100 protein-coding genes (1 of these 100 running past the window's edge) are annotated in these 115,343 nt (G+C 64.6%); 66 read left to right on the plus strand and 34 right to left on the minus strand.

The window, feature by feature from the left end; translation table 11 throughout:
• Positions 1 to 2,349 (plus strand): cadherin-like domain-containing protein (locus DM872_RS30765; protein ID WP_179062329.1); only part of this gene is annotated, 2,349 nt, incomplete at its 5' end.
• A 48-nt stretch (positions 2,350 to 2,397) separates the two neighbouring features.
• Here DM872_RS30765 and DM872_RS27270 read toward each other — a convergent pair.
• Positions 2,398 to 7,302 (minus strand): alpha-2-macroglobulin family protein, encoded by a 4,905-nt coding sequence (locus DM872_RS27270; protein WP_179062330.1) that lies wholly within the window; start codon positions 7,300 to 7,302, stop codon positions 2,398 to 2,400.
• A 141-nt stretch (positions 7,303 to 7,443) separates the two neighbouring features.
• Here DM872_RS27270 and DM872_RS27275 point away from each other — a divergent pair, with 141 nt between their 5' ends.
• Together DM872_RS27275 and DM872_RS27280 are read left to right on the plus strand one after the other, a co-directional pair.
• Positions 7,444 to 8,787, plus strand: coding sequence for an MATE family efflux transporter (locus DM872_RS27275; protein WP_179062331.1), 1,344 nt, complete (start codon positions 7,444 to 7,446; stop codon positions 8,785 to 8,787).
• Positions 8,788 to 8,822: 35 nt separating this feature from the next.
• Entirely contained in the window at positions 8,823 to 9,281 is a 459-nt protein-coding gene (locus tag DM872_RS27280) for a DUF2214 family protein (RefSeq protein WP_179062332.1), read from the plus strand.
• An 86-nt stretch (positions 9,282 to 9,367) separates the two neighbouring features.
• Here DM872_RS27280 and DM872_RS27285 read toward each other — a convergent pair whose 3' ends face one another.
• Positions 9,368 to 9,991, minus strand: a complete 624-nt coding sequence (locus DM872_RS27285; protein ID WP_077523664.1) for an FMN-dependent NADH-azoreductase — start codon at positions 9,989 to 9,991, stop codon at positions 9,368 to 9,370.
• Between the two features lie 476 nt (positions 9,992 to 10,467).
• Between DM872_RS27285 and DM872_RS27290 the strand changes: the two genes are divergently transcribed.
• From DM872_RS27290 to DM872_RS27355, 14 genes are all read left to right on the plus strand, one after another.
• Complete coding sequence (locus tag DM872_RS27290) at positions 10,468 to 11,709, plus strand: tyrosine-type recombinase/integrase (RefSeq protein WP_179062333.1); 1,242 nt, start codon at positions 10,468 to 10,470, stop codon at positions 11,707 to 11,709.
• Positions 11,706 to 12,413, plus strand: a complete 708-nt coding sequence (locus DM872_RS27295) for a hypothetical protein (protein ID WP_179062334.1) — start codon at positions 11,706 to 11,708, stop codon at positions 12,411 to 12,413. The genes DM872_RS27290 and DM872_RS27295 overlap by 4 nt, the downstream gene beginning before the upstream one ends.
• Positions 12,414 to 12,469: 56 nt before the next feature.
• Complete coding sequence (locus tag DM872_RS27300) at positions 12,470 to 12,745, plus strand: helix-turn-helix transcriptional regulator (RefSeq protein WP_179062335.1); 276 nt, start codon at positions 12,470 to 12,472, stop codon at positions 12,743 to 12,745.
• The gene (locus DM872_RS27305) at positions 12,738 to 12,950 is read left to right on the plus strand and encodes a helix-turn-helix transcriptional regulator (RefSeq protein WP_179062336.1); all 213 of its coding nucleotides are present in this window, start codon (positions 12,738 to 12,740) and stop codon (positions 12,948 to 12,950) included. Before DM872_RS27300 ends, DM872_RS27305 begins: the two co-directional genes overlap by 8 nt.
• A 113-nt stretch (positions 12,951 to 13,063) precedes the next feature.
• Complete coding sequence (locus DM872_RS27310; protein ID WP_179062337.1) at positions 13,064 to 13,285, plus strand: hypothetical protein; 222 nt, start codon at positions 13,064 to 13,066, stop codon at positions 13,283 to 13,285.
• 780 nt (positions 13,286 to 14,065) lie between these two features.
• Positions 14,066 to 14,632 carry a hypothetical protein gene (locus DM872_RS27315; protein ID WP_179062338.1) on the plus strand — a complete coding sequence of 189 codons (567 nt, stop codon included), beginning with the start codon at positions 14,066 to 14,068 and terminating at the stop codon, positions 14,630 to 14,632.
• A 75-nt stretch (positions 14,633 to 14,707) separates the two neighbouring features.
• The gene (locus DM872_RS27320; protein ID WP_179062339.1) at positions 14,708 to 15,910 is read left to right on the plus strand and encodes a tyrosine-type recombinase/integrase; all 1,203 of its coding nucleotides are present in this window, start codon (positions 14,708 to 14,710) and stop codon (positions 15,908 to 15,910) included.
• 670 nt (positions 15,911 to 16,580) lie between these two features.
• Complete coding sequence (locus DM872_RS27325) at positions 16,581 to 18,011, plus strand: IS1182 family transposase (RefSeq protein WP_179062340.1); 1,431 nt, start codon at positions 16,581 to 16,583, stop codon at positions 18,009 to 18,011.
• Positions 18,012 to 18,673: 662 nt separating this feature from the next.
• On the plus strand, positions 18,674 to 19,975 hold the full coding sequence (locus tag DM872_RS27330) for an OmpP1/FadL family transporter (RefSeq protein WP_179062341.1): 1,302 nt from the start codon (positions 18,674 to 18,676) through the stop codon (positions 19,973 to 19,975).
• A gap of 69 nt (positions 19,976 to 20,044) precedes the next feature.
• Positions 20,045 to 20,716, plus strand: a complete 672-nt coding sequence (locus DM872_RS27335; protein WP_179062342.1) for a DUF3313 domain-containing protein — start codon at positions 20,045 to 20,047, stop codon at positions 20,714 to 20,716.
• A 127-nt stretch (positions 20,717 to 20,843) separates the two neighbouring features.
• The gene (locus tag DM872_RS27340; RefSeq protein WP_179062343.1) at positions 20,844 to 22,865 is read left to right on the plus strand and encodes an alkyl/aryl-sulfatase; all 2,022 of its coding nucleotides are present in this window, start codon (positions 20,844 to 20,846) and stop codon (positions 22,863 to 22,865) included.
• Between the two features lie 193 nt (positions 22,866 to 23,058).
• Entirely contained in the window at positions 23,059 to 24,054 is a 996-nt protein-coding gene (locus DM872_RS27345; protein WP_179062344.1) for an AraC family transcriptional regulator, read from the plus strand.
• 48 nt (positions 24,055 to 24,102) lie between these two features.
• Positions 24,103 to 25,326, plus strand: a complete 1,224-nt coding sequence (locus DM872_RS27350; protein ID WP_179062345.1) for an OmpP1/FadL family transporter — start codon at positions 24,103 to 24,105, stop codon at positions 25,324 to 25,326.
• A gap of 157 nt (positions 25,327 to 25,483) precedes the next feature.
• Positions 25,484 to 26,854: a transposase gene (locus DM872_RS27355; RefSeq protein ID WP_179062346.1), complete on the plus strand. Its 1,371-nt coding sequence runs from the start codon at positions 25,484 to 25,486 to the stop codon at positions 26,852 to 26,854.
• A 356-nt stretch (positions 26,855 to 27,210) separates the two neighbouring features.
• On the opposite strand, the gene speA is transcribed toward DM872_RS27355, so the two are convergent.
• The 4 genes from speA to DM872_RS27375 form a co-directional block, all read right to left on the minus strand.
• Positions 27,211 to 29,124, minus strand: a complete 1,914-nt coding sequence (gene speA / locus DM872_RS27360; RefSeq protein ID WP_179062347.1) for an arginine decarboxylase — start codon at positions 29,122 to 29,124, stop codon at positions 27,211 to 27,213.
• Between the two features lie 130 nt (positions 29,125 to 29,254).
• Entirely contained in the window at positions 29,255 to 29,626 is a 372-nt protein-coding gene (locus DM872_RS27365) for a translation initiation factor Sui1 (RefSeq protein ID WP_120654324.1), read from the minus strand.
• A gap of 378 nt (positions 29,627 to 30,004) precedes the next feature.
• Complete coding sequence (gene yfcD, locus DM872_RS27370) at positions 30,005 to 30,529, minus strand: NUDIX hydrolase YfcD (RefSeq protein ID WP_179062348.1); 525 nt, start codon at positions 30,527 to 30,529, stop codon at positions 30,005 to 30,007.
• Positions 30,529 to 31,599, minus strand: coding sequence for a DUF2333 family protein (locus DM872_RS27375; protein ID WP_077523668.1), 1,071 nt, complete (start codon positions 31,597 to 31,599; stop codon positions 30,529 to 30,531). The genes yfcD and DM872_RS27375 overlap by 1 nt, the downstream gene beginning before the upstream one ends.
• Positions 31,600 to 31,882: 283 nt before the next feature.
• Between DM872_RS27375 and DM872_RS27380 the strand changes: the two genes are divergently transcribed.
• The 13 genes from DM872_RS27380 (at position 31,883) to DM872_RS27440 (ending at position 49,965) form a co-directional block, all read left to right on the plus strand.
• Entirely contained in the window at positions 31,883 to 33,499 is a 1,617-nt protein-coding gene (locus DM872_RS27380; RefSeq protein ID WP_179062349.1) for a response regulator, read from the plus strand.
• 995 nt (positions 33,500 to 34,494) lie between these two features.
• Positions 34,495 to 35,538 (plus strand): methyl-accepting chemotaxis protein, encoded by a 1,044-nt coding sequence (locus DM872_RS31000; protein WP_373273748.1) that lies wholly within the window; start codon positions 34,495 to 34,497, stop codon positions 35,536 to 35,538.
• Positions 35,539 to 35,724: 186 nt separating this feature from the next.
• Entirely contained in the window at positions 35,725 to 37,503 is a 1,779-nt protein-coding gene (locus DM872_RS27390; protein ID WP_179062351.1) for a protein-disulfide reductase DsbD, read from the plus strand.
• 121 nt (positions 37,504 to 37,624) lie between these two features.
• Positions 37,625 to 38,068, plus strand: coding sequence for a type II 3-dehydroquinate dehydratase (aroQ, locus tag DM872_RS27395; RefSeq protein WP_179062352.1), 444 nt, complete (start codon positions 37,625 to 37,627; stop codon positions 38,066 to 38,068).
• A gap of 24 nt (positions 38,069 to 38,092) precedes the next feature.
• Positions 38,093 to 38,557: an acetyl-CoA carboxylase biotin carboxyl carrier protein gene (accB, locus tag DM872_RS27400; RefSeq protein WP_179062353.1), complete on the plus strand. Its 465-nt coding sequence runs from the start codon at positions 38,093 to 38,095 to the stop codon at positions 38,555 to 38,557.
• 17 nt (positions 38,558 to 38,574) lie between these two features.
• Positions 38,575 to 39,924: an acetyl-CoA carboxylase biotin carboxylase subunit gene (gene accC / locus DM872_RS27405; RefSeq protein WP_179062354.1), complete on the plus strand. Its 1,350-nt coding sequence runs from the start codon at positions 38,575 to 38,577 to the stop codon at positions 39,922 to 39,924.
• Positions 39,925 to 40,048: 124 nt separating this feature from the next.
• Positions 40,049 to 40,927 carry a 50S ribosomal protein L11 methyltransferase gene (gene prmA / locus DM872_RS27410; RefSeq protein WP_179062355.1) on the plus strand — a complete coding sequence of 293 codons (879 nt, stop codon included), beginning with the start codon at positions 40,049 to 40,051 and terminating at the stop codon, positions 40,925 to 40,927.
• A gap of 49 nt (positions 40,928 to 40,976) precedes the next feature.
• Positions 40,977 to 42,353, plus strand: a complete 1,377-nt coding sequence (locus DM872_RS27415) for a DUF3426 domain-containing protein (RefSeq protein ID WP_179062356.1) — start codon at positions 40,977 to 40,979, stop codon at positions 42,351 to 42,353.
• Between the two features lie 173 nt (positions 42,354 to 42,526).
• Positions 42,527 to 43,522, plus strand: a complete 996-nt coding sequence (gene dusB, locus DM872_RS27420) for a tRNA dihydrouridine synthase DusB (RefSeq protein WP_179062357.1) — start codon at positions 42,527 to 42,529, stop codon at positions 43,520 to 43,522.
• A complete protein-coding gene (gene fis, locus DM872_RS27425; RefSeq protein ID WP_028630726.1) occupies positions 43,519 to 43,839 on the plus strand; it encodes a DNA-binding transcriptional regulator Fis in 321 nt (106 codons plus the stop codon). Before dusB ends, fis begins: the two co-directional genes overlap by 4 nt.
• A 113-nt stretch (positions 43,840 to 43,952) precedes the next feature.
• The gene (gene purH / locus DM872_RS27430) at positions 43,953 to 45,560 is read left to right on the plus strand and encodes a bifunctional phosphoribosylaminoimidazolecarboxamide formyltransferase/IMP cyclohydrolase (protein WP_179062358.1); all 1,608 of its coding nucleotides are present in this window, start codon (positions 43,953 to 43,955) and stop codon (positions 45,558 to 45,560) included.
• Between the two features lie 226 nt (positions 45,561 to 45,786).
• On the plus strand, positions 45,787 to 47,076 hold the full coding sequence (purD, locus tag DM872_RS27435) for a phosphoribosylamine--glycine ligase (protein WP_179062359.1): 1,290 nt from the start codon (positions 45,787 to 45,789) through the stop codon (positions 47,074 to 47,076).
• Between the two features lie 111 nt (positions 47,077 to 47,187).
• Positions 47,188 to 49,965, plus strand: coding sequence for a hybrid sensor histidine kinase/response regulator (locus DM872_RS27440; protein WP_179062360.1), 2,778 nt, complete (start codon positions 47,188 to 47,190; stop codon positions 49,963 to 49,965).
• Between the two features lie 114 nt (positions 49,966 to 50,079).
• On the opposite strand, the gene DM872_RS27445 is transcribed toward DM872_RS27440, so the two are convergent.
• Positions 50,080 to 51,159 (minus strand): WD40/YVTN/BNR-like repeat-containing protein, encoded by a 1,080-nt coding sequence (locus DM872_RS27445; protein WP_179062361.1) that lies wholly within the window; start codon positions 51,157 to 51,159, stop codon positions 50,080 to 50,082.
• 21 nt (positions 51,160 to 51,180) lie between these two features.
• Complete coding sequence (locus DM872_RS27450) at positions 51,181 to 51,450, minus strand: MoaD/ThiS family protein (protein ID WP_179062362.1); 270 nt, start codon at positions 51,448 to 51,450, stop codon at positions 51,181 to 51,183.
• A 139-nt stretch (positions 51,451 to 51,589) separates the two neighbouring features.
• Here DM872_RS27450 and DM872_RS27455 point away from each other — a divergent pair, with 139 nt between their 5' ends.
• From DM872_RS27455 to ureC, 13 genes are all read left to right on the plus strand, one after another.
• On the plus strand, positions 51,590 to 52,186 hold the full coding sequence (locus DM872_RS27455; RefSeq protein WP_179062363.1) for a MarC family protein: 597 nt from the start codon (positions 51,590 to 51,592) through the stop codon (positions 52,184 to 52,186).
• Positions 52,187 to 52,455: 269 nt separating this feature from the next.
• The gene (gene atzF, locus DM872_RS27460) at positions 52,456 to 54,258 is read left to right on the plus strand and encodes an allophanate hydrolase (RefSeq protein ID WP_179062364.1); all 1,803 of its coding nucleotides are present in this window, start codon (positions 52,456 to 52,458) and stop codon (positions 54,256 to 54,258) included.
• 4 nt (positions 54,259 to 54,262) lie between these two features.
• Entirely contained in the window at positions 54,263 to 54,979 is a 717-nt protein-coding gene (locus DM872_RS27465) for a GntR family transcriptional regulator (RefSeq protein ID WP_179062365.1), read from the plus strand.
• An 86-nt stretch (positions 54,980 to 55,065) separates the two neighbouring features.
• On the plus strand, positions 55,066 to 56,331 hold the full coding sequence (gene urtA, locus DM872_RS27470) for an urea ABC transporter substrate-binding protein (protein ID WP_179062366.1): 1,266 nt from the start codon (positions 55,066 to 55,068) through the stop codon (positions 56,329 to 56,331).
• A gap of 209 nt (positions 56,332 to 56,540) precedes the next feature.
• On the plus strand, positions 56,541 to 58,109 hold the full coding sequence (urtB, locus tag DM872_RS27475; protein WP_179062367.1) for an urea ABC transporter permease subunit UrtB: 1,569 nt from the start codon (positions 56,541 to 56,543) through the stop codon (positions 58,107 to 58,109).
• A complete protein-coding gene (gene urtC, locus DM872_RS27480; protein WP_179062368.1) occupies positions 58,109 to 59,197 on the plus strand; it encodes an urea ABC transporter permease subunit UrtC in 1,089 nt (362 codons plus the stop codon). The genes urtB and urtC overlap by 1 nt, the downstream gene beginning before the upstream one ends.
• Positions 59,198 to 60,058 (plus strand): urea ABC transporter ATP-binding protein UrtD, encoded by an 861-nt coding sequence (gene urtD, locus DM872_RS27485; RefSeq protein WP_179062369.1) that lies wholly within the window; start codon positions 59,198 to 59,200, stop codon positions 60,056 to 60,058.
• A gap of 101 nt (positions 60,059 to 60,159) precedes the next feature.
• Positions 60,160 to 60,858 (plus strand): urea ABC transporter ATP-binding subunit UrtE, encoded by a 699-nt coding sequence (urtE, locus tag DM872_RS27490; RefSeq protein ID WP_179062370.1) that lies wholly within the window; start codon positions 60,160 to 60,162, stop codon positions 60,856 to 60,858.
• Positions 60,859 to 60,880: 22 nt separating this feature from the next.
• On the plus strand, positions 60,881 to 61,720 hold the full coding sequence (locus tag DM872_RS27495; protein WP_179062371.1) for an urease accessory protein UreD: 840 nt from the start codon (positions 60,881 to 60,883) through the stop codon (positions 61,718 to 61,720).
• A complete protein-coding gene (gene ureA, locus DM872_RS27500; protein ID WP_179062372.1) occupies positions 61,720 to 62,022 on the plus strand; it encodes an urease subunit gamma in 303 nt (100 codons plus the stop codon). The genes DM872_RS27495 and ureA overlap by 1 nt, the downstream gene beginning before the upstream one ends.
• Before the next feature lie 8 nt (positions 62,023 to 62,030).
• Positions 62,031 to 62,531, plus strand: a complete 501-nt coding sequence (locus DM872_RS27505; protein WP_179062373.1) for a GNAT family N-acetyltransferase — start codon at positions 62,031 to 62,033, stop codon at positions 62,529 to 62,531.
• Positions 62,532 to 62,535: 4 nt separating this feature from the next.
• Positions 62,536 to 62,841 (plus strand): urease subunit beta, encoded by a 306-nt coding sequence (locus DM872_RS27510; protein WP_179062374.1) that lies wholly within the window; start codon positions 62,536 to 62,538, stop codon positions 62,839 to 62,841.
• Between the two features lie 158 nt (positions 62,842 to 62,999).
• A complete protein-coding gene (ureC, locus tag DM872_RS27515) occupies positions 63,000 to 64,700 on the plus strand; it encodes an urease subunit alpha (RefSeq protein ID WP_179062375.1) in 1,701 nt (566 codons plus the stop codon).
• A 266-nt stretch (positions 64,701 to 64,966) separates the two neighbouring features.
• Here the strand turns inward: ureC and DM872_RS27520 are convergent, their stop codons facing one another.
• Positions 64,967 to 65,497 (minus strand): REP-associated tyrosine transposase, encoded by a 531-nt coding sequence (locus DM872_RS27520; RefSeq protein ID WP_179062376.1) that lies wholly within the window; start codon positions 65,495 to 65,497, stop codon positions 64,967 to 64,969.
• A 315-nt stretch (positions 65,498 to 65,812) separates the two neighbouring features.
• Here DM872_RS27520 and DM872_RS27525 point away from each other — a divergent pair, with 315 nt between their 5' ends.
• Entirely contained in the window at positions 65,813 to 66,058 is a 246-nt protein-coding gene (locus DM872_RS27525) for a type II toxin-antitoxin system Phd/YefM family antitoxin (RefSeq protein WP_179062377.1), read from the plus strand.
• On the plus strand, positions 66,048 to 66,332 hold the full coding sequence (locus tag DM872_RS27530; protein ID WP_179062378.1) for a type II toxin-antitoxin system RelE family toxin: 285 nt from the start codon (positions 66,048 to 66,050) through the stop codon (positions 66,330 to 66,332). Before DM872_RS27525 ends, DM872_RS27530 begins: the two co-directional genes overlap by 11 nt.
• Before the next feature lie 18 nt (positions 66,333 to 66,350).
• Here the strand turns inward: DM872_RS27530 and DM872_RS27535 are convergent, their stop codons facing one another.
• Both DM872_RS27535 and DM872_RS27540 read right to left on the minus strand, forming a co-directional pair.
• Positions 66,351 to 66,617, minus strand: coding sequence for a DksA/TraR family C4-type zinc finger protein (locus tag DM872_RS27535; protein WP_179062379.1), 267 nt, complete (start codon positions 66,615 to 66,617; stop codon positions 66,351 to 66,353).
• 97 nt (positions 66,618 to 66,714) lie between these two features.
• Positions 66,715 to 67,581, minus strand: coding sequence for an isocitrate lyase/PEP mutase family protein (locus tag DM872_RS27540; RefSeq protein WP_179062380.1), 867 nt, complete (start codon positions 67,579 to 67,581; stop codon positions 66,715 to 66,717).
• 191 nt (positions 67,582 to 67,772) lie between these two features.
• Here DM872_RS27540 and DM872_RS27545 point away from each other — a divergent pair, with 191 nt between their 5' ends.
• From DM872_RS27545 to DM872_RS27555, 3 genes are all read left to right on the plus strand, one after another.
• The gene (locus tag DM872_RS27545; protein ID WP_179062381.1) at positions 67,773 to 68,216 is read left to right on the plus strand and encodes a YqaA family protein; all 444 of its coding nucleotides are present in this window, start codon (positions 67,773 to 67,775) and stop codon (positions 68,214 to 68,216) included.
• A 130-nt stretch (positions 68,217 to 68,346) separates the two neighbouring features.
• Positions 68,347 to 68,700, plus strand: coding sequence for a DUF6152 family protein (locus tag DM872_RS27550; RefSeq protein WP_179062382.1), 354 nt, complete (start codon positions 68,347 to 68,349; stop codon positions 68,698 to 68,700).
• Positions 68,701 to 68,704: 4 nt separating this feature from the next.
• Positions 68,705 to 69,190: a hypothetical protein gene (locus DM872_RS27555; RefSeq protein ID WP_373273745.1), complete on the plus strand. Its 486-nt coding sequence runs from the start codon at positions 68,705 to 68,707 to the stop codon at positions 69,188 to 69,190.
• 18 nt (positions 69,191 to 69,208) lie between these two features.
• Here DM872_RS27555 and DM872_RS27560 read toward each other — a convergent pair whose 3' ends face one another.
• Complete coding sequence (locus tag DM872_RS27560) at positions 69,209 to 69,478, minus strand: PsiF family protein (protein ID WP_179062383.1); 270 nt, start codon at positions 69,476 to 69,478, stop codon at positions 69,209 to 69,211.
• Positions 69,479 to 69,595: 117 nt separating this feature from the next.
• On the opposite strand from DM872_RS27560, the gene DM872_RS27565 reads away from it, so the two are divergent.
• The 3 genes from DM872_RS27565 to osmE (DM872_RS27575) all read left to right on the plus strand — a co-directional run bounded on the left by DM872_RS27565 (position 69,596) and on the right by osmE (DM872_RS27575) (position 71,921).
• Positions 69,596 to 70,861, plus strand: a complete 1,266-nt coding sequence (locus tag DM872_RS27565) for an Hsp70 family protein (RefSeq protein WP_179062384.1) — start codon at positions 69,596 to 69,598, stop codon at positions 70,859 to 70,861.
• Between the two features lie 131 nt (positions 70,862 to 70,992).
• Positions 70,993 to 71,358 carry an osmotically-inducible lipoprotein OsmE gene (gene osmE / locus DM872_RS27570; RefSeq protein ID WP_179062385.1) on the plus strand — a complete coding sequence of 122 codons (366 nt, stop codon included), beginning with the start codon at positions 70,993 to 70,995 and terminating at the stop codon, positions 71,356 to 71,358.
• A 224-nt stretch (positions 71,359 to 71,582) separates the two neighbouring features.
• Complete coding sequence (gene osmE, locus DM872_RS27575; protein WP_179062562.1) at positions 71,583 to 71,921, plus strand: osmotically-inducible lipoprotein OsmE; 339 nt, start codon at positions 71,583 to 71,585, stop codon at positions 71,919 to 71,921.
• Positions 71,922 to 71,967: 46 nt separating this feature from the next.
• Here the strand turns inward: osmE (DM872_RS27575) and DM872_RS27580 are convergent, their stop codons facing one another.
• Positions 71,968 to 74,016, minus strand: coding sequence for an AsmA family protein (locus DM872_RS27580; RefSeq protein WP_179062386.1), 2,049 nt, complete (start codon positions 74,014 to 74,016; stop codon positions 71,968 to 71,970).
• A gap of 283 nt (positions 74,017 to 74,299) precedes the next feature.
• Here DM872_RS27580 and DM872_RS27585 point away from each other — a divergent pair, with 283 nt between their 5' ends.
• Entirely contained in the window at positions 74,300 to 74,629 is a 330-nt protein-coding gene (locus DM872_RS27585; RefSeq protein WP_179062387.1) for a phage infection protein, read from the plus strand.
• A 245-nt stretch (positions 74,630 to 74,874) separates the two neighbouring features.
• On the opposite strand, the gene DM872_RS27590 is transcribed toward DM872_RS27585, so the two are convergent.
• On the minus strand, positions 74,875 to 75,942 hold the full coding sequence (locus DM872_RS27590; RefSeq protein WP_179062388.1) for a fatty acid desaturase family protein: 1,068 nt from the start codon (positions 75,940 to 75,942) through the stop codon (positions 74,875 to 74,877).
• An 8-nt stretch (positions 75,943 to 75,950) separates the two neighbouring features.
• Positions 75,951 to 77,054, minus strand: a complete 1,104-nt coding sequence (locus tag DM872_RS27595; protein WP_179062389.1) for a ferredoxin reductase — start codon at positions 77,052 to 77,054, stop codon at positions 75,951 to 75,953.
• Positions 77,055 to 77,193: 139 nt separating this feature from the next.
• On the opposite strand from DM872_RS27595, the gene fabR reads away from it, so the two are divergent.
• From fabR to DM872_RS27625, 6 genes are all read left to right on the plus strand, one after another.
• On the plus strand, positions 77,194 to 77,829 hold the full coding sequence (fabR, locus tag DM872_RS27600; protein ID WP_179062390.1) for an HTH-type transcriptional repressor FabR: 636 nt from the start codon (positions 77,194 to 77,196) through the stop codon (positions 77,827 to 77,829).
• 171 nt (positions 77,830 to 78,000) lie between these two features.
• A complete protein-coding gene (gene ureE / locus DM872_RS27605; RefSeq protein WP_179062391.1) occupies positions 78,001 to 78,501 on the plus strand; it encodes an urease accessory protein UreE in 501 nt (166 codons plus the stop codon).
• Positions 78,498 to 79,172, plus strand: coding sequence for an urease accessory protein UreF (locus tag DM872_RS27610; RefSeq protein ID WP_179062392.1), 675 nt, complete (start codon positions 78,498 to 78,500; stop codon positions 79,170 to 79,172). Before ureE ends, DM872_RS27610 begins: the two co-directional genes overlap by 4 nt.
• 14 nt (positions 79,173 to 79,186) lie before the next feature.
• Positions 79,187 to 79,801 (plus strand): urease accessory protein UreG, encoded by a 615-nt coding sequence (ureG, locus tag DM872_RS27615; RefSeq protein ID WP_179062393.1) that lies wholly within the window; start codon positions 79,187 to 79,189, stop codon positions 79,799 to 79,801.
• Between the two features lie 42 nt (positions 79,802 to 79,843).
• Positions 79,844 to 80,416, plus strand: a complete 573-nt coding sequence (locus tag DM872_RS27620) for a HupE/UreJ family protein (RefSeq protein WP_179062394.1) — start codon at positions 79,844 to 79,846, stop codon at positions 80,414 to 80,416.
• An 866-nt stretch (positions 80,417 to 81,282) separates the two neighbouring features.
• Entirely contained in the window at positions 81,283 to 82,194 is a 912-nt protein-coding gene (locus tag DM872_RS27625; RefSeq protein ID WP_179062395.1) for a glycerophosphodiester phosphodiesterase, read from the plus strand.
• On the opposite strand, the gene DM872_RS27630 is transcribed toward DM872_RS27625, so the two are convergent.
• Positions 82,175 to 82,939 (minus strand): SDR family oxidoreductase, encoded by a 765-nt coding sequence (locus DM872_RS27630; RefSeq protein WP_179062396.1) that lies wholly within the window; start codon positions 82,937 to 82,939, stop codon positions 82,175 to 82,177. The two genes, DM872_RS27625 and DM872_RS27630, sit on opposite strands and share 20 nt — an antisense overlap.
• A 536-nt stretch (positions 82,940 to 83,475) precedes the next feature.
• Here DM872_RS27630 and DM872_RS27635 point away from each other — a divergent pair.
• Positions 83,476 to 83,799 (plus strand): putative quinol monooxygenase, encoded by a 324-nt coding sequence (locus DM872_RS27635; RefSeq protein WP_179062397.1) that lies wholly within the window; start codon positions 83,476 to 83,478, stop codon positions 83,797 to 83,799.
• Between the two features lie 100 nt (positions 83,800 to 83,899).
• Here the strand turns inward: DM872_RS27635 and DM872_RS27640 are convergent, their stop codons facing one another.
• From DM872_RS27640 to amaB, 8 genes are all read right to left on the minus strand, one after another.
• Positions 83,900 to 84,832 carry an ornithine cyclodeaminase family protein gene (locus DM872_RS27640; protein WP_179062398.1) on the minus strand — a complete coding sequence of 311 codons (933 nt, stop codon included), beginning with the start codon at positions 84,830 to 84,832 and terminating at the stop codon, positions 83,900 to 83,902.
• Positions 84,833 to 84,937: 105 nt separating this feature from the next.
• Positions 84,938 to 85,654 carry an ABC transporter ATP-binding protein gene (locus DM872_RS27645; RefSeq protein WP_077523716.1) on the minus strand — a complete coding sequence of 239 codons (717 nt, stop codon included), beginning with the start codon at positions 85,652 to 85,654 and terminating at the stop codon, positions 84,938 to 84,940.
• Entirely contained in the window at positions 85,651 to 86,526 is an 876-nt protein-coding gene (locus tag DM872_RS27650; protein WP_179062399.1) for an ABC transporter ATP-binding protein, read from the minus strand. The genes DM872_RS27645 and DM872_RS27650 overlap by 4 nt, the downstream gene beginning before the upstream one ends.
• The gene (livM, locus tag DM872_RS27655) at positions 86,523 to 87,809 is read right to left on the minus strand and encodes a high-affinity branched-chain amino acid ABC transporter permease LivM (protein ID WP_179062400.1); all 1,287 of its coding nucleotides are present in this window, start codon (positions 87,807 to 87,809) and stop codon (positions 86,523 to 86,525) included. Before livM ends, DM872_RS27650 begins: the two co-directional genes overlap by 4 nt.
• Before the next feature lie 2 nt (positions 87,810 to 87,811).
• The gene (locus DM872_RS27660; RefSeq protein ID WP_077523719.1) at positions 87,812 to 88,726 is read right to left on the minus strand and encodes an ABC transporter permease subunit; all 915 of its coding nucleotides are present in this window, start codon (positions 88,724 to 88,726) and stop codon (positions 87,812 to 87,814) included.
• Positions 88,727 to 89,067: 341 nt separating this feature from the next.
• On the minus strand, positions 89,068 to 90,189 hold the full coding sequence (locus DM872_RS27665; RefSeq protein WP_179062401.1) for a branched-chain amino acid ABC transporter substrate-binding protein: 1,122 nt from the start codon (positions 90,187 to 90,189) through the stop codon (positions 89,068 to 89,070).
• 483 nt (positions 90,190 to 90,672) lie between these two features.
• Positions 90,673 to 91,956 carry an L-pipecolate oxidase gene (gene amaA / locus DM872_RS27670; RefSeq protein ID WP_179062402.1) on the minus strand — a complete coding sequence of 428 codons (1,284 nt, stop codon included), beginning with the start codon at positions 91,954 to 91,956 and terminating at the stop codon, positions 90,673 to 90,675.
• 29 nt (positions 91,957 to 91,985) lie between these two features.
• Positions 91,986 to 93,476, minus strand: a complete 1,491-nt coding sequence (gene amaB / locus DM872_RS27675; protein WP_179062403.1) for an L-piperidine-6-carboxylate dehydrogenase — start codon at positions 93,474 to 93,476, stop codon at positions 91,986 to 91,988.
• Positions 93,477 to 93,684: 208 nt separating this feature from the next.
• Here amaB and DM872_RS27680 point away from each other — a divergent pair, with 208 nt between their 5' ends.
• A complete protein-coding gene (locus tag DM872_RS27680) occupies positions 93,685 to 94,578 on the plus strand; it encodes a LysR family transcriptional regulator (RefSeq protein WP_179062404.1) in 894 nt (297 codons plus the stop codon).
• Between the two features lie 245 nt (positions 94,579 to 94,823).
• On the plus strand, positions 94,824 to 95,843 hold the full coding sequence (locus DM872_RS27685; RefSeq protein WP_179062405.1) for a DUF1338 domain-containing protein: 1,020 nt from the start codon (positions 94,824 to 94,826) through the stop codon (positions 95,841 to 95,843).
• Between the two features lie 143 nt (positions 95,844 to 95,986).
• Here DM872_RS27685 and azu read toward each other — a convergent pair whose 3' ends face one another.
• Positions 95,987 to 96,436 (minus strand): azurin, encoded by a 450-nt coding sequence (gene azu, locus DM872_RS27690; protein ID WP_179062406.1) that lies wholly within the window; start codon positions 96,434 to 96,436, stop codon positions 95,987 to 95,989.
• A gap of 124 nt (positions 96,437 to 96,560) precedes the next feature.
• Here azu and DM872_RS27695 point away from each other — a divergent pair, with 124 nt between their 5' ends.
• The 4 genes from DM872_RS27695 (at position 96,561) to DM872_RS27710 (ending at position 98,855) form a co-directional block, all read left to right on the plus strand.
• Complete coding sequence (locus DM872_RS27695) at positions 96,561 to 97,184, plus strand: LysE family transporter (protein WP_179062407.1); 624 nt, start codon at positions 96,561 to 96,563, stop codon at positions 97,182 to 97,184.
• A gap of 201 nt (positions 97,185 to 97,385) precedes the next feature.
• A complete protein-coding gene (locus DM872_RS27700; protein ID WP_077523727.1) occupies positions 97,386 to 97,973 on the plus strand; it encodes an LOG family protein in 588 nt (195 codons plus the stop codon).
• A 58-nt stretch (positions 97,974 to 98,031) separates the two neighbouring features.
• Entirely contained in the window at positions 98,032 to 98,403 is a 372-nt protein-coding gene (locus DM872_RS27705) for a thiol-disulfide oxidoreductase DCC family protein (protein ID WP_179062408.1), read from the plus strand.
• 5 nt (positions 98,404 to 98,408) lie between these two features.
• Positions 98,409 to 98,855 (plus strand): GNAT family N-acetyltransferase, encoded by a 447-nt coding sequence (locus tag DM872_RS27710; protein WP_179062409.1) that lies wholly within the window; start codon positions 98,409 to 98,411, stop codon positions 98,853 to 98,855.
• Between the two features lie 123 nt (positions 98,856 to 98,978).
• On the opposite strand, the gene DM872_RS27715 is transcribed toward DM872_RS27710, so the two are convergent.
• The 7 genes from DM872_RS27715 to DM872_RS27745 form a co-directional block, all read right to left on the minus strand.
• Positions 98,979 to 99,827, minus strand: coding sequence for a mechanosensitive ion channel family protein (locus tag DM872_RS27715; RefSeq protein ID WP_179062410.1), 849 nt, complete (start codon positions 99,825 to 99,827; stop codon positions 98,979 to 98,981).
• A gap of 188 nt (positions 99,828 to 100,015) precedes the next feature.
• Positions 100,016 to 100,951: a transglutaminase family protein gene (locus DM872_RS27720; protein ID WP_179062411.1), complete on the minus strand. Its 936-nt coding sequence runs from the start codon at positions 100,949 to 100,951 to the stop codon at positions 100,016 to 100,018.
• Entirely contained in the window at positions 100,951 to 103,449 is a 2,499-nt protein-coding gene (locus tag DM872_RS27725; RefSeq protein WP_179062412.1) for a circularly permuted type 2 ATP-grasp protein, read from the minus strand. Before DM872_RS27725 ends, DM872_RS27720 begins: the two co-directional genes overlap by 1 nt.
• An 89-nt stretch (positions 103,450 to 103,538) precedes the next feature.
• A complete protein-coding gene (locus DM872_RS27730; RefSeq protein ID WP_179062413.1) occupies positions 103,539 to 106,826 on the minus strand; it encodes a transglutaminase family protein in 3,288 nt (1,095 codons plus the stop codon).
• Between the two features lie 355 nt (positions 106,827 to 107,181).
• The gene (locus DM872_RS27735) at positions 107,182 to 108,291 is read right to left on the minus strand and encodes an SO2930 family diheme c-type cytochrome (RefSeq protein ID WP_179062414.1); all 1,110 of its coding nucleotides are present in this window, start codon (positions 108,289 to 108,291) and stop codon (positions 107,182 to 107,184) included.
• Positions 108,288 to 109,517, minus strand: coding sequence for a parallel beta-helix domain-containing protein (locus DM872_RS27740; RefSeq protein WP_179062415.1), 1,230 nt, complete (start codon positions 109,515 to 109,517; stop codon positions 108,288 to 108,290). Before DM872_RS27740 ends, DM872_RS27735 begins: the two co-directional genes overlap by 4 nt.
• 178 nt (positions 109,518 to 109,695) lie before the next feature.
• Positions 109,696 to 111,981, minus strand: coding sequence for a YgiQ family radical SAM protein (locus DM872_RS27745; protein WP_179062416.1), 2,286 nt, complete (start codon positions 111,979 to 111,981; stop codon positions 109,696 to 109,698).
• A 211-nt stretch (positions 111,982 to 112,192) separates the two neighbouring features.
• Here DM872_RS27745 and DM872_RS27750 point away from each other — a divergent pair, with 211 nt between their 5' ends.
• Entirely contained in the window at positions 112,193 to 114,100 is a 1,908-nt protein-coding gene (locus DM872_RS27750; RefSeq protein WP_179062417.1) for a diguanylate cyclase domain-containing protein, read from the plus strand.
• Between the two features lie 17 nt (positions 114,101 to 114,117).
• Here DM872_RS27750 and alr read toward each other — a convergent pair whose 3' ends face one another.
• Positions 114,118 to 115,194 carry an alanine racemase gene (alr, locus tag DM872_RS27755; protein ID WP_179062418.1) on the minus strand — a complete coding sequence of 359 codons (1,077 nt, stop codon included), beginning with the start codon at positions 115,192 to 115,194 and terminating at the stop codon, positions 114,118 to 114,120.
• Positions 115,195 to 115,265: 71 nt separating this feature from the next.
• Positions 115,266 to 115,343, minus strand: the final stretch of a protein-coding gene (gene dnaB, locus DM872_RS27760) for a replicative DNA helicase (protein WP_077523739.1). Its footprint extends 1,317 nt past the window's final position; the window shows 78 of its 1,395 coding nt (coding positions 1,318–1,395); the start codon falls outside the window, past its right edge; its stop codon occupies positions 115,266 to 115,268.

A 115,343-nucleotide genomic window follows, 5' to 3' on the forward strand; every position in this document is an offset into this window, starting at 1 on the left:
GACAGCCTCACCGACACCTTCCAGGTGTTCAGCGCCGACGGCACTGAAACCAGTGTCACGGTGACCATCGCCGGCACCAACGATGCCGCGGTGCTGAGTTCCGCCAGCGTCGAACTGGATGAATCCAATCTCCCGCTGAGTACCGACGGCACCCTGAGCATCAGCGACGTCGACAGCCCGGAGACCTTCGAGGCGCAGACCAATGTCGCCGGCGATTACGGCAAGTTCAGCATCGACGCCAATGGCGCCTGGACCTACGTCGCCAACTCGGCCTTCGACGAACTGAATGTCGACGACAGCCTCACCGACACCTTCCAGGTGTTCAGCGCCGACGGCACCGAAACCAGCGTCACGGCGACCATCAAGGGCACCAACGACGCACCCACCACCACTCCGGTAACCCTCGCCGCCATCGCCGAGGACAGCGGTACCCGCCTGATCACCCAGCTCCAATTGCTGGCAGGCGCGCAGGATGTCGACAGCACCGGTCTGACTGCCAGCAACCTGCAGATCACCTCGGGTGGCGGCACTCTGGTCAGCAATGGCAACGGCACTTGGAACTACTCCCCGACACCCAACGACGACAGCTCCGTCAGCTTCAGCTACACGGTCAGCGACGGCTCGCTCAGCGCATCCGGCAGCGCCAGCCTGGATATCACCCCGGTCAACGATGCACCGGTCAACACCCTGCCCGGCGCCCAGACTACTCCGGCCGGAACACCCAAGAGCATCAGTGGCCTGAGCGTCGCCGATGTGGACGCAGGCTCGGGCAACCTGACCGTGACGCTGCAGGTCGCCCACGGCACGCTCTCCGCGCAGTCCATTTCGGGCGGGGCCTCCATTGGGGGACTTAACACCGCGATGCTCACTCTCAGCGGAACGCTCGCCCAGATCAACACGACGCTGGCCGCCAATATCGGCTACCTGTCTGCCGCTAATTTCAGCGGCAACGACACCCTGACCATGACCACCAGCGATGGTGCCGCCAGCGACGTCGACAACCTGGGCATCACGGTGAACTCGAATAACCTTGCCCCTGTGGCGACCAACGACACGGTGATCGTGTCAGGCGGCACCCACGTGGTCATCTCCGCTGCCGCCCTGCTGGGCAACGATTTCGATATCGACGGTCAGTACTTGAGCATCACGGCACTCAACGGTGCGGGACTGACGGCCAACGTAACCAGCCTGGGCTTCGTCGCCGGCAGCAATAACAGCCTGATCGAGTTCGATACGGCCAATAACAAGACTGACTTCGGCAGCTTCACCTACACGCTGTTCGACAACGTCGACAAGACCGCCACGGGAACCGTGACCCTGACCGGCGTGGCCATCAGTCCGGGCAACCAGGATGAAACGGTCACCCTGCCATCCAGCGGTTATCAGGCATCCTTCATCGATGGCAAGGCCGGAAACGACTCGCTCACTGGAACCAGCATTGCCGGTGGCACCTTCGTCGGTGGAAGCGGTGCGGACACCCTTATCGGCGGACTGGGCGATGACCGCCTCCGCGGTGGTGCAGACAACGATTCGCTGAACGGCGGTGCAGGGGTCGACATGCTCGACCTGTCCGATGCGACCAGTGCGCTCACTTTCACGCTGACTCAGAGCAACGTCAGCACAGGGGTGAACCTCACCAGCATGGGCCTGGGCCAGGACACTTACCTGAACATGGAAGGCGTGATCGGCTCGGCCTTCGGCGACACCCTCACCGGCAGCAACGGCAACGACGTCCTTCGCGGCGCCGCTGGCAACGACAGGCTGAATGGCGGAGCAGGCGCCGACCTGCTCGACCTGTCCGACGCGACCGGTGCGCTCAATTTCACGCTGACGCAGAGCGCCAGTGACACGTCCGTGAACCTCTCCGGCGTGGGCCTGGGCACCGACATCTACCTGAACATGGAAGGCGTGATCGGCTCGGCCTTCGACGACTTCCTGTTCGGCAGCATCAACAGTGATGAACTCCGTGGTGGGGCTGGCAACGACACCCTCAATGGGGGTGACGGTGCTGACGTGCTCACCGGCGGCCTAGGTGCAGACCAGCTGACCGGCGGCAACGGCGCGGACCTATTCCGGTTCAACAACCTCAGCGAGGGTGAAGACCGCATCCTCGACTACAGCGCAGCCCAGGGAGACAGGCTCGACTTCTCGGGACTGCTCGGCACCAGTTCACTGCCGGAGGCCATGGGCAACTACGTCAAAGCGGTGCAGGTTGGTACAGACATCTCCGTACAGGTGGATGTCAACGGCAGCACTGGAGGGGCGAATTTCGTCGAGCTGGTCACCATCACTGGCGTTCAACAGGTAACGGCGACCTTCGGGGGCGGCGACCACATCATTCCGAGCTGACGCTGTACCCCCTCTCCCCGAACGGGAGAGGGGGCTCCGGCTCGGTCCTTACTTGCCTCTCACCACCAACTGCTCTGGCGCGTCCCCCAGGGCCTGCCAGTTCGGCCGGTACATGGACTCCACCGTGGGCGGCGGCACGCGGTATTTGCCGGGAGTGACGGCACGGGCCAGGTACAGCAGGTGGGTGGTGCCGTACTCGCCGACATCCAGCGCCGCCACGTAGCGGTCGTCGCGGAATTCCTGGTGCTTGATGGCCGCATTCTGCATGGACTTCTGCCATTCCTTCACCGCGCTGCTGGCGTCGTCGAGGCTGGCGGCACTCTGGGCGAGGTTCTGGTTTTCCAGCTCCAGGCCGGCGGGTAGCAAGTCGACCACCAGGGCATCAGGCACGCGCTCCTTCGCTTCGATGGTCAGGTGCACCAGCACCAGCTCGCCGCTGTCCAGGGCGTTGAGGTCGAGGCGCTCGCCATTCGCGCCGAGGAACTCACGATGGATGGAGAGGTTCTCGCCGCTGGCAGTTGGAGCGGCCAGCGGATAGCCGGAGAGCGTGAGTTGCTGGTACAGCGGCTCGGTGCCTGCGGAGGTGATGCTCAACGGCTCGGCCAACAGGTCACCCTCCAGCTTGAGCCCCGGCTGCTGATTGTTGAGCTCGCGCTGCTGGCCGCCCGCACTGAGCTGCGCGCTCCAGTTCGGCTCGGGCTTGCCCAGCAGGCCGCGACCGGCCAGGTACAGCGCGTTGCGTTCCTGGGTGGAGAGCCAGCGCTCGCCGGCCACCAGATCGGCCAGGTCGAACAGACGTTGCTCGCGGGCACCGGCAGCCAGGTCGTTCTCCTCCAGCAAGGCGAGGATCAGCGCCTGGTCGCGCAGCGGACTGCCGTAGTCGGCCAACCAGTCGCGGCTGTCACGCTGGAAGCGCAGGCCCAACTCCAGGGCCTGGTCGGCGCGCGGTGCGTCGCCCATCAGCTTGAAGGCCACCGCCAACTGCACCAGCGGCAGGCCGGAACGAGCGTCGGCACGGCGTTCCCATAGACTGCGCAGCGCGCCCAGCGGCGCCTGCTGGCTGCGCGCCAGGACGTAGCCGGCGTAGGCCTGCACGGCAAAGCGGGTGTGGTCGGCGTTCTGGCTGTAGCTGACCTCGATCAGGCTGCGCTCCTGCAGGTAACGCAGCAAGCGCTCGCTGGCCTTTTTCAGGGCTTCCGGCGGCACGGCGAAGCCTTGATCGCGGGCGCGCAGGAGGAAGTCGGTGACATAGGCGGTCAGCCAGTATTCCTCTTCGCTGTCGGCACTCCACAGGCCGAAGCTGCCGTTGTAGCGCTGCATGCCCAGCAGGCGTTCGATGCCGAGTTCGATGGACTTGCGGCGCGCCTCGTCCGGCTCACCTTCCAGGCCGAGGCGCTTGAGGGAGGCGGCGTCGGCATAGAGCGACGGGTACAGGCCGCTGGTAGTCTGCTCGGCGCAACCATAGGGATAGGCCTTGAGCGCGCGAATCTGCTCGCCGAGGTTCAGCGGCGGGCGACTGGACAGTTGCAGCAGGGCCTCGCGGCCGTCCGGCTCGTAAGCATCCAGGGTGCCAGCCGGCAGGCTCCAGCTATCACCCTTGAGCACCGCGCGGAATTGTTTGAGCTGCGCCGGATAAGCCGGACGCACACCCAGGGTCCATTCGCGGCTGAACGGCGGCAGGTTCTCGCCCGGCAATTCCAGGCCGTTCACCGTCACCTTGAACTGGCCTTGGCCGTAGCCACCTACAGCGCGCACGGGGATGCGCAGGGTGGTGCGCTGGCCATCCTTGAGCTGGATGGGTGCGGTCTGGCCACCGGCGCTCTGGGCGAGGTCCAGTTGACCGCTGCTTTCAAGTAGCACGTCCAGGCGCTGGGGCTTGCCGGACAGGTTGGTGAGGTCCAGGGCCAGCGTGGTCTGGTCGCCACCGGCAAGGAAGCGCGGCGCGGCCAGTTCCGCCACCAGGGGCGCGGCCACCACCGTTTTTGCTTCGGCCATGCCGTAGCGCTCGTCGGTCCAGGCCTGGGCCATCAGGCGCAGCTCACCGTTGAAGTCGGGAATGTCGACGCTGACTTCGCCCTGGCCCTGCTCATCCAGGACCACCGGCGCACTTTGCAGGGCAACGATGGTGACGCTGGTCTGCGGACGCTTGCCGCCACCGGCGAGCGCGGCGTCGCCACCGAAGGCCATGGTGGCCAGGCGGCCCTGGCCGGCTTCGATCAGTTGGCCATAGACGTCGAGCTGGTCGGCGCCGTAGCCCTTGCGGCCGAACAGGCTGGCGAAGGGATCGGGCGTGGCATAGCGGGTGATGTTGAGGATGCCCACGTCCACGGCGGCCACCAGCACGTTCACTGATTTCGGCACGCTGCCATCGGCATTCTTCGCCCCTACCTGGACTTTCAGCGGTTGCTTGGGCCGCATCTTCTCCGGCGCACTGAGAGTCAGCGCCAGCTTGCGCGGCGCGCGATCCAGCGGCAGGTGCAGCAGGCCCACGGCGCGCTTGGGCGTGACGCTGGCCTTGCGCTCGCCGGGGCGGATTACCAGGGCGCTGACGTAGAGGTCATGGCGCGCCCAGTCCTTGGCGACGGGTATATCGAAGCTCTTGCCTTCGGCCGGCACCTCGATGGGTTGCCACCAGAGCGGGCCCTCGGCGGATTCCACCAGCAGGTAGCCGCTGCCCGCGCTGGGCGGGGTGACGGTGACTTTCGCGGTGTCGCCAGCGGCATAGCCCGGCTTGTCCAGCGCCAGCTTCACCTGATCCGGACGTACCGCGCCGCCTTCGGCGTTGTCCTGCCAGCGGTAGCCGGCCCAGAAGCGCAGGCTGCTGGTGATACCGGTGGCCGGGTCTTCCACTTCCACACGGTAGGGGCCCCACTCCACCGGGAAGCTGACCTTCGCGGTGCCACCGGCGGCGACCTGCACCTGCTCTTCGGTGAGGTTCAGGTACTTCTCGTTGTAGTGGTAGGTCCAGCCGTCGCTCTCGGAGTAGTTCCAGTAGTAGTCGCGGCGCTCGCGCACCAGGCGCACCTTGAGGTTGTCGGCAGCCAGCTTGTTGCCTTCGGGGTCGGCCACCAGCAGTTCGAACTCGGCCACGCTGTCGGCGTCGGTTTCTTCACCGTCGAACAGGGCGCGCAGGCCCGGCAGGCGCTCGGCCGGCCACACCGGCTGTACCAGACGACGGGTGATCGGACGGCCGCCGGACTCTTGCAGGCTGGCCTGGAGGATGAGCTGCACGGGCGACTTGGCCTCGGCCCAGCGGGTGTCGATATTCAGCTCGGTCTTGCCGTCGGCATCCAGCTGGGTTTCGTCGAGTTCGATGTCCTGGCTCAGTTCGCCCTCCATCACCGAACCAAACTGGTAGCCGGGCAGCACCTTCACCGCTTCGCGCAGCGGACGCACGTAGAGCTGGCCGGTCAGGCGGTTGCCGGAAGCCGGCGCGCCATAGAGGTAGCGGCCGCTGACCTGGAAGCGAGCGTTGTCGGCTGGCGCGAAGGGCTGGTCGCTGCCCTTGAGTTCCAGCGCCATGCGCTCGGGCAGGAAGTCTTCCACGAGGAATTCATAGAGCTGCGGCTTGCCATCGCCCAGGTCGAACAGCAGTTGCCAGCGCCCGGTGGGGGCCTCGGCGGCAAGCGGCAGCTGGTACTGGTAGAAACCACCCTCCCCAGCTGCCCAGACGAAGCGGCGGCTGACCTGTTCATCGGGGCGACGTACTTCGACGGTAACGGGCTGATCCTTCACCGCGCGGCCATCGGCATCCCGCAGCAGGGCATTGAGCAGCACGGTCTCGCCCGGACGGTAGAGATCGCGCGGACCGAAGACGAAGAACTGCAGGGCATGACTGGCTGGGCCGGCAATGTCGAACTCGGCCAGGTCCAGCGCCGGCGCGGACAGGCGCAGCAGGCTGGTCTGTTCGTCCTTGCGGGCGATCAGCACTTCGGCCTTGGGCGCCAGGGGAATTTCGGCGTGACCTTTGCCGTCGGTCTTGCCTTCGGCCAGCACGCGGCCTTCGCCATCCAGCAGTTCCAGGGCGATACCGGCCTGAGCGGCGCCGCCTTCCAGGGCCTGGGTGAAGACATCCAGGCGGTCGCTGTAGCGGTGCGCGGAAAGGCCAATATCACTCAGGGTGAAGAGCGTCGCCGGATTGGAATAGGCGTAGCTGCCGGACTCTTTCATCACCGCCAGGTAGACGCCCGGTTGCTTCATCGGCTCGAGTCCGGCGATGGGCAACAGCAGGGTCTCGCGGGTATTGCGGGCGGGCTTGAGATCGAAGCGGCCGGTGTAGACGAGGTCCGCCATCTTCAGCAGCTCGCGCGCTTCCCAGACGTCCAGCGCGCCGCGCTTGCCCCAGCGGGCGAGGAAGCCCGGCAGGGATTCGGTCTTCACGCGGAAGAAGTCCACATCCACCTTGTCGACGTTCAGCGCGATCACCGGCAGGCCTTCGGCGAGGCGGGTGGGCAGCAACGAACCCCGGCTGGCGAAGCCGACGGTGGCCTGCAAGTCGCGGGTTTCCAGGCGGGTGACATGCTCTTCGGCGAGACGCGCGTCGTTCACCGCGCGCAGGCCGGGGTCGATGGTCAGCACCAGCTTGCGCTTGGGTTCCAGGTGGCGCAGGCGCAGCTCCATCAGGTTGTCGGAGAGTTCCCAGGCGCCATCCACCTTGCCGTCCTTGCTGTCCACCAGGTGCAGGCGCTCGGCGAACGTCTGCTCCGGGTCGAGCGGCACCGAGAAGGTCACCGACAGCGCACTGGCGCCGTCGAGCTGCACTTCGGATACGTCGATCACCCGCAGCTCGCGGCCTGCGTAGCGTTTGGCCAGAGCGGCGGTATCGACGGCTGGGCGCGCCGCGTCCTGGGTAGCGGCGGGTGGCGACTTGCTCGCCGCCTGCTCGGGGGTGGAGGAATCGCAGGCGCTGAGCAGGCTCAGCACCACGGCCAGAAGTAGTCCTTTCTTCGGCATGGCAGGCTCTCGATGGGGAGTGCGTATAGGCGGCGAACTATAGACCAGCCGGGCGCTCCGGTGGCAGCTGGATGACGGCAGGAGCGATGCGCCTCACGAAACGTCGCGCCGCTATACTGCGCGGCCTGACTGGAGCCCTGCATGAGCCTGTTCCTCGACGCCTGGCGGCATAAACCGACCCACCGGAAGGTCTGGGCGCTGGCCGCCCCGATGATCCTCTCGAACATTTCCGTACCCATGGTCGCCCTGGTGGACAGCACCGTGGTGGGCCATCTGCCCCACGCTCACCAGTTGGGCGCCGTGGCGGTGGGCAGCACGCTGTACATGCTGCTGCTCGGCGTGCTGGGCTTCCTGCGCATGGGCACCACCGGTTTCGCCGCCCAGGCCGCAGGCCGCGCGGATGGCGGCGCCCTGCGTCAGGTGCTGTTGCAGGGGCTTGGATTGGCGCTGGGATTGGCACTGCTGCTGGGCCTGCTGGCGGTGCCCTTCAGCGACCTGGCCCTGAAGCTGATGAACCCCTCGGCCGAACTGGATTCGCTGACCCGCGAGTTCTTCCACCTGCGCCTGCTCGGATTGCCGGCGGCCCTGGCCAACTACGCCCTGGTCGGTTGGTTCCTCGGCACCCAGAACGCTCGCGCGCCACTGGCCATCCTGCTGGGCACCAACCTGGCCAATATCGCCCTGGCGCTGTGGTTCGTCCTCGGACTGGACTGGGGCGTGGTTGGCGCGGCGCGGGCGGCGGTGATCGCCGAATGGAGCGGCGCGCTGATCGGCCTGACGCTCACCCGCAGCGCGCTACGGCGCTATCCCGGACACATCGACTGGCCGGCCCTTCAGCTGTGGCGCAACTGGCGACCGCTGCTGGCGGTGAACCGCGACATTTTCATCCGCTCCCTGGCGCTGCAACTGGTGTTTTTCCTGCTGACGGTGCAGGGCGCCCGGATGGGCGACGCCACCGTGGCGGCCAACGCCCTGCTGCTCAATGGCCTGCTGGTGACCGCCTACGCCCTGGATGGCCTGGCCCATGCCGTGGAAGCCCTGTGCGGCCACGCCATCGGCGCCCGTGACCGCCTGACCCTGCACCGCTCGCTGCTGGTGGCCGGGGGCTGGTCGCTGTTGGCGAGCCTGGGTTTCGCGCTGTTCTTCGCTGTAGCCGGCGGGCTGTTCATCGACATGCAGAGCGATATCGCGACGGTCCGCGAGGTGGCCCACACCTACCTGCCCTACCTCGCGCTGCTGCCTCTGGTCGCCGTCTGGAGCTACTTGCTGGACGGCCTGTTCATCGGCGCCACGCGGGCCCGCGAGATGCGCGACGCCATGCTGGTCGCCGTCATCCTTAGCCTGCCGCTGGGTTGGGGACTACAGTTTCTCGGCAATCACGGCCTCTGGCTGGCGTTCCTCGCCTTCATGGCAGTGCGCGGGCTCAGCCTGGGCTACCTGGCGTGGCACCTGCAACGCCGCGACGCCTGGTTCGTCGCACGATAACGACAACGAAAACCTGATGACCTGAAGGAGTTTCCATGGGACAAGCCGTCGCCGCCTATCTGCATTTCCTCTCGATCTTTGTGCTGTTCGCCCTGCTCGTTCTGGAGCACCGCCTGTTCAAGCTGCCGCTCGACCTGGAGCGCGCCCGCAGCCTGGTGCGCATCGATCTGATCTACGGCCTGGCCGCTGGCGCGGTGATCGTCACCGGCCTGGCGCGGGTGTTCTGGTACGGCAAGGGCCTGGATTACTACCTGCACAACTCGATGTTCCACGCGAAGATGGGGCTGTTCGTGCTGATCGCCCTGCTCTCCGGCTTCCCGACCTTCGTCTTCCTCAACTGGCGCAATGCGCTGAAGGCCGGCCGCGTACCCGAGGTCAGCCCCGGCAAGGCCAAGGCGGTGATCATGGTGATCCGTCTGGAGTTGCTGCTCGCTCTGCTGCTGCCGCTGCTCGCGGTGCTGATGGCGCGGGGTTATGGGGTGATCGCGAGCTGAAACGAGGGCGGTGCAAGCACCGCCTTGTTGGGCTTCGCTTCGCTCTGTACCAACCTACGGTCGTAGGGTGGACTACGGCATCGAGCCTATAGCTGCACGTCGGGGAAGGGCTCGGGGGCGAATACCGGGTTGAAGGACAGGCGCTCCCGCGCTTGTTGCAGGGCCGCTGCCACTGCCTCCTCGCCGTCGGCCAGCCCCTGCAGGTGGAGGTACTCCACATGGTGCAGGCCGATGATGCCGAGCACATGGCGCAGGTAGGGGGAGAGGAAATCCATCTGCTTGGCCTTGGCGCCCAGGTAATGGCCGCCTGAACTCAGCACCACGAAGGTCGGCCGATCCTCCAGCAGGCCGTCACGCTGGCCGTTGTGGATCTCAAAGGTGCGGCGGATGCGCACCACGTAGTCCAGCCAGAGCTTCAGCGCCGCCGGCACCATGTAGTTGTGCATGGGCGTGGAAATGATCAGGTAGTGGCTGCGCTCCAGCTCGCCGATCAGTTGCTCGGACAGGGCGAAATGTTCGTCCGAGCAATCCGACTTGCCCACCACCGCCTCCGCATAACCCGCACACAGTGGCGGCAGTGGTTCACGCACCAGGTTGCGGACGATCACCTCGGCCTTGGGGTGGATACGCCGAGCCATTTCCCGGGCCAGTTGCCCACCGGGTGAGGCCAGGTCGTTGGGGCTGCATTCGAGCAGGAGGACGCGTGGCATTGGAGAGGCTCCCGACAAGTTGAAAAATGCACGCAAGCATGAAAGCGCCGGATCGGGATTTTCGCCAGCGATTTTGGTCGGGTCGATGACCAGACGGCGGAGCCTTTCGCGAATGAATTCGCTCCCACAGGTTCACCTTTCCCCGACACGTGGCTCAACGCTTTTCGTAGGGTGGATGACGCTCTTTTCATCCACCAGCGGTGCCCGGCCAATGCCCCAGCGGTGGACCGGTAAAGCGTGGTCCACCCTACGGATGAAGCCCATTTTTGCCCCTGACCTGATACCCAGAATGAAAAAGCCCGGCACTTGGCCGGGCTTTTTTATTTCCGTGGTTGTCCATGCCACTTCGCTATACCTATTGAGTACTGGGGTTTTCCGCTATTATCGTGTCTCCAGAGTCCCGCCCGTATCTACCGCATCCCACAAAAAAGTGTGGGGTTGAGTGTGGGGTTAGGCTTGAGCATTGAGGAAGTAGCATGAGCGGATTGAACCCCAAACAGGTTGAGCACTTGAGCGAGCCGGGCCGGTATCTGGACGGTGACGGGCTGTACCTCGTCGTGAGCAATGCGGGTAGCAAATCATGGCTGCTGCGCTATCAACTCGGTGGCAAGCGCCGGGATATGGGGCTGGGCCCGTATCCGACCGTTGCGCTCAAGGCCGCACGGCTGGCGGCCACTGAGGCACGCTCGCTCATCATGCAGGGCCGTGACCCGCTGGACGAGCGCAAGGCAGAGCAGCAGCGCCAGAAGGAGCAGCGGAAGGCTGAAAAAGCCAAGGCCGTCACCTTCAAGTCACTGGCGGAGGATTACCACCGGGCGCATTTCGACCATGTAACCAAGGCCTGGCGCGCCGGCTGGCTGTCGAAGATGGAGCGCTATGTCTTTCCGGTCCTGGGTGAGCTGTCGCCCGCCAGTATCGACACTGAGTTGGTCATTCGCGCGCTCAGGCCGATTTGGAACGCAAAGCCGCGCACGGCCAATGAGGTCCGGGGCCAGATTGAAAGCGTCTTGGATTCCGCCAAGGCGCTTGGCCTTCGATCTGGCGAGAATCCGGCCCGCTGGCGCGGCCATCTGGACAGCCTGCTGAGCCGTGCCGACAAGAAGCGGGCCGCGCAGAAGACCAATCATCCGTCGATGCCCTGGCGCGATCTGCCCGCATTCATGGGCAAGCTCGCCGCTACCACTGGCCGCGATACACAGGCGCTGCAACTGGTGATCCTGACCGCCGCGCGGGCGGGCATGGTGCGTTTGGCGACCTGGGATGAGTTCGACCTGGAAGCTGCCACCTGGAACCTGCTACCCGAGCGCATGAAGACCCGGCAGGCGTTCGCCATCCCGTTGTCGAAGCAGGTCGTGGAATTGCTGCGCACCATCCCGCGCATGGTCGGCAGCCCCTACCTGTTTCCTGGTACTGGAAAGTCCGGTGTGATGGGACGAATCGCGTTCCTTCAGTTGCTGCGTACCCTGGAGCAGCCCGACATCACCACTCACGGCTTCCGGGCCACCTTCCGCACCTGGGCCAGCGAATGCACCCACTATCCGCGCGAGGTCTCCGAGCTGGCGCTGGCGCATGATGAGCGCGACCAGACCGAAGCCGCCTACAGCCGCAGTAACCTGCTGGAGAAGCGCCGCGATCTGATGCAGGTCTGGGCCGACTTTGCCACCACTCCGCCCGTGGCGAATGTCATTCACGGCGCGTTTGGGCGGGCCGAAGCATGAGCAGCAAGTACAAGCCCCGCCAATACACGGGCGACTTGGCAGGACCTATCAGGCCGAAACCGCTTGGGCTGTTGGCTGGTCCCGAGGAGTTCGCGGCGCAGGCTCGGGAAATCCAGGCTGAGCAAGAGCGACGGCTGGTCCTGCTTTTTGAAGCGCACGGTGTTGAAGCTGGAGATTGGTGGGGGCTGGGTTCGTGCCTGGTGCTCGACTTGCCCGGCTTCCAAATTGAGTTTGGCCCTGGTCCTGGCAGGCCTCAGGTTTGGCACACACTCGCTCGCGCCATATTGGTGGTGAGTATTGAAGAGCTTGAGACGAAGGGGCTTACAAAGAAACAGGCGTGCGCGCGTTTGGCGGGCGTGGAGCCATGGAAATCCATGGTCGGTCACTCGAATGGCGGCGGGACACTGAGGAACGAGGCCACCCGCCTAGATGAAGTCGGAAAAAATTACCTTCGAATGGTTCGTGATGGCCGCGCGCTCAGTCATACGTATCTCGCGTGTATAGACGAGCTCCTCGCGCTTATGGATGAGCCTGGGGCTGATCCGGAGGGGTGTCGCAAGCTTGTGGAGGAGCGTCGTGCACTTCTCGAAGAGCTTGGGACGGAGATGGATGACATTGACGCGCTTCTGAAAAAGCTTGGAACATTTGCACGTAAATACCTTGACCAAAATGACGTGCAACACGGGCAAGAAGTCGCGCAATAGTATCGGTGTCCACGGCGCTAAATGACTTTGGCGCCATTGATTCGCGAGGAGCGAACATGGACACCCCCCACCCCAAAGGCCACCCCGTTTCTTTGCTGCGTCTACGCGATGTAATAGCCCGCGTCGGGCTGCAATCCAGCTTCATCTATCAGGCCGTTAAAAAGGGCACTTTCCCGAAGCCTATCAGGCTCGGCGACAGTGTTTCTGTGGCTTGGCTTGAGTATGAGGTGGAAGCTTGGCTCCAGGCGCGCATTGACTCCCGCCACCCGGTCACCATCCCCCGCCCGCGTCGTCTCAAAGGGTGTCGTGTATTGGAGCAGGCCAATGACTGACTATCTGCGCGTCATGCGTATCGAAGAGGTCATTAAGCGCACCGGGCTGGCCCGTTCCTCCATCTACAAGTACGCCCTAAACAGGACTTTCCCGCAGCAGGTTCAGCTTGGTGTTGGTGGTGCTGTTGGTTGGCTTGAACATGAGGTTAATGCTTGGGTGAAGGAGCAAATCGAAAAGAGTCGTGGCGAAACCTCCAATGCATAAAAAAGCCGGACGTAGGCGCGTCCGGCTGTGCCTGACACTGGTTGGCCTCAGTGTTCGGCGTGGTCATCGTCGCACCTTCGCCGGCCTTCGACAAAGTCTCGGAGGCAATCTCGGTGAGTACCAAAAACGAACTACGTGACCAGCGCGGGCCTGTCGATGGCGGCCAGGACCCAGGCGGGAGGATCAACCGCTTCTCTGCACCGGGAGACAAGCAGGGCCATCCCACGGGCTTCATCCTGTGGCTCGACGACGGTGACCTGCTTATTACGTCGGCGCATCCGCACTCTACTTTCATCTTCCACGGTCAGGGCCGGCGCTGCTGGTTGGAGGGCTGATCAATGGCAGGAGGGATTGATTGGTTCCGGTGGCACCACGGTAGCGTCACTGACCCCAAGTTCCAGCTAGTAGCTCGCCGCTCCGGAACCTCACTCCCTGACGTGCTGGCGGTCTGGGCATATCTGTTGGAATCGGCCAGCACCTCCTCGGATCGGGGCTCATTCGGTGACATCGATTGCGAGGCCCTGGATTGCCTCTTCAACTTTCCTGCCGCCGAAACGCGCACCGCGAGGATTCTGACCGCCATGGAAGAGCGCGGTCTGGTTACAGGTGGTCGCATTGCAGCGTGGGAGAAACGCCAGCGTAAGCGAGAGCGCGAAGATGACAACAGCACCGAGCGCGTCAGGAACTATCGGGAAAGGCGGAGGGAGGAAGGCAGTGTGGATGCAACGCCGGGAAACGCCAAGCAACGCGATGAAACGTCAGGCAACACCCAGAGTAGAGAAGAGGAGAGAAGAAGAGAGGAGAGCAGAATCCCCCCAAACCCCCCAGGGGGTTCAATGCAATCGCTTCGCTCTTGCTCTTGATCGGCCAGGACGATTGAAAATCTCGCTTCGGGCTCTTGTGACCGGCGCGTGAGCGCGAAGCGCGACAGCCGGTTGCCAGGTTGTCCACGGGCGAAGCCGGTGGGCAACTGGCCTGGGGTGCACCTCGGTGGTGGGCTGGACCACGGTTCCGGCGCGGAGCGCCGGGGAGGCCTACGGCCTCCTGTGTTTCGCGGTTTCGCGAGCGAGCGGCTTTAGCTTGATCGGTGTGATAGATGACGCCCCGGAGGTTGTATGCATGAGCTGCACGAATGGGCCTGCACGGTGGTGGGCGATCTGCTGGACGGGTTCGACGGTGATCCTGCCGCGTCGATGTTGGGTCTCCTCGCGTTTGGATACGGCCAGCCGGTGCCGGTCTTGCTGGGCTCGCGCTGGTCCGAGTTTGATCTGCCTTCCTGCATCTGGAGGGTCCAGGGTCAAACCTTGCCGCTGACTGCGCCTTTCCTGGTGCTGCTGGAACGGTATCGACGGGTTTGTCCTGATCCGGTCGACCATATGTTTCCTGGGCAGGGCGGCGGCGTGCTGGGCAAGGTGCAGGCCAATGCGAGGGTACTGGAAGTACTGCGGGAGTTTTTCGACCTGGACGACCTGCGTGCAGTCGCGGTGAGACTGTGCCCCGATCTACGCGGCGCTGAATGGCGGGCGGAATGCCTGCGTCAGTACGCCGACCTGGGCGCTACCTGCGAGCAGGTTGGCGCTCTGGAGCAGGAGTTAGACCGGCGCCTGCGGTCATTGGTCGAGGGCTGGCATTTGGCCTTGTGCTTGGCGAAGGTGATGGAGGCGCGAGGCCTTCCGCGTTGATTCGGATGTGGCTGGATGGGAGGCACCGGGTTGGGTCGGGCTGGCGCCTAGATGCATCTCCCTTAGAGGTGAGCAATGACAACTGAGTATGTGAACTTCAGTGACGCGGCGATCAAGCGGGCGGCGAAAGACGAAGATGTGCGCGTGCTGCGCGATGAGCTGTATCCCGAGCTGCGGCTGCGTTTTCGTGACAGTCGACGGTTGGCCGCCTGGGACGTCCTGCAGGACGGCAAGTGGAAGAAGGCGGCGGACTGGCCGCGCTGGTCCTGCAGCGCGATGCAGGCGGCGTTGCCAGGGGTGCTGGCGAGTCGGGCAGCCGGCGCTCAGCCTGCAGGCCGCTTCGGGCAACTGGTTACGGTGAACGACCTGCTGCGCTGGTACCTGGACTGCCAGTTGGGCAAGTCCGCGCTGTCGAAGGCACGTAAGGCGAGTTGTCGGACGGTGATTCTGAAATGGCTTCTGCCGTACCTGGGTGGGGTGTGGGTGGAAGACCTGGACCGGGCGCTGGTGCACCGGGTGTTGATCCAGCCGATTCAGGGTGTACTGGCGCCGGCCACCGTGGCGAAGGTGTACCGGGTGCTGGTGGCGGCCATCCATGCGGCGCAGAAATTGCGGCGCCTGCCGCGCAATCCGCTGGAGGGGGTGAAGTTCCCGGAGTTCGGCGTCGGACCGATCAAGCCCAAGCCGGCGCGGCTGTTGCCCAAGGACGCCGGAGCGGTGGTGGAGCGGCTGGCGGAGCTGTTCTCGGATAAGCCACGCGATTGCATGTTGCCGCTGCTGATGCTGTGTACCGGCTCGCGGATCGGGGAGACGCGGCAAGCGCGCTGGGCAGAGTTCGATCTCGACGCCGGGTGGTGGGTGATTCCCTCTGAACACACCAAGACACGCACCCAGCTGGAGGTGCCGTTGACACCGGAGCTGGTCGAGCTGCTACACCGCTACCAGGCAACCCAGGTGCGGAAGCCGAGTGTCTTCCTGTTCCCCGGAGGGCAAGGGAAACCGCTGTCGGAGCAGGCGGCACAGGGGATCGTCCGTGAGCTGAGCGGCGGGGCATTCACTAGCCATGACCTGCGCAAGATGGCACGCGCGGGGTGGGCGCAGCTGGGGGTGGACTACCTGGTGGCCGAGCTGCTGCTGAATCACGCGATGCCGGGACTGACGTCCACCTATGTGCAGACGGACTTGTCCAGGCTGAAGCGGGAGGCGCTGGAACTCTGGCAGGGCGTTGGCAATGCCAGGGCGGCGGGTTTGCACCTGGCCGGGCGTTTCCGCCTGTAGGTTCAATTTCCAGATTGTTGATTGGGCGCCGCGTACCAGGGCTGGCGCGGCTTTCGGCTGTCGGCTGGTTTTCGAATGTCGGACAATACCGTCGTTTGCAAAAAACCGGTGTTTTCGGGGGCTTCAGTTGAAGTGTGGGGTGCAGGTGCTGGATGAGGCGGACCGGGCGGAGCGTGGGTGGGGCGTGGTTTTGGGGGCAGATGGGGATGAGCGGTAGGGGGTGTGTTGGGTCCATGCACGGAAATGTTGGTTTGGGCGGTACGACGCTTGGGGGCGGTCCTTTCCAGCCGGCGCGCCTCTCGCCCGAATGCCGACAATTGCCGGCGAACTGCTCCAGGTTCCGTTTCTGAAAAACTTCGTGCTCGCATTGCGCACGGAGAATCAATGACTTGCGAGCGAAACGGACAGGAAATAGCGGCCCGCCGGCCACGCCATTATGCCGGGTAGGTCGACTTGATTGAGCTGGTGGTCGAGATCCCGGTCGAGGCCATGGGCGAGCAGTTGGTCGAGTGCCTGCTCAATTCCTGGTCGAGTAGTGGGGGAGCGGTTCGTCGTGTGCAAGGTTGAAGCAGTCGAGTGTCACGAAGCGGCCGCTAACGGCCCAGACCGTGTAAAAACTTGGCTCGCGCCCTTGCTATGCTGCCGGCGGGTTTCACGGCGGGGGCAATCCATGAAGCGTTTCATCCAGGGCGAGTGTCGAGGCCAAAGCACGCTGTTGCCCGAGAGCCTGGATGACTACATCGCAGACACCAATCCGGTGCGGGTGGTCGATGTATTTGTCGATGAACTCGACCTCGGCCGACTCGGTTTTGACAGGGTCGTCCCCGCAGCAACCGGTCGGCCTGCCTACCATCCTGCCGTCCTGCTGAAGATCTACATCTACGGCTACCTCAACCGCATCCAGTCCAGCCGTCGCCTCGAGCGCGAGGCCCAACGCAATGTCGAGCTGATGTGGCTGACCGGACGCCTGATGCCGGACTTCAAGACTATCGCCAACTTCCGCAAGGACAACGGCAAAGCCATTCGCGGTGTCTGCCGGCAGTTCGTGGTGCTGTGCCAGCAACTCGGTCTGTTCGCCGAGGCGCTGGTGGCCATCGACGGCAGCAAGTTCAAGGCGGTCAACAATCGCGACCGCAACTTCACCAGTGCCAAGCTGCAACGGCGGATGGAGGAGATCGAGTCCAGCATCAGCCGCTACCTGACTGCGCTCGACACTGCTGACCGCCAGGAGCCGGCGGCGGCACAGGCCAAGGCCGAACGCCTGCACAGCAAGATCGCCGCCCTGAAAACCAAGATGCAGGAACTTCGGGATCTCGAGGGCCGGCTTGAGGCCGCGCCGGACAAACAGATCTCCCTGGCCGATCCCGACGCACGCTCGATGATGACGCGCGGCACCGGCCTGGTTGGTTACAACGTCCAGGCCGCTGTCGACACCAAACACCATCTGATCGTGACGCACGAAGTCACGAACGACGGCGTCGACCGGGATCAATTGAGTGCCATGGCCCAGCAAGCGCGGGACGCGATGGGCGTGGAGTCACTCTCGGTGGTCGCCGATCGGGGCTACTTCAAGAGCGAGGAAATCCTCGCCTGCCACGAGGCTGGCATCACCGCCTTTGTACCCAAGGCCAAGACCTCGGCCGCCGCCGCAGCGGGTCGCTTTGGTCGCGATGATTTCATCTACGACGCGGCCCACAACGAGTACCGCTGCCCAGCCGGAGAACGCCTGATCTGGCGTTATGCGACGGTTGAGAAAGGCCTGAAGCTGCACCGTTACTGGAGTTCGCATTGCCAAGGTTGTGCGTTGAAAGAGCAGTGCACACCGAGCGCACAGCGGCGGGTGAGCCGCTGGGAACATGAGGCGGTGCTCGACGCGATGCAGTCCCGCCTGGATCAGGCACCGGAGATGATGCGCATCCGCCGCCAGACGGTAGAGCACCCGTTCGGCACATTGAAGGCCTGGATGGGCGCCACTCATTTCCTCACCAAGACGCTCGACCGGGTGAGCACGGAAATGAGCCTGCATGTGCTCGCCTACAACTTCAAACGTGTGCTGAACCTGCTGGGCAATAGTGCGCTGATGGCGGCGATGAAGGCTTGAACCCCATTAGCGGCCCGCTGAGATCGTCGCAAGGCATCGCGGAAGCAGCACTTGCCCGAATCAGTTGAATGACTTGGATGGACACGCAGGCGCCCATAGGGCCTCTGGGCGCCGCTAAAACAATCCAATCTCCAGCTATCCATCACCCGCTGCATTTTTACACGGCCTGGGCCAGGAGCAGTCATTAGAAACGGCTACAAAAATGGGGAGAATTCCTGACTCTCCGAAGGTCTTCTTCATTTCGCTACCAGAGTAAGTTCATTCCCAGAATTCGAGATGTCTGCCTCTCGCCGGTGAGGTACAGGCAAATCAACTGATTGTCGCCAGCACCCGCTGGCCTATTCCCATTTCACGACATGCAATGATCGGCAGATGAGTACTAGTGAGCCGAAAACGCCGGAACTATCTGGTCTCTGGCACGAATAGTCGCATTCAGAGCGCATGTTCTTGTCGCACCAAGCGGTGTCGCGAAATGAGAACTGTGCGTCCATTTTCCAGCCCACGATTTGCGCATCGGTTTCATCTGACTAGGCTACTGCTTGTCATGGCAGGGATGGCCGCACCGCCGCACTGCAGTTGCTACCCACAAACTGCACGTAGACCCAAGTGGGCGACCATGTATCGGAAGTGCCGTGCTCGTCTTGTCTGGCAGGGGATGCTTCATGATGAACTTTGGCACTCGCACTTCGCGTCACGTCTGTGCTGCGGCACTCGCATCCGGTCTTGGCCTCCTCGGTAACCAGGCGCACGCCGGCGGCATCCTTATCTATGAGGCCGGCCAGGAAAGCGCCGGCCTGGCCAACGCGGGTTCCGCCGCGCTGGCCACCGACCCCAGCGTACTGATGAGCAACCCGGCCGGCATCGCCGAGCTGAAGGGCACCCAGATCAGCGCCAATGGCCAGTTGATCCTCGGCCACCTGCGTTTCTCCCGCGACGCCAACAATCAGTTCGACGGCAACGAAGGCGGCAACTCCCTAGAGTGGCTGCCCGGCGCCAGCCTGTTCGTCAGCCACCAGGTGGGCGAGGATTCGGCCATCGGCTTCGGCACGTATGGCAACTTCGGCTTGGCGCTGGATTACGACGACGACTGGGCCGGCCGCTACTTCAGCCAGGAGGCGGCGGTGATCGGCGTGTCCTTCCAGCCGACCGTCGCGCACCAGTTCACCGATCAGCTCTCGGTGGGCGTCGGCCCGCGCATCGTCTACGGCTACTACCGCACCGAGGTGGCCATCAACAACAACCTGCTCGGCCTGCGCGACAACCCGGATGGGCAGCTGGAGTACAAGGACACCGACGTCGGCACCGGGGTCAACCTCGGCCTGCTCTACAAGCTCGACGAGCGCACGAAGGTCGGCCTCGCCTACACCAGCAAGGTGAAGCTGGAGTTCGAGGACAGCCCCAACGTGCGCAAGGTCAGTAACCCCATCATCAATGCCGCCCTGCGCCGGCTGGATGTGGATTCTTTGGAACTGGACATGAACATCCCGCAGACCGTGCTGCTCAGTGTGGCCCACCAGCTCGATACGCAGTGGACGCTGCTCGGCAGCCTCGGCTGGCAGGATTGGAGCGAGTTCGGCGATATCGGCGTGGAAGTCGACGCCGACGCCGGCAATGTCGACCGCACGGTGGACCGCCAGTACAAGGACACCTGGCACGCCTCCGTCGGCGCGCAGTACCAGGCCACCCGGCAGCTGCGCTGGAGCATGGGCGTGGGCTACGACAGCTCCGCCGTGGACGACGAGGACCGCACCGTCGACAACCCCATGGGCGAGGCCTGGCGCTTCGCCACTGGGGTCAATTACCAGGTGGAGGAGGGGCTCGACCTGCACCTGGCCTACACCCTGGTCTGGCTGGGCGACATGGACGTGGACCAGACCAAGCGGCGTTCCGGCACCACCCTCTCCGGCAGCTACGACAACGCCGCCCTGCACATCATCGGCGGCGGCGCGACCTGGCGTTTCTGACCCGGAGTGCCGCGCGTGCGACAACGGACAACGACCCACACTGCAGGATCGACCACCAGGAGCTACACCATGACATTGAAGCCGTTAGCGGTAGTGCTGTGCCTCGCCACGCTGGGGATGGCGGGTTGTGCCAGCAAGTACGTGGAACCCGAGGAGTACTCAGGGTTCCTCAAGGACTACAAAGCCCTCCAGGAAGAGAAATCCCCTTCCGGCGCACCGGTGGCGCGCTGGATTAAGCCCGGGGTGGACGTTGGCCAGTTCACCAGTGTCTATGTCGAGCCGAGCCAGTTCTACCCACAACCCAAACCCACCGAGAAGATTCCCGCGAGCACCCTGCAAGGCATCACGACCTATTACGACCAGGTGCTGCAGACCCAGTTCGCCAAGGCGCTGCCGCTGGCCGACGGCCCCGGCCCCGGTGTGCTGGTGGTACGTCCAGCGATCACCGGGGTCAGCGCCTCGACCAAGGGGCTACAACCCTACGAGGTGATCCCGATCGCCCTAGTGGCGGCCGGCGTGAGCGCCGCCACCGGCATTCGTGACCAGGACACCAGCATCGCCACCGAGGCGGCCTTCCTCGATGGCGGCAGCAACGAGGTGGTGGCCCAGGTGGTACGCAAGGGCGCCGGTGCCGAGCTGGACAATTCCTCCCAGGTCATGACGGCGAGCGACACCAAGGCGGTGCTCGATGGCTGGGCACGGGACATGGTCACGTCGTTCCAGGGTTTAAAACGGCAATAGTCACGGCTTGGCGACAGGCTCCCGATAGGCGGGGTGTCGCCTGGTCCCATACATCAGGAATCGATACGAAAACATCGCTGGCAGTTGCCTCGAAAGGTACGGCGCATCAGGCAAGAAGGAGTTTGAAATGAAAGCGCACACTCGTTCCGCGTCCCAACCTGCCAGCCAGGCGGCCACCCGCCTCTGGAGCTTTAGCACCTCGTTCCTGCTGGCGGCGGCCATCTCGGCCACCAGCCAAGCCTGGGCCGCCGATACGCCCAAGGCCGCAACCGAGGCCACCAAGGCGGCCAACGCCGCCCTGCTCAAAGAACTGCCGTTCAACGACAAGACCTCCTTCGAGCTGGCCCACAAGGGCTTCATCGCCCCGCTGCCTGCCGAGCCGATCAAGGGCGCACAGGGCAACATGATCTGGGACCCGGCCAAGTACGCCTTCATCAAGGAAGGTGAGGCGGCGCCGGACACCACCAACCCCAGCCTCTGGCGGCAATCCCAGCTGATCAACATCTCCGGCCTGTTCGAAGTCACCGACGGCATCTACCAGGTGCGCAACTACGACCTGTCGAACGTAACCATCGTCGAAGGCAAGAACGGCATCACCATCATCGATCCGCTGATCTCTACCGAAACAGCCAAGGCGGCGTTGGATCTGTACTACCAACACCGGCCGAAGAAACCCGTGGAATCGGTGATTTACACTCATAGCCATATTGATCACTACGGCGGTGTGCGCGGCGTGGTCGACGAGAAGGACGTGAAGTCAGGCAAGGTGAAGATCTACGCACCGCTGGGCTTCCTGGAGCACGCGGTCGCCGAAAACGTGATGGCTGGTACGGCCATGAGCCGGCGCGCCAGTTACATGTATGGCAACCTGCTGCCGCCGAACCCGCAAGGCCAACTGGGCGCAGGCCTGGGCACCACCACCTCGACCGGCACCGTGACGCTGATCCCGCCCACCGACATCATCCAGAAGACCGGCGAGACCCACGTGATCGACGGCCTGACCTACGAGTTCCTCTACGCCCCTGGCAGTGAGGCGCCGGCCGAGATGCTCATCTACATCAAGGAGAAGAAGGCCCTGAACGCGGCCGAGGACTCCACCCATACCTTGCACAACACCTATTCGCTGCGCGGCGCCAAGATCCGCGAGCCGCTGCCCTGGTCGAAGTACCTCAACGAGTCGTTGAAGCTTTGGGGTGATGACGTCCAAGTCATGTACGCCCAGCACCACTGGCCGATCTGGGGAAACAAGGAAGTGCGTGAGCAGCTGTCTTCGCAGCGCGACATGTACCGCTACATCAACGACGAGACTCTGCGCCTGGCGAACAAGGGTTACACGATGACGGAGATCGGCGAGCAGGTGAAACTGCCGAAGGCAATCGCCAGCAAGTTCTCCAACCGCGGCTACTACGGCTCGCTAAATCACAACGTCAAGGCCACCTATGTGCTGCATCTCGGCTGGTACATTGGCAATCCGGCCACGCTGAACGAATGGCCACCGGAGGAACAGGCCAAACGTTACGTGGACATGATGGGCGGCGAAACGGAAGTGCTGAAGAAAGCCCAGGCCTACTACGACAAGGGTGACTACCGCTGGGTGGCCGAGGTGGTGAACCACGTGGTGTTCGCCAATCCCAACAATCAGGCGGCGAAGGACCTGCAGGCGGATGCGCTGGAGCAGCTGGGCTACCAGGCCGAGAGCGGCCCGTGGCGCAACTTCTACCTCACCGGCGCCCAGGAACTGCGCAACGGCGTGGCCAAGCTGCCCACCCCCAACACTGCCAGCCCGGATACCGTGCGGGCGATGGACCTGGACCTGTTCTTCGACTATCTGGCCATGCGTCTGGACGGGCCGAAAGCCGAAGACAAGAAGATCACCTTGAACTTCGACTTCACCGACCTCAAGCAGAAGTACGCCCTGGAAATGGTCAACGGTGTGCTCAACCACACCGCAGACATGCAAGCCAAGGACGCCGACGCCACCGTGACCCTGACCCGCGACACCCTGAACAGGATCGTGCTGCAGGAAACCACCCTGAAGGACGCGATTGCCAAGGGGGACATCAAGGTGACGGGTAGCGAAGGCAAGCTGGAGGAACTGGTGTCGTACCTCGACAACTTCGACTTCTGGTTCAACATCGTCACTCCCTGATGCTCCAACTGATGCTTCTAGGCATCGAGGCAAGCCATTGGCCGATGGCTTGCCTTTTTTTGCCGAGAGCCGGCAAGTGGGGCCGAGCACTGAGCTCTTCCACTAGCCCGTCTACCTACCGTTTGGCGCCTAAGCGGCGACCTGGCTGTAACCGCGCCTCGCGCTGGATGCCTCAAGCAAGAAGGTACGGATCATGGACACTATTCGCGGTACCGCGTTTCTGCAGTTTGGCGAACTGCTTTCCGAACACGGTGCATCTCTTCGGGAACATCTCGCTCCGCATCGTATCGGCATGGACGTCGTAGGCGATTATGAGAAGAAGTTTTCCTACAGAAGTCTTGTGCAAATTTTTGAAGGCAGCGCGCACGCTCTAGAAATGCCCTACCTCGGCATGGAACTGGCTACCCGTCAGAAGTCGACGCTGCTCGGTCCACTCCAACACCTAGGGCAGACAGCACCGACCGCCGGCGAGGGATTAGCAGCCGTTGTACGCTACATGTGCGTGTACAGCCCTTCGATCCTATTTCATCTGGAACGTCGCCCCGGCTGTACCTTGTTGTGCTTCGACAATGCTTTGCCGTGCATCCTAGAGATTCCTCAGATAGTCGAAAAGTCGCTGCTGCACGGCAAGCTGTTGATGGCCGAGCTGCTAGGCGACTCATTCCGACCATCGACCGTACTGCTGCGCCACCAACCTCAGGCGGATCTCGCGGAGTACCAGCGTTACTTTGGTTGTCAGGTACTGTTCGGCCAGGATCAGAACGCGCTCGCGATTAGCCTGAAGGACATGCAGCGGCCCTGCGTTCGGCACGACCCGATGCTGCACTCCATCGTGAAGTTCTACCTGGAAGCCCATTCGGACACAAATGAGAAGTTGGGCTTCGAGGTAGAGCGTCATATCTATGCGTTGTTACCCAAGCAACGCTGCAATTTGGAGCAGATTGCCCAGCTCCTCGACCTGCACCCCAGGGCATTGCAGCGGCGCCTGGCCAATGACGGTATCGATTTCGAAGCGCGCGTCGATGAGATCCGCCGGCACCAAGCCGAACAACTGCTAGGACAGTCAGATTTGACGATTGGACAGATTGCCCAGGAACTCGGTTACCGGCGGACATCGTCCTTCTGCCGCGCACACCAGCGCTGGTTCGGCATTTCTCCTAATGAGCATCGACATTTATTGAGAACCTGAGCGGGTACATCGGTGCCTGCCGATTGCTTCGTGATCAAAGGGGGTTCCATGCGAGTGACATCGCTACGGGTGTTATCCGGCGTCTTGGCGTGCCTGGGCACATCACCGGTACTGGCCGGCTCTGCGGGTTTTGCCGGTATCGCAGCCAGTGCCGACAGCGCGGAAACCGCCAGCGACAACCCGGCCGGCATGTCCCGGCTGGATAAGCCCACCGCGACGATCAGCCTGATGCAGGCGACCGGCTTCGGCACGTTCGAAGTGGACGACGGGCAGACCACCACCAGCGGCGGCGACCCCGACAACGATCTCAACCCCGTCATGGTGCCCCAGGCCTACTACGTCAGGCCGATCAACGACTCCCTGCATGCCGGGATCTCACTCACCATTCCTTCCGGCTTCGGCTCGGAGTACGGCTCCGACTGGGCCGGCCGCTACTACACCGACAGCTACTCGCTGGTCTACGTCGCCGTGACGCCGGCACTGTCGTGGCGAATCAACGAGCAGTGGTCGATCGGTGCGTCGGTGGGCATCAACTACATCTCTTCACAGTCGGAAGTCGCCATCAACACGCTCGTGCCGGGCGCGGCCGATGGGAAGCTCGAGGCCGACCTCGACGGCGTCGGCACCAACTTCAGCCTCTCGCTGCTGTGGGAAATGACCGAGAAGACCCGCTTCGGCCTGGTCTACACAAGCGAGTCCAAGACCGATATCGATGGCGACCTCAAGTTCCGCAATACCGGACCGGTGATTGGCGGTTTGCTCGAACGGGGCATCCTGAGCGACGAGATCGAAGTCGAACAGGTCATGCCACAACGCATCATCGGCGGCGTTTACCACGAACTGGATTCAGGCGCCTTCATCGTCGCGGATATCGCCTGGGTCGAGTTCTCCCGCTTCGGCGCCAACTCGATCTCGATGGACGGCGAAACGATCGACGTGGAGGACAGCGGTTTCAACAACTTCTGGGCCGGCACCCTGGGTTACGGCTTCCCCGCCAACGGCGGACTTCGCTATACGCTCGACACCTTCTACGTCCAGGCACCGGTCGACGACAGCAAGCGGACGCTGGCCATGCCGTTGGATCGCATGTGGGGTGTGGGCGCCGGGGTGCAGGTCGATCACGGCAATGGCAAGGCCATCGAGTTCAACCTCCACCTGGTGGACTTCGGCAAATCGCCCGTGGATACCGGACCTTCCGCCGTGCGCGGACGCGTGGTGGGCGAAACCGAGCATCCCTACGCCGTGATCATTTCCGGGGCGTACCACTTTTAATTCCTCGGGTGCGGAAAGAATTGCCCTGAATGTGTATCCCTGTCGGGGCCAAACGAGAGATAGGAATGTCTTCTATTGGCCGATTCTGTTGAAAAAGTAGCTGCCGCCCCCTGCCGCCGGCAAAATCACGCGCTCAGTGAGCGTGGGGGCAGGCAGCATGATGGGGCAGTTACCGGGAGGACAGCAGCGCCTGTTCTACTCGTTCAATCTGGAAGATCACGTCCCAGCCCAACACCTCCTGCGCAGCATCGATCAGTGCCTGGATCTCAGCGACCTGCGTGCCCACCTGGCCGACTTCTACAGCCCCATCGGGCGACCCTCGATTGATCCGGAGTTGATGGTGCGCATGCTGGTGGTCGGCTACTGCTACGGCATCCGTTCCGAGCGGCGGTTGTGTGAAGAGGTGCACCTGAACCTGGCCTATCGTTGGTTCTGCCGGCTGGGCCTGGAAGACGAAGTGCCCAATCACTCGACTTTCTCGAAGAATCGCCACGGCCGCTTTCGTGACAGCGGGCTGTTCCGCTGGTTGTTCAATGAGGTGCTGCGGCGCTGCATGGCCGCTGGGCTGGTCAAGGCCGAAGGCTTCGCCGTCGACGCCAGCATCATCAAGGCGGATGCCAGCCGGCAACGTGGGGTGGCGGGCGATGAAGTCGACTGGCGCGATCCGGCGCTCAGCAGCCGCGCCGTGCGCGAGTACCTCGAAGCCCTTGATGAAGAGGCGCTGGCCGAAGCCCTGCCCAAGAAAATTTCACTCACCGATCCGCAGGCGCGGTGGACCGCCGCGCCCGGTGGTCCGGCCTTCTTTGCCTACGCTACCAACTACCTGATCGATACCGCGCACGGCGTGATCCTGGATGTGGAAGCCACCCCGGCGCATCGGACTGCCGAAGTCGAGTCGACCAAAACGATGGTCGAGCGCGTCGAAGCGCAGTTCGACCTCACACCGGAACGCCTGATCGGCGATACCGCCTATGGCACGGCCCCGATGCTGGCCTGGATGGTCGAGGAGAAGGACATCGAGCCGCATGTGCCGGTGTGGGACAAGACCGAGCGCAAGGACGACAGTCTCTCCAGCAACGACTTTCACTGGAACCCGGAGGCCAAGGAATACCGCTGCCCAGCCGGCAAACCGCTACGCAGTGAATGGCGCGCCTTCACCCAACAGAGAACGCGGGTGACCAAGGCCAATACCATCATCTACCGCTCCAGCCAAGCCGACTGCGCCACCTGCCCGCTGAAAGCCAAGTGCTGTCCCAATACGCCGAATCGGAAGATCGTCCGCAGTATCCATGAGGCTGCTCGCGACGTAGCGCGACGCATCGCCAAGACACCGGAGTACCTCGTCTCTCGCTGCGAGCGCAAGAAGGTGGAGATGCTGTTCGCCCACCTCAAACGGATCATGAAACTCGACCGTTTACGACTGCGTGGCCTGACCGGCGCCACCGACGAATTCACCTTGGCCGCGACGGTGCAAAACCTGCGACGCATGGCCAAGCTCATGCCTCACGGGCCGCCGATCACGGGATAGGTACGCCTGCTGCGAGCAGAAAACCTCGAATTAACCCGCAAACCTGAGCAAGGACGCTCAGTGAAACGCCGAAAGGCAACTTGAAGTGGCGTGCAGCCACTTCGAAAGCTGGCGCACCTGGCCGACTGGCTGCCGCAGAACCGCCTTTTTCAACACAATCGGCCGTTCACTGCCGATTACGAATGAAGCGTCGGTGGTCAGGTGGAATGCAAATTCTGCGTGGAGAACTAACGCGTCAGGAGTATGTGGGGCTGAGTGTGGGGTTGGCTTGGTAACTATTTTAAAGGCTTAGTCCTGCGCAGTCTGCATGAACAAAAAGCCCGGCACTTGGCCGGGCTTTTTCATTCGTATCCCTATCAGGACGACAGGTAGGACGAGCGGGTCAGCCCCAGGCGCAGGGCGTCGACGTACTGGGTGCGCTCGCGCGGGCTCAGCTTGGCGCTGGAGACCTTGTCGCGATACAGCGCCATCAGCTCATCGGGAGACAGGTGCACGTAGCGCAGCATGTCTTCGATGGTGTCGTGGGTTTCGATACCGGCGTGGTAAACGCTGCCGTCGTCATGCTGGTAGACGTTCACCGAGTCGGTGTCGCCGAACAGGTTGTGCATGTCACCGAGGATTTCCTGGTAGGCGCCCACCAGGAACACGCCCAGCAGGTAGTCCTCGCCTTCGCGCACTTCGTGCACCGGCATGCTGGTCTCGATGCTCTGCTCGTCGACGTACTGGTTGATCTTGCCGTCGGAGTCGCAGGTCAGGTCCTGCAGCACGGCGCGACGCAGGGGCTCTTCGTCGAGGCGGTGCAGCGGGATGATCGGCAGCACCTGGCCGATGGCCCAGGTGTCCGGCAGGCTCTGGAATACCGAGAAGTTGCAGATGTACTTCTCCGCGAGCTTGTCGTTCAGCTCATCCAGCACCTGACGGTGGGAACGCTGGCGCGCCTTGAGCTGGTTGTGCAGGCGGCGGCAGATGGCGAAGTAGGTCTGCTCGGCCAGGGCCTTCTCGGCGAGCGTGAGCTTGCCCTCGGCATACTGAGTAGCGGCGTCTCCCATGTAGTGGGTGGCGCGCCAGTAGGTCTCGGTGACCATCTCGGCATCGGTGGGGCCCAGCAGCTCGGCCAGCCAGCGAACGATTTCCGGCTGCTCTTCCAGATTGGCGAACTTCGGCACTTCGTCGTTGTGACGCTCGACGTCGGTCACCTGCATCACCAGCACGGCGTGGTGCGCGGTCATGGCGCGGCCGCTCTCGGAGAAGATGTGCGGGTGCGGCAGGCCCTGCGCGTCGCAGAACTCCTTGAGCATGCCCACCACCACGCCGGCGTAGTCGTCCATGTCGTAGTTGATGGAGCTGGCGTTGCGCGAGTGGGTGCCGTCGTAGTCGACGCCCAGGCCGCCGCCGACGTCAATGTGGTCGACCGGCAGGCCGAGGTTGCGCAGCTCGGCGTAGTAGCGGATGGCTTCCTTGAAACCGTGCTGGTAGTCGGCCAGGTTGGCGATCTGCGAGCCCATGTGGAAGTGCAGCAGGCGCACGCCCTGGTCGAGGCCAGCCTTGCGGAAGCGCTCCACCACCGAGAGGATCTGCGCGGCGGAGAGACCGAACTTGGATTTCTCGCCACCGGTGTCAGCCCACTTGGACGAGGCCAGGGACGACAGGCGCACGCGCAGGCCGACTTGCGGCGCGACCTTGAGTTCGGCGGCGACGTCGATGACGTATTCCACCTCGGCTTCTTTCTCGATGACGATGAAAACGTTATGGCCAAGCTTCTGGCCCATCAGCGCCAGGCGGATGAACTCGCGGTCCTTGTAGCCGTTGCAGACGATGGTGCCGCCCTTCGGCGCCAGCGCCAGTACGGCCAGCAGCTCGGGCTTGGAACCGGCTTCCAGGCCGATGGAGACGTTCTGGGTGGCGATGATGTTTTCCACCACCGCTTCCTGCTGGTTGACCTTGATCGGGTACAGCGCGGTGTACTTGCTCTGGTATTCCAGGCGCTCGATGTTGGCGTCGAAGGCACCGGTCAGCTGGCGCACGCGGTCCTGCAGGATGTCGGGGAAGCGCACCAGCAGCGGCAGGGACAGGCCCGCTTCGCGCAGGTCGCCGACGATGTCGAAGAAGTCCACCGGCTCGCTGCCGGCACCACGGGGGCGCACTTCGACGCGGCCCGCTTCGTTGATTGCGAAATAGCCGGCCCCCCAATGGCGAATACCATAGACACTGCGGCTGTCGGCCACGGTCCAACTGGTGCCATCGTCCTTGCGCGTGCGTCGTGCAGACATCGGTTTCCCCCTATGGGATAGAAAAGCGCCATGCCCGCCGGATCATGCCGGGGGCCTGGACAGGTTAATTCGGTCGTATGACGTTGGAGTGTTGACCGCCGCTCTGACGGTCAGTTTAGAAAGCCGTGGCTCAGCCGCCGGATTTCTTGGCCTTGAAGCCGCGCTTGGCGAGTTCTTCAAGCAACAGGTCCACGTGGTCGCCCTGGATCTCGATCACGCCGTCCTTCAAGGCTCCACCCGTCCCGCAACGACGCTTGAGCGCCGTGGCCAGTTCCTTCAGGGCATCTTCGGCCAGCGGCACACCGCTGACGGAGGTGACGGTCTTGCCACCACGGCCCTTGGTTTCACGGCGCACGCGGGCAATGCCATCGCCAGCAGGCACGACGGCTTGCTTGCAGATGCACGCATCGATGGGTTGGCGGCAATCCGGGCAATGCCGGCCGCTGTCGGTGGAGTACACCAAGCCGCCCAGGGCGGCAAAGGACGAAGCTTTCTTGACCACCGGCTTTCCTCGTAGGGGTCAGGATAGCGACTGGTCGGCGGGGAGCCGACCGCGAAGCCCCACTCTGGCAGGGGCAGCGCAACCCGGTGTGTGGCCGGGCTTGAAAGGCGGCGAAATTTATCAGCATTCGCGGCGAATGCTAAGTACGAAAATGCGCCATTGATCGACAGATTGGCGACCTCGTGCAGCATCCCGCACGAAAAGGTCCGGAATATTGCACAAACCCGCGCTGGGCGCGGGTTTGGAGGGGGTAAAAGGCGCATTTCATTGTGGGGGCGATTTCAATCGCTGAGGGTTGCGCAGCGACCCCAATGGCTGGTGAGGGCAACCCTGCGGGCTGCTTAGCGAATGAATTCGCCCCCACATCGTTCCCACAACCTAAAGCGTGGCGAGGTACAGCTTCAGCGCCTTGAGCGAATCCGGACAGCACGGACTCTGGGCCAACGCCTCGTCCACGCTCATGAAGCGCGCTTCCATCACCTCTTCCGGCTGCAGCTTCAGGGGTGCATCGGAGACGGCGGAAAACACCGCGCCCCAGAGGCGATTGCCCGGTTCGTCGAAATAGAAGCGCCCATGCTCACGCAGCGGCACGCCGCCAACACCGAGTTCCTCTTCCAGCTCGCGGGCGGCGGATTCGGCGTAGTCCTCGCCTTCCTGCACCATGCCGCCGGCAGCCACGTCCCAGTAGCCGGGATACAGCGCCTTGCTCAGGGTGCGGCGATGCACGCAGAGCTGGCCGGCGGAGTTGAACAGGAGAATGAAGGTGCCGCGGGAGATCAGCCCGCGCTCGCGCAATTCGGCGCGGGGCAGGCCGCCGAGGGGGCGGTCCTGCTCATCGACCCAGGCCACCCGCTCGGCGTCGGAGGCGGCGCGGTGGGCCGCCTCGCGATCGTCGATTGCCATCAGCCCTGCTCCAGCAACTGGCGCAGGTCGATCACGGCGGCGTTGGCGCGGGAGATGTAGTTGGCCATCACCAGCGAGTGGTTGGCCAGCACACCGTAGCCGCTGCCGTTCAGCACCATCGGGCTCCACAGCGGCTCCTGGGCGGCCTCCAGTTCACGAATGATCTGGCGCACGCTGATGGTGGCGTTCTTCTTCGCCAGCACGTCGGCGAAGTCGACTTCGATGGCGCGCAGGATGTGGGACAGCGCCCAAGCCTGGCCACGAGCTTCATAGAAGACGTTGTCGATCTGCAGCCAGGGCGTCTCGACGATCTCCTCGCTCACTTCCGGCACCTTGCCGGTGGCAGCGGCGGCTTCGGGGCTGATGTCGGTGTTCAGGCGCACTCGACCCACGCTGGCCGACAGGCGCTGGGACAGAGAACCGAGACGGGTAGCGACGTCACCCAGCCAGTTGTTCAGGTTATCCGCGCGGCTATAGAACTGCGCGCTGGGCTGATTCGGATTGGCCAGGCGGGCCAGGTAACGATCCAGCGAGCGGATGCCTTCCTTGTACTCGGACTCGGAGGCTGGCAGCGCCCAGCTCTTGTTGTCGAAGTTGAAGCGCGGCTCGGCCTTGGCCAGGTCCGGGTCTTCGGTGGACTGCGACTGGGAACGGGCGAAGTCCTTGCGCAGGGCACGGGACAGGTCGCGCACCTGGACCAGCACGCCATATTCCCAGCTGGGCATGTTGTCCAGCCAGAGGCCGGGTGGAGCGAGGTCGTTGGAGAGGTAACCGCCGCTCTTGTCGAGCAGGGTCTGTCCCACGGTCTTCAGGGTTTCCACGGTGGTGTAGCCGCTGACCATCTGCCGGCCCGCGCGCTCGGCGGCCGCCTGGGCGTTCTGCTGTACGGGGAAGAGATCGGGCTCGCGGCTCCAGTACCAGCCCACAATCACGCTACCGATCAGGTAGATCGCCAGCAGGCTGCCGAGGGCACGACTCAGCCAGATGCCACCGAGGTAGCTGCGTACATCGTCAACCGAATCATCGACGCGCTCGCGCGCATCCCCCATACGCTTCTTCCAGTCCAGCATGGCAGTGTCCTTCGAATTTCGATCAGCACGGAAAGGTTCGACCACGATCCGCAGACAGCGTTGCGGCCGAATCCAGCAACTATAAGGGATGAGCACGCCCGGCGCAGTGTCCGCGCACCAAACCAACCTCCGGTGCGTTCAGCGCTTTCGGGGCCTTGGCTGCGGACTAAGGATATTTATCTGACATATCCCGCAGAATCGGGACAGATGGCACTGGCGTACCGCTCGCGAGGTGATAGCATGGCGCCATCACTCAGATCGTCTCCAGGCGACCTCCCCGGCCATGACCGAGCACGAAGATCCCAACCGCGACCGGCTCAAGAATCACTTCGCCCAGCGGGTAATCAACCAGGCGCGGCACGTTCTGGAGATCTGGCAGCGCCTGCAACGCAGCGAATGGAGCTCGGCCTGCATGACCGAGCTGGCCGAGGCCAGCCTCTACCTGCAACGCTACGCCGAACGCTTCGATCAACCGGAACACACGCGCCTGGCGGTGGCCATCGGCAACTGCCTGCGTGGCGTAGAAGAGAACCGCGGACGGCTCTCCAGCGATCTGATCACCGAACTCAGCCTGTTGATGCAGCGCCTGTCGCGCACCGGGCTGCGGCATGGCGATCAGTTCGAGCAGACCTTCCTGCCGCCCCTGCGCAAGCCGGTGTACCTGGCGCTGCAGAGCAAGGACCGCGCCGAGCGCCTGACCCAGCAACTGGAATTCTTCGGCCTCAACGCCCAGCTCTGCGAGAGCGCCAACGCCTTCCGCTCGGCCATGGCGGAACGGCATCCGGCAGCGATCGTGCTGGAAGTGGACTTCGCCGGTCCGGGCAAAGGCCTGGAGCTGGCACGCGAAGCCCAGCAAGGCCTGGAGCAGAAACTGCCGATCATCTTCTTCAGCCACGAAGAGGCCGATGCCCCGACACGCCTGGCGGCAGTACGCGCTGGCGGCCAGGAGTTCTTCACCGGCGCCCTGGATGCCTCCAGCCTGCTGGAAAAACTGGAAGCCCTGACCCGCACCGCGCACTACGACCCCTTCAAGGTGCTGGTGGTGGACGACTCCCGCGCCCAGGCCACCCACACCGAGCTGATCCTCAACTCCGCCGGCATCGTCACCCGCGTCATCACCGAACCGGTGAAGACCCTGCTGGCCCTGGCCGAATTCCAGCCGGACCTGATCATCCTCGACATGTACATGCCGGAGTGCCTAGGCACTGAGCTGGCCAAGGTGATCCGCCAGCACGAGCGCTATGTGAGCGTGCCGATCATTTACCTGTCAGCCGAAGATGACCTCAATAAACAGCTGGATGCGATGAGCGAAGGCGGCGACGACTTCCTCACCAAGCCGATCAAGCCGCGCCACCTGATCGCGACGGTGCGCACCCGCGCCAAGCGCGCGCGCAGCCTGAAGGCACGCATGGTGCGCGACAGCCTCACCGGGCTGTTCAATCACACCCACACGCTGCAACTGCTGGAGGACGCCAGCTCCCGCGCGCGCCGGGAAGGCAAGCCGCTGTGCTTCGCCATGCTCGATATCGACCACTTCAAGAAGGTCAACGACACCTACGGCCATCCCATGGGCGACCGGGTGATCAAGAGCCTTGCCCTGTTCCTCAAACAGCGCCTGCGCAAGACCGACCATATCGGTCGCTACGGCGGCGAGGAATTCGCCGTGGTGCTGCCCGATACCGACCTCGAAGCGGCCCATCGCGTGCTGGAGGAGATCCGCCGGCGCTTCGCGGAGATCCGCTACCCGGCGCAACCTCACGACCTGTCTTGCACCTTCAGCTGCGGCATCGCCCAGTTGCATGACGATCTCGACATCAATCAGCTTTCCAAGCAGGCGGACGAAGCGCTCTATTGCGCCAAACACGCGGGCCGTAACCGGGTGGAGCTGTACCGCGACTGATCCCCGCCGTCACGGGACTGTCACCAAACGGCAATATCATCTGGCCATCCCCTCAGTTGTCTGTCGAGGACGCGATGCGCCTGAAACTGCTCACCAACCTGATTACCCTGCTGCTGGTCACCGTCTGCCTGGCATTGGGCGCCACGCTGTGGTGGTCGCAGCGGGCGCTGGAACGGCCCTATCAACTCATGGAGCAGTACCTGGACCTCGCCCAGCGCTTCCAGGGGGAAGTGGAGGACAACGTCCAGGCCTACCTGAACAGCGGCGATGCGCTGCGCCACAGCGCCGCCACCCAAGGCATCGACAGCCTGGAACAGCGCCTTGCGCAACTCCCGGGTGAACTGACACAGGACCTGCTGCCCAGCTTCAATGAGCTGCGCGAATTCACCCGCGATGAACTGCTCGCCGCCGGCAAGCTGGCGGGCGATCCACAGGGCTTGCTGATCCAGGCTGAACGGGAAATCGCCGGCTCCCTCGACCAGCTCGCGCAGTACGCCGACTCTGCCAATACGCCGGCTGCGAGCGATTACCGCGCGCCCTTGTTCGCCGCCGCCCAGCACCTCAACCGCCTGAGCCAGGCCCGCGCCAAGCTGGTGGCCAGCGGTCGCGACGAGTTGGCCGCCGACGTCGAGCGCGAACTCGAGGCCCTGGGTCGCGACAGCGCTCGGCTGGACCAACTGCCCCTGCTCGGCGTGGCCGACAGCAGCAGCTCCGCCGCCGATGACTTCGCCGCGATGATGGGCCTGGAGAGCAGCAGCGAAACCAGCCAGGCCGAAGATCGCGGCATCGCCCTCAAGCGCGAATTGGGCGGCCTGCTCAAGCGCTACCCGGGAGAACTGGCGCGCACCCGCGATCTGATCCAGCGACGCAACGAGCTCGCCGCGGCCACCGACCAACGCGTGGATGCCCTGCAGACCGCGCTGGCCGCCCTGGAGCCCGAAGTGCGCGCCGAACACGGGCGCATCCAGGCTGAAGTGCGCATCATGCAAGGCCTGATGATCGGCCTGATCCTGCTCATCGCCCTGTGCATCGACCGCATCCAGCGCCGCCTGACCCAGGTGCTCGGGCGCCTGGTCAGCGCCTTGGGAGCCTGGGCCGCTGGCGATTTCAGCCGCCCTATCGCCCTGGGCTCCAGCACGCTCGACCTGCGCCGCATCGAAGACTCGCTCAATCGCCTGCGCGACTACCTTGGCGAACTGGTGGGCACCATTCGCCAGCACGCCGAGAAAGTCGCCGGCAGCAGCAGTACCCTGGCCGATCTGAACAACGGACTCCACGCCGGCGCCGAAGACCAGGCGGGGGGTACCGCGCAGATTCGCGACGCCCTGGGCGAACTGGAAAACACCATCCAGCAGGTGGCCGGCGATGCCAGCCTGGCCGCCGATGCCAGCCGCGCCGCGGGACTGGCCGTGGAGCAGGGGCAGAGCGTGATCGACCAGAGCCTCGCCGGCCTGCACCAGTTGGTGGGCGAAGTGCAGAACAACGCCCAGGCCGTGGAACGCCTGGCCGAAGAGACCGAAACCATCGACAAGGTGCTGACGGTGATTCGCGGCATCGCCGAGCAGACCAACCTGCTGGCGCTCAACGCCGCCATCGAGGCGGCGCGCGCGGGTGAAATGGGCCGGGGCTTCGCGGTCGTCGCCGAGGAAGTGCGTTCGCTTTCACAGCGCACCGCAGGCGCCACGGCGGAGATCCAGCAGCTGATCGCGCGTCTCCAGCAGGCGGCGCGGCAATCGGTCGATGCCATGCGTATCCAGGTCGAACACGCCGAAGCCAGTGCCGAACAGGCTGCCGCCGCCGATGGCGCGCTGGTGGAGGTGGTCAGCGCGATTCGCACCATTGCCAGCATGGCCGAGCGCATTGCCGATGCGACCGCACAGCAGACCGGCGCGGTCGGTGACATCCGCGACCATAGCGAACAGATTCATCAGCTCGGCGGCAGCAACCTCGCCCGCATCGACGAAAGCCGCAGCCAGGGCGAGCGCCTGCTGCGCCTGGGCGGCGAACTGCACACCGCCGTGCAGGCCTTCCGCGTCTGACCAAACGGCGCGATTGGCTTTTCCGTAGGAGCGAGCTTGCTCGCGAAACACGCTTCGCGAGCAAGCTCGCTCCTACCCTGCGCAACCCGACCTTTCACGCCGAGGACAAAACCGCTTACGCCGGGAGCCTGCAGGAAGCCGTCGAGGTCCGCTATGATGCGGGCATTTTCCACCCAAGAGACCTCCATGCGCCGTCTGCTGAGCCTGATCCTTCTGCTGGTGGCCCTGCCCGCCGCCGCAGGGTTGCTGGACAACCGCCCGAGCCCGAACCTGGGTGCCTCCCTCAATAACAGTGGCGACTTCCTGCCGGTTCGCGAGGCCTTCCGTCTCAGCCTCGTGGAAAGCACACCCACCTTGGTGAAGCTGCGTTTCACCAATGCCGAGGGCTACTACCTCTATCGCCATCGTTTCCAGTTCCGCGCCGAGCCCGTCAACAGCGGCCTGGGCCAGGCCGTACTACCGCCCGGCAAGCACAAGACCGACGAATTCTTCGGCGATGTCGAGGTGTATTACGGCGTCACCGACATCAACCTGCCAGTGGACCCGACACGCAAGGCGCCCACCGAATTGCGGGTGACCTACCAGGGTTGCGCCGACAAGGGCCTGTGCTATCCGCCGGAAACCGAAGTCATCGAACTGGCCGAATCCGGCCCTACCAGCGGTATCGCCGAACTGGGCAGCAGCTCCGCCAGCAAGGGCTGGAGCTGGCACGAACTGGCATTGTTCTTCCTCGCCGGCCTCGGACTGACCTTCACCCCCTGCGTGCTGCCGATGCTGCCGATCCTCTCCGGCGTGGTCCTGCGCGGACAGGCGGGCGGCGGGCGCGGCCTGGTGCTGTCGCTGGCCTACGTCCTGCCGATGGCCGCCTGCTTCGCCCTGCTGGGGGCGCTGATGGGCGTGTTCGGCGCCGAACTCAATCTTCAAGCGCGCCTGCAGTCGCCCTGGGTACTGGTGCCCTTCGCGGCGTTCTTCACCGCCTTCGCCCTGGCCATGTTCGGCCTCTATGAATTGCGCCTGCCGCGTTTCATCAGCGGCCCGCTGGATTCCCTGGCCGGCAGCACCAAGGGCGGCTCGATCTGGAGCGCCGCACTGCTCGGCGTCGTCTCCAGCCTGCTCGTCTCGCCCTGCGTCTCCGCGCCGCTGGCCGGAGCCCTGCTCTATATCAGTGCAAGCGGTGATGCGCTGGGTGGCGGCCTCAAGCTCTTCGCCCTCGGCCTGGGCATGGGCGCCCCGCTGGTCCTGTTCGCCACCGGCGGCGGCGCATTGCTGCCCAAGGCCGGGCAATGGATGGTCAGCGTACGGAATGCATTCGGCGTTCTGCTGCTGGCGGTCGCGGTGTGGATGCTCGAACGCGTTCTGCCCGGCCCGCTGGCGCTGGGCCTCTGGGGCCTGCTGGCCGGCGGCGTGGCGCTGTTCCTCGGCGCTCTCGAGTTCACCCCGAAGGCGCCGCGCGAGCGCCTGGGTCAACTGGCTGGCCTGGTCCTGCTGGTGTACGCGGTGGCCGCCTGGTCGGGCGCGCTCAAGGGCGAATCCGATCCGCTGCGTCCCCTGGGCCGCGCGCCCCTGGCTGGTGCACCGTCCGTCGCCCCAACCGCTGGCGAATGGCAGACGATCAAGACCCCGGCGGAGCTGACGGGGGTCCTCGCGGAAGCCAAAGGCTCTGGCCAGCCCCTGCTGCTGGACTGGTATGCCGACTGGTGCATTAGTTGCAAGCTCATCGAGCGTGAAGTCCTCACTGCCACGGAGGTTACCTCGCAGCTGGGCGGCTATCGCCTCATCCGCTTCGACATGACCGAGAGCAACGCGGAACAACGCGCCCTGCTCGACCACTACAAGCTGTTCGGGCCACCGGCCATCCTGTTCTTCAACGGCAAGGGTGACGAATTGGTCGAACTGCGTGTCGTAGGTGAAGTCGATGCCAAGGCCTTCGCCGCCCGCCTGCAACAGGCGAATGCATCGCGCTGATGCAGCAACGTCATATATTTGCCGTAAACACCGGGCATCTTGTCGACTATTGTTGGCAACTGGACAGCCTTTTCGGCTATCCGGCATAGTGCCGCCTGGCCTCCAATAAGGAACAAACAGCATGGCCACCCTGCTCGTCCTGCATGGTCCCAACCTCAACCTGCTGGGCACCCGCGAACCCGATAAGTACGGGGCCACCACCCTGGCCGAGATCAACCAGGACCTGGAGCGCCGCGCTCGCGAGGCTGGCCATCACCTGATGTACCTGCAAAGCAATGCCGAGTACGAATTGATCGACCGGATTCATGCGGCCCGCAGTGAAGGAGTGGACTTCATCCTCATCAATCCTGCTGCTTTCACGCACACAAGTGTCGCCCTACGTGACGCATTGCTCGCAGTGAGCATCCCATTCATCGAAGTGCACCTGTCCAACGTGCACAAACGTGAACCTTTCCGCCATCACTCCTACTTCTCCGACGTAGCCGTGGGAGTGATCTGCGGTCTGGGCGCCACCGGCTACCGCCTGGCCCTGGACGCGGCGCTAGAACACCTTGAACGCCCCTGACCTCACCCCGGGAGTTGATGATTAATGGATATCCGTAAAGTCAAGAAACTGATCGAACTGCTGGAAGAGTCCGGTATCGACGAACTGGAGATCCGCGAGGGCGAAGAGTCCGTGCGCATCAGCCGTCACAGCAACAAGGCCTTCGCGGCCCAGCCGATCTATGCCGCTGCCCCGGCGCCGGTCGCAGCCCCCGTTGCTGCTGCCGCTCCGGCCGCCGCCGCTGAAGCCGCTGCCCCGGCAGCACCGAAGCTGAACGGCAATGTCGTGCGCTCGCCGATGGTCGGCACCTTCTACCGCGCGGCCTCCCCGACCTCCGGCAACTTCGTCGAAGTCGGCCAGAGCGTGAAGAAAGGCGACATCCTCTGCATCGTCGAAGCCATGAAGATGATGAACCACATCGAAGCTGAAGCCAGTGGCGTGATCGAATCCGTCCTCGTGGAAAATGGTCAGCCGGTTGAGTACGACCAGCCGCTGTTCACCATCGTCTGAACCACGGAGAGCCTGCGATGTTGGAAAAAGTCCTGATCGCCAACCGTGGCGAGATCGCCCTGCGCATCCTGCGCGCCTGCAAGGAACTGGGCATCAAGACGGTGGCGGTGCATTCCACGGCCGACCGTGAACTGATGCACCTGTCCCTGGCCGACGAGACCGTTTGCATCGGCCCGGCTTCGGCAGCCCAGTCCTACCTGAACATCCCGGCGATCATCAGCGCCGCCGAAGTCACCGGCGCCACTGCTATCCACCCGGGTTACGGCTTCCTCGCCGAGAACGCCGACTTCGCCGAGCAGGTGGAGAACTCCGGCTTCGCCTTCATCGGCCCGAAAGCCGACACCATTCGCCTGATGGGCGACAAGGTATCGGCCAAGGACGCCATGAAGCGCTCCGGCGTCCCGACCGTGCCGGGTTCCGACGGCCCGCTGCCGGAAGACGAAGAAACCGCCATCGCCATTGCCCGTGAAGTAGGCTATCCGGTGATCATCAAGGCCGCCGGCGGCGGCGGTGGTCGCGGCATGCGCGTGGTATTCGAGGAAGAAGAGCTGATCAAGTCGGCCAAGCTGACCCGCACCGAAGCCGGTGCTGCGTTCGGCAACTCCATGGTCTACCTGGAGAAGTTCCTCACCAACCCGCGCCACGTCGAAGTCCAGGTCCTGTCCGACGGCCAGGGCAACGCCATTCACCTCGGTGACCGTGACTGCTCCCTGCAGCGCCGCCACCAGAAGGTGCTGGAAGAAGCCCCAGCCCCCGGCATCGACGAGAAGGCTCGCGCCGAAGTGCTGGACCGCTGCGTCCAGGCCTGCATCGAGATCGGCTACCGCGGCGCCGGCACCTTCGAGTTCCTCTACGAGAACGGTCGCTTCTACTTCATCGAGATGAACACTCGCGTGCAGGTGGAGCACCCGGTTACCGAAATGGTCACCGGCATCGACATCGTCAAGGAAATGCTCAGCATCGCTGCCGGCAACAAGCTGTCGATCAAGCAGGACGACGTGGTCATCCGTGGCCATGCGCTGGAATGCCGGATCAACGCCGAAGACCCGGACAACTTCATGCCGAGCCCCGGCAAGGTGACCTACTTCCACGCCCCGGGTGGCAACGGCGTTCGCGTGGATTCGCACCTGTACAGCGGTTACGCGGTTCCGCCGAACTACGACTCGCTGATCGGCAAGCTGATCACCTATGGCAAGGACCGCGACGAAGCCATGGCGCGCATGCGCAATGCGCTCGACGAGATCGTCGTTGACGGGATCAAGACCAACATCCCGCTGCACCGCGACCTCACTCGCGACAAGGGTTTCTGCAAGGGTGGGATCAACATCCACTACCTTGAAAAGAAACTCGGCATGGACAAGCACTGATCCAGGGTGCCTGATCCACGACACAGGGGCTGCCATATGGTGGCCCTTGTGTTTTTCCGGCCTGTGCTCAAGTAAGCTTGCGCGCCTGCCGCACGTGCACGCTGAATTTTCAAGAGGTCCCGCCATGCCCTGGTTACAAGTTCGACTCGCCATCACCCCGGAACAGGCGGAAACCTACGAGGACGCCCTGCTGGAAGTGGGCGCCGTCTCGGTAACCTTCATGGACGCCGAAGACCAGCCGATCTTCGAACCGGACCTCGGCACCACCCCACTCTGGTCCAACACCCACCTGCTCGCCCTGTTCGAGGCCGACACCGACGAAGCCAGCCTGGTGGCACACCTGGAACTGCTGACCGGTGGCGCGCTGCCGGAGCACCAGATCGAACGCATCGAAGACCAGGATTGGGAACGCAGCTGGATGGACAACTTCCAGCCCATGCGCTTCGGCCGTCGCCTGTGGATCGTGCCGAGCTGGCACGATGCCCCGGAACCGGGCGCGGTGAACCTCCTGCTGGACCCGGGCCTGGCCTTCGGCACCGGCACGCACCCGACCACCGCCCTGTGCCTGGAATGGCTGGACGGCCAGGAACTCGACGACTGCGAAGTCCTGGACTTCGGCTGCGGCTCGGGCATTCTCGCCATCGCCGCGCTGCTCCTGGGCGCACGCCAGGCCGTCGGCACCGACATCGACCCGCAAGCCCTGGAAGCCTCCCGCGACAACGCCTCGCGCAACGGCATCGACCCGGCGCGCTTCCCGGTCTACCTGCCGGCCGACCTGCCAGCCAAACCCGCCGAAGTGGTGGTGGCCAACATCCTCGCCGGCCCGCTGGTCTCGCTGGCTCCGCAGATCACCAGCCTGGTTGCGCCCGGTGGACGCCTGGCACTGTCGGGCATCCTTGCCGAGCAGGCCGAGGAAGTACGCGCCGCCTACACCGACGCCTTCGACCTCGATCCCACCGCGGAGAAGGACGGCTGGGTACGCATCAGTGGCGTGCGCCGCTGAAAGCCAGCAGATCGAGTAAAATAGCCTTTCGTTTCGACCGGATCGCCGCATGACCGACAGCTTCGTCACCCAGTGCCCGCATTGCCAGACCAGTTTCCGCGTCAGCCGCGCACAGCTGGCCGTTGCCCACGGCGCCGTGCGCTGCGGGGCCTGTCTGCATGTATTCAATGCGGCTCAGCAGCTGTTGGCGGCCAAGGGCCAGGCGGCGATCCCGGCAACTCCGAAAGCCAAACCTGCAGCACCGGCAGTGCCACCCAGGCCGGCAGCTCCCCAGGCACCGGCAGCCCCAGTGCCCAGCGTCGCCACCGTCCTCAAGCCGCCGGTTGCGCCGCAGACGCCGTCGGCCACACCGGCCAGTAGCGATACGCTGTGGATTCACGACGACCTGGATCTCGACAGTCTCGACCTGGACGAAGAACTCGCCAAGCTGGAGCAGGAAGAACAGCGCCTGTCCCGCGACCTGCTGGGTCCCGCCGCAGCGCAACGGGCCGAAGCGCAACCCGCGCCGCGCCACGACGAGGGTTGGGCCGAAGCCCTGCTTGAGGCCGAGGAACGCAACCCGCCTGAGGAGCTGGCAGCCGAGCGGGACGACGATTTCGAAGCCGAACCTGAGACCGATTTCGACCTGCGTGCCGAGCCTGTTGCCGAGCCGGTGAGTCGCACTCCGGCGGAACCGCCCAGGCCCGCCCCCGCAGAGCGCACCGAGCCCAGCCTGTCCATGGACCTCGTGGAAGACGAGCCCGGTCCGGAATTCAGCCTGGGTTCCGCCCGCGACGACGAACCCGAAGACCTGCGCGACGACTTCGACGATGAGCCGGACGCACCGCCGGCGACCGAGCCCGTGCGCCCACAGCACCAGCGCAACGAACCCGCCCTTCGCGAGGACGGCCTGCTCGACCTCAATGAGGAGCCGCTGCAGCTGGACTGGCAGGAAAGCAGGCGCCCCTGGGGCCGCTGGATCGGCTGGCTCCTGCTGAACCTGATCGCGATCGGCGCACTGGCCACGCAGTACATCTGGTACCACTTCGATGAACTGGCCCGACAGGACCAGTACCGCCCCTGGTTCCAGCAGATCTGCCCGGAAATCGGCTGCCAGTTGCCCTCAAAGGTGGATATCGACCTGATCAAGAGCAGCAACCTCGTGGTGCGCAGCCATCCCGAGTTCTCCGGCGCGCTGGTAGTGGACGCCATCCTCTACAACCGCGCCACCTTCGCCCAGCCTTTCCCGCTGCTGGAACTACGCTTTGCCGATATCAATGGCCAACTGCTGGCCAGCCGTCGTTTCAAGCCGGGCGAATACCTTTCCGGCGAACTGGCCGGACAGGCGGAAATGCCTCCGCAAACCCCAATCCACATCAGCCTGGACATCCTCGATCCGGGCACCAAGGCCGTGAACTACAGCCTCAGTTTCCACTCCCCCGAATAAGCTGGAGACGCCGGATTCCGGAGTCTCCAGGCAATTCCTAACTCCCGGCGATAAGCACAGGGCTGTTCAGATTTTGTTCAAAACAGCCTTTATCCAGTCACCGAGAGCGGGTATCATGCCCACCCTTTTTCGAACTCCCCCAGCACTCAGCAGGCCCCAAACAGGGAAGACCTATGTCGGCGGTTAGCATTGGCCCTTATGCCTTGCCCAATCCGGTGATTCTCGCCCCCATGGCGGGTGTGACCGACAGGCCGTTCCGCCTACTTTGCCGCCGCCTCGGTGCCGGCATGGTGGTATCGGAGATGGTCACCAGCGACGTGCGCCTGTGGAACAGCCGCAAGTCGCGGCTGCGCCTGCTCCACGAGGGAGATCCGGAGCCCCGCTCCGTCCAGATAGCCGGTGGTGATCCGGAGATGCTGGCGGAAGCGGCCAAGGCCAATGTTGAACTCGGTGCACAGATCATCGACATCAACATGGGCTGCCCGGCGAAGAAGGTCTGCAACAAGGCCGCAGGCTCGGCGCTGATGAAGGACGAAGCCCTGGTGGCCGACATCCTCAACGCTGTGGTCAAGGCCGTCGATGTACCCGTCACCCTGAAGATCCGCACCGGTTGGGACCGATCGAACAGGAACGGCATCAATGTGGCGAAGATCGCCGAACAGGCCGGTATCCAGGCCCTGGCCGTCCACGGCCGGACCCGCGCCGACCTGTACACAGGCGAAGCCGAGTACGACACCATCGCGGCGATCAAGCAGGCGGTGTCCATTCCGGTCTTTGCCAACGGCGATATCGATTCGCCACAGAAAGCCAAGCAGGTTCTCGACGCCACCGGCGCCGATGCCCTGCTGATCGGTCGAGCGGCCCAGGGGCGACCCTGGATTTTCCGCGAGATCGCGCATTACCTGGCGACCGGTGAACTACTACCGGCACCAGGCTTGATCGAAGTGGAACAGATACTGCTGGAGCACCTGGCCGCACTGCACGCCTTCTACGGCGACGAGATGGGCGTTCGCATCGCCCGCAAGCATGTCGGCTGGTATCTGGCAACCCTGCCGGGCGCCAGGGAGTTTCGCGCCAAGTTCAATCGTTTGGAGTCCACGGACGCGCAGTGCGCCAACGTTCGGGAGTTCTTCACCGAGCGTCATAACGAAGGGGAAAAGGCCGCATGACGACGATGACCGAGAATTTTTTTGATGGGGCAACACCCGTGAGTGACAACGCCAACCTGAAGCAGCACCTGACGGCACCGACCGCTGAGGGCCAGACCCTTCGCGGCAGCGTCGAAAAGGCACTGCACAACTATTTCGCCCATCTTGAGGGCGCCGCCGTCACGGACGTGTACAACCTGGTGCTTTCCGAAGTGGAAGCGCCGCTGCTGGAATCCGTGATGAATTACGTCAAGGGTAACCAGACCAAGGCTTCCGAAATGCTCGGCCTCAACCGGGGCACGCTGCGCAAGAAGCTCAAGCAATACGACCTGCTTTGACCGGCGGGAGCTGGAAGCCGGAAGCCTGAAGCGGGAAAACCCCGACGATCACGCTTCCGGCTTTCAGTTTCAGGCCTGACCGCTTAACCCTCTCCCACTCGAATGGTTCCGAAATGACCGACCAGACCACCCGCCTTCCCGTACGCCGCGCCCTGATCAGCGTCTCCGACAAGACCGGCATCGTCGAATTCGCCCGTGAACTGGCTGCCCTTGGCGTGGAAATCCTTTCCACCGGCGGCACCTACAAGCTGCTCAAGGACAACGCCATCGCTGCCGTGGAAGTCGCTGACTACACCGGCTTCCCGGAAATGATGGACGGCCGCGTGAAGACCCTGCACCCGAAGATCCACGGTGGCATCCTCGGTCGTCGCGACCTCGACGGCGCGGTCATGGAACAGCACGGCATCAAGCCGATCGACCTGGTTGCGGTCAACCTCTACCCCTTCGAAGCCACCGTCGCCAAGCCTGACTGCGACCTGCCGAACGCGATCGAGAACATCGACATCGGCGGCCCGACCATGGTCCGCAGCGCCGCGAAGAACCACAAGGACGTCGCCATCGTCGTCAACGCCAGCGACTACGCCAGCGTCCTCGAAGGCCTGAAGGCCGGCGGCCTCACCTACGCCCAGCGTTTCGACCTGGCCCTCAAGGCGTTCGAGCACACCTCCGCCTACGACGGCATGATCGCCAACTACCTGGGCACCATCGACCAGGCGCGCGACACCCTGTCCACTGAAGACCGCGGCGCCTTCCCGCGCACCTTCAACAGCCAGTTCGTCAAGGCCCAGGAAATGCGCTACGGCGAGAACCCGCACCAGAGCGCGGCGTTCTACGTGGAAGCGAAGAAGGGCGAGGCCAGCGTCTCCACCGCCGTGCAATTGCAGGGCAAGGAACTCTCCTTCAACAACGTGGCCGACACCGACGCCGCGCTGGAATGCGTGAAGAGCTTCGTCAAGCCGGCCTGCGTCATCGTCAAGCACGCCAACCCGTGCGGCGTCGCCGTGGTACCGGAAAACGAAGGCGGCATCCGCAAGGCCTATGACCTGGCCTACGCCACCGATACCGAATCCGCCTTCGGCGGCATCATTGCCTTCAACCGCGAGCTGGACGGCGAAACCGCCAAGGCCATCGTCGAGCGCCAGTTCGTCGAAGTGATCATCGCCCCGAAAATCTCCGCTGCCGCCCGCGAAGTGGTCGCCGCCAAAGCCAACGTCCGCCTGCTGGAATGCGGCGAATGGCCGGCCGAACGCGCTGCTGGCTGGGACTTCAAACGCGTCAACGGTGGCCTGCTGGTGCAGAGCCGCGACATCGGCATGATCACCGCCTCCGACCTGAAGATCGTGACCCAGCGCGCCCCGAGCGAGCAGGAAATCCACGACCTGATCTTCGCCTGGAAAGTGGCCAAGTTCGTCAAGTCCAACGCCATCGTCTACGCCAAGAACCGTCAGACCGTCGGTGTTGGCGCCGGCCAGATGAGCCGCGTCAACTCCGCCCGCATCGCCGCCATCAAGGCCGAGCATGCCGGTCTTGAGGTGAAAGGTGCGGTCATGGCTTCCGACGCCTTCTTCCCCTTCCGCGACGGCATCGACAACGCGGCCAAGGCCGGCATCACCGCGGTGATCCAGCCGGGTGGTTCCATGCGTGACAACGAAGTGATCGCCGCCGCCGACGAAGCCGGAATCGCAATGGTATTCACCGGCATGCGCCACTTCCGCCACTGAGTGGCAGGGACGCACTGAAGCAGGCATCTGCTGTGTTGTCCGGCCCTTCCCCAATGCTCATTGCCAGAAGGCAACTCCGCTTGGTGAAGGACCGGACGCCTTGCATCTACCCGCTCCATCGCGCCCCCTGAAGTCCGTCGTAGAAGATTCGTAGCTTTTGTAGGGTGGATAACGCTCTTCTTATCCACCAAACGGGCCGCAGGCCCGCCTCCTGAAGGAGAATTCAATGAACGTACTCATCATCGGCAGCGGCGGTCGTGAACACGCCCTGGCCTGGAAAGTGGCCCAGGACCCGCGCGTCGAGAAGGTCTTCGTCGCCCCGGGCAACGCCGGCACCGCGACCGAAGCCAAGTGCGAAAACGTCGCCATCGACGTACTGGCCCTGGAACAACTGGCCGACTTCGCCGCCAAGAACGTGCAGCTGACCATCGTCGGCCCGGAAGCGCCGCTGGTGAAAGGCGTGGTCGACCTGTTCCGCTCGCGCGGCCTGGATATCTTCGGCCCCACCGCCGGTGCCGCCCAGCTGGAAGGCTCCAAGGCCTTCACCAAGGACTTCCTGGCGCGCCACAAGATCCCCACCGCCGACTACCAGAACTTCACCGAGGTTGAGCCTGCACTGGCCTACCTGCGCGAGAAAGGCGCCCCGATCGTGATCAAGGCCGACGGCCTGGCCGCCGGCAAGGGCGTGATCGTCGCCATGACCCTGGCCGAGGCCGAAGACGCCGTGCGCGACATGCTCGCCGGCAATGCCTTCGGTGACGCCGGTTCGCGCGTGGTGATCGAGGAATTTCTCGATGGCGAGGAAGCCAGCTTCATCGTCATGGTCGACGGCCAGAACGTGCTGCCCATGGCCACCAGCCAGGACCACAAGCGCGTCGGCGACGGCGACAGCGGCCCGAATACCGGCGGCATGGGCGCCTATTCCCCGGCCCCGGTGGTCACCGCCGACGTGCACCAGCGCGTGATGGACGAAGTCATCTACCCGACCGTGCGTGGCATGGCCCAGGAAGGCAACGTCTACACCGGCTTCCTCTACGCCGGCCTGATGATCGACAAGAGCGGCGCGCCCAAGGTCATCGAATTCAACTGCCGCTTCGGCGACCCGGAAACCCAGCCCATCATGGTGCGTCTGGAAAGCTCCCTGGTCCTGCTGGTCGAGGCCGCCCTGGCCAAGGCCCTGGACAAGGTCGAAGCCACCTGGGACCCGCGCCCAACCGTAGGCGTGGTACTGGCCGCAGGCGGCTACCCGGGCGACTACGCCAAGGGTGACGTCATCGAAGGTCTGGAAGACGCCGCAGCCCTGGACGGCAAGGTGTTCCATGCCGGCACCGCGCTGAAGGACGGCAACATCGTCACCGCCGGCGGCCGCGTGCTCTGTGCCACGGCCATCGGCGCCAGCGTGTCCGATGCGCAGCAGCAGGCCTATCGACTGGCGGAGAAAATCCGCTGGAACGGCTGCTTCTATCGCAAAGATATCGGCTACCGGGCCATTGCCCGGGAACGTGGCGAAGGGTAAGAAGTCATTAAATAGTGCTCACCAAGGCGGCCCGATGGCCGCCTTGGTCATATTCCGCACGAGAAGGCCTTGACTATAATCCGGCCACTCACCCACGAAGGGACCTCGAACGTGCCCCGGCTCAGGATTGCCACAGGATTGATCGCCAGCCTGCTGCTGGCCCTGTTTTATCTGCTGCCCGCCCAAGCGGCCGGGGAGCGGCAGTGGAGCATGCTGCTCGATCCGAGCGCCAACCTGCAGCTGCAGGAAATCCGCACCCAGCAGGCCCTTTCCCAGTTCACCCCGGTCGACCTCGACCAGCTCTACACCCCTGGTGGCACCAGCGCACTCTGGTTGCATTACCGCCTTCCCGCGAGCCAGCACGAACAGATGCTGCGGGTCTTCGCACCCTATCTGGCCTATCTCGACCTCTATGTCCTCAAGGGCGATGAACTGGTCGCCCACACGCGCACCGGCAGCCGCCTGCCCTTCAGCGAGCGCCCGTTGCCCAGCCGCGACTTCCTCCTGCCGCTTCCGGTGCAACAGGAGCCGCTGGACATCTACCTGCGCATGGCCTCGGAACATGCCTTGCGCCCGACCGTGGAGCTGCGTTCCTCGGCGCTGATGGCTGCGGACGACACCCGCCCACTGCTCTTTGGCCTGCTGCTCGGCGGCCTGGCCATGCTCGTGTACTACAACCTGGTGCGCTACGCGTATTCCCGCGCCGCCGTCAGCCTCTGGCTTGCCGCTGCGCAAGGCTGCCTGATGGTCACTGGCGTCAGCCTGCTGGGCATCAGTTCGCCCTGGCTGGGTGACTGGCAGAGCGCACAACCGCAGATCGCCAATCTCTCCATGCTGATGGCCATGGTCTGCGCCCTGGGCTTCACCCTCAGCTTCTTCCGCAAGGTCTGTCCGAGCACGCCCCTGTCCGGCCTGCTGCTGGGTGAGATCCTGCTGATCAGCCTCACCGCCGCCCTGCTGCTGATCGTCACCGAGTTGCAGTTCAACCAGCTGGTCTATGTGATGGCGGCCATCGCCAGCCTCAGCATGTTCGTGTTCGCCATCCTCCACTGGCGCCAGGGCTATCGCCCGGCACGGCTGTTCAGCCTGGCGCTGGGCGTGTTCTGCGTGGCCATCCTCGGTGCCCTGCCCGCCCTGTTCGGCTACTGGCAGCTGCAATCCGACTGGCTGGCCTACTCCCTGCTGGCGATCTCCACGATCAGCGGCGTGTTCCTCAGCATGGCCCTGAGCGAACGCCAGCGGCGCATCCAGAACGAGGTCTTCAGCGCCAGCCGTGCCCTTGCCGCCAGCTCGGCCGAACTCAAGGCCAAGGGCGAATTCCTCGCCAAGATCAGCCATGAAATCCGCACGCCGATGAACGGCGTGCTGGGCATGACCGAGCTGCTCCTCGGCACCCCGCTGTCGGCCAAGCAGCGTGACTACGTGCAGACCATCCACAGCTCCGGCAATGAACTGCTCACCCTGATCAACGAAATCCTCGACATTTCGAAGCTGGAATCCGGGCAGATCGAACTGGACGACGTGCAGTTCGACCTCAATGCCCTGATCGATGACTGCCTCGACATCTTCCGCGCCAAGGCCGAGCAGCAGCGGGTCGAACTCATCAGCTTCATGCAGCCCCAGGTTCCCCGTGTGATCAGCGGCGACCCCACGCGCCTGCGACAGATTCTCCTGAGCCTGCTGGACAACGCCTTCAAGCAGACCGATGAGGGTGAAATCCTGCTGGTGGTAGCCCTGGACAACAGCAGCGCCCAACCGCGCCTGCGCATCGCCGTGCAGGACAGCGGCCGTCCGCTGGAGGCTGGTGAGCGCACCGCCCTGCTCAATGCTGAAGTGCAGAGCAGCGACTTCCTCGCCTCCTCCAAGCTCGGCGGCCGACTCGGCCTGGTCATCGCCCGCCAGCTGGTGCGCCTGATGGAAGGCGAATTCGGCATCCAGAGCGGTGCAGGACAAGGCAGCACACTCTGGCTCACCCTGCCGCTCGACGCCCAGCACCTGATACGCCCCACCGCCGACCTCGACAGCCCGCTGGAAGGCGCGCGCCTGCTCGTGGTGGACGACAACGACACCTGCCGCAAGGTGCTGGTCCAGCAATGCGGCGCCTGGGGCCTGCAGGTCAGCGCCGTGCCGTCCGGCAAGGAAGCCCTGGCCCTGCTGCGCACCAAGGCCCACCTGCGCGAGTACTTCGACGTGGTCCTGCTGGACCAGGACATGCCCGGCATGACCGGCATGCAGCTGGCCGCCAAGATCAAGGAAGACCCGAGCCTCAACCACGACATCCTGATCATCATGCTCACCGGCATCAGCAACGCGCCGAGCAAGATCATCGCGCGCAACGCCGGCATCAAGCGCATCCTCGCCAAGCCGGTGGCGGGCTACACGCTGAAGACCACGCTGGCCGACGAACTCAACCAGCGCAAGGACGGCGGCTCGATCTCCCTGCCGGGTTCCCAGGTCAGCGAACCGCTGCACGTCCCCACCGACTTCCGCATCCTGGTCGCGGAAGACAACAGCATTTCCACGAAGGTCATTCGCGGCATGCTGAGCAAGCTCAACCTCGAACCGGACACCGCCAGCAACGGCGAGGAAGCCCTCAGCGCGATGAAGAACCAGCACTATGACCTGGTGTTGATGGATTGCGAGATGCCGGTGCTGGATGGCTTCACCGCCACCGAAATGCTGCGCCACTGGGAAAACCTGGAGCAGCGTCCGCGCACCCCGGTGGTCGCACTGACCGCCCATATCCTCAGCGAACACAAGGAACGCGCCCGCCTCTCCGGCATGGACGGCCACATGGCCAAGCCGGTGGAACTGTCGCAACTGCGCGAGCTGATCGAGTACTGGGTGGCCGAGAAGGAAATGCGCGACCGCCACGCGATGCATAGCTGACGGTTCTCCAGCCTTGTTGGTGGGCTGAAGCCCACCCTGTGGGGGCGATTTCAATCGCTATGCGAACCGCAGGTTCGCCCTTCAAATCTTCCAAGGGGCCTCTGACCGGCCCCGCTACCCCCACCTCACCGCAAAAATCGGCGGCAAATGCCCCGCCACCAGCGTCCAGCTGTCACCCTGATCCTCCGACACCCACAGATGGCCGGTGGTGGAGCCCATCGCCAGGCACTGCCCGCTGCCATCCACGTCCAGCCCATGTCGATACACCAGGTCGTAGCAGAGCTGCTGCGGCAGCCCCTGCTCCAGCACGTCGAAATGCTTGCCGCCATCCCGTGTACGAGTGACCCGCAGGCGCTGGTCGGCCGGGACGCGGCATTCGTCCTTCACCGCCGGCACGAACCAGGCGCAGTCGGGATCGGACGGATGCACCGCCACAGCGAAGCCGAAGGTCGACGGCCCGGCCTGGGGAATTTCCCGCCACTTCAACCCGCGATCAGCGCTCACGAAGATGCCGTTGTGGTGCTGCACCCAAAGTCGATCCGGGTCCGCCGGACAGGCCACCATGCGATGCGGGTCCTGAATGTCCGGCTCCTCGGCGCGCTCGGGCGGCATATAGGCCGCGCGCATGCCACGGGTGCGGTAGTTCCAGCTGGCGCCTTCGTCCTCGCTGTGCCAAACGCCGCCGCAGGACACTGCCAGGGTCAGGTGCCGGCTGTTGCGCGGATCGACGCAGATGGAGTGGATGCCCGGCTGGTCGTAGCCGCCACCGAACCAGTTGGCCCGCTCCGGGCGGCTCCAGAGGCTGTCCACCAGGCTCCATGAAGCACCATGGTCGCGGGACCTGAACAACCCGCCGGGAATGGTCCCGGCCCACAGGGTTCCGGGTTGGTCCGCGCCACCCGGCTCAAGGCACCAGATCATTTCGACCGAGGGCCCATCCTCGCCCTCGTCCGCCTGGGCAAAGGCAGGGGCGGCGATCTCCTCCCAGTTCAGCCCGCCATCTGCCGAGCGCCACAGCTTGGGGCCGAAGTGCCCGAGATGCAGGGCCGCGTAGAGGCGTCCATCGCGCGGGTCGGCCAGCAACATGCTCACCGGCTCGCCGAGAAAATCCTGGCGCACGAGGCGCCAGCCATCGCCCTCCTTCTCGAATCGCAGCAGGCCCTTGCGGGTCGCCACATGGATGCATCGGCTCATTGGTCCTTCTCCTTGTACGGCTCAGCCGCCGGACAGCGCCTGGACAACGAAGATGTCGCTGGACGGCCCCACCGGATCACTGAGGTGGCGGCGGTCGCTGACCTGCTGGGCATCGACGAAGATCGCCACATGCCGGCGCAGGCGGCCCTGGTCGTCCAGCAGGTAGCTGCGCAGGCGCGGATTGGCCACGAAAGCGGCTTCCAGCGCTTCGGCCACGGAAACCGCCGTGACGTCCAGCTCGGGGACGTCGAGGTGACGTTGCAGGTTGGGAGTGAAGCTCATATGCGCCATCAACGGCTCCCTGCGCGACGAAACGACCCGGTGGGGGAAGGTATAGCCGACCCCGGTGGCGCGGTTATAGTTGTGCGCCCAATGGCAGGGCAGCCTCTACACTCATCAGCGGCCCTCGCAGTCACGAACGGATGCCCCCATGCTCGAAAGCCTTTCCAGCCTGTACCTGAAGATGCTGGTGCTCTACAGCCCCTTCTTCGTGCTCTCCTGCTTCATCAGCCTGACCCGTGGCTACACGGTGAAGGAGCGCAAGAAACTCGCCTGGAAAGTCGCCCTGGGCACCTTGATCGCCAGTGCCCTGCTCTACCTGTTCGGCCAGGCCATCTTCAATGTCTTCGGCATCACCATCGACGCCTTCCGCATCGGCGCCGGCACCGTGCTGTTCATCTCCGCCCTCGGCATGGCCCAGGGCAAGCCGGCCGTGCAGGCGGACAACGTGCAGCAGGACGTCACCATCGTGCCGTTGACCATTCCGCTCACGGTCGGCCCCGGCACCATCGGCGCCATGCTGGTAATGGGTGCCGGACACGTGCACTGGAACGACAAGCTCACCGCCCTTATCGCCATCGCCATCGCCGCCGTCACCGTGGGCGCCATCCTCTACCTGTCCGACCACATCGAACGCATCCTCGGCGACCAGGGCCTGCAGATCGTCAGCCGCCTGATGGGCCTGTTCGTCTGCGCCCTGGCCGCGCAGATCATCTTCACCGGGGTGAAGAACTACCTGGTGCTGTAGCTCCGTACCCTCTAGCGCAGTCCCCGTAGGATGGGTTGAGGTACGAAACCCATGCGGGCCATGGTCGATGGGTATCGCTGCGCTCAACCACCGCACATTGCACCAGCCAATGCCCCTTGCGCCTTCGCGCGCCCCAGCGCGGTGCGCAAAATGCCTGGGGCAAGACCCGACTCTTCGCGCCCGCGCCAGCAACCACGCGCCTTTCCGGAACCTGGCACCTGCTTTGCTGTGGAGAATTCCAACTTGGATACAAGATGGAACTCCAGAGCATGTCCGACGCCCCTCTCGCCTTCACCCTCGCCGACTGGCAACAGGCCTACCGCGACCAACTGCAACCCGCCGACCTGCTGCACGCCCTGCTCCAGCGCCTCGACGCGGACGACAATGCCTGGATCAGCCTGGCCAGCGCCGAGCAGCTAGACGTCCAACTCATCGAACTCGCCGCCCTTCTGGCCGCCGCCGAAGGCCAGCGGGAACGCCTACCCCTCTACGGCGTCCCCTTCGCCATCAAGGACAACATCGACGCCGCCGGCTGGACCACCACCGCCGCCTGCCCGGCCTTCGCCTATGACGCTGCCGAGGACGCCACCGTCGTCGCCCGCCTGCGCGCGGCTGGCGCGATCCTGATCGGCAAGACCAACCTCGACCAGTTCGCCACCGGCCTGGTGGGCACGCGCTCCCCCTATGGCGCGGTACCCAACGCCTTCGACCCGAACTACGTCAGCGGCGGCTCCAGCTCCGGCTCCGCCTCGGTGGTCGCCCGTGGCCTGGTGCCCTTCGCCCTCGGCACCGACACCGCCGGCTCGGGCCGGGTACCCGCCGGCTTCAACAACATCGTCGGCCTGAAGCCCACCAAGGGCTGGCTATCCACGACCGGCCTGGTGCCGGCCTGCCGCACCATCGACTGCATCTCGGTGTTTGCCCTGACCGTGGCCGACGCCGAGACCGTGGCGCGTATCGTTGGCGGTTACGACGCCCGCGATCCTTACTCCCGGCGGAATCCCAACAGTGCCCCGGTGGGCATGGCCGCCAAACCGAAACTGGCGGTGCCGGACACGCTGGAGTTCTTCGGCGACGAGCAGACCCGTACCGTCTTCGAAGCCGCGCTGGACAAGCTCCGCGCCCTCGGCGCCGAGATCACCCCGATCGACTTCAGCCCCTTCCGTCAATTGGCCGCACAGCTCTACCAGGGCCCCTGGGTAGCGGAACGCACCGTGGCGGCCGGGGCGATCTTCACCGACCAGCCCGAGGCAATGGACCCTGTGGTGCGCGGCATCCTCGACAACGGCCTGAACTACAGCGCCTGCGACGCCTACCGCGCCGAATACCTGCGCGCCGAACTGGCACGATGCATCAACGACACCCTGGCGCCCTTCGACGCACTGGTGGTGCCCACTTCTCCGACCATCCGCCGCATCGCCGAAATGGCCGAGGAACCGGTGCTGTTCAACGCCCAGTTCGGCACCTACACCAACTTCACCAATTTCGCCGACCTCAGCGCCCTGGCGCTGCCAGCCGGCATGCGCGCCGATGGCCTGCCCGCCGGCATCACCCTGCTCGCCCCGGCCTGGCACGACTCCGCCCTGGCGAGCTTCGGCAAGCGCTGGCAAGCCAGCCTCGACCTGCCCCTTGGCGCCACCAGCCGCGCACTGCCGACCCAGCCCGCCGCCGCGCAGGCACCGGGTTGCGTGCGCGTCGCGGTGGTCGGCGCGCACCTCACCGGCATGCCGCTGAACTTCCAGCTCACCAGCCGCAATGCAGTGCTGGTGGAAGAAACCCGCACCGCCAGCGACTATCGCCTGTTCGCCCTGCCCGGCACAGTGCCGCCCAAGCCGGGACTCGCCCGCAGCCAGGATGGTGCCGAGCTGATCGTCGAACTCTGGGATATCCCGCTGGCGCGCTTCGGCGAGTTCGTCGCCGAAATCCCACCTCCGCTCGGCATCGGCAACCTGCAGCTGGCGGATGGCCGCTGGGTCAAGGGCTTCATCTGCGAGCCCTACGCACTGGAAGGTGCCCGCGACATCACCGCCTTTGGGGGCTGGCGCGCCTTCATCGCCAGCCAGGTGCGCTGACGCCATGGAACTCGCCAACCCGCGCAGCGGGCGCCAAGCGCGCCCTGACAGCCTGGCCGGGCGCATCTACGCCCGGCTCAAGGAAGACATCAGCGAGTTCCGCCTGCTGCCCGGGGACCGCTTCAGCGAAGGCGATATAGCCGAGCGCATGGCCGCCAGCCGTACGCCCGTGCGCCAGGCGCTACACCGCCTGGAGCGCGAGGGTTATCTGGAAGTGCGCTTTCGCAGTGGCTGGCAGGTGAAGGCCTTCGACTTCGATCACTTCGAGGAGCTGTACGAACTGCGCATCGTCCTCGAGATGGAGGCGGTACGTCGTCACTGCACCCGCCCTACCGAGGAGCAGCCCGAAGCACTGCAACGGCTCGGTCGCACCTGGATGGTGCAACCGCGACTGGAAGACGGCTTCGAGGTGTCGCGTCTGGACGAGGATTTCCACTGCCAATTGGTGGAGGCCGCAGGTAATCGCGAGATAGCCCGCATCCACCGCGAAGTCAGCGAAAAGATCCGCATCATCCGGCGCCTGGACTTCACCCAGGCACCTCGCATCGACGCCACCTACGCCGAACACGCGGCGATTCTCCAGGCCATTGCCGCTCGTCGATGCGAAGAGGCACAGCAATTGCTGAGGACCCATATCGAAACCAGCAAGGCCGAAGTACGCAAGATCACCCTGCACATGTTGCACAGCGCTCGGCAAAGACCGCAGCCAGCCCAAGGGTGACGAGGAAGCCCCTTTGAAAACTGCCCGGATAACGAACCCATAAACGCAGTCATTTCAAAAACTTGGATAAGAACGGAGATCGACCCATGCACCGTCGCAGCCTTATCAAGGCGTTCACCCTTTCCGCATCCATCGCCGCCATGGGCATGTCCTGGACTCTCCAGGCGGCCGAGACCATCAAGGTCGGCATCCTGCACTCCCTCTCCGGCACCATGGCGATTTCCGAGACCTCGCTGAAAGACATGGCGCTGATGACCATCGAAGAGATCAACGCCAAGGGCGGCGTGAACGGCAAGCAGCTCGAACCGGTGGTGGTGGACCCGGCGTCCAACTGGCCGCTGTTCGCCGAGAAGGCCCGCCAGCTGCTGACCAAGGACAAGGTGGATGTGGTCTTCGGTTGCTGGACCTCGGTGTCGCGCAAGTCCGTGCTACCGGTCTTCGAGGAGCTGAACGGCCTGCTCTTCTACCCGGTGCAGTACGAGGGTGAAGAACTCTCCCCCAACGTCTTCTACACCGGCGCCGCGCCGAACCAGCAGGCCATTCCGGCCGTCGAGTACCTGATGAGCGAGGATGGCGGCAGCGCCAAACGCTTCTTCCTGCTGGGCACCGATTACGTCTACCCGCGCACCACCAACAAGATCCTGCGCAGCTTCCTGCACAGCAAAGGCATCGCCGACAAGGACATCGAAGAGGTCTACACGCCCTTCGGCCACAGCGACTACCAAACCATCGTCGCCAACATCAAGAAGTTCTCCGCCGGCGGCAAGACCGCGGTGATCTCTACCGTCAACGGCGACTCCAACGTGCCCTTCTACAAGGAACTGGCCAACCAGGGCCTGGAAGCGACCGACGTGCCCGTGGTGGCCTTCTCGGTAGGCGAAGAAGAACTGCGCGGCATCGACACCAAGCCGCTGGTGGGCCACCTGGCCGCCTGGAACTACTTCGAATCCGTGGATAACCCGGTCAACGGCAAGTTCGTCGAGCAGTGGAAGGCCTACGCCAAGGCGAAGAACCTGCCCAACTACCAGACCGCAGTGACCAACGACCCGATGGAAGCCACCTACGTGGGCATCCACATGTGGGCCCAGGCCGTGGAGAAAGCCGGCACCACCGATGTGAACAAGGTCCGCGAAGCCCTGGCCGGCCAGTCCTTCGCCGCGCCGTCCGGCTACACCCTGACCATGGACAAGACCAACCACCACCTGCACAAGCCGGTGATGATCGGCGAGATCCAGGAAGACGGTCAGCTCTCCGTGGTCTGGCAAACCGAAGGCCCGCTGCGCGCCCAGCCGTGGAGCCCCTTCATTCCAGGCAATGACAAGAAGCCGGATTACGCGGTGAAGACGAACTGAGCTGAATGAGGACGTACGGAACCTGCGCTACCCCTGACTCCCCTCACCCCTAGCCCCTCTCCCGGAGGGAGAGGGGAACTGTTCGGAGTCCTCGGGGAAGCACGGTGCCCGGTACGACGTCACCCCTCTCCCCCTGGGAGAGGGGCCGGGGGTGAGGGATGTGTCAGCCGGCACAGTCCTCTCCGCGCGCAATGAACCAGGACCATCCCATGCCTAATGTCCTCTCCCAACTCCTCCTCGCCCTGGCCCTGCTGCTCCCCCTCGAAGCCCTGGCCGGCGACGCCAACGACTTCGCCACCGCCAACCCGGCACAACAGGCAAAGCTGCTGGAGCACTGGGCCACCGAGCCCGACGCCGCGCGCCAGCCGCTGCTGGACGCCCTGCAACAAGGCCGCTTCGCCATCGACAGCAAGCTCGCCTTCATCGAACAGGACGGCACCTTCATCGCCGCCGAAGGTGATGCCGCCCCCGCCGACACACCGAAAAAGCTGCGCCTGAACAACCGCCTGCGCGGCCTCCTGATCACCGCCCAGGCCAGCCACCTGTTGCTCGCCGCCGAACCCGCTGCACGCCTGGAAGCCGCCCGGCAATTGCAGAAGAGCGCCAAGCCTGCGCAGCTAGGCCTGCTCAACCAGCGCATGGTGGCCGAGGAAGATGCCGGCGTGCGCGACACCATCAGCCTCGCCCTGGCCAACCTGCAACTGGTCGACCCCGATCCGGCCATCCGCCTCAATGCGGTGCGCCTGCTTGGCGAGACCGGCGACCCGTTGGCCCGCACCCGCCTCGAATCCCTGCTCGATCCGAGCGTGGAAACCGATGCCGGCGTGCGCACTGCCGCCGAAACCAGCCTGGCCCAGGTCAAGCGCCGGCTGCTGATAGGCGAGTTGTTTGGCCAGGCCTTCAGCGGCCTGTCGCTCGGTTCCATCCTGCTGCTCGCGGCCCTTGGCCTGGCGATCACCTTCGGCCTGCTCGGGGTGATCAACATGGCCCACGGCGAAATGCTGATGCTCGGTGCCTACGCCACCTACATGGTGCAGCTGGGCTTCCAGCGACTGGCGCCGGAGCTGCTCGCGCTGTATCCGCTGGTGGCGCTGCCGGTGGCCTTCTTCGTCACGGCCCTGGTGGGCATGGCGCTGGAGCGCACGGTGATCCGCCACCTCTACGGCCGTCCGCTGGAAACCCTGCTGGCCACCTGGGGCATCAGCCTGATCCTGATCCAGCTGGTGCGGGTAATCTTCGGTGCGCAGAACGTCGAGGTCGCCAACCCCGCCTGGCTCTCCGGGGGGATGCAGGTGCTGCCCAACCTCGTGCTGCCGTACAACCGCATCGTGATCATCGGCTTCGCCCTGTTCGTGGTCGCCTTGACCTGGCTGCTGCTGAACAAGACCCGCCTTGGCCTCAACGTCCGCGCCGTCACCCAGAACCGCAACATGGCCGCCTGCTGCGGCGTGCCCACCGGCCGCGTGGACATGATCGCCTTCGGCCTCGGCTCGGGCATCGCCGGCCTCGGTGGCGTTGCCCTGTCGCAGATCGGCAACGTCGGCCCCGACCTTGGCCAGGGCTACATCATCGACTCCTTCCTGGTGGTGGTGCTGGGCGGCGTCGGCCAGCTCGCCGGCAGCGTCATGGCCGCCTTCGGCCTCGGCGTGGCGAACAAGATCCTCGAACCGCAAATCGGCGCCGTGCTGGGCAAGATCCTCATCCTCGCGCTGATCATTCTCTTCATCCAGAAGCGGCCCCAGGGTCTCTTCGCCCTGAAAGGACGGGTGATCGACTGATGACTCAACCCCTCAACCAGACCCTGCTCGCCCGCGCCACGGCCACCCTCGGCCCACGCACTTCGCTGGCCATCGGCCTCGCCGTACTGGCGGTCCTGCTGGCCCTGCCGCTGCTGCACCTGCTGCCGGCGGACAACCCGCTGCAGGTCTCGGCCTACACCCTGACGCTGGTGGGCAAGATCCTCTGCTACGCCATCGTCGCCCTCGCCCTCGACCTGGTCTGGGGCTATGCGGGGCTGCTGTCCCTCGGACACGGGCTGTTCTTCGCCCTCGGCGGCTACGCCATGGGCATGTACCTGATGCGCGAAGCGGCCGGTGACGGGCTGCCGGCCTTCATGAGCTTCCTCGCCTGGACCGAGCTGCCCTGGTACTGGGCCGGCACCCAGCACTTCCTCTGGGCCCTGTGCCTGGTGGTGCTGGCGCCCGGCCTGCTGGCGCTGGTGTTCGGCTTCTTCGCCTTCCGCTCGCGGATCAAGGGCGTGTACTTCTCGATCATGACCCAGGCGCTGACCTTCGCCGGCATGCTGCTGTTCTTCCGCAATGAAACCGGCTTCGGCGGCAACAACGGCTTCACCGACTTCAAGCGCATCCTCGGTTTCGACATCACCGCACCGGGCACCCGCGCCGTGCTCTTCCTGGCCACGGTGACGCTGCTGGTGGGCAGCCTGCTGCTCGGCTGGCGCCTGGCCCGGAGCAAGTTCGGCCGCGTGCTCACGGCGCTGCGCGATGCCGAGAACCGGCTGATGTTCTGCGGCTACGACCCGCGCGGTTACAAGCTGTTCATCTGGGTGCTGTCGGCGGTGCTCTGCGGCCTGGCCGGTGCGCTCTACGTGCCCCAGGTGGGCATCATCAACCCCAGCGAGATGTCGCCCACCAACTCCATCGAAGCGGCCGTGTGGGTGGCACTCGGCGGTCGCGGTTCACTGATTGGTCCGCTGCTCGGCGCGGGTCTGGTCAACGGCATGAAGAGCTGGTTCACCGTGGCCTTCCCGGAGTACTGGCTGTTCTTCCTCGGCGCCCTGTTCATCCTGGTCACGCTCTATCTGCCCAAGGGCGTGATTGGCCTGGTCAAACGGGGAGAAAAGTAAATGCGCGCAGCCCCGGTACCCGAACTCATGCTCGAACCCGCCTTCGATCCCAACCGCGACGCCGGCAGTGGGCGCGACTCCCTTGGTCTTGGTCGCGTCGCTGGCCAGGGTCTGGACGTGCGCCACGGCACCATCCTCACCCTGGAAGACATCAGCGTCAGCTTCGACGGCTTCAAGGCCCTGCGCGACCTCAACCTCTACATCGGGGTCGGTGAGCTGCGCTGCATCATCGGCCCCAACGGCGCGGGCAAGACCACGCTGATGGACGTGATCACCGGTAAGACCCGCCCCGACACCGGCAAGGCCTGGTTCGGCGAAACCCTCGACCTCACTCGCATGAGCGAAGTGGAAATCGCCCAGGCCGGCATCGGCCGCAAGTTCCAGAAGCCCACCGTGTTCGAGGCGCTTTCAGTGTTCGAGAACCTGGAGCTGGCGCAGAAGACCGACAAATCCGTGTGGGCCAGCCTGCGGGCGAAGCTCAGCGGCGAACAGAAGGACCGCATCGACGAAGTACTCACCGTGATCCGCCTGGAAGCCTCGCGCAATCGCCCGGCGGGTCTGCTCTCCCACGGCCAGAAACAGTTCCTGGAGATCGGCATGCTGCTGATGCAGGACCCGCAACTGCTGCTGCTCGACGAGCCGGTAGCGGGCATGACCGACGCCGAAACCGAATTCACCGCCGAGCTGTTCAAGGGCCTCGCTGGCCAGCATTCGCTGATGGTGGTGGAGCACGACATGGGCTTCGTCGGCAGCATCGCCGACCACGTCACCGTGCTGCACCAGGGCCATGTCCTGGCCGAAGGCTCGCTGGCCGAGGTGCAGGCCAATGAACAGGTGATCGAGGTCTACCTCGGCCGCTGAGGAACGAACCGTAGGGTGGATGACGCTCTTTTCATCCACCACGCAATGCACGGTGGATCGATGAAGCGTGATCCACCCTACGCAAAGACAAGGACATCGACATGCTGACAGTCGACAAGCTCCACCAGTACTACGGCGGCAGCCATATCCTTCGCGGCCTGTCGTTCGACGCGAAGATCGGCGAAGTCACCTGCCTGCTCGGGCGCAACGGCGTGGGCAAGACCACCCTGCTGAAATGCCTGATGGGCCTGATCCCGGCCAAGGAAGGTGCAGTGAACTGGGAGGGCAAACCCATTACCGACTACAAGCCGCACCAGCGGGTACACGCCGGCATCGCCTACGTGCCCCAGGGCCGCGAGATCTTCCCGCGGCTGACAGTGGAAGAGAACCTGCTGATGGGGCTGTCACGCTTCAGCGCGAAAGAGGCCAAGGCCGTGCCAGACTCCATCTACGAACTCTTCCCCGTGCTCCAGGAAATGAAGCACCGCCGTGGTGGCGACCTCTCCGGTGGCCAGCAGCAACAACTCGCCATCGGCCGCGCCCTGGCCAGCCAGCCGCGCCTGCTGATCCTCGACGAGCCCACCGAAGGCATCCAGCCCTCGGTGATCAAGGAGATCGGCGCGGTGATCAGGAAGCTCGCCGAGCGCGGCGACATGGCCATCCTGCTGGTGGAGCAGTTCTACGACTTCGCCGCCGAACTGGCCGACCAGTACCTGGTGATGAGCCGGGGTGAAATCATCCAGCAAGGGCGCGGCGAAAACATGGAAGCCGAGGGCGTGCGCGGCCTGGTGACCATCTGACGAAAGCACGACGACAGCAACCATGAACGCACCTGCCAACCCTGCCCTCTTCACCCCCAGCTGGCACGCCGAGCTGGAGCTGGCCTATGCCCTCGACGGCGCCACTACACGGCCCGTGCAGCGCCGCCACAAGGGGCCGCTGCGGGTGCAGAAACACCTGCACGCCGAGGGCCCGCAGGTGTGCCAGCACATCATCGTCCACCCGCCCGGCGGCATTGCCGGTGGTGATCGTCTCGACCTGACCGCACGCGTTGGCGAAGGCGCCTGGGCGCAGCTCACCAGCCCCGGCGCGGCCAAGTGGTATCGCGCCGCCAGCCCGGCGTTCCAGGAGGTCGAACTCAAGGTCGAAGCCGGCGCCACACTGGAATGGCTGCCGCAGGAAACCATCGTCTACTCTGGTGCGCGCGCCGAGCTGGCCACCCGCATCGAACTGGCCGACGACGCCCGGCTGTTCTACTGGGACATGGTCGCCCTCGGCCGACCCGCTGCCGGCGAACGCTTTACCGAAGGCCACTTCCAGGCCCATCTGGATATCCGCCGCAACGGCACCTTGATCTGGCACGAGCGCCAGCGCGTCGAAGGTGACGACGGCCTCCTCGATTCCCCCATCGGCCTCGCCGGCCAGCCGGTATTCGCGACCCTGATCGTCACTGGCGAGATCGATGCCGACCTGCTCGAACGCTGCCGCGAACGCCCCTGTGCCGGGCGCGGCGACCTGACCCAATTGCCCGGCCTGCTGGTGGCCCGCTGCCTCGCTTCCGAGGCGCTGCACGCCCGCGCCTGGCTGATCGACCTCTGGCGCCTGTTGCGCCCTGCCTTGCTCGGCCGCGAGGCCGTGCCTCCGAGAATCTGGAGTACCTGATGGACCTCACCCCAAGAGAGAAAGACAAGCTGCTGATCTTCACCGCCGGCCTGGTGGCCGAGCGTCGTCTGGCCCGTGGACTGAAGCTCAACTACCCGGAGGCCATGGCGTTCATTTCCGCCGCCCTGCTGGAAGGCGCCCGCGACGGCCAGACCGTGGCCGAGCTGATGCACTTCGGCACCACCCTGCTGGCCCGCGATCAGGTGATGGAAGGTGTGCCGGAGATGATCCCGGAGATCCAGATTGAAGCCACATTCCCCGACGGTACGAAACTGGTGACCGTCCACCAGCCGATTGTTTGAGGCCTGCCATGTCCTACGTCATTCGCGATGCTGCCGAAGCCGAGCTACCCGGCATCCTTGCCATCTACAACGACGCCGTGGAGAACACCACGGCGATCTGGAACGAAACCCTGGTGGACCTGGCCAATCGCCGTGCCTGGCTGGCCGACCGCAACGCCGCTGGCTTCCCGGTGCTGGTGGCGGTGAACCCAGCGGGCGAAGTGCTCGGCTATGCGAGCTACGGCCCCTGGCGCAACTTCGATGGTTTCCGCCAGACCGTGGAGCATTCGATCTACGTACGCAGCGACCAACGCGGCCAGGGCCTGGGCCCGGCGTTGATGCAGGCGCTGGTAGAACGCGCCCGCGCCGCCTCCCTGCACGTGATGGTGGCCGCCATCGAGTCCGGCAACGCCGCCTCCATCCGCCTGCACGAGCGCCTCGGCTTCGTCACCACCGGGCAGATGCCCCAGGTGGGGCGCAAGTTCGACCGCTGGCTCGACCTCACCTTCATGCAACTGATCCTGGAGTGACGCGATGATCCCCGGCGAATACCAGATCCAGGACGGCGAGATCGAACTCAACGTCGGCCGCCGCACCCTGAGCCTCTCCGTGGCCAACACCGGCGACCGCCCGATCCAGGTGGGCTCGCACTACCACTTCTTCGAATCCAACGACGCGCTCGCCTTCGACCGCGCCAGCGCACGCGGCATGCGCCTGAACATTCCGGCAGGCACCGCCGTGCGCTTCGAGCCGGGCCAGAGCCGCGAGGTTGAGCTGGTGGAATTGGCCGGTCTGCGCCGCGTGTATGGCTTCGCCGGCCGGGTGATGGGCGACCTTTAATAACTCCCCCTCTCCCTCTGGGGCGAGAAGGCACGTTTTGGAGGCGCAGCCTTCAGTGCCTACGAGCGACTGAATGCGCAGCATTCAGGCCGGGGCGCAGAGCGGGGGCCGGGGGTGAGGGATGTCCTGCCCCGCACGGACTTAACGGAACGTACGCAATGAAGATCAGCAGACAAGCCTACGCCGACATGTTCGGCCCCACCGTTGGCGACAAGGTGCGCCTGGCCGACACCGACCTGTGGATCGAAGTCGAGAAGGACTTCACCACCTACGGCGAAGAAGTGAAGTTCGGCGGCGGCAAGGTGATCCGCGATGGTATGGGCCAGGGCCAGTTGCTGGCGGTCGACGTGGTCGACACCCTGATCACCAACGCGCTGATCATCGATCATTGGGGCATCGTCAAAGCCGACGTCGGCCTCAAGGATGGCCGCATCAAAGCCATCGGCAAGGCCGGCAATCCGGACATCCAGCCCGACGTCACCATCGCCGTGGGTGCCAGCACCGAGGTGATCGCCGGCGAAGGCATGATCCTCACCGCCGGCGGCATCGACACGCACATCCACTTCATCTGCCCACAGCAAATCGAAGAAGCGCTCATGAGCGGCGTCACCACCATGATCGGCGGCGGCACCGGGCCGGCCACCGGCACCAACGCCACCACCTGCACCTCGGGCCCCTGGCACATGGCGCGCATGCTCCAGGCCGCCGACGCCTTCCCGATGAACATCGGCTTCACCGGCAAGGGCAACGCCAGCCTGCCGGAACCGCTGATCGAGCAGGTGAAAGCCGGCGCCATCGGCCTGAAGCTCCACGAAGACTGGGGCACCACCCCGGCGGCCATCGACAATTGCCTGTCGGTCGCCGACCTGTACGACGTGCAGGTGGCCATCCACACCGACACGCTGAACGAGTCCGGCTTCGTCGAAACCACCCTCGGCGCGTTCAAGGGCCGCACCATCCACACCTATCACACGGAAGGCGCCGGCGGCGGCCACGCTCCCGACATCATCAAGGCCTGCGGCTTCACCAACGTGCTGCCCAGCTCCACCAACCCGACGCGGCCCTTCACCCGCAACACCATCGACGAGCACCTCGACATGCTCATGGTCTGCCACCACCTGGACCCGAGCATCGCCGAGGACGTAGCCTTCGCGGAAAGCCGCATCCGCCGCGAGACCATTGCTGCCGAAGACATCCTCCACGACCTCGGCGCCTTCAGCATGATCAGCTCCGACAGCCAGGCCATGGGCCGCGTAGGCGAAGTGATCACCCGTACTTGGCAGAGCGCCGACAAGATGAAGAAGCAGCGCGGTGCCCTGCCCGAAGACACACCGGGCAACGACAACTTCCGCGCCAAGCGCTACATCGCCAAGTACACCATCAACCCGGCCATCACCCACGGCATCAGCCATGAAGTGGGCTCGGTGGAAGTGGGTAAATGGGCCGACCTGGTGCTCTGGCGCCCGGCCTTCTTCGGCGTGAAGCCGACGCTGATCCTCAAGGGCGGGGCCATCGCCGCCAGCCTGATGGGCGACGCCAACGCCTCCATCCCCACCCCGCAACCCGTACATTACCGCCCGATGTTCGCCAGCTTCGCCGGCAGCCGCCACGCCACCAGCCTCACCTTCATCAGCCAGGCGGCATTCGAGGCAGGCGTGCCGGAGCAATTGGGATTGCAGAAGAAAATCGGCGTAGTGAAGGGCTGCCGTGACGTGCAGAAAAAAGACCTTATCCACAACGGCTACACCCCAACCATCGAGGTCGATCCGCAGAATTACCAGGTGAAAGCCGACGGCCAATTGCTCTGGTGCGAGCCGGCGGAGGTGCTGCCGTTGGCGCAGCGGTATTTCCTGTTCTGACCCCCGCTGTCTGGAAGACCCGCCACGTTGGGCCTCGCATAGCTCGGACCAACCTACGCAAAGCACTCGCCCTACCCCGGTAGGTTGGTCAGAGCGCAGCGAAGCCCAACAAAGCGGATTTCGGGGCCGCCACGTTGGGCCTCGCGTAGCTCGGACCAACCTACGCAAAGCACTTGCCCTACCCAGTAGGTTGGTCAGAGCTCAGCGAAGCCCAACAAAGCGGATTTCGGGGCCGCCACGTTGGGCCTCGCATAGCTCGGACCAACCTACATAAGGCGTTCACCGAAGGTTCCTTCACCCGGGTCGCACGCCCAATCGGCGCTCATCACACCGGCGCGAATGTATTTGTGGATGGACGAATGCGGCCAATCCGCAGCGCGCCGGACGTGTCCATGCTTCACCGGATTGATATGGACGTAATCGACATGCTGGGCGAAATCCCGCTCATCCCGGATCTGATGCTCCCAGAAACGCCTTTGCCATATAGTGCGTTCCCTCCTGTCACGTTTTGACTGGCTCACCCAGTCTTGCTCGGGCAGCAGGCGGGAAAAAGTCCCCTTGATCTGCCGCCAACGCAGCGAAAAGTCCGCATCGCCTTCCGGCAGCACCCAAATCGCATGCAGGTGCTCAGGCAAGACGACCATGGCCGATATCTCAAAGGGATGCCGCTTCTTCACTCGCCGAAAGGCGAAGCGCAGAACATCAACATGCTCCGTCAGCAGCCGCTGCGAGCGATCCGCCAGATTGACCGTGAAAAAGAATGTGCCGCCCGGCACGAAGGCGCGTCGATAGCGCATGGCCCTGCCCTCCCTGGTGTGAACGCCAGGCGGGCAGTCTAGGAAGCATGTGACAAGGAATGCTCTGAGACTCCTGAAGGGAAAGGCACAAAGGGAAGTCCGATCGGGTACAGGGCGGTAGGTTGCGGCTGAGCTAAGCGAAGCCCAACACTCGGTCCCGACAGCCACTCAGTTCGTTGGGCTTCGCTGCGCTCTGCCCAACCTACGGGTTCGAACCCTTTTCTGAGTCGGGATGATTCTTCCTATCGGCAACTCCACCTTGAGTCAAAACCATAAAAAGACCAGAATTTGGCTCCAAATACAGGAGCCAAATTCATGCAAAGCGTACTTGCCAACGTTGCCGTCAGCGTTTCCGAGCTGAAGAAAAATCCCTCGGCCGTAGTGTCCGGCGCCAAGGGTGCGCCTGTGGCTGTTCTTAACCACAACAAGGTCATGGCCTACATGGTTCCAGCTGAAACCTTCGAGGCACTGATGGAGTATCTGGACGATCAGGCACTGGCCGAAATCGTCCGCAGCCGTGCCCACGAGAAGGGAGTGAAAGTCAGTCTCGATGACCTATGAACTGGAGTTCCTGCCCTCGGCGCTGAAGGAATGGCGCAAGCTCGGCGATACCGTCCGGGAGCAATTCAAGAAGAAGCTGAAAGAGCGGCTGCAACGGCCGCGTATCCAGGGCGATGCCCTTCACGGAATGCCCGACTGCTTCAAGATCAAACTTCGCTCCGCCGGTTACCGCCTGGTGTACCGGGTCGAAGACCAACGTATCACCGTGGTGGTGATCGGCGTTGGCAAGCGCGAAGGTGGTGCGGTTTACGACAAAGCCAAAGGCCGCTTGTAAACCTGCAAAGCGCCTGCCTCAACGCAACTGACTATCCTTGCTCCCCCGCCGGTTATACCCGGTAAAGGCGGCGTTTTCCTTGTCGTGCTCGGTCTGGCAGGCGACGCACAGGTGCACGCCGGGGATCGCCTTGCGGCGGGCTTCGGGGATGGGGGCGTCGCACTCTTCGCAGTGCGTCAGGCTTTCGCCCTTCGGCAATTGGCTGCGCGCGCGCTGGACGGCATCTTCGATGGTGCTGTCGATCTGTTCCTGGACGGCGCCATCGCCGGCCCAACCACTGGCCATGCTGACCTCCCGCTTGCTCAAGGCTCAATGGAAGATTTGGGCTTTCTTCCGGCCTTTTGCAAGGGGGGCAGTCGTCAGGCGACAAGTGGAGGTCGCGCTACTCCTTCACGTTCATGAATTCCTCGGCCCAGACGATGTAGTCCTCGGGCAAGGTGTACTTGTGGGTGAGTTCGGTGGCGGTGAGTTCGTTGCCGGTGGCGACCTGGCGCTGCTCGCGCAGGCAGTCGTAGGTTGCCTTGATGGCGGCGAAGTAAGCCGCGTGTCCATTGACCACGATGCGCACGCCAAGGCGGGCGAGGCGTTCGTTGTCGCGCAGTTTGGGGTTGCCGTAGGTGACCAGCATCAGCGGGATGCTCAGGTGTTCGGCGATCTTTTCCAGGTGCTCGAAGTCGGCCACGCCGACCATGCAGATGCCATCGGCACCGGCGGCCTGGTAGGCCTTGGTGCGCTTGATCACTTCTTCGGTGCTGAGCACACCGGCGTGGGTGCGGGCGATGATCGCCAGGTCCGGATCGACGCGCGCCTCCAGGGCCGCGCGGATCTTGCCGACGCCTTCCTCCACCGGGATCAGGTCGGTGGACTTGCGGCCGAACTGGGCCGGCAACAGGGTGTCCTCGATGGTCAGCGCGGCGATGCCGGCACGCTCCAATTCGACCACGGTGCGCATCACGTTGAGGGCGTTGCCGTAGCCGTGGTCGGCGTCAGCGATTACCGGCAGGCGCGAGACGCGGCCAATTCGGGTCGCCTGTTCGACGAACTCGCTGAGGGTGATCAGCGCGAAGTCAGGTGCGGCGAGCACCTGCAGGGACGCGACGGAACCGCCGAGGATGCCGACTTCGAAACCGAGGTCAGCGGCGATGCGAGCCGACATGGGGTCGAACACCGAAGCGGTGTGAAAACAGGAATCCGAGTCCAGCAGCGCACGAAAGGCCGTGCGCAACTCGTGATGAGAAGCTCTACGCATAAAGGCACCAAAGATCAGAGGGGGGTCAGGATGAAGCCGGCTCCGTAACTCTGGAGTCGGCGCCCCCGTTTTTCCATTGTCAGACTGCGCCCATTCTAACGGATCAGTCTTTCAGTTCGCTTAACAGCCACGCGGCTTGTCCGGCACTTCGTCGGCCGCCACACTGACGCCCCCTTTTTCGAGACGCTGCCGTGCTGGCACTCACCGCCTACCTGGGCCTGTTCCTCTCTGCCTTCGGCGCCGCGACCCTGCTACCCCTGCAGTCGGAAGCCGTGCTGGTCGGGCTGCTGCTGGGCAAGGCCCATTCGGCCTGGGCGCTGGTGACGGTGGCGACCTTCGGCAATGTGCTGGGCTCGCTGGTGAACTGGTGGTTGGGGCGCTACCTGGAGCACTTCCGCGAACGTCGCTGGTTCCCGGTGAAACCGGCGCAGATGGAGCGGGCGCAGGCCTTTTACCACCGCTACGGCCGCTGGTCGCTGCTGCTGGCCTGGGTACCGGTGATCGGCGATCCGCTGACCCTGGTGGCCGGGGTGATGCGCGAATCCTTCTGGGTATTCCTGGCCCTGGTGACCCTGGCCAAGGCGGGACGGTACCTGGCGTTGGCGGCGCTGACCCTGGGCTGGAGCACCCTGTAGGAGCGAGCTCTGCTCGCGAAGCGGTTCGCGGTCCTACCAAGCGCTGCCATTGTGTTTCGGGATACTGCCCCGGCGACGTTGCGTCGCTGGAGCGCCTACGCTTTCCGGGTCGCTGCCTGGAGGCCAACCCATGAGAAAGCTCGCCCTGCTGATCGCCTTCTTCGCCCTGGTACTCGGCGCCACCGCTGCGTTCGCCCACCACGGCTGGAGTTCCTATGACGCGGACAAGACCCTGACCATCGAGACACCGGTCAAGACGCTTTCCTATCGCAATCCCCACGCTCACATCACCGTCGACTACGAAGGCCGTGAATGGCACGTGGTGCTGGCCCCCCTCAGCCGCATGGAGTCGCGTGGGCTGCCGGAAAAGGACCTGGCACCGGGCAAGACGGTGACGGTGGTCGGCTACCCGCGCAAGGACGGCACGGCGGAGATCCGCGCGGAGCGGGTGATCGTCGACGGACGCACCGTGGAGCTGCGCTGAGCCGGTGATAGAACTCGTCCTGCCCTGGGCGGAACAGCTGGAGGCGTCGCCCTTCGGCGCGCTGATGCGCGAGTCCACGCTGTTCTACCCGGCGGCCAACCTGCTGCACCTGCTCGGCCTGGTGATGCTGCTGGGCTCAATGCTGCTGCTCGACCTGCGCCTGCTCGGGTTCGCCCGCGAAGTGCCGCTGCTGGAAGCCTCCCGCCGCCTGACGCCGATCGGCATCGCCGGGCTGTTGCTCCTGCTGCTTACCGGCTTCTGCCTGTTCGCGGCCGACGCGGGGCCGTTGACGAAGAACTGGTTGCTGCAACTCAAGCTGCTGCTGGTTACCGTAGGTGCCGCCAACGCGTTGCTGTTCCGTGCCCTGTGGAACGCTCGGCTGGTGGATTGGGACCAGCGGCCACCCGCCAGCGGGCGGCTGCAGGTGGCGCTGTCGATCCTGATCTGGTGCGGGGTGATGTCGGCCGGCCGATTGCTCGCGTACGTCTAGCACTGTCGCGCGCCGGCGCTAGTCCTTCTTAAGGCACTGGCTCATGAAGGCCTTGCGCTCATCGCCTTTCAGGGCCTTTTCCGAAGCCCCCTTGTTGCAGGCCGTCATGCGCTCCTGCTGGGTCATGCTCAAGCATTTGCTCATGAAGGCTTTGCGTTCGTCGCCCTTGAGGGCCTTGGCCGTGGCGTCGGCGTTGCAGGTCTTCATTTTTTCCTGCTGGGTGGCGGCGAAGCCCTGGCCGGCGGCCAGCAAGGCGATGAACATCACGGGCAGGCATAGTTTCTTCATGGAAGGGTCTCCCTGTTTATCCACAAGGGCAGTCTAGCCAGCGCGACGAACTGTGCCGGACAACCCGAGTCCGCTCGCGTAAACTGCGCGGCCGTTTTTTTCCGGAACACCCGCGACATGAGCAACGTCCTCTCCGCCCAGGCCCTGGGCATCGACTTCGGAACCTCCAACTCCACCGTCGGCTGGTGGCGCCCGGACGTGGAGCCGCTGATCGCCCTGGAGGACGACAAGTTCACCCTGCCTTCGGTGGTCTTCTTCAACACCGAGGAACGTCGCCCGGCCTATGGCCGCCAGGCACTGCACGAGTACCTGGAAGGCTACGAAGGCCGCTTGATGCGCTCGCTGAAGAGCCTGTTGGGCTCGCCCCTGCTCAAGAGCGAAACCACGGTGCTCGGCAGCGCCCTGCCCTTCAAGGACCTCCTCGGCCTGTTCATTGGCCAGCTCAAGCAGCGCGCCGAAGCCTTCGCCGGCCGTGAGTTCGAGCAGGTGGTGCTGGGTCGCCCGGTGTTCTTCGTGGATGACGATCCGGAAGCGGACCAGGAAGCCCAGAACACCCTGGTCGCCGTGGCGCAGAAACTCGGCTTCAAGGACGTGTCCTTCCAGTTCGAACCCATCGCCGCCGCATTCGACTACGAGCGCGACATCGAGCGCGAGGAACTGGTACTGATCGTCGACATCGGCGGCGGTACCTCGGACTTCTCGCTGGTACGCCTGTCGCCCGAACGCCGTGAAGTGGCCGAGCGCCAGGACGACATCCTCGCCACCGGCGGCGTGCACATCGGCGGGACCGACTTCGACAAGCAGCTCAGCCTGCAAGGCGTGATGCCGCTGTTCGGCTATGGCAGCCGGATGAAGAGCGATGCGCTGATGCCCACCAGCTACCACCTGAACCTGGCCACCTGGCACACGATCAACGCCGTGTACGCGCAGAAGTCGCAACTGGCGCTGAAGAACATGCGCTATGACATCGTCGACGCCACCGGCATCGACCGCCTGTTCAGCCTGATCGAGCAGCGCGCCGGCCACTGGCTGGCCATGCAGGTGGAAGACAGCAAGATCGAGCTGACCGAGGCCGAAAGCCGCCGCATCGACCTGGCACGCATCGAGCCGGGCCTCGATGTGCAACTGAGCCGCGCGCTGTTCGAGAGCGCCATCGACGACCTGCTGGTGCGCATCCGTGCCAGCGTCGATGGCCTGCTTGCCCAGGCCGGCGTGCGAGCCGACCAGGTGGACACCCTGTTCTTCACCGGCGGCTCCAGCGGCATTCCGGCACTGCGCCAGAGCGTGGCGGCGATGCTGCCCAATGCCCGCCAGGTAGAAGGCAACCTGTTCGGCAGCATCGGCAGCGGCCTGGCCATCGAAGCGAAGAAACGCTACGGCTGACCGCTCATCTGCCACCGGCCCGGCATCCCTTGCCGGGCCGCACGATCCGCCCGACGCAGGTAGATTCTCAATGGCCTGCTAGGCTCAATCCCACCGCGGGACGAGCCCGCGCCAGATAGGGAAGTTCTGCCATGAGCAAGCAAGCATTGCTGCTGGCCTGCGCCCTGGCCTCGATGGTCGGCTGCGCCAGCAAGATGGAAAACCCCACCGACTACTACACCTACCGCGACCAGCCGCTGGTCAAGCAGGTCGAGGAAGGCATGACCGAGTCGCAGGTGCGCACCATCGGCGGTCCACCATCGTCCTCTGTGCGTCGCAAGGTCCATGCCGGCCTCTGCAACGATTACATCCTCAACCAGGACGGCCACCAACAGGCCTACCATGTCAGCTTCGACGGCAGCGGCCGGGTCGAGGAAAAGGGCTTCATGACCTGCCAGCAACGCGAGCAGGCCGAGCGCGAGAAAGCCGAGAAACAAGCCAGCGACGGCGGCTATTGATCAGCCTTATCGCTGCCGAACGGCGGCATCCGGCAGTTCGCCATCACCCAAGCTGAAAGCCTCGCCTGGCGCGGCTTTCAGCTCCTCCCCCAGGCATTTCGCCAGCTGCTGGCGGAATGCCGTCCATCGCCTGAACCGTCTCGCGGCGAACTCGGGCGAACTCTCCCCAGTCTTCGATGTTCCAAGCGCAGTGTTTCAACAGCGTTAACCCATGAGGACCCATGATGTACAAGCAAGCGCTTGTCATGGCTTGTGCCCTGGCATCGATGGCGGGCTGCGCCAGCAAGATCGAAAACCCGACGGACTATCTCACCTTCCGCAACCAGCCCCTGGTAGAGGATGTCGAACCCGGAATGAGCCGACAGCAGGTGCTGATCATCGGCGGGCGCCCCTCTTCCGTCGTCCAGCGCAGCGTGCACCCCGGTTCCTGCAACAACTACATCCTCAACGAAGAGGGCCACCAGCAGCCCTACCACATCAGCTTCGACAGCAGCGGCCGCGTGCGCCACAAGGGCTTCATGACCTGCGGTCAGCGCGAGCAGGCGGAGCGCGATCAGCTTTGAGTCCGGTCCGGTAGACGCACCAGCAAGACCCTGGCAAGGCACCCGCCTAAGGTTTGTGCATCTGCTGTAACAGGGGCTGGCAGGCATTGCCCTCCTCGCCTCCGGCAGCCGGCGCCACCAGCGCCAGCAATGCAGCCGCCGGGGCCACCGCCCCCCCCAGTGCCAGCATCCCCGCTCCGCGCACCACCAACGGCACCGTCTGCACCCCGGCCTGGGGATTCTTGAAGGTGCCGCGCACATAGAGCGGCGAGCGCAGCGAGAACACCCGCATCCCCTTGGAATCCGGATTGACGCTGAGGTCCAGCCGCTCAGTGCGGAAGTTGGCATTGCCGTCGATCCGCACCAGCGCATTCTCGGTATCGAAGACGAACAGGCGCGGGGTCATCAGGCCATCCTTCAGCCCCAGATCCGCCGCCGCACAGTTGATCTTCACTTCCTCGTCGCCGAACAGCCGCCCCACCAGGTAATTGCCCACGTTGAGCCCGGCGATCTCCATCAGGTTGCGACTGATGGTGCCGTCGTTGACCAGCATTTGAACGTCGCCATTGGCCGTGCCCAGCAGCGCCGCCACCGAATTGCCGGTGCCGGAGAGCTCCGCCGTGCCGTTCAGCTCGCCCAGGCTGTTGCGCATGGCCTGGACATTGGGGAACAGCTCCTTGAGCTTGAAATGGCGCGCCTTGATCTGGGCCTTTCCACTCAGCGGCGTCCGCCTCCCATCGAGGCGGAGGGTGGTGTCCAGGTCGCCGCCGGCGACACCGAAGCGCAGGGGCGCGAGGCTGAGCAGACCGTCATCCAGCAGCACATGGGTGGAGAGGTCGGTAAAGGGCAGCTTCTCGCTGTGCTGGATGCGCTTGCCGGTGAAGCTGACGTCGGCATCCATCGCCCGCCAGCGTTCGGTGCGGAACTCCTCAACCGGCAGCACCTTGTCCGGCGGCTGCCGGGTGGCGACACCACGCGCCTGCTGCTCCGCCCGCGAATCGACACCGATCAGTGGACCGAGATCGGCGAAGCGCAATTGCTCTGATGTCAGGGTGCCCGAGAGCTTGGGTCGCGGTTGGCTGGCAACGTAAGTGAGATCGCCATGGATATCGCTGGCGCCGATACGACCGTTGAACCCCTGGTAGTGGAACCTTGCCCCGCCGGGCTCCTGCAGTTGCGCAACCAGCCGGCCATCCGTGGAGTAGGCCGGGGTTTCCGGCAGCGTGACGCCCGTCAGTGGATAGAGCTGGGCCAGGCTCTTGCCGGAGAGCTGCAGCCTCAGATCGAGGGCGCCCAGTTCGCGCGGATCGGTCAGGGTTCCCAGCAAGACGATGCGGGTGTCGCCAGCCTTGATTTCAGCCTGCAGCGGGAAGGGCAGGTCGGCATTCTGCAGCGCCAACAGGCCGCCCACCTTGCCTTTGCCATCCAGCGGCTGGCCCTTGTAGCTGCCTTTCGCCTTCCAGCCGAAGGTGTAGTCCTGGGCGGTCGCCGTCGCAGGCCTCGCTCCCTTCGCGGGCAGCAGTTCGCTGAAGGGAATGGGCTTGCCCAGTGGATCGACGAGGATGTCGAGCCGGGTGCCGGTTTGCGCGTCCTCCACCTTCACCTGGCCCTTGTCGAAGCCAATGGTGCCGATGTCCAGACTCCAGTTGGAGGGTTGCTGCTGATCGTCCTGCGGCTTTTCCGGCAGCTCGAAGGTCCAGTTGTTGCGACCATCCGCCAGGCGCCGGACGCTGGCTTGCGGGCTGCCCAGGTCGATGCGCGGAATGCTCAGCTGCTGCCAGAGCAACGGCAACGGCGCGACACGAAACTCCACCCGTTCCAGGCTGACGAAATCGCCGCCCTTGGCCCACTCGGGATTCCCCAGACGCAGCTTCTCGGCCACGAAATGCGGCCACGGCACCAAGGCGCGCCAGCCCCCCTCGCCTTCTTCGCGCTGCCAGATGACGCTGAGACTCCCCTCGATGGCGAACTCGCGTCCCAGCTCGGCGGATACCCGCTGGTTGAGGGCCGGCTTGATGCGGTTCCAATCGAAGGTGGCGACCAGCACCAACAAGGCCACCAGCATCAGCGCCAATGCCAGGACCGTCCTGGCCAGGATGCGAAGACCTCGCGTCATGTACTTCTCCCCTTTGCTCACGCAACCCTTTGGCAGGTGACGTGATGTCCATGCCCTTATCGACCCGTGAATGGGCCGGGATGCTCCATCGAAACGCAGCACTTCGACCACCGGCAATCCCGCCAATCTGCCGGCGGGTGATGCAAGGCATTGATTATAAAAGGCGCCGCAAACATTAACGGCGTTGATGTTCTCTATCTGGAGTGATCACTTTTTAATCGCCCCCCGATCCGTAAGATTGGCTCCGTACCCAGTTTCCAGCCCTTTCGAGGAGCCCACGATCATGAAAACCCAAGCCTTCGCCGCCCTGTTCATCGCCGCCCTCAGCACCAGCGCTTTCGCCCTGCCGTCGGATTACCAGCCGGTACTGGGTGAGTCGAAGGAAGGCTCCAGCATCCAGGTCGTCGAACCGGTTGCTGCGGAAGGCAGCTTCATGGTCCTGGATCGCGTGGCCGAAGGTGGTTCTGATCGCACCGGGGCTAACCGCATCGCTGAAAGTGGCTCTGACCGCACCCACGGCTTCCAGGTCGCTGAAGGCGGTGCCGACCGCAGCAATGCCCTGCGTGTTGCCGAAGGTGGTTCCGACCGCACTGGCGCCAACCGTATCGCCTGATCGCACACTGCAAAACCTCAAAGCCCGGCAAATGCCGGGCTTTGTGTTTTCTGTAGGGGCGAATTCATTCGCCAAGCGGACCGCAGGTTCGCCCCTTGGAACGGCCCAGCGAGCCTAACCCCCTCACCCCCAGCCCCTCTCCCGGTGGGAGAGGGGAGCAGGCCGTGCCTAGGTCGATCCGGACACCTCCCTGTGGGAGCGAATTCATTCGCCAAGGGCCGCAACGCGGCCCCTCAAGAGCACATTCATTCGCGCGCCAGCCGATACTTCCAGACGCGCCTGACCACGCTGCCGAACTGCACCGACAACCGCCCGCTGTTGTAAACCTGCCCATAACGCTCGGCGATCTCCCGCACCGCCACGGCCATCTCGGCGTAGCGCCGTGCCGGCAAGTCAGGGAACAGGTGGTGTTCGATCTGGTGGCTGAGGTTGCCGGTGAGGATGTGGAACAGCGAACCACCCTCCAGATTGCTGGAGCCGCGCAGCTGGCGCAGGTACCAGTGACTTCGGCTTTCCCCTTCCAGCACGCTGGGTGGGAAGACCGCCGCGCGCTCCGTGAAGTGGCCACAGAAGATCACGGTGAAGGTCCACAGGTTGCGGATCAGGTTGGCCAGCAGGTTCCCCACCAGCACGGCCGTCACGCTCCCTCCCACCAGCAACGCCAGCAAGGGGAACAGCAGGTAATCCTTCATCGATTGGCGCAGTACCTTGGCGTTGAACTGGCGCAGTCGCGGGCGCAGTTCATCGAGGCTCATCCGGCCCTTGAAGTACTGGTCGAGGCGCAGGTGCTGCACGGCCACCGAGTACTGGAACAGCACTGCCTGCAGCGTCACCCACAACGGCTGCCAGCGGTAGAAGGGCTTCCAGCGCTGCTCAGGAAACAACCGCACCACGCCGTAGCCCACGTCATCATCCATGCCGAGCACATTGGTATAGCTGTGGTGGATGTGGTTGTGGGTATGCCGCCAGAAGTCCGAAGGCCCGGCGATGTCCCACTCATAGCGGGTGCCACGCAGCTCGGGGTCATTCATCCAGTCGTACTGGCCATGCATGACGTTGTGGCCCAGCTCCATGTTCTCGAGGATCTTGCCCAGCCCGAGCAGGGCTACGCCCAGCAGCCAGGTGGGCGGGAGCCAGCCGAGCAGCAGAAGCGCGCGGCCGCTCCAGCAGCAGACGCGCACGGCTGTGCGGATACGGCGGATATAGCGGGCATCACGTTCGCCCAGATCATCCAGAGTGCGCTGGCGCAGGGCATCCAGCTCGGCGCCGAAGGCATCGAGTTCGGCAAGGGTGAGTTCGCGGTCGAATCGCATCGCAAGTCCTAGAGTTCCAGTTCCACATCGCCCACCGGCGCGCTGACGCAGAGGCGAATCGGCAGCCCCGGCCCGTGGGTCATGGCACCAGTGCGCAGGTCACGCACGCTGCCGGCCAGGAGTTGGCACGTGCAGCCGGTGCAGATGCCCTGGCGGCAACCATGGAGCGGACGCAGGCCATGGGCTTCGGCCTGCTCCAGCAGGTTGGCGGCGCTGTTGCCGGGCAACTCTCGATGGGAGCGGGCGAAACGCAGGCGAACCGCTGTGCCGCTTCCGTTGATCTGCGGGGGTGGTGTGAAGGTCTCCAGTTGCAGGCTGCCGTCGCGTGGCGATGCCTGCCACCAGTCGCGCACCCCCTCCACGAAGCCATGAGGCCCGCAAGCCAGCAAGCTGTGCGCGGGCGTCCCGGCCACATGATCCGCCTGGAAGCGCCCCGCCAGCTCATCCGCCAAGGGCGCTTCGCCGCTGATGGCCCAGCGCGCCTGCAGATTGGGATGGCGTCGCATCAATGCTTGCAGCTCTTCGCTGAAGGCGCGCTGGTCGCGCTGACGCACGTAGTGCAGCAGTGTGACCGGGGCGCTGAAGCCGCGTGCCAGCGCCTGGCGCAGCAGACCGAGCAACGGGGTGATACCCGAGCCGGCGGCCAGCAGAAGCACCGATGCCGCGTCAGTCGGCCAAACCAGTTCGCCCTGAGCCGGGTCCAGCTCCAGCACGCTGCCCACCTCCAAGCGGTCCAGCAACCAGGGAGACAGGCGTCCGTCCGGCTGGCGCTTCACCGCCACCTCGATGCGTCCGTCGGCCTCCGCTGCCAGCAGGCTGTAGCTACGTCCATGCCGCACGCCAGCCAGTTCCTGGTAGAGCCGCACGTGCTGACCGGGCCGCCAGCCACGCGCATTGCCATTGGTACGCAGACCGAGGGCGAGCATGTCATCGGCCACCCAGCGACGGGATTCGACCCGGGCGAATACCCGGTTCAGGCGCAGGACCGGATGAACGCGGCGCAGCAAGCAGTCCAGCTCGGGCTCCCGCAGCCAGCCGCCAGCGACCAGCGCACGCAAGGGCCCGAGGGCGGGGCCAAGATGGCGCGCCAGGGAAAGGGACAAGAGGGGCATGGAAAGACTCTAGTGAACAGTTGTGCACTAGGCTGCACGAATCGGCGAATTACAGTCAACACTTGTTCACTGAAGCCGGTTCGACGCCCGCAAAGCCCTTTTGCTAGAGTGCGCCGCACATTCGCCCAGGCCCTGCCCCATGACCCAACGCTCGGAACAGAAGCAGCAGACCCGCCACGCCCTGATGGATGCCGCGCGCCTCCTGATGGACAGCGGCCGTGGCTTCGGCAGCCTGAGCCTGCGGGAAGTGGCGCGCAATGCCGGCATCGTGCCCACCGGCTTCTATCGCCACTTCAACGATATGGATGAGCTGGGCCTGGCCCTGGTCGAGGAAGTCGGTGAGACCTTCCGCGCGACGATCCGCAAGGTGCGCCAGAACGAGTTCGAGCTGGGCGGCATCATCGAAGCCTCGGTGCGCATCTTCCTCGACGCGGTTGCCGCCAACCGTGGCCAGTTCCTCTTCCTCGCCCGCGAGCAGTACGGCGGCTCGCAGCCCGTGCGTCAGGCCATCGGCGCCCTGCGCCAGCGCATCACCGACGACCTGGCCGCCGACCTCAAGCTCATCAACCGCATGCCGCAACTGGACGAGGAAGGCGTCGACCTGGTGGCCGACCTGGTGGTGAAGACCGTATTCGCCACCCTCCCCGAGCTGATCGACCCGCCGGCGGACAACCTGCCGCCGCACCTCCTGCCCGCCGCCAAGATCACCCAGCAGCTGCGCTTCATCATGATCGGCGGCAAGCACTGGCTGGGACCGGGCCAGCCGAAAAACTGACCGGATCGCCAGCATCCGCGCACTGCATCGGTGCGCTGCGCACCATCGCGGACCAGCCACACGCCCCACAGGCAGGCACAGCACCGCGCAAGGCCCGGTGAACGGGCGTCCGGCCATCTTGGCAAGGGGCTTGCTCGGCATCCCGGCATTGCACACTGCCGGACCCACCCGATGCTGGTCATCCACGAACGAATCGAAGCCCGGTCGAGCTGGGACGAAGAGCTGCTGCTGACCTATGAAGCGCGCAGCAAGAGCCGCTTGCGCTGCTTCACGGCAAAAGGCGAAGACGTCGGCCTGTTCCTCGAACGCGGCCAACCGCCCCTGCGCGATGGCGATTGCCTGCGCAGCCAGGATGGCCGCGTCGTACGAGTCAGCGCGCGCCCGGAAGCCCTGTTCCACGTCACCTGCGCCAGCGCCTTCGAACTGACCCGCGCCGCCTACCACCTGGGCAATCGCCACGTCGCCCTGCAAGTCGGCGATGGCTGGCTGCGTCTGCTGGACGACTACGTGCTCAAGGCGATGCTCGAACAACTGGGCGCCACGGTGAAAAACATCGAAGCCGGCTTCCAGCCCGAACACGGCGCCTACGGCGGTGGCCATCACCATTCCCATCAGCTGGAAGCCGACTTCAGCTACGCGCCACGCCTGCATCAGTTCGGTGTGCGCACGTGAACAAGGCCTGGCAGCTACTGAGACTCGCCAGCCCCCAACTGCCCATCGGTGGCTACAGCTACTCCCAGGGGCTGGAGCTGGCCGTGGATTCGGGCCTGGTGAACGACCCCGACAGCGCCGCCCGCTGGATCAGCGATCAGCTGCTGCTCAACCTCGCGCGCTTCGAAGCGCCCCTGCTGCTGGCCCACTGCGAAGCGGCGGCACGGGACGACTGGCGCGAACTGAAGTCCCTCGCCGAAAGTCACCGCGCCAGCCGCGAAACCCGCGAGCTGCAACTGGAAAGCCGGCAGATGGGCTACTCCCTGCAGCAACTCTTGCATGACCTCCCCGAGCAGGACGACGCCGCACGCCAACTGCTTGGCGAGCTGGAAGAACCCGGCCTGGCCGTGGCCTGGGCCCTGGCTGCCCGTGCCTGGGCCATCGCGCCGCAAGATGCCCTCGCCGCCTGGCTCTGGGGCTGGCTGGAGAACCAGCTGGCAGTGCTGATGAAGACCCTGCCGCTGGGCCAGCAAGCCGCTCAGCGCCTGACCTCCGCCCTGCTGCCCAGCCTGGAGAAGGCGCAGCGCGAAGCCAGTGAAATCCCCCCGACCCGCTGGGGCAGCGCCGCGTTTGGCCTGGCCCTGGCGAGCATGGCGCACGAGCGCCAATACAGCCGTCTGTTCCGTTCCTAGGAGATGCACAGCACATGAACAGCCAACCCCTGCGCGTCGGTATCGGCGGCCCGGTAGGTTCCGGCAAGACCGCCCTGACCCTGGCCCTCTGCCGCGCCCTGCGCGAGCGCTACAACCTGGCGGTGGTGACCAACGACATCTACACCCAGGAAGACGCCCAGTTCCTGGTGCGCAACGAGGCGCTGGCGCCGGAACGCATCATCGGCGTCGAGACCGGTGGCTGCCCGCACACCGCGATCCGCGAAGACGCCTCGATCAACCTCGAAGCCGTGGAACAGCTCAATCGCCGCTTCCCTGGCCTGGAGCTGATCCTGGTGGAGTCCGGCGGCGACAACCTGTCCGCCACCTTCAGCCCGGAACTCTCCGACCTGACGATCTACGTGATCGACGTCTCCGCCGGCGACAAGCTGCCGCGCAAGGGCGGCCCCGGTATCTGCAAGTCCGACCTGCTGGTGATCAACAAGGTGGACCTGGCGCCCATGGTCGGCGCGTCCCTGGAAGTGATGGACCGCGACGCGCGCAAGATGCGTGGCGAGAGGCCGTTCGTGTTCAGCAACCAGAAGGTCGGCCAGGGCCTCGACGAGATCATCGCCTTCATCGAGAAGCAGGGCCTGCTCACCGCAGCCTGAGCGCCTCGTACACGACAGGATTCACCTTCAAGGAGCCTCACCATGAACCTGCGCAAGTCGCTCTTCGCTATTGCCCTGTTTCTCACCCCCGCCATGGCCTTCGCCCACGCTGGCCACGACCATGCCGGGGTGATGTCGGGCATCGCCCACCCGATCACCGGGCTCGATCACCTCTTGGCCATGCTCGCCGTCGGCCTCTGGGCGGCACAACAGCAAGGCTCGGCGCGCTGGGCCCTGCCGCTGACCTTCGTTTGCACCATGTTGCTGGGCGGCTTGCTGGGCTTCGCTGGCATGGAGATGCCGCTGATGGAAACCGGTATCGCCGGCTCGGTACTCGCCCTCGGCCTGCTGGTGGCCGTCGCGGTGCGGCCGCCGCTGTGGCTGGCCGTCGGCCTGACCGCCCTGTTCGCACTGGCCCATGGCGTCGCGCACGGCCTGGAGCTGCCGGACCTGGCCAGCCCCTGGGGTTACGCCATCGGCTTCATCGCCGCTACCGCCACCCTGCATGCCGCCGGCTATGGCCTGGTTCGCGCCCTGCCGCAGGCCGCCGCGCCGCTGGTGCGGATTGCCGGCGGTGTTTCCGCGGGTGCCGGAGTGTGGTTGTTGGCGGGCTGAGCACGGTCTGTCACCAAACGTTGTGGGGGCGATTTCAATCGCTAAGCAGACCGCAGGTCTGCCATTCGGCCTCGCAAATTGCGGCAGCTGCGCTGCCCTTTGCGAATGAATTCGCCCCCACAAGAAAAGCGCGATGCCCCCCAGGCGGCATTGCTGGTGGTCTCTCGGCCGGTGCAGGAGTGTGGTTGTTGGCGGGCTGAGCACGGCCTGTCACCAATCGCTGTGGGGGCGATTTCAATCGCTAAGCAGACCGCAGGTCTGCCATTCGGCCTCGCAATTGGGGCAGCTGCGCTGCCCTTAGCGAATGAATTCGCCCCCACAAGAAAAGCGCGATGCCCCCAGGCGGCATTGCTGGTGGTCTCTCGGCCGGGGCCGGAGTGTGGTTGTTGGCGGGCTGAGCACGGTCTGTCACCAAACGTTGTGGGGGCGATTTCAATTGCTAAGCAGACCGCAGGTCTGCCATTCGGCCTCGCAAATTGCGGCAGCTGCGCTGCCCTTTGCGAATGAATTCGCCCCCACAAGAAAAGCGCGATGCCCCCAGGCGGCATTGCTGGTGGTCTCTCGGCCGGGGCCGGAGTGTGGTTGCTGGCGGGCTGAGCACGGTCTGTCACCAAACGTTGTGGGGGCGATTTCAATCGCTAAGCAGACCGCAGGTCTGCCATTCGGCCTCGCAAATTGCGGCAGCTGCGCTGCCCTTTGCGAATGAATTCGCCCCCACAAGAAAAGCGCGATGCTCCCCAAGCGGCATCGATTTCATTATCGACATCCCATCCCGATCACCTCCCCCTCGCCTCACCGTCACGTCTTTGTCATAGTCCCCGCGTTTGATTCGGCACGCCCGTCCACGTCTTACGGATAAGAACAACATGAAGCGCTTCGCCCGATTCTTTCTCGCTCCCCTCTTCCTCCTCGTCGTCGCCTTGCTGGCACTGGCCCTGACCAGCCGCCCGGCAGAACGACCCGCCGTGCTCGCAGGTTTCGGCGACCGCCCCCTGGTAATTGCCCATCGCGGCGGTCGCGGCCTGTGGCCGGAGAACACCCTGTTCGCCTTCGAGCGGGCCGCCGCCCTCAAGGTGGACATGTTGGAGATGGATGTGCGCCGCACCCGCGACGGCGAGCTGGTGGTCCTGCATGACGCGCGGGTGGATCGCACCACCAATGGCGACGGCAAGGTGGCCGACCTGACCCTTGCCGAGGCACAGGCCCTGGATGCCGGCTACCGCTGGAGTGCCGATGGCGGCGAGAGCCATCCCTATCGCGGCCAGGGCATTCGCATCCCTACCTTTGCCGAGGTGTTGGAGCGTTTCCCGGAGCAACCCAAGGTTGTCGAGATCAAGGTGCCGGACGTGGGTATGGAAGAGCAGCTCTGTGCCCTGCTGGACGAGCACCAGCAGCGCCAGCGGGTTCTGGTGGGGAGTTTCTACGAACGCAGCCTCAAGCGCTTCCGCGAGGTCTGCCCCGGCGTCGCCACCTCGGCAGGGCCGACTTCAGTGCGCCTGCTGGTGGCCTTGAACTGGATCGGCCTGGGTAGTCTGGTCAGTCCCTCCTACCAGGCCTTGCAGATTCCCGAAAGCAGCGGCGGCCTGCAGGTGGCCAGCGACAGCCTCATGCGAACCGCCCTCCAGCGTGGTCTGGCGGTGCAGATGTGGACCATCAACGAGCAACCGGCCATGCGCCACCTGCTGGACATGGGGGCGAATGGCCTGATCACCGATTACCCGGATCGCGCCCTGCAGCTGCTGGGGCGCTCGACGCGCATCACTTCGTTGAGCGATTGACCGCGAAGCCCGCCCAGGTCTGGCTCACCGGCATCAGCTCCAGGCTGTTGATGTTGATGTGAGCCGGCTGGTTCATGATCCAGAAGATGGTTTCGGCGATGTCTTCCGGCTGTATGGCTTCGGCGCCGGCGTAGGTGGCGTCGTACTTGGCCTGGTCGCCGCCGAAGCGCACCAGCGAGAACTCGCTTTCGCACAGGCCCGGCTCGATGTTGGAGACGCGTACGCCGGTGCCCACCAGGTCGTTGCGCAGGTTCAGCGAGAACTGGCCGACGAAGGCCTTGGTGGCGCCGTACACGTGGCTGCCCGGATAGGGCCAGTTACCAGCCACCGAACCCAGGTTGACGATGCTCGCGCCACGGCCATGGGCGATCAGGCGTGGCAGCAGCAGGCGGGTGCTGTACATCAGGCCCTTGATGTTGGTGTCGACCATGGTGTCCCAGTCGTCCAGGTCGCACTTGGTCGCGGGTTCGGCCCCCAGCGCCAGGCCGGCGTTGTTGATCAGCCCACGGATCTTCTCGTACTTCGCCGGCAGGCCGGCAATGGCGGCTTCCATGGCCTTGCGATCCCGCACATCCAGCTCCAGGGTGTGCACGTCGGTCAAGGCCGAGAGCTCATCCTTGAGTGCCTGCAGACGTGCGGCGCGGCGGCCGGTCAGCACCAGCGACCAGCCGGCCTGGGCGAAGCGCCGGGCACAGGCTTCGCCAAATCCCGAGGTTGCGCCGGTGATGAATAGGGTGGAAGTCATGCTGTTCTCCTTGCTCTGGGGCACGGGCCCGGTGCGATAGACCGGCATAGGTTACGACATCCACAGGGACGAACTGATGGCGAAAAAACCAGCAGCTCCATGCAGCCCTCGCCGGTACTGGGCCGCAGCCGTTACTCCCAAGCTTATCCACAGCTTTCCGCACAGTAGTCGGGGACAACTCGCTAGCCGGGGCGACACCGCCAAGGCACTGTATAAGCCGCTGTTTATGCAGCATAAAGCGCACTTGAACAATTTCTGAGCAGGGCTTTTCGAGCTGCGGACTGCGGGGCGTGGAAGCAACTGCTCCCAAGTTATCCACAGATCGTTGCACAGAGATTGTTATCAACTCCGGCGAATTTATTCGCCAAGCAGGCCGGAGGGCTGTCCTTGATCGTCAGTGGGGACAGCTGCGCTGTCCTTGGCGAATGAATTCGCCCCTACAAATGCCAGTGGATATCTCCACTTCGGACAAGCGGGGCTGGCGCCCTCTTCCATCGGCCTAGACTTGCCTGCCTAGCCACAGAGGAGATCGGGCCATGGTCAAAGTCGCGTTGCTGGTACGTCTGGAAGCCAAGCCAGGCAAGGTCGCCGAAGTGGAGGATTTCCTCCGGAGCGGCTTGCAACGGGTGCAGGAAGAGCCCGATACCACGGCCTGGTTCGCCCTGCGCTTGGGTCCAACGACCTTCGGCATCTTTGACGCCTTCGACAACGATCTCGGGTTGCAGGCGCACATGGCCGGAAAAGTGGCGGAAGAGCTGATGGAGCGCGCGGACGAGTTGCTCAGCGAGCTGCCGCAAATCGATCGCATCGAGGTGCTGGCGGCGAAGCTGCCTGCGGCCAAAGAAGAGGATGAACTGTAAATCTGTGGGGGCGAATTCATTCGCTGAGCAGACCGCAGGTCTGCCACGGGGCCGCTGCGCGCCCCTTAGCGATTGAAATCGCCCCCACAAAAAACACTACCTATGCGGTACGGGACAACAACACCTGCGCCGCGATCAGGTCTTCCAGGGCATAGCCCACGGACTTGAACAGGGTGATCTCGCTGTTGGTCTGGCGATGGCCCCGGCCGTGCAGCAGGTCGGCGAGTTCGACGTGGATAGCCTGCTCCGTGATGGCGCCGTCGGCGATGGCGAACAGCAGGTCGCCGGCCTCCTCCAGTGCACCGGCGCGGGTGTCGACCACGATGCGCGAGCGGGCCACGGCGGCGCTGTCGGTTTCCCGCATGCTGGGCAGGAAGGCGCCCACCAGGTCGAGGTGGGTCCCCGGCCGCAGCCAGTCCCCGAGAATCAGCGGCGACGTGGACGTGGTGACGCAACTGATGCAGTCCGCCTGCTGGGCGCAGGTCTGCAGGTCGGGCGCCACGTGCACGGGGTAGCCCTCGGCGGCCAGCGTGCGCACCAGTTCGGCGGCCTTCTCCGGGTGGCGTCCCCAGATATCCACACGCTCGTACTGCCGCACCACGCAATGGGCGCGGACCATGTGCGCGGCCAGGGTGCCGGTGCCCACCACCAGCAAGCGGCTGGCGTCATGGCGCACCAGCGCGCTGGCGGCCAGGGCCGACGTACAGGCGGTGCGCCGGGCGGTGAGTTCGGAAGCCTCCAGCACCGCCAGGGGCTTGCCGGTGGCGTCGTCGAACAGGGTGAACAGCGCGGCGACCGAGGGCAGGCCCTTTTCGCCGTTGTGGGGATAAACCGTTACCAGCTTCACGCCGACGCCCTGCCCCTGCTGCCAGACCGGCATACAGAGCAGCGTGGCGTCTTGTGGCAGGGCATGGCAGGCGCGCACCGGAGCCTCGGCCGGATTGGCCAGGCCGTGGCGCAAGGCTTCGATCAGTTGTGGATAAGGCAACGCCGCGGCGACGTCGGCGTTGGTGAAGAAGCGCAGGGTTTGCATCTCCGGACTCCTTTTGGAATCGAGTGCGAGCGAATTGCCCTCTCCCCCGGCCCCTCTCCCTGAAGGGAGAGGGGAGACGCTCGGGGAAAGGTTGGAGGCGGCGGATCAGTGCCCGCCGAGGTAGGCGTTGCGGACTTCCTGGTTGCCCAGCAGTTCCTCGCCCGTGCCGCTCATGCGGATTTCCCCGGTGACCATCACATAGGCGCGGTCGGAGAGCTTGAGCGCATGGTTGGCGTTCTGCTCGACGAGGAAGATGGTCATGCCGGTCTGGGCCAGTTCCTTGAGGGTCTGGAAGATCTGCTTGACCACGATGGGCGCCAGGCCCAGGGAGGGTTCGTCGAGCAACAGCAGCTTGGGTCGGCTCATCAGCGCGCGGGCGATGGCGAGCATCTGCTGCTCGCCACCGGACATGGTCATGGCGCGCTGGTTGCGCCGTTCCTTCAGGCGCGGGAAGAGGTCGAACATGCGCTGCATATCTTCATCCGCATGGTCCATGCCGACGGGGATGGTCCCCATCAGCAGGTTCTCTTCCACGCTCATGTCGGGGAACACCCGACGCCCTTCCGGCGACTGCGCGACGCCGTTGGAGGCCACGTAGTGCGCCGACCGGTGGGTGATATCGGTGCCCTGGTAGACGATCGCGCCATTGGCGGCGCGCGGCTGGCCGAAGATCGACATCAGCAGCGTGGACTTGCCCGCGCCATTGGCGCCGATCAGGCTCACCGTCTCGCCTTCGTTGATGTGCAGGCTGACGTTGCGCAGGGCCTGGATGGGCCCGTAGAAGACATCGACGTCCTTGAACTCCAGGAGGGGTGCACTCATGCCACTTCCTCCTCTTCGGCGCCGAGGTACGCGGCGATCACCTTGGGATCGTGGCGGATGTCGTGGGGGTTGCCTTCGGCAATCACTTCGCCGTGGTCCAGCACCACGATGTGGTCGGAAATGCTCATCACCATGCCCATGTCGTGTTCGATCAGCAGAACGGTCTGGTCGTGTTCGTCGCGCAGCTTGCGGATGATCCGGCTGAGCGCTTCGGTCTCGGCCGGGTTGAGGCCGGCGGCGGGTTCGTCGAGGCAGATCAGCTGCGGCCGGGTGCACATGGCACGGGCGATTTCCAGGCGGCGCTGCTGGCCGTAGGAAAGCTCGCCGGCCAGGCGGTTGGCGCAATCCACCAGGTCCACCACTTCCAGCCAGTAGAACGCATGGTTCAGGGCATCGTCCTCGGACTTGCGGAAGCCCGGGGTATTGAACACACCCGCCAGCAGGCTGCGGTTCACCCACATGTGCTGGGCCACCAGCAAGTTCTCCACAACCGACATTTCACGGAACAGGCGGATGTTCTGGAAGGTGCGCGCAAGGCCTGCGCGGTTCACCAGGTGAGTGCCGCCGAACATCTTGTAGCGCAGGCGACTGGCAAACTGCGCGGGATTGAAGAAGTCGGTGGGCTGGAACGGCTCGCCCAGCACTCTGATCACGTCGGTGCTGGTGCTCCGGGTGTTGAGCTGGATGCGTCCGCCGGTGGCCTTGTAGAAGCCGGTCAGGCAGTTGAACACGGTGGTCTTGCCGGCGCCGTTGGGGCCGATCAGCGCGGAAATCGAGCCACGCTTGATCTTCAGGCTGACATCGTTGAGCGCCTTGATGCCGCCGAAGTGCATCATCAGGTGCTCGACACTGAGGATGTTTTCGTCGCTCATGGGGCTACTCCTTTACGCGGGGTGAAGCCGACGCGGCTGATGCGGATCAGCCCGCGCGGCCGCCAGATCATCATCACCACCATGAGCACGCCGAAGAGCAGCACACGGTAGTCGGCGAAGGTGCGTAGCAGCTCCGGCGCGACAGTGAGGACGAAGGCGGCGATCACCACCCCGACGGTGGAACCCATGCCCCCGAGCACGACGATGGCGAGGATCAGCGCCGACTCGAAGAAGGTGAAGGACGACGGGTTGACGAAGCCCTGGTAGCTGGCGAAGAAGACCCCGGCGAGCCCTGCCGTGGAGGCGCCCAGCATGAAGGCCGAGAGCTTCACCAACACGTGGTTCAGGCCCATGGCGCGGCAGGCGATCTCGTCCTCGCGCAGCGCTTCCCAGGCGCGCCCCACGGGCATGCGGGTCAGCCGGTGCTTGATGTAGAGCACCAGCAGTACCACCAGGAAGAGCACCACGTAGATGAACAGGAACTTCAGGTTGGGGTTGTAGGTGAAGCCCAGGAACTCGTGGATGGGCACCCCGCCATCTTTCGCGCGGCGACCGAACTCGAGGCCGAAGAAGGTCGGTGAGGGCACCGACATGCCGTTCGGACCACCGGTGAAGCTCAGCCAGTTGTTGAGGATCAGGCGAATGATCTCGCCGAAGCCCAGGGTCACGATGGCCAGGTAGTCACCGTGCATGCGCAACACCGGGAAGCCCAGCAACGCGCCGGCCAACGCCGCGGCAACGGCGGACAGGGGCAAGGCGGACCAGAAGCCCAATCCCAGGTGCTCGTAGCCCAGCGCCAGGCCGTAGGCACCGATGGCGTAGAAGGCCACGTAGCCGAGGTCGAGCAGGCCGGCGAGACCGACCACGATGTTCAGGCCCAGGCCCAGCAACACGTAGATCAGGCCGAGGATGACCACGGTGAGCAGGTATTTGCTGGCGAAGAACGGGAAGATCACCGCAGCCACGATGAGCAGCGGGATGACCCAGCGCAGCCGGCTCTTGTAGTCGGGCTGACGCACGTGAACGCCGGAGCCGGTGGTTTCGAAGCGCTGCATCAGCACTTCGCCGCGTGGGGTCTGCAGGTAGAGGCTGAGGAAGAAACGGCCGAGCATGACGATGGCCATCATCACACCAACCCGCTTGAACTCCAGGTTGAAGCCGTAGCCGTCGAGGACCACACCCATGATGGGGCCGAAGACGATGAGGGCGAGCAGACCGGCGATAACGGCGTCGATCAGGCTCTTCTTGAAATCCAGGGGTTTCCTGGCAATGGCAGAAGTCATGCTTACACCTTGGCGACGTGCGGGCGGCCCAGCAGGCCTTGGGGACGGAAGATCAGGATCAGTACCAGCAGCGAGAAGCTGAACACGTCCTTGTAGTCCGTGTTGACCATGCCGGAGAACTGCGCCTCGGCGATGCCGAGGATGATCCCGCCGAGCATGGCGCCAGGCAGCGAGCCGATACCGCCGAGCACCGCGGCGGTGAACGCCTTGATGCCGATGATGAAGCCGGCATAGAAGTCGAAGGTGCCGTAGTTCATGGTGATCAGCACACCGGCCAGGGCGGCCATGGCAGCACCGATGACGAATACGTAGGAGATCACCCGGTCAGTGTTGATGCCGAGGATCGACGCCATCTTGCGGTCCTGCTGGGTCGCACGGCACATGCGGCCGAGCTTGGTGCGCTGGATGATGTAGGTGAGCACCGCCATGCCGAGGAAGGCCGCCACCAGGATGAACACCTTGGTGTAGGTGAGCTGCACGAAACCATCGCCGATATGGAACTTCAGCGCGCCGTCGAGCAGGGTGGGCACGCCTTGCTGGCGGGCGCCCTGGCTGAGCTGCACATAATTCTGCAGGATCAACGACATGCCGATGGCGGAGATCAGGGGCGCCAGGCGGGTGGAGTTGCGCAGCGGCTTGTAGGCGATGCGCTCGATCACAAAGCCATACACACCGGTCACCAGGATGGTGAACAGCAGGGTGCCGAGGATCAGCAGCGGGAAGGACTCGAGTCCGAAGAAGGCCAGGATGGCCAGGGTGATCGCGGCGATGTAGGCGGAGATCATGTACACCTCGCCGTGGGCGAAGTTGATCATGCCGATGATGCCGTAAACCATGGTGTAACCGATGGCGATCAGACCGTAGACCGACCCGAGGGTCAGCCCGTTGATCAGCTGTTGCAGGATAATACCGTCCATCACTCTGTCTCGTCTTTTGGGGGTCCGGCCTTGGGTTCGGCCAGCTCCCGCGAGTGGAATCAGACGGGCACCACTGAAAAACCATGTCAAATCGAGCGGTTCCCCGCCCGGCTCAAGCAGAAAAGGACTTCAGCAGTTTCCCGGAATACACCGACCGGCCAGATGCGGGTGGCATCTGGCCGGTCAGCCGAGCTATATCCAGTGTCGGATCAGGAGCGAACGAGCTAGAGCCGGACAAGGCGGAAAGGGTTGAGGGACGCGGAGTTTACGACTGTAAATGAGCAGTCCCGAGACCCTTTCCAACGCTGGCCGGCCGACGCGCAGGCGCTCCTGGCCGACACTCACTGCTGGGCGTACTTACCTTTGTCATCCCACTCGTAGATCACGTAGTCGGAGACTTTCAGGTCGCCCTTGGAGTCCCATTCCTTCTTGCCCATCACGGTCTGTACCGGATGGCCCTTCAGCCATTCGGACGCCTTGGCCGGGTCGTTGGAACCGGCGCCGTTGAAGCCGGCAGCCAGGGCTTGCAGGGTTGCATAAGCGTACAGGGTGTAGCCTTCCGGCTCGAAGCCGCCAGCGCGGAACTTCTCGATGACAGCCTTGCCGTCCTCGATCTTGCGCGGGTCGGCGCCGAAGGTCATCAGCACACCCTTGGTGTATTGCGGACCGCCGGCGGTGGTGACCAGTTCGTCGGTCACGATGCCGTCGCCGGAGAGGAACTTGGCGGTCAGACCCTGTTCACGCATCTGGCGAACCAGCGGGCCGGCTTCCGGGTGCAGGCCGCCGAAGTAGACGACCTCGGCGCCGGAGGCGCGAATCTTGGTAACCAGGGCGTTGAAGTCTTTCTCGCCGCGGGTCAGGCCTTCGTACAGGACTTCCTTCACGCCGCGCTTGGCCAGTTGCGCCTTGGTGGCGTCGGCCAGGCCCTGACCGTAGGTGTCCTTGTCGTGGATGATCGCGACCTTCTTGGCCTTCAGCACGTCGACGATGTAGTCGCCGGCGACGATGCCTTGCTGGTCGTCACGACCGCACATGCGGAACATGCCGGACAGGCCGCGCTCGGTCACTGCCGGGTTGGTGGAGCCCGGGGTCATGGCGATGATGCCGGCCTCGTCGTAAACCTCGGAAGCGGGAATGGTGGAGGAGGAGCAGAAGTGACCGACAACGGCGATGGCCTTGTCCTGGTCGACGAGACGGTTGGCAACGGCCACGGCCTGTTTCGGCTCGCAGGCGTCGTCGGCTTTCACCAGTTTGATCTTCTCGCCGTTGATACCGCCGGCGGCGTTGAGATCTTCAGCGGCCTGGGAGGCGCCGCGCCAGTATTGTTCACCGAACGAGGCGTTCGCGCCGGTGTGCGGCCCGGCAACGCCAATGACTACGTCAGCCTGTACAACGGAAGAAATGCCCAGTGCGGTGGTAACCGCCAGAGCCAGAAAGCCTTTTCTGAAAATCTTCTGCGACATGGAGTTTTGCTCCTGAGGTTTTTAGGGTTAGCGCTCGTGTTCAGCAAGTGGCGTGCCATTAATTCTTGTAGTTGCTCCGCGCCCTGAAAGGCTGCTCCCACCTCCTTCGCTTCTTATTTTTATTCTTTTAAATCAATAACTTCCAAATAACGCCGATTAATCTTCAGACGCGTCTGGAAGCCCCACGGCATCAGTGTGCCAGCAGATTCGCTAACAATAGACTCGCGGTACTTATTTGCACATCACTGGTGCGCGAATTTTCCCACTCCGCCCTGTTACCGTTCCCCCAATCCTGCAAGAAAGTTCCTACTCCCCGAAAGCCATGCAGTGAATTTTTTTGCTACCCGCGTCACGCGTTCAATAACCAGTCCGAGCTTTTCGTAGGGTGGAAATCGCTTTTCATTTCCACCATTCGATGCCGGTTCTGACGCCCATGGTGGACCGGTGAAGCGTGGTCCACCCTACGCCAGGCCGCCCTTTCAGCTAGATCACCACACGCAGGCACTGACCCGCGTGGTAGAGCGAAAAGCCCGCTTCGTAGAGCGAACTGCGCAGCCCCACCGCCGCCACCGCTCGCATCGGCTGGAAAGGCATCGGCAGGACCGTCTCGTCACCACTGAGCAGATAGTCGGCGAACGCCTTGCCCACCACGCTGCCGGTGGTCACGCCACGGCCGTTGTAGCCGGTGAAGGCGAGCAGACCGGGCGCCGGCTCGTAGAGGCGCATCAGGTGGTCGGGGGTGAAATCGATGCAACCGGTCCAGGTGAATTCCCAGTCCACCTTGCCCAGATACGGGAAGTAGTGGCGCTGGATGCGATCGGCCCAGGCGCGCAGGAACCAGTCCGGCTTGCGCGAACCGTTGCCCAGGCTGCCGAGCAGCAGGCGGCCGGCGGCGTCGCGACGGATGCTGCTGAGCACCTGGCGGGTATCCCAGGAACCCTGCCCGCCCGGCAGGATGCGCGCGGCGGCCTCGCCCGAAAGCGGCGTGGAAGCCACCTGGTAGTAGAAACCGGGGAAGAAATGGCGGCGCAGTTCCGTCCACTCGCCCTCGGTGTAAGCGTTGGAGGCGATCACCACTTGCGGGGCGATGGCCACGCCGTGTTCGCTGACCACGCACCAGTTGGCGCCCTGGCGCTCCAGACGCAGTACGGGCGAATGTTCGAAGAGCTGGCCGCCGAGGTATTTCACCGCACGGGCCAGGCCACGGGTGTAGCCCATCGGATTGAGGGTGCCCGCGCGGCGATCGAGCAGCGCGGCGGCGATCTTGTCGGTGCCGGTGGCTTCGCGGCAGGCGGCGCCGGTCAGCAGTTCCACCGGTGCGCCACGGCGCTTCCATTGCTCGCAGCGGCTGGCGAGGTCGGCCTGGCCACGGGCGTTGTGGGCCATGTGCAACGTGCCTTCGCGGCGCAGCTGGCAGTCGATGTCGTAGCGGTCCACCAGGGAGAACACCAGGGATGGCGCGGCACCCAGGGTGCGGTTGAGGCGCTCGCCGACGGTGTGGCCGAGGCCGGCTTCGATCTCATCCGGCGGAATCCACATGCCGGCATTGACCAGTCCTACGTTGCGCCCGGAACCGCCATGACCGGCGGTGTGAGCCTCCAGCAGGCAAACACGCTTGCCCGCCTCCAGCAGGTGCAACGCGGCGGAGAGGCCGGTGAAACCGGCCCCGATCACGCAGACATCGACCTTGACCTCGCCGTGCAGCACAGGGCTTTCCGGCAGTTGTGGCGTCAGATATTCCCAGAGGCATTCCTGGCGCAGGGTCATGGATAACAGTCCTTAGGGCCGGAACCCACTCAGTCGAAGGTAATGCCCTGGGCCAGCGGCAGTTCGTGGGAGTAGTTCACGGTGTTGGTCTGACGGCGCATGTAGGCCTTCCAGGAATCCGAGCCGGATTCGCGGCCGCCACCGGTTTCTTTCTCGCCACCGAAGGCGCCACCGATTTCCGCGCCGCTCGGGCCGATGTTGACGTTAGCGATACCGCAGTCGCTGCCCACCGCCGACTGGAACAGTTCGGCCTCGCGCACATCGGTGGTGAACACGCAGGACGACAGCCCCTGGGGCACGGCGTTGTTGAGGGCGACGGCGTCCTCGAAGTCGCTGTAGCCGACCACGTAGAGGATCGGGGCGAAGGTCTCGTGGCAGACCACCGCGCTCTGGGCGGGCATTTCGACGATGGCCGGGGACACGTAGTAGGCATTCGGGAACTGCGCTTCGAGCTGACGCTCGCCACCGAAGACCTTGCCGCCTTCGGCGCGGGCCTGCTCCAGCGCTCGCTGCATGCCCTCGTAGCTTTGCTTGTCGATCAGCGGACCGATCAGGTTGCCTTCCAGCGGATGGCCGATGCGCACCTTGGAATAGGCGGCCTTCAGGCGCTCGACGATCTCAGCCTTCACCGATTCATGGGCGATCAGGCGGCGCAGCGTGGTGCAGCGCTGGCCGGCGGTGCCGACGGCGCTGAACAGAATGGCACGCACCGCCAGGTCGAGATCGGCGCTGGGGGCGAGGATCATCGCGTTGTTGCCGCCCAGTTCCAGCACGCTGCGGGCGAAGCGCGCCGCCACGCGGGGTGCGACTTCACGGCCCATGCGGGTGCTGCCGGTGGCGCTGACCAGTGCCACGCGCGGGTCATCCACCAGGGCTTCGCCGGCTTCGCGAGCACCGATCACCACCTGGCTGAGGTGGGCCGGAGCCTCGCTGAAATTCTTCGCCACGCGTTCGAACAGCGCCTGGCAGGCCAGCGCGGTGAGGGGGGTCTTTTCGGAGGGTTTCCACACCACCGGGTTGCCGCAGACCAGCGCCAGCGCGGTGTTCCAGGACCAGACGGCGACCGGGAAGTTGAACGCGCTGATGACGCCGACAACGCCCAGCGGATGCCAGGTTTCACGCATGTGGTGGCCGGGGCGCTCGGAGGCGATGGTCAGACCGTAGAGCTGACGCGACAGGCCGACGGCGAAGTCGCAGATGTCGATCATTTCCTGCACTTCACCCAGGCCTTCCTGGGTGATCTTGCCAGCTTCCCAGGACACCAGCTCGCCCAGTTCGGACTTGTACTCGCGAAGCACTTCGCCGTACTGACGGATCAGTTCGCCGCGACGGGGCGCCGGCACCTTGCGCCAGGCCTGGAAGGCTTCGGCAGCGCGGGCGATCTTCGCTTCGACTTCGGCGCGGCCTTCCAGGCGCACGGTGCCGATGCGGCTGCCGTCGATGGGGGAATGAACGGCGTGATCGCCTTGCTGATAGAGGGATGAATCGACACCGAGGCGGTCAAGCAGTGCGGCAACCATGGGAACTCCTGTCTCAACGAGTGGGTAGCGCGATCCCTGTAGGAGCCAGCTTGCTGGCGAAGGCTTCGCGAGCAAGCTCGCTCCTACCGGTCCGGCCCTGAATCTGAATGCCACCAGTAATAGCTGCGAAAAGGGCTTGCCAACAAACGACCTTTCCGACACATATCATTCCGTTTATTCATGTTCCGGCCCGCCCCGAGAATCCGCGATGCTCAAACGCCACATGCCCTCGATCACCGCCCTGCAATGCTTCGAAGCAGTCGCGCGGCACCTCAGTTTCACGCGGGCATCCGAGGAGCTGAACCTCACCCAGAGTGCAGTGAGCAAGCAGGTGGCGCAGCTGGAGGAGCTGCTCCAGCACCTGCTGTTCCGCCGCGTACGCCGGCGTCTGCAGCTGACCCCGGCGGGCTCGCTGTACCTGACCGAAGTGCGCAAGATCCTCGCTCAGGTGGAGATGTCCACCCACTACATGCTGTCCTACGGCGGCGATACCGAAGTCCTGCGCGTGGCCACTCCACCCACCTTTGGCGCGCGCTGGCTGATCCCTCGGCTCAAGGGCTGGCGCTTGCGCCACCCGAACGTGCACCTGGACCTGCGCAATGAGCTTGAGCCCAACGCCCTGGTCCAGGGCCGCTGCGACGTAGCCTTCTACTTCGGCCATGGCGCCCTGCCCGGCGCCGAGTGCATCCGCCTGTTCAGCGAGGAAGTGGTGCCGGTCTGCGCCCCGGGCGCGATGCCCGAGAACCCCTTCACCGAGCCGACCCAACTCACCGACCTGGTGCTGCTGCAGAACGCCACTCGCCCCGAGGCCTGGCACGAGTGGTTCCAGAGCCAGGACCGGCACACCGAGCACAGCTACCACGGGCCGCGCTTCGACACGTCCTATATGTGCATCCGTGCCGCCCAGGCGGGCTGCGGCGTGGCCCTGCTGCCGCGTTTCCTGGTGGAAGAGGAGCTGGCCGAAGGCAAGCTGGTGATTCCCTGGGATCACCCCATGCCCAGCCGCAACGCCTACTACCTGGCCTACTCCGAGCACGCGGCGGAAGTGCCGAAAGTGAAGGACTTCGTGCGCTGGATGCTGGAGCAACTGGATCAGGAATAGCCCTGACAGGGCTGCTCTTGTGGGGGCGAATTCATTCGCTATGGGCAGCGCAGCTGCCCCACGGAAGTCCTAGAGGCAGGCCTTCGGCCTGCAAAGCGAATGAATTCGCCCCCACAGGTAGAGCAATCAGGTGCACGGCCCCGCATTCAGGAAAAAACGGAATGAACCCACCGGTTTTTTTCGTTTGCCCCGCCGCCGCAGGGCTGCTTGGATAGGCTCACCTTTCTTCATCCCGGAATCGCTCCATGTCCGCCAACCAACGCCTGTTTGCCCTGGTCGCCAGCGTGATCGGTGAATCCGCCGCCCGCTGGGTCAACGCCCACGTGGAAGTCCCCGCAGGCCTGTCCGCATTCCCCTTCAGCGAAACCGCCGTGCATCGCGCCTGGCTGGCCGAGGCGCTGAACCTCTGCCTGTTCCACAAACTGGTGGAGGCGGTCCCCATCGGCCGCACCTATGTGGAAGAACAACGCGCCAAGGGCCGTCAGGTGGTGTTCGATCACGGCGCCATCCGCACCGTCGACTGGCCGGACAACGGCGCCCTGCCCCGTGGCCGCCAGGCGTTCGCCCGTTTGCTGGAGCCCCTGGGCTTCGCCGACGTGCGCACTTATCCACTGACCAAGCTGAAGATGACCGGCTATGCCTACCGGCAGATGGACCTGCCTGAGGACATCGCCCAGTTCTTCGTCTCCGAACTGCATCCAGGCCGCTTCGGCGAAAGCTTCCAACTGGCAGTGAGCCGCGTGGTAGGCGATAGCCGCGACCCGCTGGACGCCAGCCACAAGGCCATCCTCGACACCCTCTGGCGCCAGCGCCAATGCAGCGAGGCCGAGGCCCGGCACCTGCTGCCCGCGCTCTATCGCGCCTTCGACCGCCAGCACGGCGTGGTGCAGGAAAGCGACTATCAGCAGTTGCGCGACGAAAGCGTGGAAATGGCCTGGATCGCCACAGAAGGCAACATGTTCAACCACCTCACCGACCGCGTCGCCAACCTGCAGTCGGTCGTGGATGAGCAAAATGCCAAGGGCCGGCCGATGAAGGCCAGCATCGAGATCTCGGCGTCCGGCCGGGTGATGCAGACCGCCTACCGCGCTGTGCAGGTGCAGCGCGACTTCATCGACGAAAGCGGCCGTGCCGTACAGCGCGAGGTACCGGGGTCGTTCGTGGAGTTCATCCAGCGCGAGATCGATCCGGACGACGCCCGGTTGGACCTGAACTTCGACAGCGGCAATGCCCAGGGCATTTTCAAGATGACGGCTGGCCAGTAGGGGCGAATTCATTCGCGAAGGTCCGCCGGCGGCCCGTGGTCCTAGGCCATTTCACGGTTTATCGCGAATAAATTCGCTCCCACAACAACCCCCATGAAAAAAGGCCGCTACACGGAGCGGCCTTTTTCGTGTTCACCTGAGGGTCAGTCGACCAGGGCCAGGGTGCCCTTCATCATCGACACGTGACCCGGGAACGAGCAGAAGAACTCGTAGCTTTCACCGGCAGCCAGCTTGGCCACATCGAAGGTTACGCTGTCGCTCTCGCCACCGCCGATCATCTTGGTGTGGGCAATAATACGGGCGTCGTCGGCCTTCAGGTAATCCTTGTCGAGGCCGGCGGTCATGCCTTCGGTGGCAATGGCCTGGGCATCAGCGGTCTTGCTCAGCACCCAGTTGTGACCCATCACGTTCTTGGCCAGCTTGCCGGAGTGCTTGAGGTTCACGGTGAAGGTTTTGCAGCTCTTGCTGACCTTGATCTCTTTGGTATCGAAAGTCATCTGATCGGTGGCCTGCACATCCACGGTACATTCAGCAGCCAGCAGAGGTGCACTGGCCAGGGCCAGCACGGATGCAACGACGAGCTTGCGAATCATGGGAGTCTCCTTGGCAGAAAGGGCAGAAATGCCCCAAGAAGGGAGACTGCACCATTTATCCACGAGTTCCCATATCGTGCGGCAACAAGCCGCAACCCGTCTGAAACAAGGAATTTCAAGGCTCATGTTGTCCTTCTTCATTGCCGCGATGCTTCTCGGATTCGTGTTCAACGCAGCACCCGGCGCGGTGTTCAGCGAAACCCTGCGGCGTGGCCTGCGCGACGGCTACAAGCCCGCGCTGATGGTGCAGATCGGCTCACTGGTGGGCGATGCCACCTGGGCCGCACTGGGCCTAACTGGCCTCGCCCTGTTGCTGGACAGCGCCACCGTGCGCTACCCCCTGACCATCGCCAGTGCCCTGTATCTGGGCTGGCTCGGCCTGCAGTCGCTGCGTGACGCCCATCGTCCGCCGCAGCCCTCGACCGACGAGCAAGGCGCCAGCGGCGGGGCCTTCGCCTCCGGCGCCGCGCTGTCGCTGACCAACCCGCAGAACATCGTCTACTGGGCCGCGATGGGCGGAGCCATGGCGGCTGTGGGTGTGGCCGAGCCGACGCCCACACACCTGGCGGTGTTCTTCGGCGGCTTCATGCTGTCGTCGTTGCTCTGGTGCTTCATCTGCGCCGGCCTGGTGGACTGGTTCCGCCGCGCGGCCTCCACCCTCTGGCACCGCCTCACCTACCTGGCCTGCGGCTTGTGCCTGCTGGGCCTGTCAGGGATGACGGCGGCGGAATTGCTGAAGCTGGCCTGATCTGTCGTGGCGCCATTCGTCCAGAAGGCGATGCGCCATCCACACCGCTGAAGCCTGCTCGCCGCCCCTCCCGCCGGGGCTTGCGGCGGCGGTCCAGACTGATTCCAGCACCTACCGTTCGGAAGCTGACCGCTCGAACAGCTTGGAGCCCGGGCACTAAATCGGTACCCTTGCGCGCTTTTTTCGCCCGAGGAGTCCCCCATGTCCTTGCGTTCCATCTGCGTGTTCTGCGGCGCCAGCCCCGGCGCCAAGCCGATCTACCGTGAAACAGCCGCCCTTCTTGGCCACACCCTGGCCGAGCGCGGTATCACGCTGGTCTACGGCGGTGGCGCAGTTGGCCTGATGGGCACCGTGGCCGATGCGGCCCTGGCTGCCGGTGGCGAAGTCATCGGGGTGATTCCGCAGAGCCTGATGGACGCCGAGATCGGCCACAAAGGCCTGACTCGCCTGGAAGTGGTGGACGGCATGCACGCCCGCAAGGCCCGCATGGCCGAGCTGTCCGACGCCTTCATCGCCCTGCCCGGCGGCCTGGGCACCCTGGAAGAGCTGTTCGAGATCTGGACCTGGGGCCAACTGGGCTACCACAGCAAACCGCTGGGCCTGCTGGAAGTGAACAGCTTCTACGACAAGCTCACCGACTTCCTCGACCACCTGGTGGAAGAGCGCTTCGTCCGCGACCAGCACCGCGGCATGCTGCAGGTCGGCGGCCACCCGGAAATCCTGCTCGACCGCCTGGAAGCCTGGCGCCCGAGCAGCGCGCCCAAATGGGTCGACCGCAAGCCCCACTGACCCCGCGCCCGTCCCGGCTTTAAACTGTCCGGGACAACCCCAAGGCCAGGAGCGGCCCATGGCAGGCGAAGAGCGGATCAAGGTCTATTTCAACAGCGCATGCCCGGTGTGCAAGGCCGGCATCGAAGGCCAGAAAGGCAAGACCACCGCCTGCCAGGTGGAGTGGGCCGATGTCCATCAGGACAACAGCGCGGTAGACGAAATCGGCGAGAACCTGGAATACGTCCGCGAGCGCCTGCACCTGGTGGACGAACAGGGCGTCAAGCGCATGGGGATGGACGCCTTCATCGTGCTCTGGCGCCACTCACCTGAAGAACGCTGGAAAGCCCGACTCTTCTCCCTGCCGCTGATCCACGGCCTTGCGCAGCTCGGCTACAAGCTGTTCGCCCGCCTGCTCTACCGCTGGAACAGAGCCAAACATCACTGGTGACATGGATGACCCCTTTCGTCGAAACCCTGAGTACCCTTTCCGCTGCCGACCGCCAGCGCCTGATCGAAGTCTGGGAGGGCGCCGTGCGCGCTACCCACAATTTCCTCAGTGAAGACGACATCCAGTTCTTCAAACCCCTGGTGCGCGATGCCTACCTGGACGCGGTGCAAGTGGCCTGCCTGCGCGATGCCGCCGGCAGCATCACCGGGTTCATCGGGACCGATGGGGAAAAGGTGGAGATGCTGTTCGTCGACCCAGCCCTTCGCGGCCAGGGCCTTGGTCGCAGGCTGATGGAGCATGCGCTGGCGCTCGGCGCGCGCATCGTCGATGTGAACGAACAGAATCCGCAGGCGGTGGGTTTCTATCTGCGCTTGGGCTTCGTGCAATACGACCGCTCGCCCGTGGATGGCTCGGGGAAGCCATTCCCCATCCTGCATCTGCGCAAGGGCTGACCGGGCTTCCCTCACCCCAACCCTCTCCCAGAGGGAGAGGGAGTCGATTGTGCCGGCATCAGCCGAGCGTTTTTCCTGTAGGGGCGAATTCATTCGCCAAGCAGGCCGCAGGCCTGCCCAAGATCACCCCTGCGGCTGCTGCACGATGATGGTCTGCGCCGGCATGGGCGCCGGGAAGTCCGAGCCCAGGGCTTCCTTGATGGTGCGGTTGGTATCGAAATACACCTGCCAGTAGTTGTCGTTGTGGCAATAAGGTCGTACCGCCAGCACCGGTCCCACCAGGTTGAACTCAAGGATTTCCACATCCACCGGCGGCTCGGTGAGCACATTGGGGATGGCGGCGATGCGCGCCTTGAGAACAGCCGCGGCTGCGTGCCAGTCGGCGGCGCCGGAGAGCTGGGCCTTGAGTTCCACGCGGCGGAAGGTGTTGTGGCTGAAGTTCTGGATGGTGTCGCTGAAGATCTTGTTGTTGCCCACCAGGGTCATCACGTTGTCCGGCGTGTTGATCGTGGTGGCGAACAGACCGATCTCCTTCACCGTACCGGTCACGCCGCCAGCGCTGATCATGTCGCCCACCTTGAACGGCCGCAGGACGATGATGAATCCGCCCGCCGCCAGGTTCGCCAGCAGCCCCGACCAGGCCATGCCGATGGCCAGGCCGACCGCCGCGATCAATGCCGCGAGGCTGGTGGTCTGGATGCCGAAGAAGCCGAGGATGCCCACCACCAGGAGGACGTTCAGGGTGACGGTGATGAACGAGCCGACATAGCGCAGTACGGTCGGGTCCACTTTCTGTCGCTCCAGGGAGCGCTGGACCAGTCCGACCGCGAAGCCGATGAGCCAGCGACCCACCACCCAGAAGGCGATGGCCGCGAGAATCTTGACGCCGAAGGTTGTGGCGTACTGCATGACCGTGGTCATAAACGCACTGACCTTCTCAGTACCCACATTGACGATGGTTGTTTCATCCATGGCAAAGCACCTTGCAGGAGAGAAGTGGCCCCGAAAAAGCTAGCACGGCGCCGGCAAAGTGCTCGCGGCAACAGCCCGCGAGCTTTTCGTAGGTTGGTCTGAGGTACGAAGCCCAACGATGCGGCGCATGAAATGGACGACGTTGGGCCTCGCTGAGCTCGGACCAACCTACAAGAGCGGCGAGGGCTTCAGACGGCGAGTTCCCAGAGCGGCATGACAGTCACGCGGACTTCCGGGTCGTGGCTGCCGCCGCCGAGGATGACCCCGCGCAGGGGCGAGACATCGGAGAAGTCGCGGCCCCAGGCCAGGGTGATGTGTTCCAGGTTGGGCAGGATGTTGTTGGTGGGGTCGAAGTCCACCCAGCCATTGCGCGGGCAGTACACCGAGACCCAGGCGTGGGAAGCGTCGGCGCCGATCAGGCGCGGCTGGCCGGGTGGCGGCTGGGTCAGCAGGTAGCCGCTCACGTAGCGCGCCGCCAGCCCGCGGGAGCGCAGGCAGGCAAGCATCAGGTGGGCGAAGTCCTGGCAGACGCCACGGCGGCGCTCCAGCACCTCGGTCAGCGGCGTTGCCACCTGGGTGGCCTCGGCATCGAAGGCGAACTCACTGAAGATCTTCTCCATCAGCGCGGCCGTGCCCTGCAGCAGTGGCCGGCCGGCCGGGAAGCAGCCAGCAGCGAATTCGGCGAATTGGCGCTTGATGCGCACGTAGGGCGATTCCACGCGATAGCGGCAGGCGTCCAGTTCGATGGGCGACAGGGCGCGGCCGGTGAAGCCGAGGATGGCCGGCACCTGTTCCCAGGCCGGTGAGGCGGCGAGGTCCAGCGGCGCATGGGGCAGGACTTCGATCTGCAGGCGCGCGTTCACCTGCAGCTCATCATGGGGGCGTTCGAAGGCCAGGCGCGTCAGTGGGTTGCCGAAGACGTCCGTGAGGTCCTGGCGCAACGTCGGTTCGGGATTGATCAGCAACTGCTGCCCGCTGCACACCTGCCAGGAGCACTCTCGCGGCCAGAGGTGCACCAGCTGCTGGGACAGCGACACCGGCGCCGAATAGCGATAGTGGGTGTCGTGGAACACCTGGTAGCGGGCGCCCTGCACAGGGGCGATGGATTGGGCTTGCGCGTGCATCAGGTCGATACCGTTTGCTGGCTGACGTCGTCGACGTGGGCAAAATAGCGCAATCCGAGACGATCGGAGACCTGTCCGACGTTCTGTGCGATATCCCGCAGCAGCCCGGCCAGTCCGGCCAGCACCTCGGCCAGACTGTCACTGCCGAACAGCGGGTCTTCCAGGGTGGCCAGGTCGAAGGCGAGCAGACGCCCGATCAACCCGCTCAGCACCAGTTCCTGGGGCGCGCCGAATTCCTGGTGCAGGCGCCCGAGGGAACGTTCCAGGGCCTGCAGCTGGAAGCGCAGGGCGTGGGGGTTCTGGTCATGCAGCAGGAGCAGGTCGAGTACCGGGATCAACTGCGGCGAGGCCAGGTAGCGCGAACGGTAGGTGATGGTGCTGTTGCCCAGTTCCAGCAGCCATTCCAGAGCGCCCTGGTCCCAGGAATCGCCCCCTTCGAGGAAGCCGGCAATGGCATCGGCATAGAACTGCACCCGCTCGATGCGACGGCCGATCATCAGGAAGCGCCAGCCATCGTCGCGGGTCATGTCGTCCAGGGCGAAGCCGGACAGGGCCGCCAGGGACATCAGCAGGCGGTTGAGGAATTCCAGCGCTTCGCCGAGATCGGTGCGCTTCGGGTCCAGAGCCTGGGCCTCACGATGCAGCTCCAGCACCGCGTGCCAGTTCTCCCGTGACAGCCGCCCGCGCACCTGGGCTGCGGCCCAATGCAGGCGGCGCAGATTGGCACTGACGCTGCTCGGCCATTCGTCGTCCAGCAGAGCCGCCAGCAAGCGCTGCTCCAGGGGTTCCTTGCCGACCGGCACGAGGCCAATGGCGCCGGCCAGCTGTAGTGCCGAGCGCAACGCCTGCTCGTCGCCGTCGGCATCCACATAGCGCGACAGCACCACCCGCAGCAACCGCGCGCCATCGTCGCAGCGCTCGCCGTAGCGACCGAACCAGTAGAGGTTTTCCACAACCCGCGAGGGCAGATAGGGGTCCTGGCGGATCAGGTCGCGTGCGCCGATGGTGCGGGGCCGCAGCGGCTCGCCCACCACCGGCAGGTCGGCCAGCACCCAGGTGTCCTTGCTGGCACCGCCGCGCTGCATGGATACCACCTCGGCATCGGCCTCCGAGGCCACCCGTGTCAGGCCGCCCGGCATCACCCAGTAGCTGCCGTCGGCACCTGCCACGGCGAACACGCGCATGCCGATGGCTCGCGAATGCAACTCACCGCCTGTTTCGTCGCCGAGCCAGACCGGCGCCTGGGAAAGCTGCGCCAGGCGCTGGGCGACATAGGCGTGAGGATGAGCCTGCAGGCGCTTGCGCAGCGCCAGCAGCGCACCGTCTTCAAGCGCGTGGCCGAACAGCGGTTCGAAGCTCTGGCTGGGGAAGGCCGGTTTGATCACCAGCCCGGCCAGGCCGTCCGGAGCCTTGCTCAGCACTTGCCCCTGGCCGCACCACCAGGTGCCGACGGTGGGCAGCAGCAGGTCCTCGCCGAGCAGCCGCTGGCTGACTTTCGGCAGGAAGCCCAGCAGCCCTGGCGATTCCAGTACGCCACTGCCCAGGGCGTTGGCCACCAGGACCCGTCCCTGGCGTACCGCATCCAGCAGGCCGGGCACGCCCAGCGCCGAGTCGGTGCGCAGTTCCAGTGGATCGCAGTAGTCGTCGTCGAGGCGGCGCAGTACGGCATGGACGCGCTTCAGGCCACCCAGGGTCTTGAGGTAGAGGGTGGCGTCGCGCACCGTCAGGTCGTGACCTTCCACCAGCGGAAAACCGAGCTGGCGAGCCAGGTAGAGATGCTCGAAATAGGTTTCGTTGAAACGCCCGGGGGTGAGCAGCACCACCAGCGGCGTCTCGCCATCGCTGGGCGCCTGGCGGATCAGGGTTTCCTGCAGGGTGCGGAAGTAGCCGGCGAGGTACTGCACCCGCAGGTCGCGATAGAGCTCCGGCAGTGCGCGGGACACGATCTGCCGGTTCTCCAGGGCGTAGCCAGCCCCGGACGGCGCCTGGGTGCGATCGGCCAGCACATGCCAGCGCCCATCGGCATCACGGGCGAGATCCACCGCGTAGCTGTGCAGGAAGATGCCGCCGGGTGGCTGCACGCCCTGGCAGGGCCAGAGGAAGTTGGGATGACCGTAGACCAGTTCGCTGGGCAACAAGCCTTCGACCAGCAGCTGCTGCTCGCCATACAGATCGGCCAGCACGGCATTGAGCAAACGCGCACGCTGGGCCACGCCAGCAGCGATGGGCTGCCATTCCTCGGCCGAGAGCAGGTTGGGCAGCAGGTCCAGCTCCCAGGGGCGGTCGGTGCCCTTGGGGTCCGCGTACACGTTGTAGGTGACGCCGTTTTCCTGGATCTGCCGCGCCAGCAGTTCCTGGCGCTGCCGAATCTGCGCCGGGCTGCTGCGCTCGAGTTGCTGGAACAAACGCTGCCAGTGGGGACGCACCTGACCCTCGTCATCCAGCAATTCGTGGTAGGCCGTGGCGGTCAGCGGATAGTTGGCTAGCAGCTCGGACATCGGGGGCTCGGTAGTTGGGCGGCAGGGAAACTTTAGCGGACAGCGCGACGCCCGGCCGCTGTATCGTCGGCCGGGCGCCCTTGCCCAAGCTAGCGGCGACGCAAATCCAGGGTCATGGGCAGTTCATCGTCGACCACCGGCTTGCCGACCAGCAGCTTGCCCGGCGTATGCCCGTGACGGAAGAAGCGCGCCAGGCGGCGGCTTTCGGCCTCGTAGGCGTTTACCGGGAAACTGTCGTAGCTGCGCCCGCCGGGGTGGGCGACATGGTACTGGCAGCCACCCAGGGAGCGCTGCATCCAGGTATCCACCAGGTCGAACACCAGGGGCACCTGCACGCCGATGGTGGGCTGCAGGCAAGCAGCCGGTTGCCATGCGCGGTAGCGCACGCCGGCGATGAACTCGCCGCCCCGGCCGGTGGACTGCAGCGGCACCGGCTCGCCGTTGCAGGTCAGCACGTAGCGATCCGGCGCCATGCCGTTGACCCTCACCTGCACTCGCTCCAGGGACGAATCCACATAACGCACGGTGCTGCCGGCCGAACCCTCCTCGCCCAGCACGTGCCAGGGCTCCAGGGCCTGGCGCAGTTCCAGATCGATGCCCTTGACCTGGTAGTCGCCGTATTTGGGGAAGCGGAACTCGAAATGCGGGGCGAACCAGTCGCTGCGCAGCGGATAACCAGCCGCGTTGAACTCGTGGACCACGTCGTCGAAATCCTGCTGGACGAAGTGCGGCAGCAGGAAGCGGTCATGCAGCTCGGTGCCCCAGCGAACAAGCTTCGGCGGCTGGTAGGGCTCGTTCCAGAAGCGCGCCACCATGCCGCGCAGCAGCAGTTGCTGGGCCAGGCTCATGCGCGCATGGGGCGGCATTTCGAAGGCGCGCAGCTCCAGCAGGCCGAGGCGCCCGCTGCTGCTGTCCGGCGAGTAGAGCTTGTCGATGCAGAACTCGGCGCGGTGCGTATTGCCGGAGACGTCCACCAGCAGGTTGCGCAGCAGGCGATCCACCAGCCAGGGCGGACAGTCAGCGCCCGGCTGGGGCATCTGTGCAAAGGCGATCTCCAACTCGTAGAGGGCGTCGTTGCGCGCCTCGTCCACGCGCGGCGCCTGCGAGGTCGGGCCGATGAACAGGCCGGAGAACAGGTAGGACAGCGATGGGTGGTTGTGCCAGTAGCTGATCAGGCTGCGCAGCAGGTCCGGACGACGCAGGAAGGGCGAATCCGCCGGGGTGGCGCCCCCCAGCACGAAGTGGTTGCCGCCACCGGTGCCGACGTGGCGACCGTCGACCATGAACTTCTCGCTGGACAACCGGCTCTGCCGCGCCGCCTCGTAGAGGAATTCGGTGCGCTCCACCAGTTCGTCCCAGTTGGCCGAGGGGTGGATGTTCACTTCGATCACGCCCGGATCGGGGGTGACACGGAAATTGGTCAGGCGCGGGTCGCTGGGCGGCTCGTAGCCCTCCAGCAGCACCGGACAGTCCAGCTCACCAGCCGTGGCTTCGATGGCGGCCACCAGTTCCAGGTAGGACTCCAACTCGGAAAGCGGCGGCATGAACAGGTAGAGCCGGCCTTCGCGGGGTTCGGCGCAGAGGGCGGTGCGGATGATGCCGCCGGCGGACTGATGCAGGCTTGGCTCGCGGACATCGCCATGGGCCCCCGGACCTCCATCGCGCAATTGCTGGCGGATCAGCGCGGCGCGGCGCAGCGGCGGGAACTGCTGGCTGGGGTCGGCCGGGTTGACGTAGGGATAGTCCGCTTCGCTGACCCAGGGTTGGGAATCCAGCGGCAGGCGATAGCCCATGGCGGAGTCGCCAGGCATCAGCCGGCAATGTTCATCGCGCAGGAACCAGTGGCCACTTTCCCAGGCATCTCCGGCGGCGCTGCGCGCCAGCGGCAGCACGTGCCCCACGACTTCACCCAGTCCACGGTCGAATACCCGGCGCAGGCGCTCACGCTCCATCGGGTCGGCCAGGCGGGCATCCTCCGGAGTCACGTTGACGGGCAGCTTCCGCTCGCGCCAGAGGTAGTAGTACCAGTCCTCGAATGCCGGGAACTGATGGTCATCCGGCACCCCAAGCCGATTGGCCAGCCGGCTGAGGAAGCGAGCCGCCAGAGGGGCGTCGGCGCCATAGTTGCGACTTTCGTTGGCGTAGAGGGCAGGGTCCTGCCAGATGGACTCGCCGTCCTTGCGCCAGTAGCAGTTCAGCGACCAGCGCGGCAGTTGCTCACCGGGGTACCACTTGCCCTGGCCGAAGTGCACCAGGCCACTGGGCGCATAGTGGCTGCGCAGGCGATGGAACAGGTCGGCGGCCAGGCGGCGCTTGTTGGCGCCCAACGCAGCGGTGTTCCACTCCGGATCATCGGGGTAGTCGATGGCGATGAAGGTGGGCTCGCCGCCCATGGTCAGGCGCACGTCGCCCGCGAAGAGATCGGCGTCGATGCGCGCGCCGAGTTCGCGGATCGCCTGCCACTGTTCATCGCTGTAGGGCTTGGTCACCCGGGGTGCTTCCCAGACCCGTTCGATGCGCATGTCGTGGGAGAACTCGCACTGGCACTCCTCTACCCCGCCACTGATGGGCGCCGCCGACGTCGGTTCCGGGCTGCAGGCCAGCGGAATGTGGCCTTCACCGGCGAACAGGCCGGAGGTGGGGTCCAGGCCGACCCAGCCGGCACCTGGCAGGTAGACCTCGCACCAGGCGTGCAGGTCGGTGAAGTCGACTTCAGTGCCACTGGGGCCGTCGAGGGACTTTTGGTCAGCGGTGAGCTGGATCAGGTAGCCGGAGACGAAGCGTGCGGCCAGACCCAGGTGGCGCAGCAGCTGAACCAGCAGCCATGCCGAGTCGCGGCACGAACCGCAAGCCTTCTCCAGGCTTTCCTCCGGCGTCTGCACGCCCGGTTCCATGCGGATCAGGTAGCGGATGTCCCGCGACAGCTGCTGGTTGAGCGCCACCAGGAAGTCGACGCTTCTCTTGGGGGTCAGATCGATGCGCGTCAGGTAGTCCGCGAATAGCGGGCCGGCGGGAAGGCGGCTGAGGTACGGCGCCAGTTCACGCTGGTCATCGGTCGTGTAGCTGAAGGGAAACTGCTCGGCATAAGGCTCGAGGAAGAAGTCGAACGGATTGAACACCGCCATTTCGGCGACCAGGTCCACTTCCACCTTCAGTTCACGAGTCTTCTCCGGGAACACCAGGCGCGCCAGGTAGTTGCCCTGGGGGTCCTGCTGCCAGTTGATGAAGTGCTTGCCCGGCGAAACCTTCAGCGAATAGCCGAGGATGCGCGAGCGGCTGTGGGGCGCCGGCCGCAAGCGGATGACCTGCGGGCCGAGATTGACCTCACGATCGTAGCGATAGTGGGTGACGTGATGCAGTGCGACATGAATCGACACGGCGTGCCTCCTGCGAGCCTGGGCGATAGCGGGAGTTGCGCAAGACTTGTGCCAGCCCCCGAACCACCAATTTCGGCCCTTCCAAGCACCGGAAAAGAGCCACCTTCGCACCCGGATGGCCCGGCCGCACAAAAATGGTTCGCGGCGGACCAGCAGGTGAAATTGAAGCCTAGCGGTCGAAGATGAAGGAGAAGGGAATTCGCACCAGGCTGGTTAGGCCGATTGGGTATAAGTCCCGACGGGACCTGTAGGAGCGAATTCATTCGCGATGCAGGCCAACGGCCTGCTATTGAGGTCAGAGGCCGCTCCGCGGCCATTCGCGAATGAATTCGCCCCCACAAAAGGCATGCGTCGCTCAGCATCCACCCGGCAAACCCGCGATCCAGCGCGTCAGCAGCTCCACCCCTTCACGGTGTGCCGTGGAGCGCCCCAGCTCGGGCATCATCACGCTGGGGTCGGTGCTCTCGACGCGGTAGATCAGCACAGAAGCATCCGGCTGACCGGGGTGGATATCCACCAGGCGGTCGCCTGAACCCTTACCCGCCGCCACAGGCTGCTTGCACAGGCCGTAGGGAATGCCGAGCGGCGTAGCGGGATCGAGGTAGAGGCCGGAGGTGCGCGCCGGTCCCTTGGGGTTGTGGCAGTGAGCGCAGTTGATATCGAGGTAGCTTCGCGCCTGCTGCTCCAGGCCTTCCCCTTCACGGGGTGCGCTGGCCAAGGCATTTCGTGGGATGCGGTCCGACGCCGGCAACCCTTGGAGCAAACCCAGGCGCTGCCAGCGTTGCAGCTGGTTTTCCACAGCCTCCGGATAGGCCAGGTCGCGATTCAGATGGCGCGCCTTCGGCCCCAGGGGGTGCAGCCCTTCTCCGCGGCGTTCCTCATGACAACCGGCGCACTGGTTGGCATCGGGCACCTGGTAGTCCACCTGCAATGAACCGCCCTGCTGGTCGTGCAGTTGCAGCGCTGCGCTGGCACCGGCCCATTCCAGGGTCGCGTCCCCCTGCGCCTCGTCCCACACGTACGGCAGCGCTACCCAGCCCTGCTGCTGACGCAACAACACGCGGGTTTCCATCAGTCGCACCTTGGCCACGGCCAGCCCCTTGGCCGGGTCGCGATCATCACGGGTGTTCTTCAGCAGGCGGCCCTGCTCGTCCTTGGGGTAGTAGAAGGTCTTGGTCAGCACCGTGCCGACCGGGAAGTCGAAGTGCTGCTCCCCATAGCGGACCGCCTGGCCTGGCGGCAGCCACAGGGTGCGCAGTTTGTGGGCGTAGTCGCTGAACAGCGGGGTGTTCAGGTCATAGGCCAGCGCTTCTGTCGCGGGCTGCAGATGGCCATCGACCCGCTGCAGCATGCCCCAGCCACTGAGCTTTTCCGGGTAGTTCTCGCCCTCGGGCAGGTAGAGCGGTTCCTGCTGCTGGCCACAGCCGGACAGCAGCAGGAGCAGCAGACACAGCGCTGCCCTCATGCCCCCTGCCCCGCTGCGGCCAGGACCACTTCCGGCAGCGGTGGCAACGTGCAGCGGTGATTGGCCATGTCGGTGCTGATGTTCTTGAAGTTGTTGGGGCCGTCGACGTTGACCAGGGTTGCCGCGCCGTTGTCGACGCAGATGCCCAGTTCGGCCGGCAGCTTGCCGCCTACCACCTTCGCGGGGTTCACGTAGCCGTCCCAGAGGATGTCCGGCAGCCGGCCATTGAGGCCGAACTTGGCGACCTTGAGGGCTTTCAGTTCGAGGTGGTCGGGGCTGTCGCCGCCCGGCCCGAAGCGATTGCCACGGATGGCGATACGTTCCGGGTAAGGGTCGAAGTCTTCGCTGGTGGATTGGTCGCTGTAGCCGGTGCTGAAGTAACTGCTGACGATGACGTTGGCCGTGCGGTGATTGCCGATGTCGTTGTCGAAGATTTCCACATCGTCGTTGGAGTTGATCACCACGCCGGAACCGGCGGGTACGCTGGCCACCGGCGTGCCCTTGTGGCCGAAGTTGTCGTGGTTGTTGCCCTGCACCTTGTTGCGGTAGATGCGTGTGCCATGTCCCGGCTGCTGCAGGTTGGGCATGTTGAACACCAGGATGCCGCCGGTGTTGCCAGTGGCGACGTTGTCGTAGACGTCGGCGCCGATGGTGTTCTCGATCTCGATGCCGGCGACGTTTCGCTCGGCGCGGCTGTTGCGCACCACCACGTTGCGCGACTGGCCGACGTAGATGCCGGCGTCCGACGCGCCAATGGCGATCACGCCTTCGATCAGGGTGTTTTCCGTCTGCACCGGGTAGATGCCGTAAGCGCCGTTCTCGGTGGCCGGACCGTTGGTCCATTCGGTGCGGACATTGCGGATGATGATGTTCTTGCCGCCGACCACCTTGAGGGCGTCGCCCTTGCTGTCTTCCAGGGCGAGGTCTTCGATGGTGAAGTCCGAGGCGTCCACCAGCAGCCCTTCGGCACCGGCCTTCTGGCCCTTGAAGCTGAGGATGGTCTTGTCCATGCCGGCGCCCTTGAGCGTCACTCCACTGACCTTGAGGCTGAGGCCGCGGTCCAGCTGCCATTTGCCAGCTGGGATTTCGATGACGGTGCCGGGCTTGGCCTTGATCAGGCGGGCCTGCAGGTCTTTCTGGAAGTCGGCGTGGGTAACGGGGGAATCAGCCTGATCGCCGCAACCGGCGAGCAGAAGGGCAAGGGCCAGGAGTGAGAAGGGGCGCATGGGGCAATACCGGGTTCTTCTTGTGATTTTGGCACTATAGTGCCAATCATCACTTTGTAGGAAGAAGCCGACAGACGACAGTGTAGGAGCGAGCGTGCGGCGCGGTTGTTCGCGAGCAGAGCTCGCTCCTACAGAGAGCACAGATAAGAAAACGCCAGCCTGAAGGCTGGCGTTTTCATCAGCGCGGCGCGACCGGTCGCTTGGCGGGTTTCTTCTTCCCGCCTTTCTCCGCTGCAGCGGCCTTGTTCTCGGCCTGCTTGCGGGCAAAGGCGGCGGCCTTGGCCTGCTCGCGCTTGTCCCAGGGATTGCTGCCGTCGCTGGCGCGGGGCGGCAGGCCGGTGTGCTGGGTAAGCATCTTGCCGACTTTCTTGCTGCCGGCCGGTGTGGAGTTCTTGCGGCGGGCGCTCTGGTACTCGCCAGTTTCCGGCTGGTAGGTCGGAATCAGGTGGTGCTTGCCGTTGCCAATCAGATCGGCGCGGCCCATGCGCTCCAGTGCGGCGCGCAGCATCGGCCAGCCTTTCGGATCGTGGTAGCGCAGGAAAGCCTTGTGCAGACGGCGCTGTTCCTCGCTCTTGACGATCGTCACCCCGTCGCTCTTGTAGGTGACCTTGCGCAGGGGGTTCTTGCCCGAGTGGTACATGGCGGTGGCGCTGGCCATGGGCGACGGGTAGAAAGCCTGCACCTGGTCCGCGCGGAAGCCGTTGCGCTTGAGCCAGAGGGCGAGGTTCATCATGTCCTCGTCCGTGGTACCCGGGTGGGCGGCGATGAAGTACGGGATCAGGTACTGCTCCTTGCCCGCTTCCTTCGAGAACTTCTCGAACATCTGCTTGAAGCGGTCGTAGGAGCCGATCCCCGGCTTCATCATCTTGTCCAGCGGACCGCGCTCGGTGTGCTCCGGAGCGATCTTCAGGTAACCGCCGACATGGTGGGTGACCAGTTCCTTGACGTATTCCGGCGACTCCACCGCGAGGTCGTAGCGCAGGCCCGAGGCGATGAGGATCTTCTTCACCCCCGGCAGGGCGCGCGCCTTGCGATACAGCTCGATCAGCGAGCTGTGGTCGGTGTTGAGGTTTTCGCAGATGCCCGGGAACACGCAGGACGGCTTGCGGCAGTGCTTCTCGATTTCCGGGTCCTTGCAGGCGATTCGGTACATATTCGCGGTCGGCCCGCCGAGGTCCGAGACCACGCCAGTGAAGCCCGGAACCTTGTCGCGCATTTCTTCGATCTCACGAATGATCGAATCATGCGAGCGGTTCTGGATGATCCGCCCTTCGTGCTCGGTGATGGAGCAGAAGGTGCAGCCACCGAAGCAGCCACGCATGATGTTTACCGAGAAGCGGATCATCTCGTAGGCCGGGATCTTTTCCTTGCCGTACGCGGGGTGCGGAACGCGGGCGTAGGGCATGCCGAAGACGTAGTCCATCTCTTCGGTGGTCATCGGGATGGGCGGCGCATTGAACCACACGTCCACCTCGCCATGACGCTGCACCAGCGCGCGGGCGTTGCCGGGGTTGGTCTCCAGGTGCAACACGCGGTTGGCGTGGGCATAGAGCACCGGGTCGTTGCGCACCTTCTCGAAGGACGGCAGGCGGATCACGGTCTTGTCGCGGGTCAGGCGCGGGTTGGGCAGCAACTGCACCACCTTGGCCTCTTCCGGATCGTCGACCGGGCCCTTCTCCTGCTCGATGGCGCAGGCGGCGGTGTCCTGGGTGTTGACGTAGGGGTTGATGATCTTGTCGACATGGCCCGGGCGGTCAATGCGGGTGGAGTCGATCTCGAACCAGTCCGCTGGGGTGTCGCGGCGAATGAAGGCGGTGCCACGCACGTCGGTGATGCTTTCGATGGATTCGCCCCAGGACAGGCGCTGGGCGATCTCGACCACGGCACGCTCGGCATTGCCGTAGAGCAGGATGTCAGCGGTGGCGTCCATGAGGATGGAGCGGCGCACCTTGTCCTGCCAGTAGTCGTAGTGGGCGATGCGACGCAGGGAGGCCTCGATGCCGCCGAGAATCACCGGCACATGGCTGAAGGCTTCCTTGCAGCGCTGGCTATACACCAGGCTGGCCCGATCAGGGCGCTTGCCGGCGGTGCCGCCAGGGGTATAGGCATCGTCGGAACGGATCTTCTTGTCCGCGGTGTAGCGGTTGATCATGGAGTCCATGTTGCCCGCTGCGACGCCGAAGAACAGGTTCGGCTCGCCGAGCTTCATGAAGTCGTCCTTCGAGCGCCAGTCCGGCTGGGCAATGATGCCCACGCGGAAGCCCTGGGCTTCCAGCAGGCGGCCGATGATGGCCATGCCGAACGACGGATGGTCGACGTAGGCGTCGCCGGTCACGATGATGATGTCGCAAGAGTCCCAGCCGAGCTGATCCATCTCTTCCCGGCTCATCGGCAGGAAGGGCGCGGGACCGAAACATTCGGCCCAGTACTTCGGATAGTCGAACAGAGGCTTCGCAGCTTGCATATTTTTTGACCAGCGGGCTTTTTCACGGGGCGCGGAATATAGCACAAATTTTGAGCAAATCCGACGCTGACGCTGGGTTTCTTCAAGGCCCGAATGCAAGGCTGTAGGAAATCGCGTACAAAGTGATCACAGATTCTTCGGCTAGCTATACTCCTGCCGACCTACAAACCGCCAAGCCGCAGTAGTAAATAACTTACAAGGAGCGTGTGCGGTGCGACGTCCGATCCTTTCCCTCCTCCTGCTCCTCTGTTGGCTGGGCCTCGGCTTGCCAGTGCAGGCGGCCTTCGAACTGACGCCCCAGAGCAGCGGCGCCACGCTCAATGGAGCGATCGACCTGCTGGAAGACCCAGACGGCACGCTGGATATCCAGGACATGGCCAAGCCGGACGTGCAGCAGCGCTTCGTGCCGGCCAATGGTCGCGCCACCGTCGGCCAGAGCCGCAGCGTGTGGTGGGTGCGCGTGCAACTCAGCCGCAGCAGCGACGCCCCCCAGCAATGGTGGCTGGAGAACTCCGGCATTACTGTGTACCGGGTCAGCCTGTTCCTGCCGGATGGCAGCGGTGGCTGGAGCCAGCGCGAATCCAGCGAGGCGCTGCCCTTCGCCCAGACCCGTGACTATTCCTACCGGCGCATGCTGTTCAAGTTGCCGGAAATCGGCTCTGAGCCCCTGACCCTGTATTTCCGCAGCTTCGATCCGGCCGGCAACTCCTTCCCGCTCAAGATCTGGCAGGCGGATGACCTGAAGGAACTGAAGTCCACTGAAAACCTCGGCTTCGGACTGGTCTACGGGGTGATCCTGGCGCTGTTCCTCTACAACCTGTTCATCCTCGCGGCACTCCGCGACAAGGCCTACCTCTGGTATGTACTGGCCACCGCCTCGGCGCTGGTGTTCATCCTCAGCATGACCGGCCACGGCTTCCAGTACTTCTGGCCGGACCAAGCGGTGCCGATCTGGCTGGACCGCATCACCCTGCCCTCGCTCTGGGGCATCTTCGTGATGCGCTTCACCCAGGAGCTGCTCTATACACGCCGGGGCCTGCGCTGGGCCGACCGGCTGTTCAATGTGGCCTGCGTGCTCTACGCCCTTGCCATCGTGATCAACGTCTTCGGTTATCGCGCCGAAGGCGCCCTGCTGATCGCCATCACGCCCATCGTGACCGTGCCCACGGCCCTGATCAGTGCCCTGGTCCGCTGGCGCCAGGGCTTCATTCCGGCGCGCTTCTACCTGGTGGGCTACGGCACCGTGCTGATCAGCACCGCTGTGCTGGTGATGCGCGCCGCCGGCCTGATCCAGCCGATCAACTTCACCGCCTACATGTTCCCGGTGGCCGTTGCGGCCGAATCGATCCTCTTCTCCTTCGCCCTGGCCTACCGTATCCAGATGCTCAAGCAAGAGCGCTCTGCCGCCCTCGAACAGGCCGACCGCGAGAAAGCCGCACGCCTCGCGCAGATGCAGGCCAGCGCCGATGAATTGCAAGCGGCGGTCACTACCCGAACCGCCGAACTGGCCGCCGCCAACCAGCGCCTCAGCGAGCGGGAGCGCGCTCTGGAACATGCTGCCTTCCACGATGCCCTGACCGACCTGCCGAATCGCCGCTACCTGATCGAGCGCACGGAGTCGGCGCTGGCCAATGCCAAGCGTCACGAGGAACAGCTGGCGCTGATGCTGATCGACCTGGACCACTTCAAACCCATCAACGACCGTTTCGGCCACGACGCCGGCGACGAGATGCTGCGCACCATCGGCCGGCGGCTGCGCGAGCACGTTCGTGGTGGGGATGCGGTAGCACGCCTGGGCGGCGACGAGTTCGCCGTGCTGATCGGCGGGCCGGATGCCGAGGTCGAGGCTTGTAAACTGGCCCGGCGCCTGCTGGAGGAACTGGCGGCGCCCATGTGCTACGGCGCGGAGAAACTGTCGGTGAGCATCAGCATCGGCATTGCACTCTACCCGCGCCATGCCCGGCATTTCTCCGGGCTTTACCAGACGGCCGACCGGGCGCTGTACAAGGTCAAGGCACGCGGCCGCTCAGGCATGGTGCTGTTCGGTGAGGATGGCGAGCTGTCTTCCGAGACCAGCCTGCAACTGGACGTACTGAAGACGCCCAGCGGATTGCTGTAAAGGCAGCTTTGCGGGGATCAGGCCAGGTAGCGGCGCGGTACGCGCGCGGTGACCTTGGTCAGCAACTCGTAGCCGATGGTGCCGCAGGCCTGGGCCAGTTCGTCCACCGGGAGCTGCGCGCCCCAGAGCTCTACGGGGTCACCGACACGCGCCTCGGGCATCTCGCTGAGGTCTACCGCCAGCATGTCCATGGACACCCGGCCCACCAGCGGCACGCGACGGCCGTTGACCACCACCGGGGTGCCACTGGGCGCGTGACGCGGATAACCGTCGGCATAGCCGCAGCTGACCGTGCCGATGCGCGACGGCCGCGTGGCTTCCCAGGTCGCGCCATAACCCACGGTTTCCCCGACCTCGATTTCGCGTACGCCAATCAGTTGGGCGCTGAGGCTCATGGCGGGCTTCAGGCCCAGTTCGGCTGCGCTGAGATCGGCCAGCGGCGTGGCACCGTAAAGCATGATGCCGGGTCGCAGCCAATCCATATGGGATGCGGGCATGGTCAGGATGGCGGCGGAGTTGGCCAGGCTGCGCTGATCGAAGTCGAGTTCCAGCAGGTCGAGGAAGGCTTCCAGCTGGACTTCGTTGAGCGTGTGGCCGCGCAGGTCGGCGCAGGCGAAATGGCTGATCAGGTTGAGCTCCGCCACCTGGGCGGCAGTGCGCAGGCGGGCATGCCAGTGACGCAGGGCGTCCGCGGTGAAGCCGAGGCGGTGCATGCCGGAATCCAGCTTGAGCCAGACATTCACAGGGCGGCCGATGGTGGCGGCGAGCAGTGCTTCGGCCTGCTCCGGCCCTTGCACCACCAGGTCCAGCCCGAGCTGGGCGGCGAGATGATACTCGGCCGGCTCGAAGCAGCCTTCCAGCAACAGCACCCGCGCTTCGTCGTCGAGGGCGCGGACTTCGGCGGCCTCTTCCAGGCAGGCAACGGCAAAGCCATCGGCTTCTCCACGCAGGCTGGCGACCACTTCACGCACGCCGTGGCCATAGGCATTCGCCTTGACCACCGCAAAGGCTTGCCGCCCCGGCGCACAGCGCTTGGCGAGGGCATAGTTGTGGCGGATGGCGGAAAGGTCGACGGCGGCGATCAGCGGGCGCATTGAGACAGGCTCATGAACGAAAACGGGCGCCCATCATACCGCCTGGACGCCCGCATTCATTGACCTGCAGCTTATTCGTCGTCGAACTGGTACGCGCCAGGCGCGAGGTTCTCGAAACGCGAGTACTTGCCGAGGAAGGCCAGCCGCGC

It is taken from the genome of Pseudomonas taiwanensis (assembly GCF_013393345.1).
Taxonomy (GTDB): domain Bacteria; phylum Pseudomonadota; class Gammaproteobacteria; order Pseudomonadales; family Pseudomonadaceae; genus Metapseudomonas; species Metapseudomonas resinovorans_C.

Coding starts and splice junctions, on each gene's coding strand:
- urtA (WP_179062366.1), top strand. CDS start 55,066: ATGCACCGTCGCAGCCTTATCAAGGCGTTCACCCTTTCCGCATCCATC.
- ureA (WP_179062372.1), top strand. CDS start 61,720: ATGGACCTCACCCCAAGAGAGAAAGACAAGCTGCTGATCTTCACCGCC.
- DM872_RS27525 (WP_179062377.1), top strand. CDS start 65,813: ATGCAAAGCGTACTTGCCAACGTTGCCGTCAGCGTTTCCGAGCTGAAG.
- prmA (WP_179062355.1), top strand. CDS start 40,049: ATGCCCTGGTTACAAGTTCGACTCGCCATCACCCCGGAACAGGCGGAA.
- DM872_RS27325 (WP_179062340.1), top strand. CDS start 16,581: ATGAAGCGTTTCATCCAGGGCGAGTGTCGAGGCCAAAGCACGCTGTTG.
- fabR (WP_179062390.1), top strand. CDS start 77,194: ATGACCCAACGCTCGGAACAGAAGCAGCAGACCCGCCACGCCCTGATG.
- DM872_RS31000 (WP_373273748.1), top strand. CDS start 34,495: ATGATCGGCCTGATCCTGCTCATCGCCCTGTGCATCGACCGCATCCAG.
- DM872_RS27540 (WP_179062380.1), bottom strand. CDS start 67,581: ATGCGTAGAGCTTCTCATCACGAGTTGCGCACGGCCTTTCGTGCGCTG.
- DM872_RS27275 (WP_179062331.1), top strand. CDS start 7,444: ATGAGCCTGTTCCTCGACGCCTGGCGGCATAAACCGACCCACCGGAAG.
- DM872_RS27335 (WP_179062342.1), top strand. CDS start 20,045: ATGACATTGAAGCCGTTAGCGGTAGTGCTGTGCCTCGCCACGCTGGGG.
- dusB (WP_179062357.1), top strand. CDS start 42,527: ATGTCGGCGGTTAGCATTGGCCCTTATGCCTTGCCCAATCCGGTGATT.
- DM872_RS27295 (WP_179062334.1), top strand. CDS start 11,706: ATGAGCAGCAAGTACAAGCCCCGCCAATACACGGGCGACTTGGCAGGA.
- DM872_RS27510 (WP_179062374.1), top strand. CDS start 62,536: ATGATCCCCGGCGAATACCAGATCCAGGACGGCGAGATCGAACTCAAC.
- purD (WP_179062359.1), top strand. CDS start 45,787: ATGAACGTACTCATCATCGGCAGCGGCGGTCGTGAACACGCCCTGGCC.
- DM872_RS27465 (WP_179062365.1), top strand. CDS start 54,263: ATGGAACTCGCCAACCCGCGCAGCGGGCGCCAAGCGCGCCCTGACAGC.
- DM872_RS27270 (WP_179062330.1), bottom strand. CDS start 7,302: ATGCCGAAGAAAGGACTACTTCTGGCCGTGGTGCTGAGCCTGCTCAGC.
- DM872_RS27640 (WP_179062398.1), bottom strand. CDS start 84,832: ATGCAAACCCTGCGCTTCTTCACCAACGCCGACGTCGCCGCGGCGTTG.
- DM872_RS27580 (WP_179062386.1), bottom strand. CDS start 74,016: ATGACGCGAGGTCTTCGCATCCTGGCCAGGACGGTCCTGGCATTGGCG.
- DM872_RS27280 (WP_179062332.1), top strand. CDS start 8,823: ATGGGACAAGCCGTCGCCGCCTATCTGCATTTCCTCTCGATCTTTGTG.
- DM872_RS27330 (WP_179062341.1), top strand. CDS start 18,674: ATGATGAACTTTGGCACTCGCACTTCGCGTCACGTCTGTGCTGCGGCA.
- DM872_RS27625 (WP_179062395.1), top strand. CDS start 81,283: ATGAAGCGCTTCGCCCGATTCTTTCTCGCTCCCCTCTTCCTCCTCGTC.
- DM872_RS27720 (WP_179062411.1), bottom strand. CDS start 100,951: ATGCACGCGCAAGCCCAATCCATCGCCCCTGTGCAGGGCGCCCGCTAC.
- accC (WP_179062354.1), top strand. CDS start 38,575: ATGTTGGAAAAAGTCCTGATCGCCAACCGTGGCGAGATCGCCCTGCGC.
- alr (WP_179062418.1), bottom strand. CDS start 115,194: ATGCGCCCGCTGATCGCCGCCGTCGACCTTTCCGCCATCCGCCACAAC.
- DM872_RS27550 (WP_179062382.1), top strand. CDS start 68,347: ATGAGAAAGCTCGCCCTGCTGATCGCCTTCTTCGCCCTGGTACTCGGC.
- DM872_RS27590 (WP_179062388.1), bottom strand. CDS start 75,942: ATGCGATTCGACCGCGAACTCACCCTTGCCGAACTCGATGCCTTCGGC.
- DM872_RS27645 (WP_077523716.1), bottom strand. CDS start 85,654: ATGAGTGCACCCCTCCTGGAGTTCAAGGACGTCGATGTCTTCTACGGG.
- livM (WP_179062400.1), bottom strand. CDS start 87,809: ATGACTTCTGCCATTGCCAGGAAACCCCTGGATTTCAAGAAGAGCCTG.
- accB (WP_179062353.1), top strand. CDS start 38,093: ATGGATATCCGTAAAGTCAAGAAACTGATCGAACTGCTGGAAGAGTCC.
- fis (WP_028630726.1), top strand. CDS start 43,519: ATGACGACGATGACCGAGAATTTTTTTGATGGGGCAACACCCGTGAGT.
- DM872_RS27710 (WP_179062409.1), top strand. CDS start 98,409: ATGACCCCTTTCGTCGAAACCCTGAGTACCCTTTCCGCTGCCGACCGC.
- DM872_RS27455 (WP_179062363.1), top strand. CDS start 51,590: ATGCTCGAAAGCCTTTCCAGCCTGTACCTGAAGATGCTGGTGCTCTAC.
- DM872_RS27530 (WP_179062378.1), top strand. CDS start 66,048: ATGACCTATGAACTGGAGTTCCTGCCCTCGGCGCTGAAGGAATGGCGC.
- DM872_RS27315 (WP_179062338.1), top strand. CDS start 14,066: ATGCATGAGCTGCACGAATGGGCCTGCACGGTGGTGGGCGATCTGCTG.
- DM872_RS27445 (WP_179062361.1), bottom strand. CDS start 51,159: ATGAGCCGATGCATCCATGTGGCGACCCGCAAGGGCCTGCTGCGATTC.
- DM872_RS27660 (WP_077523719.1), bottom strand. CDS start 88,726: ATGGACGGTATTATCCTGCAACAGCTGATCAACGGGCTGACCCTCGGG.
- DM872_RS27685 (WP_179062405.1), top strand. CDS start 94,824: ATGTCCGCCAACCAACGCCTGTTTGCCCTGGTCGCCAGCGTGATCGGT.
- ureC (WP_179062375.1), top strand. CDS start 63,000: ATGAAGATCAGCAGACAAGCCTACGCCGACATGTTCGGCCCCACCGTT.
- urtE (WP_179062370.1), top strand. CDS start 60,160: ATGCTGACAGTCGACAAGCTCCACCAGTACTACGGCGGCAGCCATATC.
- DM872_RS27695 (WP_179062407.1), top strand. CDS start 96,561: ATGTTGTCCTTCTTCATTGCCGCGATGCTTCTCGGATTCGTGTTCAAC.
- DM872_RS27350 (WP_179062345.1), top strand. CDS start 24,103: ATGCGAGTGACATCGCTACGGGTGTTATCCGGCGTCTTGGCGTGCCTG.
- DM872_RS27380 (WP_179062349.1), top strand. CDS start 31,883: ATGACCGAGCACGAAGATCCCAACCGCGACCGGCTCAAGAATCACTTC.
- osmE (WP_179062562.1), top strand. CDS start 71,583: ATGTACAAGCAAGCGCTTGTCATGGCTTGTGCCCTGGCATCGATGGCG.
- DM872_RS27745 (WP_179062416.1), bottom strand. CDS start 111,981: ATGCAAGCTGCGAAGCCTCTGTTCGACTATCCGAAGTACTGGGCCGAA.
- speA (WP_179062347.1), bottom strand. CDS start 29,124: ATGTCTGCACGACGCACGCGCAAGGACGATGGCACCAGTTGGACCGTG.
- urtB (WP_179062367.1), top strand. CDS start 56,541: ATGCCTAATGTCCTCTCCCAACTCCTCCTCGCCCTGGCCCTGCTGCTC.
- DM872_RS27565 (WP_179062384.1), top strand. CDS start 69,596: ATGAGCAACGTCCTCTCCGCCCAGGCCCTGGGCATCGACTTCGGAACC.
- DM872_RS27700 (WP_077523727.1), top strand. CDS start 97,386: ATGTCCTTGCGTTCCATCTGCGTGTTCTGCGGCGCCAGCCCCGGCGCC.
- DM872_RS27415 (WP_179062356.1), top strand. CDS start 40,977: ATGACCGACAGCTTCGTCACCCAGTGCCCGCATTGCCAGACCAGTTTC.
- purH (WP_179062358.1), top strand. CDS start 43,953: ATGACCGACCAGACCACCCGCCTTCCCGTACGCCGCGCCCTGATCAGC.
- atzF (WP_179062364.1), top strand. CDS start 52,456: ATGTCCGACGCCCCTCTCGCCTTCACCCTCGCCGACTGGCAACAGGCC.
- DM872_RS27290 (WP_179062333.1), top strand. CDS start 10,468: ATGAGCGGATTGAACCCCAAACAGGTTGAGCACTTGAGCGAGCCGGGC.
- osmE (WP_179062385.1), top strand. CDS start 70,993: ATGAGCAAGCAAGCATTGCTGCTGGCCTGCGCCCTGGCCTCGATGGTC.
- DM872_RS27320 (WP_179062339.1), top strand. CDS start 14,708: ATGACAACTGAGTATGTGAACTTCAGTGACGCGGCGATCAAGCGGGCG.
- DM872_RS27345 (WP_179062344.1), top strand. CDS start 23,059: ATGGACACTATTCGCGGTACCGCGTTTCTGCAGTTTGGCGAACTGCTT.
- azu (WP_179062406.1), bottom strand. CDS start 96,436: ATGATTCGCAAGCTCGTCGTTGCATCCGTGCTGGCCCTGGCCAGTGCA.
- DM872_RS27620 (WP_179062394.1), top strand. CDS start 79,844: ATGAACCTGCGCAAGTCGCTCTTCGCTATTGCCCTGTTTCTCACCCCC.
- DM872_RS27505 (WP_179062373.1), top strand. CDS start 62,031: ATGTCCTACGTCATTCGCGATGCTGCCGAAGCCGAGCTACCCGGCATC.
- DM872_RS27390 (WP_179062351.1), top strand. CDS start 35,725: ATGCGCCGTCTGCTGAGCCTGATCCTTCTGCTGGTGGCCCTGCCCGCC.
- yfcD (WP_179062348.1), bottom strand. CDS start 30,529: ATGGCAATCGACGATCGCGAGGCGGCCCACCGCGCCGCCTCCGACGCC.
- DM872_RS27595 (WP_179062389.1), bottom strand. CDS start 77,054: ATGCCCCTCTTGTCCCTTTCCCTGGCGCGCCATCTTGGCCCCGCCCTC.
- DM872_RS27560 (WP_179062383.1), bottom strand. CDS start 69,478: ATGAAGAAACTATGCCTGCCCGTGATGTTCATCGCCTTGCTGGCCGCC.
- DM872_RS27535 (WP_179062379.1), bottom strand. CDS start 66,617: ATGGCCAGTGGTTGGGCCGGCGATGGCGCCGTCCAGGAACAGATCGAC.
- DM872_RS27665 (WP_179062401.1), bottom strand. CDS start 90,189: ATGTCGCAGAAGATTTTCAGAAAAGGCTTTCTGGCTCTGGCGGTTACC.
- amaA (WP_179062402.1), bottom strand. CDS start 91,956: ATGACCCTGCGCCAGGAATGCCTCTGGGAATATCTGACGCCACAACTG.
- DM872_RS27355 (WP_179062346.1), top strand. CDS start 25,484: ATGATGGGGCAGTTACCGGGAGGACAGCAGCGCCTGTTCTACTCGTTC.
- DM872_RS27635 (WP_179062397.1), top strand. CDS start 83,476: ATGGTCAAAGTCGCGTTGCTGGTACGTCTGGAAGCCAAGCCAGGCAAG.
- DM872_RS27650 (WP_179062399.1), bottom strand. CDS start 86,526: ATGAGCGACGAAAACATCCTCAGTGTCGAGCACCTGATGATGCACTTC.
- DM872_RS27375 (WP_077523668.1), bottom strand. CDS start 31,599: ATGCTGGACTGGAAGAAGCGTATGGGGGATGCGCGCGAGCGCGTCGAT.
- DM872_RS27740 (WP_179062415.1), bottom strand. CDS start 109,517: ATGCGCCCCTTCTCACTCCTGGCCCTTGCCCTTCTGCTCGCCGGTTGC.
- urtD (WP_179062369.1), top strand. CDS start 59,198: ATGCGCGCAGCCCCGGTACCCGAACTCATGCTCGAACCCGCCTTCGAT.
- DM872_RS27585 (WP_179062387.1), top strand. CDS start 74,300: ATGAAAACCCAAGCCTTCGCCGCCCTGTTCATCGCCGCCCTCAGCACC.
- DM872_RS27495 (WP_179062371.1), top strand. CDS start 60,881: ATGAACGCACCTGCCAACCCTGCCCTCTTCACCCCCAGCTGGCACGCC.
- ureE (WP_179062391.1), top strand. CDS start 78,001: ATGCTGGTCATCCACGAACGAATCGAAGCCCGGTCGAGCTGGGACGAA.
- aroQ (WP_179062352.1), top strand. CDS start 37,625: ATGGCCACCCTGCTCGTCCTGCATGGTCCCAACCTCAACCTGCTGGGC.
- DM872_RS27300 (WP_179062335.1), top strand. CDS start 12,470: ATGGACACCCCCCACCCCAAAGGCCACCCCGTTTCTTTGCTGCGTCTA.
- DM872_RS27680 (WP_179062404.1), top strand. CDS start 93,685: ATGCTCAAACGCCACATGCCCTCGATCACCGCCCTGCAATGCTTCGAA.
- DM872_RS27705 (WP_179062408.1), top strand. CDS start 98,032: ATGGCAGGCGAAGAGCGGATCAAGGTCTATTTCAACAGCGCATGCCCG.
- DM872_RS27735 (WP_179062414.1), bottom strand. CDS start 108,291: ATGAGGGCAGCGCTGTGTCTGCTGCTCCTGCTGCTGTCCGGCTGTGGC.
- DM872_RS27340 (WP_179062343.1), top strand. CDS start 20,844: ATGAAAGCGCACACTCGTTCCGCGTCCCAACCTGCCAGCCAGGCGGCC.
- urtC (WP_179062368.1), top strand. CDS start 58,109: ATGACTCAACCCCTCAACCAGACCCTGCTCGCCCGCGCCACGGCCACC.
- DM872_RS27450 (WP_179062362.1), bottom strand. CDS start 51,450: ATGGCGCATATGAGCTTCACTCCCAACCTGCAACGTCACCTCGACGTC.
- DM872_RS27725 (WP_179062412.1), bottom strand. CDS start 103,449: ATGTCCGAGCTGCTAGCCAACTATCCGCTGACCGCCACGGCCTACCAC.
- DM872_RS27715 (WP_179062410.1), bottom strand. CDS start 99,827: ATGGATGAAACAACCATCGTCAATGTGGGTACTGAGAAGGTCAGTGCG.
- DM872_RS27305 (WP_179062336.1), top strand. CDS start 12,738: ATGACTGACTATCTGCGCGTCATGCGTATCGAAGAGGTCATTAAGCGC.
- DM872_RS27520 (WP_179062376.1), bottom strand. CDS start 65,497: ATGCGCTATCGACGCGCCTTCGTGCCGGGCGGCACATTCTTTTTCACG.
- DM872_RS27630 (WP_179062396.1), bottom strand. CDS start 82,939: ATGACTTCCACCCTATTCATCACCGGCGCAACCTCGGGATTTGGCGAA.
- amaB (WP_179062403.1), bottom strand. CDS start 93,476: ATGGTTGCCGCACTGCTTGACCGCCTCGGTGTCGATTCATCCCTCTAT.
- ureG (WP_179062393.1), top strand. CDS start 79,187: ATGAACAGCCAACCCCTGCGCGTCGGTATCGGCGGCCCGGTAGGTTCC.
- DM872_RS27285 (WP_077523664.1), bottom strand. CDS start 9,991: ATGCCACGCGTCCTCCTGCTCGAATGCAGCCCCAACGACCTGGCCTCA.